The sequence below is a fragment of the Rhodococcus sp. MSC1_016 genome, assembly GCF_023667485.2.
Lineage (GTDB): Bacteria > Actinomycetota > Actinomycetes > Mycobacteriales > Mycobacteriaceae > Rhodococcus_F > Rhodococcus_F oxybenzonivorans.
Map to the genome: position 1 here is coordinate 518315 of NZ_JAMOZI020000002.1, position 115343 is coordinate 633657.

The 115343-nt window shown below is 64.3% G+C and carries 98 protein-coding genes, 1 tRNA gene and 6 pseudogenes (2 of these 105 running past the window's edge); 52 read left to right on the top strand and 53 right to left on the bottom strand.

Features of this window, described 5'->3' with window-relative positions:
* The 5 genes in view from L1080_RS34735 to L1080_RS34755 are tightly spaced (each overlapping or abutting the next) and all read right to left on the bottom strand, a layout consistent with a single transcriptional unit that may run on beyond the window.
* On the bottom strand, nt 1-468 hold the 5' portion of the coding sequence (locus L1080_RS34735; protein ID WP_250776766.1) for an MFS transporter. 789 nt of this gene lie to the left of the window's left edge; only the first 468 of its 1257 coding nucleotides appear in the window; the start codon lies at nt 466-468; its stop codon lies beyond the left edge, outside the window.
* Nucleotides 468-1493, bottom strand: a complete 1026-nt coding sequence (locus tag L1080_RS34740) for a dipeptide epimerase (RefSeq protein WP_208963967.1) — start codon at nt 1491-1493, stop codon at nt 468-470. Before L1080_RS34740 ends, L1080_RS34735 begins: the two co-directional genes overlap by 1 nt.
* Nucleotides 1490-2566 (bottom strand): PLP-dependent cysteine synthase family protein, encoded by a 1077-nt coding sequence (locus L1080_RS34745; RefSeq protein ID WP_459032485.1) that lies wholly within the window; start codon nt 2564-2566, stop codon nt 1490-1492. Before L1080_RS34745 ends, L1080_RS34740 begins: the two co-directional genes overlap by 4 nt.
* Complete coding sequence (locus L1080_RS34750) at nt 2563-3402, bottom strand: hypothetical protein (protein WP_250774411.1); 840 nt, start codon at nt 3400-3402, stop codon at nt 2563-2565. Before L1080_RS34750 ends, L1080_RS34745 begins: the two co-directional genes overlap by 4 nt.
* Nucleotides 3399-4685 (bottom strand): ATP-grasp domain-containing protein, encoded by a 1287-nt coding sequence (locus L1080_RS34755; protein ID WP_250774414.1) that lies wholly within the window; start codon nt 4683-4685, stop codon nt 3399-3401. Before L1080_RS34755 ends, L1080_RS34750 begins: the two co-directional genes overlap by 4 nt.
* A gap of 235 nt (nt 4686-4920) precedes the next feature.
* Here L1080_RS34755 and L1080_RS34760 point away from each other — a divergent pair, with 235 nt between their 5' ends.
* The 6 genes from L1080_RS34760 to L1080_RS34785 all read left to right on the top strand — a co-directional run bounded on the left by L1080_RS34760 (nt 4921) and on the right by L1080_RS34785 (nt 18236).
* Nucleotides 4921-5871, top strand: a complete 951-nt coding sequence (locus L1080_RS34760) for a recombinase family protein (protein ID WP_250774416.1) — start codon at nt 4921-4923, stop codon at nt 5869-5871.
* A gap of 573 nt (nt 5872-6444) precedes the next feature.
* A complete protein-coding gene (locus tag L1080_RS34765; RefSeq protein ID WP_250774418.1) occupies nt 6445-6771 on the top strand; it encodes a hypothetical protein in 327 nt (108 codons plus the stop codon).
* A gap of 58 nt (nt 6772-6829) precedes the next feature.
* The gene (locus L1080_RS34770; RefSeq protein ID WP_244461481.1) at nt 6830-7069 is read left to right on the top strand and encodes a hypothetical protein; all 240 of its coding nucleotides are present in this window, start codon (nt 6830-6832) and stop codon (nt 7067-7069) included.
* An 8315-nt stretch (nt 7070-15384) separates the two neighbouring features.
* A complete protein-coding gene (locus tag L1080_RS34775; protein ID WP_250774426.1) occupies nt 15385-16998 on the top strand; it encodes a ParB/RepB/Spo0J family partition protein in 1614 nt (537 codons plus the stop codon).
* 112 nt (nt 16999-17110) lie between these two features.
* Nucleotides 17111-17968 carry a ParA family protein gene (locus tag L1080_RS34780; RefSeq protein ID WP_159928707.1) on the top strand — a complete coding sequence of 286 codons (858 nt, stop codon included), beginning with the start codon at nt 17111-17113 and terminating at the stop codon, nt 17966-17968.
* 118 nt (nt 17969-18086) lie between these two features.
* On the top strand, nt 18087-18236 hold the full coding sequence (locus L1080_RS34785) for a hypothetical protein (RefSeq protein ID WP_250774430.1): 150 nt from the start codon (nt 18087-18089) through the stop codon (nt 18234-18236).
* Nucleotides 18237-18603: 367 nt separating this feature from the next.
* On the opposite strand, the gene L1080_RS34790 is transcribed toward L1080_RS34785, so the two are convergent.
* The 3 genes from L1080_RS34790 to L1080_RS34800 all read right to left on the bottom strand — a co-directional run bounded on the left by L1080_RS34790 (nt 18604) and on the right by L1080_RS34800 (nt 23321).
* On the bottom strand, nt 18604-19323 hold the full coding sequence (locus L1080_RS34790; protein ID WP_250774432.1) for a hypothetical protein: 720 nt from the start codon (nt 19321-19323) through the stop codon (nt 18604-18606).
* On the bottom strand, nt 19320-20240 hold the full coding sequence (locus tag L1080_RS34795) for a ParA family protein (protein WP_109335692.1): 921 nt from the start codon (nt 20238-20240) through the stop codon (nt 19320-19322). Before L1080_RS34795 ends, L1080_RS34790 begins: the two co-directional genes overlap by 4 nt.
* A 2601-nt stretch (nt 20241-22841) precedes the next feature.
* Nucleotides 22842-23321, bottom strand: a complete 480-nt coding sequence (locus tag L1080_RS34800; protein WP_250774434.1) for a helicase associated domain-containing protein — start codon at nt 23319-23321, stop codon at nt 22842-22844.
* 500 nt (nt 23322-23821) lie between these two features.
* Here L1080_RS34800 and L1080_RS34805 point away from each other — a divergent pair, with 500 nt between their 5' ends.
* Entirely contained in the window at nt 23822-24163 is a 342-nt protein-coding gene (locus tag L1080_RS34805) for a histone-like nucleoid-structuring protein Lsr2 (RefSeq protein ID WP_250774436.1), read from the top strand.
* 74 nt (nt 24164-24237) lie between these two features.
* On the opposite strand, the gene mihF is transcribed toward L1080_RS34805, so the two are convergent.
* Entirely contained in the window at nt 24238-24555 is a 318-nt protein-coding gene (gene mihF, locus L1080_RS34810) for an integration host factor, actinobacterial type (protein WP_250774437.1), read from the bottom strand.
* 680 nt (nt 24556-25235) lie between these two features.
* Between mihF and L1080_RS34815 the strand changes: the two genes are divergently transcribed.
* The 4 genes from L1080_RS34815 to L1080_RS34830 all read left to right on the top strand — a co-directional run bounded on the left by L1080_RS34815 (nt 25236) and on the right by L1080_RS34830 (nt 30459).
* Nucleotides 25236-25409 (top strand): zinc finger domain-containing protein, encoded by a 174-nt coding sequence (locus L1080_RS34815; protein WP_442972217.1) that lies wholly within the window; start codon nt 25236-25238, stop codon nt 25407-25409.
* A 907-nt stretch (nt 25410-26316) separates the two neighbouring features.
* Nucleotides 26317-27030, top strand: a complete 714-nt coding sequence (locus L1080_RS34820) for an HNH endonuclease family protein (protein ID WP_250774439.1) — start codon at nt 26317-26319, stop codon at nt 27028-27030.
* A gap of 881 nt (nt 27031-27911) precedes the next feature.
* Nucleotides 27912-29753 carry an RNB domain-containing ribonuclease gene (locus L1080_RS34825; RefSeq protein WP_250774802.1) on the top strand — a complete coding sequence of 614 codons (1842 nt, stop codon included), beginning with the start codon at nt 27912-27914 and terminating at the stop codon, nt 29751-29753.
* A 556-nt stretch (nt 29754-30309) separates the two neighbouring features.
* Nucleotides 30310-30459, top strand: a complete 150-nt coding sequence (locus tag L1080_RS34830; RefSeq protein ID WP_250774442.1) for a hypothetical protein — start codon at nt 30310-30312, stop codon at nt 30457-30459.
* A 294-nt stretch (nt 30460-30753) separates the two neighbouring features.
* On the opposite strand, the gene L1080_RS34835 is transcribed toward L1080_RS34830, so the two are convergent.
* Nucleotides 30754-31362, bottom strand: a complete 609-nt coding sequence (locus L1080_RS34835) for a GAF domain-containing protein (protein ID WP_374434963.1) — start codon at nt 31360-31362, stop codon at nt 30754-30756.
* Complete coding sequence (locus L1080_RS34840; RefSeq protein WP_250774446.1) at nt 31274-31462, bottom strand: hypothetical protein; 189 nt, start codon at nt 31460-31462, stop codon at nt 31274-31276. The genes L1080_RS34835 and L1080_RS34840 overlap by 89 nt, the downstream gene beginning before the upstream one ends.
* Nucleotides 31463-32615: 1153 nt before the next feature.
* On the opposite strand from L1080_RS34840, the gene L1080_RS34845 reads away from it, so the two are divergent.
* A complete protein-coding gene (locus tag L1080_RS34845; protein WP_250774442.1) occupies nt 32616-32765 on the top strand; it encodes a hypothetical protein in 150 nt (49 codons plus the stop codon).
* A gap of 381 nt (nt 32766-33146) precedes the next feature.
* Here the strand turns inward: L1080_RS34845 and L1080_RS34850 are convergent, their stop codons facing one another.
* Together L1080_RS34850 and L1080_RS34855 are read right to left on the bottom strand one after the other, a co-directional pair.
* A complete protein-coding gene (locus L1080_RS34850; protein ID WP_250774448.1) occupies nt 33147-33917 on the bottom strand; it encodes a LysR family transcriptional regulator in 771 nt (256 codons plus the stop codon).
* Nucleotides 33918-33925: 8 nt separating this feature from the next.
* Nucleotides 33926-35074: an acyl-CoA dehydrogenase family protein gene (locus L1080_RS34855; protein WP_250774450.1), complete on the bottom strand. Its 1149-nt coding sequence runs from the start codon at nt 35072-35074 to the stop codon at nt 33926-33928.
* A gap of 580 nt (nt 35075-35654) precedes the next feature.
* On the opposite strand from L1080_RS34855, the gene L1080_RS34860 reads away from it, so the two are divergent.
* The 13 genes from L1080_RS34860 (at nt 35655) to L1080_RS34920 (ending at nt 50929) form a co-directional block, all read left to right on the top strand.
* Nucleotides 35655-36437, top strand: a complete 783-nt coding sequence (locus L1080_RS34860) for an enoyl-CoA hydratase/isomerase family protein (protein ID WP_250774452.1) — start codon at nt 35655-35657, stop codon at nt 36435-36437.
* Nucleotides 36438-36571: 134 nt separating this feature from the next.
* Entirely contained in the window at nt 36572-37786 is a 1215-nt protein-coding gene (locus tag L1080_RS34865; RefSeq protein WP_250774454.1) for an iron-containing alcohol dehydrogenase, read from the top strand.
* Nucleotides 37787-37846: 60 nt separating this feature from the next.
* Nucleotides 37847-39121, top strand: coding sequence for an acyl-CoA dehydrogenase family protein (locus tag L1080_RS34870; protein ID WP_250774456.1), 1275 nt, complete (start codon nt 37847-37849; stop codon nt 39119-39121).
* A 123-nt stretch (nt 39122-39244) separates the two neighbouring features.
* Entirely contained in the window at nt 39245-39646 is a 402-nt protein-coding gene (locus tag L1080_RS34875) for a Zn-ribbon domain-containing OB-fold protein (protein ID WP_308202186.1), read from the top strand.
* Between the two features lie 37 nt (nt 39647-39683).
* Nucleotides 39684-40820, top strand: coding sequence for a thiolase family protein (locus tag L1080_RS34880; RefSeq protein ID WP_250774460.1), 1137 nt, complete (start codon nt 39684-39686; stop codon nt 40818-40820).
* A 23-nt stretch (nt 40821-40843) separates the two neighbouring features.
* The gene (locus L1080_RS34885; protein ID WP_250774462.1) at nt 40844-41455 is read left to right on the top strand and encodes an SDR family oxidoreductase; all 612 of its coding nucleotides are present in this window, start codon (nt 40844-40846) and stop codon (nt 41453-41455) included.
* Between the two features lie 38 nt (nt 41456-41493).
* Complete coding sequence (locus L1080_RS34890) at nt 41494-42294, top strand: SDR family oxidoreductase (protein WP_250774464.1); 801 nt, start codon at nt 41494-41496, stop codon at nt 42292-42294.
* A 138-nt stretch (nt 42295-42432) separates the two neighbouring features.
* Entirely contained in the window at nt 42433-43950 is a 1518-nt protein-coding gene (locus L1080_RS34895) for an aldehyde dehydrogenase (RefSeq protein WP_250774467.1), read from the top strand.
* Between the two features lie 990 nt (nt 43951-44940).
* The gene (locus L1080_RS34900; protein ID WP_250774475.1) at nt 44941-45804 is read left to right on the top strand and encodes an SDR family NAD(P)-dependent oxidoreductase; all 864 of its coding nucleotides are present in this window, start codon (nt 44941-44943) and stop codon (nt 45802-45804) included.
* Between the two features lie 57 nt (nt 45805-45861).
* Complete coding sequence (locus L1080_RS34905) at nt 45862-46182, top strand: 2Fe-2S iron-sulfur cluster-binding protein (RefSeq protein WP_250774477.1); 321 nt, start codon at nt 45862-45864, stop codon at nt 46180-46182.
* 13 nt (nt 46183-46195) lie between these two features.
* The gene (locus L1080_RS34910; RefSeq protein WP_250774479.1) at nt 46196-47506 is read left to right on the top strand and encodes an NAD(P)/FAD-dependent oxidoreductase; all 1311 of its coding nucleotides are present in this window, start codon (nt 46196-46198) and stop codon (nt 47504-47506) included.
* Complete coding sequence (locus L1080_RS34915) at nt 47499-49787, top strand: CaiB/BaiF CoA-transferase family protein (protein WP_250774481.1); 2289 nt, start codon at nt 47499-47501, stop codon at nt 49785-49787. The genes L1080_RS34910 and L1080_RS34915 overlap by 8 nt, the downstream gene beginning before the upstream one ends.
* Nucleotides 49784-50929 carry an MDR family NADP-dependent oxidoreductase gene (locus L1080_RS34920; protein ID WP_250774483.1) on the top strand — a complete coding sequence of 382 codons (1146 nt, stop codon included), beginning with the start codon at nt 49784-49786 and terminating at the stop codon, nt 50927-50929. The genes L1080_RS34915 and L1080_RS34920 overlap by 4 nt, the downstream gene beginning before the upstream one ends.
* 391 nt (nt 50930-51320) lie before the next feature.
* Here the strand turns inward: L1080_RS34920 and L1080_RS34925 are convergent.
* From L1080_RS34925 to fabG, 3 genes and pseudogenes are all read right to left on the bottom strand, one after another.
* A pseudogene (locus L1080_RS34925) lies at nt 51321-51460 on the bottom strand (IS481 family transposase); the annotation flags it as partial.
* Nucleotides 51461-51809: 349 nt separating this feature from the next.
* The gene (locus L1080_RS34930) at nt 51810-52262 is read right to left on the bottom strand and encodes a MaoC family dehydratase (RefSeq protein ID WP_250774492.1); all 453 of its coding nucleotides are present in this window, start codon (nt 52260-52262) and stop codon (nt 51810-51812) included.
* Nucleotides 52259-53023, bottom strand: coding sequence for a 3-oxoacyl-ACP reductase FabG (fabG, locus tag L1080_RS34935; RefSeq protein ID WP_250774494.1), 765 nt, complete (start codon nt 53021-53023; stop codon nt 52259-52261). The genes L1080_RS34930 and fabG overlap by 4 nt, the downstream gene beginning before the upstream one ends.
* Before the next feature lie 230 nt (nt 53024-53253).
* Here fabG and L1080_RS34940 point away from each other — a divergent pair, with 230 nt between their 5' ends.
* Nucleotides 53254-54117, top strand: a complete 864-nt coding sequence (locus L1080_RS34940) for an SDR family oxidoreductase (protein ID WP_250774496.1) — start codon at nt 53254-53256, stop codon at nt 54115-54117.
* Nucleotides 54118-54779: 662 nt separating this feature from the next.
* Here L1080_RS34940 and L1080_RS34945 read toward each other — a convergent pair.
* Both L1080_RS34945 and L1080_RS34950 read right to left on the bottom strand, forming a co-directional pair.
* Nucleotides 54780-56333, bottom strand: a complete 1554-nt coding sequence (locus L1080_RS34945; RefSeq protein WP_250774498.1) for a CoA transferase — start codon at nt 56331-56333, stop codon at nt 54780-54782.
* 156 nt (nt 56334-56489) lie between these two features.
* Nucleotides 56490-57737, bottom strand: a complete 1248-nt coding sequence (locus L1080_RS34950; RefSeq protein WP_250774507.1) for a cytochrome P450 — start codon at nt 57735-57737, stop codon at nt 56490-56492.
* 392 nt (nt 57738-58129) lie between these two features.
* Here L1080_RS34950 and L1080_RS34955 point away from each other — a divergent pair, with 392 nt between their 5' ends.
* Nucleotides 58130-58804, top strand: coding sequence for a GntR family transcriptional regulator (locus tag L1080_RS34955; protein WP_250774514.1), 675 nt, complete (start codon nt 58130-58132; stop codon nt 58802-58804).
* Between the two features lie 112 nt (nt 58805-58916).
* Here the strand turns inward: L1080_RS34955 and L1080_RS34960 are convergent, their stop codons facing one another.
* From L1080_RS34960 to L1080_RS34975, 4 genes are all read right to left on the bottom strand, one after another.
* Nucleotides 58917-59441, bottom strand: coding sequence for a nuclear transport factor 2 family protein (locus tag L1080_RS34960; RefSeq protein ID WP_250774516.1), 525 nt, complete (start codon nt 59439-59441; stop codon nt 58917-58919).
* A 145-nt stretch (nt 59442-59586) separates the two neighbouring features.
* On the bottom strand, nt 59587-60783 hold the full coding sequence (locus L1080_RS34965) for a thiolase family protein (RefSeq protein ID WP_250774518.1): 1197 nt from the start codon (nt 60781-60783) through the stop codon (nt 59587-59589).
* A gap of 40 nt (nt 60784-60823) precedes the next feature.
* Nucleotides 60824-61810, bottom strand: coding sequence for a phosphotransferase family protein (locus L1080_RS34970; RefSeq protein WP_284708559.1), 987 nt, complete (start codon nt 61808-61810; stop codon nt 60824-60826).
* Between the two features lie 80 nt (nt 61811-61890).
* Nucleotides 61891-62631 carry an SDR family NAD(P)-dependent oxidoreductase gene (locus L1080_RS34975; protein WP_250774522.1) on the bottom strand — a complete coding sequence of 247 codons (741 nt, stop codon included), beginning with the start codon at nt 62629-62631 and terminating at the stop codon, nt 61891-61893.
* A 135-nt stretch (nt 62632-62766) separates the two neighbouring features.
* Here L1080_RS34975 and L1080_RS34980 point away from each other — a divergent pair, with 135 nt between their 5' ends.
* From L1080_RS34980 to L1080_RS34995, 4 genes are all read left to right on the top strand, one after another.
* On the top strand, nt 62767-63984 hold the full coding sequence (locus L1080_RS34980) for an acyl-CoA dehydrogenase family protein (protein ID WP_250774524.1): 1218 nt from the start codon (nt 62767-62769) through the stop codon (nt 63982-63984).
* Nucleotides 63981-65000: a phosphotransferase family protein gene (locus tag L1080_RS34985; protein WP_250774527.1), complete on the top strand. Its 1020-nt coding sequence runs from the start codon at nt 63981-63983 to the stop codon at nt 64998-65000. The genes L1080_RS34980 and L1080_RS34985 overlap by 4 nt, the downstream gene beginning before the upstream one ends.
* 62 nt (nt 65001-65062) lie before the next feature.
* Nucleotides 65063-65716, top strand: coding sequence for a TetR/AcrR family transcriptional regulator (locus L1080_RS34990; protein ID WP_250774529.1), 654 nt, complete (start codon nt 65063-65065; stop codon nt 65714-65716).
* Nucleotides 65717-66190: 474 nt separating this feature from the next.
* Nucleotides 66191-69442, top strand: a complete 3252-nt coding sequence (locus L1080_RS34995) for a protein kinase domain-containing protein (RefSeq protein WP_250774532.1) — start codon at nt 66191-66193, stop codon at nt 69440-69442.
* A 252-nt stretch (nt 69443-69694) separates the two neighbouring features.
* Here L1080_RS34995 and L1080_RS35000 read toward each other — a convergent pair whose 3' ends face one another.
* From L1080_RS35000 to L1080_RS35030, 7 genes are all read right to left on the bottom strand, one after another.
* Nucleotides 69695-71305, bottom strand: a complete 1611-nt coding sequence (locus L1080_RS35000) for a long-chain-fatty-acid--CoA ligase (RefSeq protein ID WP_250774534.1) — start codon at nt 71303-71305, stop codon at nt 69695-69697.
* A complete protein-coding gene (locus tag L1080_RS35005; protein ID WP_284708540.1) occupies nt 71302-72231 on the bottom strand; it encodes an alpha/beta hydrolase in 930 nt (309 codons plus the stop codon). Before L1080_RS35005 ends, L1080_RS35000 begins: the two co-directional genes overlap by 4 nt.
* Nucleotides 72232-72360: 129 nt before the next feature.
* Complete coding sequence (locus tag L1080_RS35010; RefSeq protein ID WP_250774538.1) at nt 72361-74004, bottom strand: flavin-containing monooxygenase; 1644 nt, start codon at nt 74002-74004, stop codon at nt 72361-72363.
* Between the two features lie 139 nt (nt 74005-74143).
* Nucleotides 74144-75373 carry a PucR family transcriptional regulator gene (locus tag L1080_RS35015; RefSeq protein ID WP_250774540.1) on the bottom strand — a complete coding sequence of 410 codons (1230 nt, stop codon included), beginning with the start codon at nt 75371-75373 and terminating at the stop codon, nt 74144-74146.
* A gap of 102 nt (nt 75374-75475) precedes the next feature.
* Nucleotides 75476-76765: an acyl-CoA dehydrogenase family protein gene (locus L1080_RS35020; RefSeq protein WP_250774542.1), complete on the bottom strand. Its 1290-nt coding sequence runs from the start codon at nt 76763-76765 to the stop codon at nt 75476-75478.
* Nucleotides 76766-76794: 29 nt separating this feature from the next.
* Nucleotides 76795-77853: a phosphotransferase family protein gene (locus tag L1080_RS35025; RefSeq protein WP_250774545.1), complete on the bottom strand. Its 1059-nt coding sequence runs from the start codon at nt 77851-77853 to the stop codon at nt 76795-76797.
* Entirely contained in the window at nt 77850-78590 is a 741-nt protein-coding gene (locus L1080_RS35030) for an SDR family NAD(P)-dependent oxidoreductase (protein ID WP_250774804.1), read from the bottom strand. Before L1080_RS35030 ends, L1080_RS35025 begins: the two co-directional genes overlap by 4 nt.
* Before the next feature lie 160 nt (nt 78591-78750).
* Between L1080_RS35030 and L1080_RS35035 the strand changes: the two genes are divergently transcribed.
* Complete coding sequence (locus tag L1080_RS35035; RefSeq protein ID WP_250774547.1) at nt 78751-79389, top strand: TetR family transcriptional regulator; 639 nt, start codon at nt 78751-78753, stop codon at nt 79387-79389.
* Between the two features lie 61 nt (nt 79390-79450).
* Here L1080_RS35035 and L1080_RS35040 read toward each other — a convergent pair whose 3' ends face one another.
* The 4 genes from L1080_RS35040 to L1080_RS35055 form a co-directional block, all read right to left on the bottom strand.
* Nucleotides 79451-81286, bottom strand: a complete 1836-nt coding sequence (locus tag L1080_RS35040; RefSeq protein ID WP_250774549.1) for an acyl-CoA dehydrogenase — start codon at nt 81284-81286, stop codon at nt 79451-79453.
* 106 nt (nt 81287-81392) lie between these two features.
* Nucleotides 81393-82490: a CaiB/BaiF CoA transferase family protein gene (locus tag L1080_RS35045; protein ID WP_250774551.1), complete on the bottom strand. Its 1098-nt coding sequence runs from the start codon at nt 82488-82490 to the stop codon at nt 81393-81395.
* 435 nt (nt 82491-82925) lie between these two features.
* Nucleotides 82926-83237: an SRPBCC family protein gene (locus tag L1080_RS35050; RefSeq protein ID WP_374434907.1), complete on the bottom strand. Its 312-nt coding sequence runs from the start codon at nt 83235-83237 to the stop codon at nt 82926-82928.
* 529 nt (nt 83238-83766) lie between these two features.
* Nucleotides 83767-83982: a hypothetical protein gene (locus L1080_RS35055; protein ID WP_250774553.1), complete on the bottom strand. Its 216-nt coding sequence runs from the start codon at nt 83980-83982 to the stop codon at nt 83767-83769.
* A 25-nt stretch (nt 83983-84007) separates the two neighbouring features.
* Here L1080_RS35055 and L1080_RS35060 point away from each other — a divergent pair, with 25 nt between their 5' ends.
* Nucleotides 84008-84352 carry a hypothetical protein gene (locus L1080_RS35060; RefSeq protein WP_250774555.1) on the top strand — a complete coding sequence of 115 codons (345 nt, stop codon included), beginning with the start codon at nt 84008-84010 and terminating at the stop codon, nt 84350-84352.
* 577 nt (nt 84353-84929) lie between these two features.
* Complete coding sequence (locus tag L1080_RS35065) at nt 84930-86408, top strand: plasmid pRiA4b ORF-3 family protein (RefSeq protein WP_250774556.1); 1479 nt, start codon at nt 84930-84932, stop codon at nt 86406-86408.
* A 76-nt stretch (nt 86409-86484) separates the two neighbouring features.
* Here the strand turns inward: L1080_RS35065 and L1080_RS35070 are convergent.
* Nucleotides 86485-86616, bottom strand: a pseudogene (locus L1080_RS35070) (VapC toxin family PIN domain ribonuclease); the annotation flags it as partial.
* 178 nt (nt 86617-86794) lie between these two features.
* Here L1080_RS35070 and L1080_RS35075 point away from each other — a divergent pair.
* Entirely contained in the window at nt 86795-87055 is a 261-nt protein-coding gene (locus L1080_RS35075; protein ID WP_250774558.1) for a ribbon-helix-helix protein, CopG family, read from the top strand.
* A pseudogene (locus L1080_RS35080) lies at nt 87052-87198 on the top strand (toxin); the annotation flags it as partial. The gene L1080_RS35075 and the pseudogene L1080_RS35080, both read left to right, overlap by 4 nt.
* Before the next feature lie 47 nt (nt 87199-87245).
* Here the strand turns inward: L1080_RS35080 and L1080_RS35085 are convergent.
* The 3 genes and pseudogenes from L1080_RS35085 to L1080_RS35095 all read right to left on the bottom strand — a co-directional run.
* Nucleotides 87246-87659 carry a PDDEXK nuclease domain-containing protein gene (locus L1080_RS35085; protein ID WP_250774560.1) on the bottom strand — a complete coding sequence of 138 codons (414 nt, stop codon included), beginning with the start codon at nt 87657-87659 and terminating at the stop codon, nt 87246-87248.
* Between the two features lie 37 nt (nt 87660-87696).
* Nucleotides 87697-88344, bottom strand: a pseudogene (locus L1080_RS35090) (PDDEXK nuclease domain-containing protein); the annotation flags it as partial.
* Nucleotides 88345-88775: 431 nt separating this feature from the next.
* Nucleotides 88776-89048: pseudogene (locus L1080_RS35095) on the bottom strand (phosphatidylserine/phosphatidylglycerophosphate/cardiolipin synthase family protein); the annotation flags it as partial.
* Between the two features lie 131 nt (nt 89049-89179).
* Here L1080_RS35095 and L1080_RS35100 point away from each other — a divergent pair.
* Both L1080_RS35100 and L1080_RS35105 read left to right on the top strand, forming a co-directional pair.
* Entirely contained in the window at nt 89180-89893 is a 714-nt protein-coding gene (locus L1080_RS35100) for an LppX_LprAFG lipoprotein (RefSeq protein WP_250774570.1), read from the top strand.
* Complete coding sequence (locus L1080_RS35105; RefSeq protein ID WP_250774578.1) at nt 89890-91464, top strand: MFS transporter; 1575 nt, start codon at nt 89890-89892, stop codon at nt 91462-91464. Before L1080_RS35100 ends, L1080_RS35105 begins: the two co-directional genes overlap by 4 nt.
* 67 nt (nt 91465-91531) lie before the next feature.
* Here the strand turns inward: L1080_RS35105 and L1080_RS35110 are convergent, their stop codons facing one another.
* Nucleotides 91532-91933, bottom strand: coding sequence for a hypothetical protein (locus tag L1080_RS35110; protein WP_250774580.1), 402 nt, complete (start codon nt 91931-91933; stop codon nt 91532-91534).
* 45 nt (nt 91934-91978) lie between these two features.
* Between L1080_RS35110 and L1080_RS35115 the strand changes: the two genes are divergently transcribed.
* Both L1080_RS35115 and L1080_RS35120 read left to right on the top strand, forming a co-directional pair.
* Nucleotides 91979-92230, top strand: coding sequence for a type II toxin-antitoxin system Phd/YefM family antitoxin (locus L1080_RS35115; RefSeq protein WP_005569061.1), 252 nt, complete (start codon nt 91979-91981; stop codon nt 92228-92230).
* Entirely contained in the window at nt 92227-92487 is a 261-nt protein-coding gene (locus L1080_RS35120) for a Txe/YoeB family addiction module toxin (protein ID WP_072948949.1), read from the top strand. Before L1080_RS35115 ends, L1080_RS35120 begins: the two co-directional genes overlap by 4 nt.
* 417 nt (nt 92488-92904) lie before the next feature.
* Here L1080_RS35120 and L1080_RS35125 read toward each other — a convergent pair whose 3' ends face one another.
* Nucleotides 92905-95010, bottom strand: coding sequence for a DEAD/DEAH box helicase (locus tag L1080_RS35125; protein WP_250774582.1), 2106 nt, complete (start codon nt 95008-95010; stop codon nt 92905-92907).
* A 99-nt stretch (nt 95011-95109) separates the two neighbouring features.
* On the opposite strand from L1080_RS35125, the gene L1080_RS35130 reads away from it, so the two are divergent.
* Nucleotides 95110-95583 carry a hypothetical protein gene (locus L1080_RS35130; RefSeq protein WP_250774806.1) on the top strand — a complete coding sequence of 158 codons (474 nt, stop codon included), beginning with the start codon at nt 95110-95112 and terminating at the stop codon, nt 95581-95583.
* Nucleotides 95584-95703: 120 nt separating this feature from the next.
* Nucleotides 95704-97508: pseudogene (locus L1080_RS35135) on the top strand (zinc ribbon domain-containing protein).
* A gap of 129 nt (nt 97509-97637) precedes the next feature.
* On the opposite strand, the gene L1080_RS35140 reads toward L1080_RS35135, so the two are convergent.
* Together L1080_RS35140 and L1080_RS35145 are read right to left on the bottom strand one after the other, a co-directional pair.
* Nucleotides 97638-97708: transfer RNA gene (locus L1080_RS35140), tRNA-Gly, on the bottom strand.
* Between the two features lie 163 nt (nt 97709-97871).
* Nucleotides 97872-98147 carry a hypothetical protein gene (locus L1080_RS35145; protein WP_250774584.1) on the bottom strand — a complete coding sequence of 92 codons (276 nt, stop codon included), beginning with the start codon at nt 98145-98147 and terminating at the stop codon, nt 97872-97874.
* A gap of 158 nt (nt 98148-98305) precedes the next feature.
* Between L1080_RS35145 and L1080_RS35150 the strand changes: the two genes are divergently transcribed.
* Nucleotides 98306-98971, top strand: coding sequence for a hypothetical protein (locus tag L1080_RS35150; protein WP_250774586.1), 666 nt, complete (start codon nt 98306-98308; stop codon nt 98969-98971).
* A gap of 196 nt (nt 98972-99167) precedes the next feature.
* On the opposite strand, the gene L1080_RS35155 is transcribed toward L1080_RS35150, so the two are convergent.
* On the bottom strand, nt 99168-100229 hold the full coding sequence (locus L1080_RS35155; RefSeq protein ID WP_250774588.1) for an AraC family transcriptional regulator: 1062 nt from the start codon (nt 100227-100229) through the stop codon (nt 99168-99170).
* 98 nt (nt 100230-100327) lie between these two features.
* On the opposite strand from L1080_RS35155, the gene L1080_RS35160 reads away from it, so the two are divergent.
* Both L1080_RS35160 and L1080_RS35165 read left to right on the top strand, forming a co-directional pair.
* A complete protein-coding gene (locus L1080_RS35160; protein ID WP_250774591.1) occupies nt 100328-101131 on the top strand; it encodes an alpha/beta hydrolase in 804 nt (267 codons plus the stop codon).
* A 312-nt stretch (nt 101132-101443) separates the two neighbouring features.
* Nucleotides 101444-102082 (top strand): hypothetical protein, encoded by a 639-nt coding sequence (locus L1080_RS35165; protein WP_250774593.1) that lies wholly within the window; start codon nt 101444-101446, stop codon nt 102080-102082.
* A gap of 90 nt (nt 102083-102172) precedes the next feature.
* Here L1080_RS35165 and L1080_RS35170 read toward each other — a convergent pair whose 3' ends face one another.
* Nucleotides 102173-102523, bottom strand: coding sequence for a hypothetical protein (locus tag L1080_RS35170; RefSeq protein ID WP_250774595.1), 351 nt, complete (start codon nt 102521-102523; stop codon nt 102173-102175).
* Between the two features lie 209 nt (nt 102524-102732).
* Between L1080_RS35170 and L1080_RS35175 the strand changes: the two genes are divergently transcribed.
* On the top strand, nt 102733-103746 hold the full coding sequence (locus L1080_RS35175) for a hypothetical protein (protein WP_250774597.1): 1014 nt from the start codon (nt 102733-102735) through the stop codon (nt 103744-103746).
* A gap of 29 nt (nt 103747-103775) precedes the next feature.
* Here the strand turns inward: L1080_RS35175 and L1080_RS35180 are convergent, their stop codons facing one another.
* A complete protein-coding gene (locus L1080_RS35180; protein WP_159928792.1) occupies nt 103776-104135 on the bottom strand; it encodes a hypothetical protein in 360 nt (119 codons plus the stop codon).
* Nucleotides 104136-104361: 226 nt separating this feature from the next.
* On the opposite strand from L1080_RS35180, the gene L1080_RS35185 reads away from it, so the two are divergent.
* A complete protein-coding gene (locus tag L1080_RS35185) occupies nt 104362-104811 on the top strand; it encodes a hypothetical protein (RefSeq protein WP_250774598.1) in 450 nt (149 codons plus the stop codon).
* A 183-nt stretch (nt 104812-104994) separates the two neighbouring features.
* Nucleotides 104995-105795 (top strand): ribbon-helix-helix protein, CopG family, encoded by an 801-nt coding sequence (locus L1080_RS35190; RefSeq protein ID WP_250774600.1) that lies wholly within the window; start codon nt 104995-104997, stop codon nt 105793-105795.
* Between the two features lie 50 nt (nt 105796-105845).
* Here the strand turns inward: L1080_RS35190 and L1080_RS35195 are convergent, their stop codons facing one another.
* Nucleotides 105846-105998 (bottom strand): hypothetical protein, encoded by a 153-nt coding sequence (locus L1080_RS35195; protein ID WP_250774602.1) that lies wholly within the window; start codon nt 105996-105998, stop codon nt 105846-105848.
* A 182-nt stretch (nt 105999-106180) separates the two neighbouring features.
* Nucleotides 106181-106330, bottom strand: a complete 150-nt coding sequence (locus L1080_RS35200) for a hypothetical protein (protein WP_250774604.1) — start codon at nt 106328-106330, stop codon at nt 106181-106183.
* 64 nt (nt 106331-106394) lie between these two features.
* Here L1080_RS35200 and L1080_RS35205 point away from each other — a divergent pair, with 64 nt between their 5' ends.
* A complete protein-coding gene (locus L1080_RS35205) occupies nt 106395-107720 on the top strand; it encodes an SAM-dependent methyltransferase (protein ID WP_250774606.1) in 1326 nt (441 codons plus the stop codon).
* Nucleotides 107721-108268: 548 nt separating this feature from the next.
* Here the strand turns inward: L1080_RS35205 and L1080_RS35210 are convergent.
* The 4 genes from L1080_RS35210 to L1080_RS35225 form a co-directional block, all read right to left on the bottom strand.
* The gene (locus tag L1080_RS35210) at nt 108269-109708 is read right to left on the bottom strand and encodes a Rep protein (protein WP_250774608.1); all 1440 of its coding nucleotides are present in this window, start codon (nt 109706-109708) and stop codon (nt 108269-108271) included.
* A 376-nt stretch (nt 109709-110084) separates the two neighbouring features.
* Entirely contained in the window at nt 110085-110402 is a 318-nt protein-coding gene (locus L1080_RS35215; RefSeq protein WP_250774610.1) for a hypothetical protein, read from the bottom strand.
* Complete coding sequence (locus L1080_RS35220) at nt 110399-110893, bottom strand: hypothetical protein (protein ID WP_250774612.1); 495 nt, start codon at nt 110891-110893, stop codon at nt 110399-110401. Before L1080_RS35220 ends, L1080_RS35215 begins: the two co-directional genes overlap by 4 nt.
* Nucleotides 110890-111087: a hypothetical protein gene (locus L1080_RS35225; RefSeq protein WP_250774614.1), complete on the bottom strand. Its 198-nt coding sequence runs from the start codon at nt 111085-111087 to the stop codon at nt 110890-110892. Before L1080_RS35225 ends, L1080_RS35220 begins: the two co-directional genes overlap by 4 nt.
* Before the next feature lie 839 nt (nt 111088-111926).
* Between L1080_RS35225 and L1080_RS35230 the strand changes: the two genes are divergently transcribed.
* Nucleotides 111927-112373, top strand: a complete 447-nt coding sequence (locus L1080_RS35230; protein ID WP_374434926.1) for a helix-turn-helix transcriptional regulator — start codon at nt 111927-111929, stop codon at nt 112371-112373.
* Nucleotides 112374-112577: 204 nt separating this feature from the next.
* Complete coding sequence (locus L1080_RS35235; RefSeq protein WP_250774616.1) at nt 112578-113033, top strand: helix-turn-helix domain-containing protein; 456 nt, start codon at nt 112578-112580, stop codon at nt 113031-113033.
* A 2-nt stretch (nt 113034-113035) separates the two neighbouring features.
* Here the strand turns inward: L1080_RS35235 and L1080_RS35240 are convergent, their stop codons facing one another.
* The 3 genes from L1080_RS35240 to L1080_RS35250 are packed head-to-tail and all read right to left on the bottom strand — an operon-like array spanning nt 113036 to nt 115118.
* Entirely contained in the window at nt 113036-113596 is a 561-nt protein-coding gene (locus L1080_RS35240) for a phosphatase PAP2 family protein (protein WP_250774618.1), read from the bottom strand.
* A gap of 38 nt (nt 113597-113634) precedes the next feature.
* Complete coding sequence (locus tag L1080_RS35245; RefSeq protein WP_250774627.1) at nt 113635-114717, bottom strand: hypothetical protein; 1083 nt, start codon at nt 114715-114717, stop codon at nt 113635-113637.
* Entirely contained in the window at nt 114714-115118 is a 405-nt protein-coding gene (locus L1080_RS35250; protein WP_284708570.1) for a hypothetical protein, read from the bottom strand. Before L1080_RS35250 ends, L1080_RS35245 begins: the two co-directional genes overlap by 4 nt.
* Before the next feature lie 218 nt (nt 115119-115336).
* On the opposite strand from L1080_RS35250, the gene L1080_RS35255 reads away from it, so the two are divergent.
* Nucleotides 115337-115343, top strand: partial view of a PorA family protein gene (locus tag L1080_RS35255; protein ID WP_250774631.1) — the 5' end (the start) only. The gene runs 1058 nt beyond the window's last position; 7 of the gene's 1065 nt are visible here — the first part of the coding sequence; the start codon lies at nt 115337-115339; its stop codon lies beyond the right edge, outside the window.

Below are 115343 nucleotides of genomic sequence, written 5' to 3' on the forward strand. Positions count from 1 at the left end.
GGCCCCGGCTTGGGCGAAAACGTTGAACACCGCGAACGCCTCCGCCCGCCGGGTCGGTTCGGCGACCGCGATGTACGAGCGCACGGCCGGGTTGAACAGTGCCCCCGCCAGTCCCGACAGGATCGAGGCGAGCAATAGCAGTGGCACGCTGGTGCCGAAGGCGAACACCGCGAAACCCACCGACCGCAGGGCGCAGCCGGCGATGATGACCCGATGCGGTCCGAGCCGGTCGGCGGCGGTGCCCCCGATCAGGAACAATCCTTGCTGGCTCAGGGTGCGGACACCCAGGACGAGGCCGGTGATCGCCAGGGACAGGCCCAGATTCCCGGTCAGGTGCATCGACAGGTAGGGCACCAGCATGTAGAAGCCGGTGTTGACGCCGTACTGGTTGAGTACCAGCAGCTGCACCGAGCGGGGAAAGCTACGCAGCAGGGCGAACGTCCCGGCCCGGGACTGTGTTTCGGTCATCACGTCATCTCGTTCTCTCGGCGGTGCACGCCCAGGCCGGGCCGCCCGCTCGGGCGCAGCATGCCGTCCTCGCCGCCCAGTCCGGTCCACGGGTCCCGGGCGAGCAGCAGGTGCCCGTCCAGATCGCACCACCGCGCCAGCGAGGCCAGGTGCACCGCCGGCGCAATGCTCAGGGAGCTGCTCACCAGGCAGCCGAGCATCACGTCCATGCCGCGGTCGCGGGCCGCGGTCGCGAGCTCGTGAGCCCGGTAGATGCCGCCACACTTGGGTAGTTTGATGTTCACCGCATCCGCCAGGCCGCAGAGCCCGTCGAGATCGGCCAGCGTGTGGACGGCCTCGTCCGCGAGGATCGGAATCCCGCTGCGGCTGCGCAGCTCTCGTATCCCGTCACGGTCTTGGGCGGGTAGCGGTTGTTCGAGCGCGACGACCGGCAGCCCACGTATGTCAGCGAGCACCGAGAGGGCGGTTTCCGCGGTCCAGGCTTCGTTCGGGTCGACGATCATTTCAGTTCCGGGCGCTGCCGCGGTCACCGCGGTGAGCCGCCGCACAGATGCGGCCGCGTCGCCGTCCGCCTTGACCTTCAGCAGGCCGAATCCGTGCCCGACCAGGTCGGCCGCCTCGGCCGCCATTTCCTCCGGTGTCCCGATTCCGACGGTGCGGGCGATCGGCACCTGAGCGGGCAACGGCAACCCGAGGTGGGTGGCCACCGCCACGCCGGCCGAGCAAGACGTCAGGTCGGCGATCGCGGACCACACCGCGGCCGCGATCGCGGGATGCACTAGGGCTAGAGCGTCGTCCAGGCTGATGGAGTCGTCGTCCCGGGCCCGGACTGCACGGAGTTCGGTGTCGATGCGCGCGACATCGAGTCTCGCGTATACCGAGGTGACGACCTCACCGCAGCCGCACAACCCCGTCGCGGGGTCGGTCGCGGTGACCGTGACGGCGTCGCGGGTGGACATCACCCCGCGGCTGATCCGGAACGGGGTGGCCAGGTCGAGGGTTCCGACGGTCCAGGTCAGCCTCATACCGCCGATACCTCCGCCTTCTTCGTGATCGGGTGCGGTGCCCGCACCGTTTGGCATCGGGTCCAGCACCCGGTGGGGTCGTGGCAGTCGTCGATTTCGTGTGGTGATGTGCGTGGGGGGTCGAGCAGGAGATGGTGCCGGTGGCACCAGTCGTCATCGAAGATGCTGCGCAGGTAGCGGTCCGGGCCGTCCGGGAAGATGGTGACCACCGTGCCCGGCCAGCGGGCGGCGGCCCACCCGGCGACGGTCGCGGCCGCGCCGGTGGACCAGCCGCCGGTGTGGAAGCCGCCGCGGGCCAGGGCGCGGCAGGCGTGCACGGCCTCGCGCGGGCCCACCCAATGGACCTCGTCGAACATCTCGTACTGCACGTTGCCGGGGTGCACGTTGCTGCCGAGACCGCGCATGACCCGGCTCGTGGCAGGCTGACCGAAGATCGCCGACCCCACCGCATCGACCCCGATAATCCGCAGATCCGGCCATATCTGCCGCAACCGCAGTCCGACACCGCTGCTGTGACCACCGGTCCCGACACTGCACACCAACGCATCGGCCCGATCGATACCGTGCGTGGCCAGGTCCGCGACGATTTCGTCGGCCAAGCCGTGGTAGCCGGCGGCGTTGTCGGGGTTGTCGTACTGATTGGGCCAGTACGCGCCCGGATCGGCGGCCAGGACGCGGTGCAGCGCGTCGAGGCGGGCTTGCTGCCACCCGCCGGTGGGATGGGGTGTCTCGACGATCTCGAGGGTCGCGCCCAGTGCCGTGAGAAGATTGCGCATGGCGGGTTCGAGTTCGCGATCCACCACCAGGGTGACCGGGTGACCGAGTGGTTGTGCCACGTACGCCAATCCCACTCCCAGGGTTCCGCTGGTGGATTCGACGATCCGCGCGCCGTCCCGTAACTCCCCGCGCCGGCGGGCACCGACCAGCATCGACAGCGCCGAGCGCGCCTTGAGGCCGCCGAAGCCGAGCGACTCGATCTTCGCGAAATATCCCGGATGGTGCCCGGGCACCGGAGTGTGGATACGCACGAGCGGGCTGTGCCCGACCCGTGCCAGCGGTTCGATCACGGTCATCGCGGACACGACCCGCGATACAGGTGGATCGGGCTGACATCTCCGGTGAGCCAAAAGAACGGATACGGCTCCGCCGAGAGGGCATCGACCCCGCACCCGAGCAGCTCGCGGGCCACCGCGGCCCCGCTCTGCGCGAACACCGTGACCGGAATCGGCCGGCCGGACGCCGCCACCCGGGTGAGCAGGTGGTCGAAGGTGCCGTTGCCGAGCATCATTCCGCTGGCCAACACCGCATCACAGTCGCCGAGTGCCTCGGTGAAGTCGGTGACGATCGCCTCGCCCCATTCGGTGACCCCGCCCTTCAGGTCACACGGCACATAGCGCAGGCCGCGATCACGTAAGCAAGCGAGCAGCGAGTTGACCACCCCGATCACCAACACCTGCCCGTTCTGCGGTGCATCGACCAACCCGGTGACAGCCCATGCGCGGGCCAGTGAGCGCTGCACGGAATCGCCCGCAGGTACCTGCACCGTTTCCGCACGAACATCGCTGGTGTGAGGGCGCAGATGCGCCAGATACGCGTCGAGAGCAGCGACCCGCACGGCCGAATCCTCGTGCTGGAGCAGATCTGTGACCGGCACCCCGGCGCAGGCGTGCACCACCTCCGGATTCAACGAACCCGGTTCGACCGCACACGAGCCGGTCGCCGCACCCACCCGCAAGCTGAGCACCTGATTGCGGTAACCCCCGCTGCGCCCGCCGTGCCGCACCCCCTGATAGGTGGTGAACGCGACGGACACCGCAAGATCACCGGCCGGGACAAGGGCCGGATCGGTGCGGTAACGATCGAGCAGCGCCGCGATGGTGCCGGTATTCGCCTCGGCGCTCATGGTCATCGCGCGGAGACCTCACTGTAGGTGACCGAAATCGACGACAACAGTTCCTCGGCAAGTGGCCGGGCCCCGGCCAGATCCGGAGAAACGACGATCGCACTGCCCAAATAGCTGTTGTTGTCCACCCCGGCGCCCGTGTGATGTCCGGGCGCCTTGAACGCCGACGACGCCACCGCCGGGTGCGCCGCGACCGCGTCCACCCCGTGCAGTTCGGCGACGATTCCCGCCTCGTCGGGTACCAGCATGCGCACCGCGGCACTGCGCGGTCGCGCGACACCGTCCTCGGGCTCCGAAGCCGGCGTGGCGGGCTCACGGCCGAGCGCGAGCTCGACGGCCACTCGTGGCAGGTCGATCCCGGTGACCAGCCTGATCAATTCGGTGATCTGGTTGCCCGCCGGACGAGGATTGATTTCGATGATCCGCGGACCGGCGGCGGTCAACCGCAGCTCGGTGTGCACCACCCCGTGATCGAGCCCGATCGCACCGATCGCGGCCTCGGCGGTGGCGACCAGCACGGCGCGGTCCCCGGCGGCCAGGTCGGCCGGGAACATGTGTCCGGTTTCCACGAAACCGGACACTCCCCCGAGACTCTTGTCGGTTACCCCCACTGTGTGGATATCGCCCTGCCGAATCCAGCTCTCCACGCTGAATTCGCGGCCGTCGAGGAATTCCTCGAGCAACACCACCGGACTGCGCTGCTGCCCACGCGCATTCACCGCGAAACCCCGCAACTCGTCGACCGCATCCTCCACCGTCGGCCAGTCGTCGGCGCGGCGCACGAACATCCCGGCACACAGATCCGTCGGCTTGACCACCAGCGGGTATCCCACCGCCTCGGCCGCAGCGCGAAGCTGAGCCGGGTCGGCGACGGGCGCGGTCGCGTGGCGCGGCCCCGGGATCCCCATCCGATCCAACGTCGCCCGGGTACGCGACTTGTCACAGGCGATCTCGACCGCCTCCGGCTCGGGACCGGGAAGCTCCACCTCCCGCGCGATTCTCGCGGTTGTGGGCAGGTAGTAGTCGCAGCTGGTCAAAACCCCCGTGATCGGCTCATCGGCATGAATCCGGCGCGCCGCATCCACGGCCGCGATCGGGTCGTTGGTTTCGGCCGTGACCACGGCCCGGCCCCGTCGCAGCGGATGCGGCGACCCATCGGGCAAGGATTCCGGGTAGTGCTCAGGTCGTCTTGTCAGGAACGTGAACTCGACCCCCGCGTCCGCGACCGCCCTGGGCAGCAATGTGCCCATCGCGCCAACCCAGCTCTCTACCAGCAACAGGTGTGTCACCCATGTCCTCCGCTCCCCGACCCATCCAAACAAGGAACAGTAATGACAACCGTTACCAATAGCAATAATGAGGCCCGCTGACGCGTAACACATGTGCCGACAGACCATCTCGCGCACGTCGAGAACGGCGTTATTGGACACCTGCCCTGAACAGGACATTTGCGAGGCTTTAGAGCGTCGATAACGCGTGTCGGAAAACTATGTCGAAAAACCCCTGTTCGAGTATTGTCGACACATGCTGATCGGTTACGCCCGCGTCTCCAGCGCGGACCAGAGCCCCGACCATCAGGTCGATGCGCTGGTCCGCGCCGGGGTGGCCGCCGAGAACATTCACGTCGATCATGTGCGCGGAGCGAAGGCGTCACGGCCCCAGCTCGATCTGGCGCTGGCGCGGCTACGCGAGGGCGACGTCCTGGTGATCACCCGGCTGGATCGGCTCGGACGGTCGGTGCTGCACCTGATCACCCTCGGCGCCGAGCTACGTGAGCGCGGCAGCGGCCTGAAGGTGGTCGAGCAGGGCATCGACACCGCCACCGCCGAGGGCCGCGCCATGTTCGGCATGCTGTCGGTCCTCGCCGAGCTCCAGCGCGAGCTGATCGTGGCCAACACCCGCGACGGCCTCGCCGCCGCCCGCGCCCGCGGCCGCAAGGGCGGCCGGCCGTCGAAGCTCAGCCCGGACCAGATCGAACTCGCTCAACGCCTCTACGACGCCGGCGAGCACACCGTCGCCCAGATCGCGGGCATGCTGAAGGTGCCGCGCACCACGCTTTATGGGCATCTGAACACACGGCAGATGGACAGTGCACCGGCCGCGCAGGAGAGCGCCGTGGTCGCCGATCCACCTGTCCGCACGCCTCGGACATGCCCATCCTGCGGATACGAGCCGACCACTCGCGCCGAAGCAGCGCACCAACGTGCCGACCTCGCGGTGACCTGGCTCCACGCCGACCCCCACCACCGGGGGACGGTCATCAGCCGACACCACTGTCGGCATTGCGAACCCGGACAACCGGCATTCGCCATCGCCTGCAGCGTCTGCGGCGACGGACCCATCCTCGCCGGCGCGCTCGCCGAGCAAGCGAAGAACGGCACCCTCACTGAGCCTATTCAACGATGGCTCACAGCAGCGGAATGGACAGTCACACCGGACCTCTTATGCCCGGGCCACGCCTACGCCGCGGACTAACAACCCAGGGCGACCACGAAACCTACCTGCGCCTGAGCCCGAACTGGCCGCCCACCGCGACCCACATGTCGCGATGACTGTGGCCGCCGCGGTGTTGTCGGTGGGGCGGGTTATGGTGGCTTCCGCGACGAGCAACAGGTCGCTGAACACTGACCAAGACCATGGATCGTTCATGGTCCTGATCTGCGGAGTCTCCTCAGATCGGTTGGGGTGTGGCGACCTGTTTTTCAGTGTCGCTGGGCAGGTTCGTGTGGTTGCCCTGCCGCGGTGCGGTGCGCGGCGGTCGTTGCCCCATCGGACGAGATGGATCGATCCCCCGGTCGCCGCGATGAAGTCCCCGGTTTACGACATGCCGTGGACATTTCATTAGCACTCCAACACTGCGAGTGCTAAATTCTGTACGACGGATGACCTGGACCCGCGAGAACGGCTGGGCCCAAACACAGTCCTCAGGTGCTGCCCAATCGCACCGTTCCGGCTGGGGCAGTGGCTGGACGGCTGCCGTTGAATCGATGGGCACCTCCGTCTCGTCGCATCGACGACCGGGCTACCCGAGGCACTAGAGGAGGGATCATGACCGCCGCCACCCCGCGCAACTCAGGTGCCACCGGCAACGAAAGTTCCTCCAACCCTGCACGACCACGGGTACCGCGCGGGCGATCACGGTTACCCTCCGTGTCGGTTCTACTGGGCGCGTTGTCCATCGCCTCGTTCTGGGTGTCCGGAGTCGGGTTCATCCTGGGTGTGAGCGCCGTGGTCTGCGGCGCTCTCGCTACCTCTCGGTCCGGTGTAGCGGATGATGAGCCTGCATCGCTGCGAGCGTTGCTCGGAGTCGTCGCCGGAGTCGCGGGGATCACGGTGTCTGCGACCGCTCTCTTTCCGGTGTTGGCCTATCTGTGATCGGCACACCAGTCCACCTATCTCTTGTCCTCGACCTTTGGAAGGATCCGCACCGCCCGTGACCGTCGCCGCCGGCCCGCATCTCCCCACCACTCAAACTCCGCCGGACGCTGACTTGGACGACGGTGTGCCTCACTGCGCGGCGCTCCTCGAGTCTTGGGAAGCGGGCATCGCCGTGACCATCGGTCTGGCGCTGCTGACTACCCTCGTGTGCGCCGTATTCGGGTCGCTCGCGCTGGCTCTTCTCGTGCTCGTCGCGGTCGCAGGCATTGCCGGTCTGATTGCCGCTGTCCTCTAACGCCGCTACCTGGCGGCATCCCGCCCGGCGTCAGGGCGATACGCACGGGCACAGTCCCGCCACCGCTACGGCCATCGACGCCGCCAGAAACCTCTGGCGCTACTGCCGTCGGAAGCCGATCCGCGGGATGCCCATCAGCACCTGCGAGCGTAGGTGCGGCGGTCGCCGCCGAACCTACCGACCAGGTCATGCTCATCAATGCACACCGCCAAGTTGCATCCCGCGCCCCTGACCGCCAACAACATTCGATCCGGGTCATCATCCGCGCCAATAACAACGCGACCACGAACTTGACATGCTACGGGAGCGGGGTCAGCACCTTCAGCATTCCCGAATGCACCTCATGCGACCCGCATTTCGCTCTCAATCCGCTCGCTTGGCACAGCCCGAACAGATCGAAGTGGTCGACAGCAGCACCCAACCAAGATCGACCAATACCGGAAACGTGCGTGGCGTACGACACACTCTTGGAATGGACGTTGTTAGCGTCATACGATCTGTTTCGCACCGGCTGATCCGATGCGCAGGACGGCGGTGCCGCAACCCGTGAGGCGAATTTTGTTCAGCCGTCACGCTTCGCGCTGCATCACCGATTCTCGAACTGCCGGTGTCGCGGCCCCGCCGTCCGCCAGCTCCGGCGGGGTTCCGCGTGCTCGGCGTCGGCGGCAATGCATCATTCGGTCGCCTTCACGAAGCAGTGCAACCCTCCCGTTTCGAGTTCGCAGTCTTGTAATCCGTTCCAGCCCTTGATGATCCAGCCCTGTTTCTCACCGCGATTGACGAGTGCTCCACGGTCAAACGGCGGTCGGATTGCATTGCAAGGTAACAAATTTCACTTTTACGCCACCGTCGCCTCCGGGGGTGTCGTCGAACATGGCTTCCCGTAGAAATAGAACCATATCCGGAGGCATGCACCGCTCCCCCTCCCCCGCCCGAGACGTCGTTGCACTACCTTCTTGACTGGATGTCGGCGGAGGCCACATCACGCCGCAGGTTTGTTACGAAGTTTTAGCGGTTGCCACAGTTCGCCAAGGCGACATATGAACTCTCACTATGGCCAACCCTGTTCCGGAATCTTGTCCCTCAGATTTCGCAGACGCTCGAACTTTCCGCAGCATCAAGGTGATGCACGGTGCATCACCCATCTACCGCGTGATGCACCGTGCATCACTGCGTGGCAGTCACTCGGTAGGGGGCGAAGGCGTCGCAAAGCATCGGGAGGTAGACATCTCGAGCCTGACTGGCGCAGGTCACCCCCGCCGCTTCGAAATATCGGTAACCGCTTCTAGTCGCGCCCTGTGGACCGCCGTACCACTCACGGTCGTATTCGTCACGTGACGAATACCGGCTAAAGTCCATGTCCTCGTTGCGGACCGCCGCCGTTTTCTTACGGCGGGCCTCCTGTGTCGCAGTGGTGACGCCCTGGCCATCGCTCGGCCGAGCCAAAGACTATTGTCATGGTGCATTCTGTTGGGTCAACCTGCGTATGGTCTCACTCATCCCAAGCAAGCCGACACCGCTATTGAATACGGCGATTCCTCAGGTCGCTCAGCGGCGAACTTCCCCGCCAACCCCCTAGCCACCGGTGGCGTGACCAAAAGGACGGGATGATCCTGGCCAACCATCAACGGTTTCACCTCAGCCTTAACAAGATTCCCTCCCCCGTTGCGTCGACCTACCATCTCCGGGCGGGGTGCGGGGAAGAGTCCAAAGCTGCGCACGCACTCGTCGCCGGCACCGCCCACGGAGGGCGGGTCAGGCCGCTCGGAGGAGCACCGCGCATCTCGCAAAGGACACGGTGCACCTCGCCATGAGTACGGGCGGCGTCTCGTGCGACATCAAATTCGCCGGTCCGCAGCTGGAGCGGCCCCTTGTCTCTAGTCCTATTCGTACTGCTACTTCTTGCCAAATCTGAATCCTTTACGCGCACCCGATCTGCCGTGGCCGTTTACCCGGAATCGACAACAGCTCATTCTTTTCCATCCCAGAGTCCATAACTCGACACCGTGCAGGATCGACCATCACGCGGTGATGCACCATGCATCACCGACCCACCGGGTGATGCACCGTGCATCACGGCGCGCACAGGTGATGCACCGTGCATCACGGTGACCTATGGCCCGGTATGGGATCGACCCCGTTCCGTCGGCCTCATCGATCGCGGGAGATGACGCTTTTCTCTTGGGATTCGAACCCCATGATGGGGGCATCGACCGGTCCACCTCATCGCGAAGCTCATGTTCAGTCGGCTTTGGGAGTCGCGCCGACGCATATTATTTTCGACTACCCATCCGACTTGAATGCCGCGAGCAGTCTTCGCGGGCGTTTCCACATTCTCCCACCAACTCGACTCTCTCCCGTTAGCTAAGGAACGGGCGTCTCCCTGCGGCGATAGTTTGTCGGTGACGATGCATCACTCTTCGCCGTGGGATTCAAGGGTGTGCATCCCACACCGGTCGCCGCGAACTGCGGTGCGGTCGGCGTGAATCCAGTCGTTTCTTGATCGTTCTGCAGGACGAAGTATCAAGTCGTGCGTCCTGTACGAAAGCTCGCCAGTTGCCAGCTATGCCCTTGCTCGCAGCACCCGACCTGTTAGCGAAATTGCAGAGTCGTCTGGGCTTGTTCGCGGGACCGCTTCGATCTCGGCGGGGATGGTGAGTAAAGGTCAGCGACCGCCGGGCATCGCGGAATCTTCTGTTGAGTACCTTCGGATATGTCATGCCGACAGGGATTACGGTGCAACGCGACCTCGAGGCTCTACCGGGGCACGAAGGTCGAGAGTCAGCCCGGCCCCGACGACGAATCGTAAGCCGTCAAAAAAGTCAAAGCCGGCACGATCGCAAAGCTGGAAGAGATTCTCCCCAAATCGCAGCGGTCGTTGCGCGCGCTTTCCAGTTGTTTTCAGTACTAATAGATCCTTCGCATGCCAGCAGCCAGCCACTCGAGTGTCATCGGCACCGTGCTAAATGGAGGTTTGGCGCGATCGACCGTTTCGTTGGCACCCCGAAATGGGCTTCTCCTTGGATGCATCCGTCCGTGGTTCTTGCCCGAGTGTTCCGCCGATTCGTCGCCGGCCCGATTTACATCGAACAATGCGCTCCGGCCTATACGTCGAGAAAGACCGCTGGATTCCTTCAACGTGGCTGAGCTGCAGATTGCGCGTGTGATGGTTGGTCGACTGGGGATTTTCCGATGATTTCGCGGTGGACTTCACTTACGTTGTTCCCCATCATTCGTTGTTGGCGGCCCGCGTAAAGTCGTGTGTAACTCGATGTATCACCTACTTTCTTTCATCACGTGACGTTTCCGGGGTGGTGTGATTACCTACCTGGTCGCAAAGCTGTTTGATCAAATATTTCCGTCCTGGGTAGGTGTGCCGATCGCATACGATTCGGAGCCAGATTCACGCCCGGAGCGGCTTCCGCGCGTCATTTTCGGGTTTTATTTAACTCGGCGTGTCGCTGCGCGGTTTAGTTAAACCGAAAGAGCAGGATTTAAGGCATGACAACTCGGAAAAGTCGGGGCGGGCGCCCAGCCCGCGACGTCGCCGTTCGCCATATCGGGGTTGAGTTTCCCGCGGAGATCGCCGACCGGATTCTCGCACCGGTTGACGATGGTCGGGTTAAGACAATCACCGATCGAATGATCGCGCTCGTTCAGCTGGCACTCGAGAACGAGCCAGCGATTCCGGCGCAGGCCAGACAGGAAGAGTTGCCGATGACGGGCTGAACAGAGCCCAGAAAAGGCGAAACCCCCCTTCGCTCGCCAGCTCCGGGGGTTCCGCTCGTCGTACAAACCGCCACGCAATGGAGGAGGTCTGCCTTCTATGAGTATAGAACGCGCGATTCGTCGTGCGCACGCGACACGACGTGATATTGGTGTTCGTGACGTCTCATCTCAGCGTCGACGTGGGAATTCCGTGGACGCAGACACTTTGCCGCCGGCTCTTCCGGCGACCACGCACGCCGTGAGGGGGTGCCTCTTCCACTAGCGAAGACGTCGGTGGGTCCCACCCTGTCCGGATGAGACCCACCGCTCATATTTGGCCGTTCCAACACGACCGCTCCTGTGATTGGCAGTCCCGCGAGCAGTCGTGTCGATACCGTGCGCTCTTGCCAGGGTAAGCCATGTCCCGCTGCTGATGCCAGCGACTCACGGCAACAACCTGGTTAAGGGTGCGTGAAAGGCGCGTCATGCACCCCAATTCTGCGACCTCTGCGGTCGCAATTTCCGTTAACTCTGTTCGGATTGCCCCTGTCAGTGAGTCACCCTCGCCCATTGACATCGAATGGAACGCACTCGTCTCCGCCGCTGTCGAACGGGTTAATCAAGTCGAGCGGCTTAACGCGGAAAGCCAGCAGCGGGGCCGCTCCTGGTCACTGCCCGTTGACCCTGGCCGCCAGGCATCGACGCCGGCGTGGACCGGGCGTGCGGCCTGGCAGCACCAGGTCCGCGAGATGCTGAACTCCTCGACCGGGCGTGAGGTTTGCCGCCGATTCAGGGTCAGCACAGAGTTCGTGTTCGCCGTGGCTGTGACGATGGCCTCGTTCGCAGAGCGGTCGACGGGCCGTCGGGTATGCGCCTCGAGGGACAAGATCGCCCACCGCAGCGGAGTCAGCGTGTCGGTAGTGAAACGCGCCCGAAGGGCACTCCAAACATTCTCCGTCGCCCGCGAGATGGTGCGAGGAAGGTATTTGACGGCTGACGAATCGCACGCTGCTGAATCACACCATGGGCGAATTCAACGTCGCGCGGCCTCTGTTTGGGCACTGACGTCGCCGAAGTCGCTGGTCATCGCTGCTAGGCGCGCGGCGAAGTCGCTATCCAAGACGGTCCGGCGGTCGAAGGAGGCTGCTCGCTCGCGTTATCCACAGCTGGACGCTCGTGGCCCCCTATCCCCTTCCAGGGGATTTAAGTTCTTATCTCTTGTTAGAGAGTTATCACCAAAACGCGCGCAGGCGCGCGCGGGTAGGCATTCAAGAAATCCGAAGACCCTGGCACAGCAGCCGCGACCGATCGACTTGCAGCGCACCGCCGCTGAGCTGGTCTCTTATGCACCAGCGTTCGAATCGGCTGGGCACATCGGTGCGATTTGCGATGTTCTTGCGAGTGTTGGCGTGGATGTGAATCGGTGGCGTGGGAGGGACATCGCCGCCGAACTCACACGTGACACCCAACAACGAGGCTGGATCTGGCCCGAACGCATCGAGCGGCCCGTTGGCTACCTCCGTTGGCGATTGACTCAGATCGATTGGGACCGGCCCTCACCATCTGAGATGGCCCAAAAAGCCGCCCAGGAGGCCCGTCAGCGCATTGCTGACCGCGATGCACGCCTCAGCCGCGGCGACCGTCCGATTGCAGCCCCAGATCATCGTCAGCGGTGTCGGGAGGCGTTCGCGTCGGGGCTCCTCAAGCGACGGAAGGCCGATACGGGAATCTGAATGTGTTGCCGATATGCCTGCTGAAGGCTTATCCCCACCTATTACTCGCATGGTGATGGAGAGGGAGAGTGATGACGCGGCGCGAGTCTGTCAGCGGTCATGTATCTCCTGAGGGAGTGGCGAGCCGCGGCATCGCTGTCACCCGAACCCCCTCTTCGGATGATGCGTCGGGGTCGATTCCGGGCGCGGACAGGCGAGGCGTGAGAGCACATTGACCCGCGGCCTATGGCGCGCCTCTCAGTGTGGCGAGTGTTAGACCGGCCCTGGAAGTCTTGAGCGGGTGCCCGAGCAGGCGAACCGATCGCAGTGCGCGTGGCGGGGCACCGTCAGTTGGCAGGATCGAACTGGAAAGCGCGCACCTCCTGCGGGACCGGCAGGGGACGCAAATCTTCGCAGCCCGTTCCCGTGCGGCCTCGAAGGACGGCGACGCTGGTCCGTGTGGCCACCTTCGAGCGGTTTCCTCTGCGAGTAAGGGCCCTCTTTGGCACCGTCTCATCCTCATCAACCAGGACAGGCGGAACACTCTCGTCTATTCCACCGCCGAACACCCAGACGCCGGCGGCCTTCGCCTCCCCCACCACCGCATCCGATGCATCCGAGACTGCGAGAGACTTTGTTCGGGAACGCGATTAAGAACTTCAACGGCGCCCCGACTCCTCCCCCGTTTGAGAGATCGGACCGTGCTCGCCGATACGGGCGCGATCCACACAAGGCTCGCTCGCCCAACGAGCGGAACTAGCCGTCTCAAGGCGTCCACCGCGTACACGGCACCGTGGCGGCCTTGCACGTGATCCACGCACCCTTGCTGCGTCTTGTCCGCCGTCCCTATTCGTTTCCCGCTCTAGATTGTGCCCACTCCCCCAGCGGAACATTCAGTTGTTGCCTGTTGCGACGGACGCCTTCGTGTCGTTCCATGCGTGTGGACATGCGACCTCTCGCGGAGGATTGCGCACTGAGAAGAGTGCCTGACAACGGAGAGCCACGGCGATTGAACGGTTCCAGCGGTTTAGTGGAACGCGCGTCCCCGCGGCCCCGCCGAGTCGTAGGTGCGACTTTCGAATCCCACCGTGGTCGTCCGAGGTGCTCGCACTGACCCCTACCCGCCACCAAAATGTAGCTCCTGCTCCTGATCCGGCGGCATCATCGAATTAGAACGGGGCACTCTTGAGCGAGTCTTCCGACCGGTGGGTGAACGATTAGCTTGTCGGGAGCGGCGGATGACCTCAATGGAAGCGGATTCGTCACGCTCGAGTCCACCGGAAACTCTGATGGCGGTCGCCAATTCCCGGACGGTGTTGTCTTTGTACCGCGTCGGACCGACCGCGATCTTGAGCCTTCGTCTCAGTCGGCGGGGCCGACGCACTCGGTGACGCACCGTGTATCACCCAGGATCCGGTCGCGCAGTGCCTCGACGAGGCGAGCAACCACGGCCAGATGCAGGGGCTCTACTTTGCCGATCGGTACGGACGTCGAATCCGACGCTCGTTTCGAGGCGAAAGGCTGGGCATGCCGCATGCAGGGTGGCCGTACCGGATCCCGCCGGCAGAAGGTGCCTCGCCTTCCGGGGACAGCCCAGGTGATGCACGGTGCATCACCTGGAGGTGCACTCGAGTGGATCGCAGAAACCGGACCGCGAGAAGCAGAGCTTCGGTCCGGCGGATACGACGACCTTCAGACCGGGTAGTGCTAGCCCATCGGTGATGCAGCGTGCATCACCGATGCGCTCACAGAGCGCGCAGGGATGCAATCCCTGACGCGTTCGCCGGGGTGCCGGGAATCGGATCGAACTCGCTTGCGTGTCGAGTATTCGAGCGAGACAGCCCGGGTGATGCACGGTGCATCACCAAAGCTGCCGTACGGCGGAGGACCTAACCGGAAAGCGTCAGCAACGGTGTCTTTAGCCCATGCGGTGAAATCGGCAATCTCCTTGGTCTGTCCGCGAACAGACGGATCCGGTGCGTCAGTCCGTCCGACCCGGTGGACTGGGAAGTGTCTCGGTAGCCGATGCCGGGCGGGCAGCCGGTGAGTCGATCGCGGGAATCGGCCCACTCGGAGAAGCAGCATTTCGGCCCGGCGGCACGCGACCTTCAGGCCGGAGCTGCAATCTCATCGGTGATGCACGGTGCATCACCTCCGATCCCAATTCGGCCTTTTACTCTCGGTGTGACTGCATTCCCGAGGAATCGCGTCCGGTGACGCATCGTGCATCACCGAAGTACGACCGGGTGGGGGCATCGACGAGTGAACTCCAACGGCCAGATCGAGGAGCTCAACTTTTACCGATCGGGATGGATGTCGATTCTGAAGAGGACGGGCATAGCGCCTACCGGCCCCGATCGCCGCGCCGCAAGACCACACATGCCGCATTCAGGGTGGCCGTACCGGATCCCGCCGGCAGAAGGTGCCTCGCCTTCCGGGGACAGGCCGGGTGATGCACGCTGCATCACCCTGGGGCTGTCGGCTCGGACTTGCCAGACGTGGGTGGTGGACCATGTCGAGTGCATTGCGGAGACCGGGTCGCTCGGAGAGGCAGAGCTTCGGTCCGGCGGGCACGACCGCCTTCAGACCGGGCGGTGCTAATTCATCGGTGATGCAGCGTGCATCACCGATGCGCTCACGGAAGGTGCGAGTCCCGCTCGATAGGGCGCGTAGCTCGACCTGACCGCCCGCACCGCGGTGATGCACGGTGCATCACCGCGGCTCCCGGCTCGGACTTTCACGTTCGGTGTCACTACACGTGGGAGGAATCGCTTCCGGTGATGCACGGTGCATCACCCAGAGTGCGACACGCCGCCGGAGGTCTCAGGCGAAGGCCCCCCCGCCCACTACGCTCCTTCTGAATACATGCAAAGCATGCGTACAGAATGGAGGGCGATGAACGCCGGAGTGACATCCGAAATGGTGGCCACCACTCAGTCGAAAGGTCCGGCCTCGGCCAAGCCGAAGCCGGCCGCGCGTAAACCGGCAGGCAGGAAGACCGCGAGTCGATTCCGCAAGTTCGCTGGTGGCGAAGATAGCGAGGAACTGGCGGCCGCAGCGTCCTCTGATGTAACTACCCCAGTGAATGGTGATGCAAATTCTGGCGGCATTACCGCCGCGCTCGCCGGATTGGCGGCGGCTGATGGCCAAACCGTGGTGCAAGTTCCGGTGCACCAGACCGTTCCTCATCCGTTCAATGACCCAGGCAGGTCCGAGCCTCAGGTCGGTGATCCGAAGTGGGACGAGCTGGTCAATGGGGCTAGGGCCAACGGCATTAAGGTCCCCGGACTCCTAGTGACTCGCAAGGGGTTCCTTGCGAAACGGCCTGACCTCGCTAACGCTATCGGTGACGACGCCGAGTATGTCGTCATCTACGGGCACCGCCGCCGTGCGGCCGCTATTGCGGCCGGCTTGGCAACGATTCCTGCGGTGATCGATGACGCCGTGATGGATGATCATGGCGACCTTGATGCCATGACGCTTGAGAATCTTGGACGCCAGGATCTTTCCGAGATCGCGGAAGCCCAGATGTTCGCTCGGTATTCCGAGTTGGGGTTGTCGCAGCGCGCCATCGCCGAGAAGCTCGGTGTCGACCAGGCAACGGTATCGCGGCGGCTTTCGCTGCTGCTGCTCGTTCCCGAGGTTCAAGCAGCGATTGCAGAGGACGTCATTCCTAGCGCCGAAGGTGCCGCTCTGGCGGGGGCGCTGCCCTACGGGCCGGTGCGGAGTTGGCAGAAGAAGGCCGATCCGGCCCAGGGCACGGATGCTCGTCGGGCCGAGCAACTTGCGGCGTTCGCGCTGATGTCTGATCGGGAAATGAGTCCGACTCGTGCCGCTGAACGTGTGTTGACCGAGCGGAAGTCTCGGGAGCAGGCGTTGGCCGCGGGACTCGAGATCGTGGATCCACGCGAGCGATTTGGCGACAGCTTTCATGAGCATCGATTGTTTGAAGTCTCCGATATTGATCTCGCGAGCGCAAACGTTGTCGGCGCGATCGATTCCAGCCAGGGAACGCTGGTCTTCTATGCAGTTGACAAGCCGATTGGCGAGACTGAGGATGCCAGCGAATCGGCTGCGACGTTAGCGGCGGAAGCTCGGGCGGCAGCACAGAAGGCGCGTCGAGAAGCGGGCAAGAAGCTCGTGGCTTCCATTCCTTCGCGGGAGAAGTTGGTGACCCATTTCATCGACCAGTACGCCTACGGTGTCTCAGCCCTGGCTACGAGTGCGGAGGGGTGGCGACTGGCACAGGAGTATCTGAGACTCGAGGGTCTCGACGCGACCGAGTTCAGAATGAGCGCCCAGAACGGTGACGAGAAACGTCGCATTGAAATCGCGTGGGCCTGTGCGGTCGCGGGATACGAACTTGCGGCGTCCAACGGCTCGGACGAGTGGGGACCGTCGGACCTGACGTACTTGGATCTGCTGGCCGAGCGCGCCGGGTACAGACCGACTGCGTGGGAGGAAGCCCGCCTCGATGCTGCGCGCCGGGCATTGCGTGTCGCCGATTGATCAGTGATGCACGGTGCATCACCGATCCGTATTGCCTCCGCCGGGTGATGCACGGTGCATCACCCAAGAGTGGACATCAGCTAATCGAGATACTTAACCTCAAGGAGTTCCCGTGGCTACCTATGCAGTAGCAACCCTGTCAGGCAGTGCTGGCAAAACGACAACAGTCACCTCGACCGCCACTTTGCTTGCTCAGGACGGATACCGCGTCCGAGTCATCGACATGGACAGTCAGGCAAACGCGAGTACGTGGCTCGGATATCCAGAGGCCTCCGGAAAGACCGCCGCCGACGTCCTGCGGCGCCAAGCCTCCATCAAGGAAGTTGAGCGCCCAGCACGGGTGCTGCGGGGGTACGACGAAAGCGACCGGCCCGTCTACGAGGAGATCCCGAACCTCACAATCGTGCCCGCCGCACGCGACACACTCGACAAGCTGATCGTGGAGTTGCCTGCCGTGACGGGTGGTGTACTTCATCTGCGTGACGCTCTGGAGGAAGCGGATCCAGTCGACGTCACCTTGATCGACTCCCCCGGCTCCCTGAACGTTCTGGTGATCGCTGGAATTCTCGCGACGATGGTCGATGAGGAAAGTCCGTACGGTTCGTGGGGTCTGATCACGTGCACGAAGCCTTCCGGTAAGGAGAACGAGGGCATCCCCGCGTTGGAGCAGGAACTGCGGAAGATCAAGCGGACGTACCGAGTGGACGTGCCGCTGCTGTCTATCGTCCCCTGCGCAGTCCCGCCGATCGGCGATGTCTACCGTGAGCAGATGGAGGATCTGCTCAGCGAATATGGGGACAGGGTGACGCCCCCGATCCGTCGTGCGAGCATCGTGGACGAGGCCTACACGAATTATGTTCCTGTGCCGATCTACGGTTACCGGGCGAAGACGGTTACCGCCGACTATCGAGCCGCGCTCACTCATATGCAGAAGCTGGGGCTGTTCGGACAACGGGCGGCAGTCGCGTAGGGGCTGGAGACCACCCGTGGTGAACGATGTTGGGCGGCATATGCGGCCTTCGCGTGGGACCAGCACAGTCAATGTGCCCCATGATCTGCACGCGCTCGTTCGGGCTGCTGTGCGGCTCGTGCGGCGTAAGACTGGGCGGTCGTACTCGCTGATGCAGTTCACGCAGGAGGCGTTCGCGGCGCAGCTGAGAGTGATTGCGGAGACCTACAACGATGGTCGCGCGATCGAGCCGGACGCCGAGCCTCTGGAGCCTGGCAAGGCTGTGTGAGGCAGCGTGGGCTGTGATGCGGTCCAGGAGTGGTGACGAACTTTTGAAGACTGTGCGTCGTCGTACTGAGGTAGATCCGCTCCTGGCTAGGTTTCCTGCAGAGGGATTTTCGCCGCGCTGAAGCAAGTCTCGGTGTCTGTCCTGGGCATGCCGGTCGCTGGAGGCCAGTGGGAGCGCTACGCGACACACGGTGGGGTGAGGCGTTGAATTCGCCGAGTCTGTGCCGAGAGCGCGGACCTGGCGCACAGCGGCACTGGGCCCATGTAGCGCCCTGGTCCGTCCCGGTATCGGCAGGGGTCGCCGTCGGTATTGCGATGGCGGGGACAGCAGCGACCGTTCTGGCCTTTCGAGGGCGCAGTTGGTGTTCTTAGTCCGCTCGGACGTCGAGATACAGCCGCAACGCTTGCTCGACCAGTGCGCTGCGGCTCCCTGCAGACCATTCCTCAGCGAGCGCATCGAGCGTGGCTGTATCTGATGCGATGATCCCGGCGAGCGGTACGCGTGCCTGTATCTCGCTGTGCCGGCGCCGCCGAGGCTGGGTGCCGACGTCGCGCCTCTTGAAGAGGCCTCCGCTGGTCTGTACAGGCTCGGTAGTCCAATGACGTTGAAGTTCATGGGCGTGCTTTTCGACCGCATCCAGAACGACCTGGCCGTAGGCGCGCGCGGTCGCCCGGTCGCGGTGGCGCTCGTTCAGGGTCAGTTCGCGCAGTGCCGTGTACACGGCTGGGGGCAGGTACACCTCGGGTGGAGCGACCCGTGTCGGTGCGGTGTCGCTGCGGGGTTTGGCTTTTCGGCGGGGCGGAGCGACCAGTGTTGCCGCCTCCGATTGAGGCAGGGCGGGTTCTGGCTCGAGTTCTTCTGCGTCAGTCGACTCTTCGTCGGGGACTGGTGCCGGTTGCGGCGCCTCAGCGGTGGATTCCGCATCGACCTTGAGCGGGCCGTCTTCTCTGCTGTTTTCCGGGGCCGCTGGTTGCGGATCTGGTGAGTCCGCTGTTGTTTCGGTAACGATGCTCAGCGAGGGAAGTAAGTCATCGAGATCGCCGAGAGCACCGGGATCGAATGCAGCCTTTCTGCGTCGTGCACTCATGCCACTCCCCCGGAGACTTCGTCCTTCTCCGCAGCAGAGAGCCGACTGAGGACCTCTCGGGTGAGAGATTGGTAGTCCTTGGCGAGTCCGGAAGGGTCGCGGGACCACAAACGTTCCGCGATGTTCTTCTTTTCGCGTAGCCGTTGAATCCGGTTCTTCAGTGGATCCTCTGCGACCGCAACCAGCTCCGAGGGCGTGATGTGCCGGATCCGGAGATCGACCGCGGCTGCGCGATCAGACCGAATGAAGGTTTCGAACGGGGCGGCGCCGCTCCCTTCGAGTAGCTCCTCTACCTGTTCGAATACCTCGCGGTTGCGGGCGGTCGCGCGGGGATTCGCGTCAAACAGCACAACACCGAGAAGTTTGATGAGTGAACCGCTCTTGCGGGCCCGGAGGTAGCGGGCTGCGAGGAGTTCCACACCGGACAAGCTGGCGTCGTCATCTTTGGTCGGCACGAGCAGGTATCGAGCGGTCCCCAGCAGGGCATCGAGGAGTGGCGCGTCTCCTGGTCCGGAGTCGATGAGGATCAGGTCGTACTGCTCGGCTGCCTGCAAGTCGATGAGGGTAGAGACGAGATTGCCCCTCAGGTCCATCCCTGATTGAGCGGCTGTCGCGGCGATGGCACCGATGACTGCGAGCGCCGGACCACCGGGAATGAGGTCGAGGTTCGGGCGGACGTCTCGCGTCGGTTCGAGCGGGTGCGCGTATTGAAGGGCCATGCTGAGCCCCTTCCCTCGATCCCCCTCGACACCGAGATCCGAGGACGTGACGTTCGCTTGCTGGTCGGCGTCGACGACCAGCACCCGCCGGCCGGCAGCAGACACCATGCCTGCGACGGCTGAGACGATGGAACTCTTACCGACACCGCCTTTTTGATTGGCGACAAGCACACTGCGCGGGGGCTGCGTTGGCGACATGCCTAGCAGGCTACGGCGATGCGGCCGGGTGGACGGCCACCGACACACCCCATTGGTAAGGCGTTCTCACAACCCATGACAAGGACCTGGATCATGGCCATGAAACAGCAGCTGTCAAAAGGTCCTCGAGAAGGTTCGACACCCGATCAGTATCCAGGTCAAATCCATGGCCTCTGAAAACACCGTGTACAAGGTCGTGCAACAGCTCTTAGACATGGTCGTAGATAGCGGGATGTCAAAGGGCTTGAGGGATGCCTAGTGTTTGGTCACTGATATGCCGTTGCTGCAGGTCAGCAATAAGGGGATTGGTATGACCGGTTACACGGTGCGATTTGCGGGCATTGCGCAGGTGTTATACACGGACGTAGTTAAGGCCATACGTAAGGCCGCAAGGATAACTGCATGTCAGAGTCATTTTCTGCAGTGCGGGAAACAAGAGATTGGGCCGCTTTTGCGGGGAGATTATGACGCTGTCTCCGCCTCGCGCGCTAGATGAATGCACGACCAGCGCAGTCGAAAACGGGTAGATCGTCATACGAGTCGGCACTCCCGGATCGTGACGAAGAGGGCCAACACTCCCTGTGTCCCAGAGCCCTCAGTGGAGAAGAGGTGTCCGAGGAGTGCTGAATTGCCTACGTAGAGGCGGGAAACCATGGAATCCGGCCTTCCCCACGGAATGGGGGAGGGGTCACATCGGCGCGTATGGGCAGATGGTGCGAGCACTTACGACGACGGGGGATCGGCGTGCGAGCGCGCGGGCTCTTTCGCTAGCCGAATCCTTGATGCATGGTCATATGAACGGTTACATGTAAGGCCATGTCTAAGGCCATAGATGAGGCCATACGTCAATGAGTAGGCGTGGCGTTGATTTGCTCCGATACCCATTCGGGGCGCGCCTAGCCCGAACCTCTTTGGCTCGTTGGTCATTATCACCACCCGCCGATCAGTGGTTACAGCCAATCAAAGCACCCGCAGGCGGTTTCGTCACTTGACGAAATGTTGAAAGGGTTGTTCTTCTCGCCAGTGGTGCCAGAGTGAGTGTCCGCGCGGCAGGCTCGAGCGCATCACCAATCGATCGCGCCATGCGTAGCGTCGCCATTGCTGCGCGGTGATGCGGGTGATGCACGCTGCATCACCCGGGCTCACGGCTTGGCCGTTTGCGTTCGGTGCAAATATCTGTGGGAAGACGCCTCGCGATGATGCACGGTGCATCACCGCGGTCATGCCGCCGTAAAAGCGCCGCGGCTTCGGCGTACACCCTCCGGGTCCGAGATACATCCGCTGGCGGAAGTTCGTTTGAACGATCGCGATGCGCCGACGCTTCGGGATGGAGGCCTGTGGCGGCAGCGCCTCCCCTCGAGTGGGGGCCGTGGCGGTGTCGGCCGAAATTGATATACGAACCAACGCGAAACTCGGGCAACTGAAATTCGGCGAGCACCAGCCGGATCGCCGTAGGAATGGGTGAGAGCCGCAATTGCTGCGGGCCACGACGCTCAGAGCGGAATGTCCATGCACGTACTGTCGCGGATTCCGGGTGCGAGGTTGCGGAGGGAGGGCCGAAGCTGGCAGTCGAGACTTCGTCCACCCGGCCTCCGGGTCGATGGGTAGCCTCGATCGACTATTGACCTTGTCTATCCGGAGTGTGACTGCCCGGCTATGCGGCAGGTGCTGGTGAACGCGTGTAATGACGCAGGGGGACCGGGACATCAGCGGACGGGCGCATCCATATTGTGTTGGCGACCTCCGAGGTGAGTCGTCGGGATGCCACTACGTGGGTCAAGCGAGTGGAGATCGTCGCGCTGTCGCGTGTTCATGCTGTTGTGTGGCGTTATCTCGGCGATCGGAGTTGGTTGCGCCTCCAGTTGCAGCGTGGCTCAGTGCCGAGACGGCCATCTGCGTGTTCGTGGCGGCGTGGTGTGAGTTCAGATTGGTGACGCCATGGTTAGGCATGTTCACGCATCGGGGACCACTCGATCTGCGCGCCCGTATGCGGGCCTTGGCGTTGACTCGACGTCGTCTACCGTTGGCGAGTTCGGTCGTCCAGGTGTGTGGGCCCGGCCGCCGCCGCCAGTTCATTGCGGGGCGAATTCATCTGCCAGGTCTTCCTTTTTCAGCAGTGCAGTTCTTGCGGAACCCGTACGCTCCCGGCGTACCGCGTCACTCGAAGGGACGGCAACGTCGGTCCTCCGGTTCTCCGCTATACGCCGCAGTATGGGGGCGTGCCGGCGCTAGTACGGGCATTGAAGTGTCTTCTCGTTTGATACGACTGGGTGCCTGTGTGAGGTCTGGAATGACTTCGATGGAGTTCGAGTTCCAGATACGGTCGACGTTCCCAGAGCGTTCCATGAGGATGCCGCCGCTGCGGAATACGGTCGTATGTTTCGAGTGCTCGTGAGCGTCGCCTCTCCGGGGCGGGTGGCGCTATCTCGTCTGCACCGGGACTCTCGAAGTCGCGTGAGTGGTCTTCGTGTGATGGTTGCATGGACGCAGTGAGATACTTCCGTTCGGAAGATGAGTCAACGTTGAAGCGGCTGGGCTTCTCGTCGTTGATGTGTCCAGATTCTCTGTGGATCGTCGGTCTCCTTGGTGAATCGGGTGGTGTTACGCCGCGGTTCTTGGTCCACGTGGGCGGGGGCCGGGGGAGACTCCAAGTGCTGCGAGTGGGCCGCGCTCCTCGTCGGGCAGTTGGTCCGCTCGCCACTTCTTCACCGCCCGGTAGAGCCACTGGCCTACCTGTTCCCCGTCGTCGTTCACATAGTTCGCGGGAACGAGTGCATCGCCGTGTTGCTCACGGTAGGCAGCAATCTCTGCGAGCATGCGACGCCGCTTGCTGTCGGTACGAGTCACGGCGGGTAGAGGGGCGTCGTCTTCGCTCCACACGAATCCGATTGCATCGAGCTCGCGGATCCGCTGGGCAGGCAGTGTTCCGAGCATCCGAGCGACGCGCTGACGGTACTGCCAACGACCGAGCCTGAATCCACACTCCGTGACGTAGTCTTCGGGTATCGCGGTTCCGGGGTGTTGTTGCCGGAAGGCCGAGTACAGCTCCACTGCTGAGGTTGCGGACCGCTGAGTTCGCATCGAGATCAGTCCTTCTGTGAAAAACCCGACATGGCAAGTAGTTAGTCTCTGCTTCGATTATGTCAATCGCTTAGAGCGCGTGCCACGCATGACCCGGGCAATCTGGTCGAGGGATTCGGCGCAGCGAGCGGCATTCGGCTCGTCGGCAGTTGCAAGATCGCCACAAATCGTAGTGAGAAAGATGCCTGTAGACATGGACGGCTTCAGCACTTAGCGGATGCGTAGTCGCGATGAGGGGCATACCTGGTTTCGGCCGGCTGCCGGCAGTGTTGATAGATGACCTGGGGTGAGCGTCGGAATGGGTCTTTTTTGGGGGCTGCTCGGTGGATTGTGAGCCCGAAGGGGCACTGACGTGACCGCGTGTGTCGGTTGGATGCGCGCAAATACCGCAGCGAAAACGTACTCGATGCAATGGCGACCCCGATGGCCTTGTCGGATTCGCAGGTACGCCTTACTTCGCAGTAGTGTTCGCCGGGAATCGACGATGAAGGAGTGGAACTGTGGCGCGCAAAATTGTTGTCGAACGCCTCGACGACATCGACGGGACACCGATCAAGAATGGCAAGGGTGAAACCATTGCGTTTTCCGTTAACGGTGTCGACTACGAAACTGATCTGAAGGCCAAGAACGCCAAGGAATTCCACAGCACTCTCAACTACTACATCGAGCATGCAACTCGCGTTGGTGGGCGGAAGCGTCGGTCGACTCCGGCAGTGGCTCCATCGAATGGGCGAAAGCGGGCAAAGGACATTCGGGAATGGGCAACGGCCCAGGGGTATGAAGTGTCCTCGCGTGGACGCATCCCTGCCCAGCTCGAGGATGCGTACAACGCAGCGCACTGATACTTGTGCGTGTACTCGGCCACAGCCTCCAGCCAGGGTATTCGGATCTGGCTGGAGGCCGCGCGGCTGTCCGATCAGGAAGCTGTGGAAACTTCGATGAGTGCTTGGCGCTGGTTCGCTCCGAGTCCGCCGATCCGGCGGGTCTCAGCGATCGACAGTTCCTCGAGGAGTTTCGCGGCTTTCACTGATCCGACGCCGGGAAGTGCCTTCAGCAATGCCGATACCTTCGTCTTCTTCACGATTTCGTCTGTTTCGGCCTTGGCGAGTACCGCGGCCACGGTGAGCTCTCCGGCCTTCACGGCTGAGAGGAGTTCGCTACGCGCTTTGCGGGCTTCGGTTGCCTTCGCCAGCGCGTCGGCGCGTTGTTCTGCAGTTAATACAGGTAATGCCATGTGGTGCTCCTTGCTGCATCGCTCAGCCAGTTCGTCTGGCTGCTGTTCGCCATAGTGCCAGGTGGCCCGGACATGCGTGGGTAGTGATCGGCTTGAGTCATACAGTTCGGGGGGCGATGCGTGGGTCGGAGGGCGTTACTGGGTCGGGGAGTGAACGCTTATGAAGCAATGTCGCTCCCGAGTGAGAGTGAGATGCGCAAGAAAGTCATCACGCACTGTGGGCGGGATCAAGTTTGTTGAAAAGCGTTGCGCCGCTAACTGTGTACTTGTTCGCGCGGACGTGAACCCGGGCGGGCGTCGAACAGCTTGGTGTCGACTGACTGGGGCTTCGTGGCCGAGCAGTGTAAAACGGCGGGCACCTCCGATCTGGGTGCTATAGAGACGCTGACGCCAGGTATCTCTGCTCGTTGGTTCAGCTGGCGAGTCGACACTGCACTCACTCACCTCCTGCCGGAGAGCTTGGAGGGGATACTTCGTGTGTACGTTGGCGCGGCCGTGTGGTTTTCGTGGAGGCGATTCGTGGTGGCCGCGGTCGAGCGGCTTCCTGTGCGATGCGGCGGTCGGATGCGCCCGACGTGGATACCCGACGGTGCGGGGTGGTGTGTACATGGTGGGTACGACATGATTCGCGATGTCAGGTGTCGGTGCGGGTGATCAGGTGGCGTCGGTGGAGGTGAGTGATGGACCCATTCGAGTTCGTTGTTCACATTCCGTGCCCGCATTGTCGTGTGGGCGTTGGGGAGCGCTGTGTCACGAAAGACGGCTATGAACGGAAGATTCCGTGTCTGTATCGTGTGAAGCTCGCGAAATGGCCTGACGCAGAGCAACGACCGGATGCTCCGCCGGATTCGTAGTCAGACCGCTTCACTTAATGTCGGCGACTGTGTGCTTGATTTGTGGGGTGTGCCGGCCGCTGTCGGTGGCGAAGCGCGCGTTGGACTGTCCGGCTGGGTTGAGCACTTTTCATGCGGGCGTTGGGTGGATGCGTCTTTTCGCTGCATCGCGTCCCCGGCGCCGACCAACTCATCCGGTCATATCGCTGCTGAGTGGTGGCGGAGCGACTGTGTGATCTGGTGCTGAGTGCTGGATTCATCTGTGCCGGTCCGACTCCCGGGGTGTGATTGCCGTTGCGGGGCACCATTGCGTGACGTTCAAAGAGCCGAGTTTGTTGCCGGTAGGAATCGTAAATGTGCAGGCTCCTAGCCAGGCTCCGCGGGATGTGCGCGCCCAGGCGTGCAGCACGCCGGGAACCTGGACGTCAAGATTGAGCCCGTCGGCGCGGACTCGCAACGGGAGGTCGTGAGCGAGGCGTCCGCCGCCGTGCGCGATCGCGGTAGCTAGGTCGACAGTGACCGGCCGGGGTGGTTCTACGGTGCGCCATGGCTTTGGGTCGTGCACTGCCTGCCAGTTCTCGAACATATGTTCTATTATCCGCCACCGTGACGCTTCTCCACCAGCCGGGAGCCGATTTCTGTGTCCGAGGTCAGAAGCATGTTGAAGAAGCGGGCGGACCGGCGATGCTGGTGTGAGTCGATGGGGAAGGCTGGGTGTGGCGGGTGGCGAACTGCGTTGTTCGGTTGGCGCAAGGTGGGCGGATATCTGGTTCGGCGATTGTGGTCGGGAGCTTGCTGGCCAATTGGTCTCAGCGGTGACGTTTCGGGTGACGTGAGGCATGCCGTCGGACAGGCGACAAGGGCTGTCGGTGGAGCACGTCATACTTGTGTGCCACTTCAGTCACACAGGTAACAGGAGAACTGCCACATGCGTCGTCGTCCCCGGTCCGCTCTGCTCGCCCTCGGTGCGGTCACCGCGCTCGGCTTGACCGGGTGCTCGGCCCTTGCTGATGCGAACCCGGGAACCGGCTCTCTCGGGGATGCACCGGCCGTCCCGTCGGTGGGGTTTGATGCGGCACCGGCGTTGGCGAAGCTCGACACCCTGGCGGTCAAGGGCCGCGCCCCGAAGACCGGCTACACCCGTGAGCAGTTCGGCCCGTCGTGGTCCGACGACAACGGTGTCGAGGGCGGCCATAACGGCTGCGACACCCGCAATGACATCCTTCGCCGCGATTTGGTGGACCTCACCTATAAGGCCAGCACCCGGGACTGCGTGATCGCGGCCGGCACCTTGCACGACCCCTACACCGGCACCACCATCGGCTTTGTCCGCGGCCAGGACACCTCCACCGCGGTGCAGATCGATCACGTCGTCGCGTTGTCCGATGCGTGGCAGAAGGGCGCCCAGCAGCTCAGTCCGGAGCAGCGCCGCGACCTGGCCAACGACCCACGGAACCTGCAGGCGGTCGACGGCCCCACCAATTCGAAGAAGTCCGACTCCGACGCCGCGTCCTGGTTGCCGCCGAACAAGAGCTACCGATGCACCTACGTCTCGCGCCAGATCGACGTCAAGGCCCTGTACCGGTTGTGGGTGACGCAGGCAGAGAAGGACGCGATGAGCCAGGTCCTGCACTCCTGCTGAGAACGAAGGTCGTCGCGCCGAGGGGGATGCATTTACGGCAACTCCGCTATGGTCACCCATTCGGGTCGACGCGGCGCGGAGGCTTTTCCGCGCCGGATGTCGACGAAGCCGCCACTCGGGCGTGGATTCGCGTTACTCGACGGTGCTCACACAGCGGATTCACGTCCTGCGCAATTTGCAACTAGCCTCACACCGGGTTGACCGCCTCTGATCGGCAATCCGCGGTGCATCGGCAGATCGAAGGGGTCGAAGGCGACTGGAACGGTGCGCCTCGCTTGGTCCAGGCGCATCTTGTGGCATCTGCCCACGAACAGTCATGGCCGAATCCTCCTCACAGAAGACGTTTGCCACCCCTCGCGGCTATGGGGTTGCTCAGTGGAGGAGTTCGATGCGGAGTGCGCTGTGGCTTTCCGGGCCGTGCAGGTCGATTGGACCAATGTTGGCCACGTGAATGCTCACCGAATGCACGGCGCGCCTTACCTCACGGTATCGCGCCGGGTGTTAGATCGAATCTACTGTTGTGAGCGAGGTGGTTGTCTTGTTTCGTGCTGTTCGGGCACGTCGATACACGCGGGAGGACGCTCCGGTACGAAGGGGGTCGCGGGCCGGTGCCCGTCAGACCGGGCAACACCGGGTACTTAATCGGCCAGGAGACCAGGCACGGCACTGGAGACGTCCCGTCAACCAGAACTGCCGGGACGGAAGTGCCTCGACGAAATCTGACCTGGCACGCCCCAATGCCAGCCGGATCGGCGGGCGTGTCGAAGGAAAGAGGTGATCGACACTGATGTCCATCGCTGGTACTGATGGTTTCTGGTGCAGTGTCGCTGCCGATTACTTCTCGAGGAGGCGCAGTGTCCGATAGCGGTGTGCCGTTGTTGATGGTGGATCGGTCTGAGGCACTCGACCGCGATGATGCGTTTGCGGTAGCCGAACTCGCCGACGGTTCGGGGTGGAAGCTGGAGGTGCACATCGCCGGCGTCGCGGACGTCGTGCCCCTAGGCTCCGCGGCTGATGCGACGGCTTTCCTGCGCCGTGAATCGAAGTACCTTTCCCGGCGGACGGTACCGATGCTTGGCCGCGACACCGAGCAAGCGGCAACGTTGACCGAGATTGCGGAGAGATCCACACTGCGCGTCCAGGCTGCTCTGTCCGCGGACGGGATTGTGTCCGAGGTGAGTGTCGATCGCGGGCGGGTGCCGGCCGGCCGGTGCGTCGCGGTCGATCACGCGCAGATCACCGAAATACTGGGTTCAGTCGACGACCCGCTACACAAGTGCGTGAAAGCTGCGAATGACGCCGCGCAGGTGCTGCTTCAGGGACGTCGCCGGTCCGGTGCCTTCGCGCTCTACGACCTCACGCATGGCTGGCGTTCCACCGAGGAAGGGGGAATCGCACCGATTCCATCCGACGTGCGGACGGTCGGGTATGTGATCGTGCAGGAGATGATGATCGCAGCCAACGAGGCGATCGCCATGTGGTGTGTGCGGGAGGATCTCCCGGTCCTGTTTCGCAATCACCGCAGCGCGGTGACCGCGGGCAGCACCGAGGACCTTGCAGCGGAGGTGGCGGTGGCGATGACTGATCCGGTGCTGTTCGAGAAGCTGCGTTCGCGTCTGCAGTCGTCGTTTCGTGCTGCCACGTATGCCCCGACGGTGCACGGCCATCACGGGCTTCGGTTGGCGGCCTACACGCACGCGACGTCGCCGCTGCGCAGAGTGTCGGACCTGATCACTCAGCGGGTAATTTTCGCCCACCTCGACTCCGCGCCTGCCCCGTACACAACCGAACAACTCGGCAACCTCGCCGTCGACATCAACCGGCGCATCGCCGCGGACCGGGAAGAAAAGGCAGCACACTTCAAGGCACTCGATCGGAAGGTGACCGCGCAGGTCGTCGCCGCCGGTGAACTCGAGGGTCTCGACTCGAAGCGGTGGGCGAAGGTGCTGGCGGCCGCGACCACACGCGACCCGATCGGTGAAGTGGTCACCGAGCTCCGCCGCCGAATGAAGGCTGACGAGGTAACGGTCACCACCATCGTGACGTTGCTCGACGCGGGGGAGGCTTGGGCACCGATCCGATCCGAGGTCTTCGACTGGGCATCGCAGTCGCACCCGGAATTCGGGCCGAGTGTCGTGTCGATGTGGCTACAAGCCCATCCCGATCTGCCTAAACCCGAAGTCGACGGCGATCACCGTGGGCCGTCGCACACCCCGGTGTTCGCGGCCCGCATCCGAGTGGGTGACGTCCGCGGACCGTGGGCGACCGCGGGCAGTAAGAAACGAGCCGAGCAGGACGCGGCATGGGGCCTAACCCAGGCGATCGCAGGCGGGAAGAGCCATCCGGAGGCGGACTCCCCGCTGCGGGACGAGCCGCAAGCAGTTCCCCTGAGCGCCACGCACGCAGGGATTCGGGCGCGACCAGCATCAGCGCGCAACGGAGATTCGGATTCGGTCCAGGCGGCGAAACAGCGGGAACGAGCGCATAAGAATCCGATCGCGTGGGTGCTCAGCCATGCGCAACACCACGGGCATCCCTCCCCACAGTGGGCTGTAACGGTGGAGGGCGCCGCCCACGCGCCGGTGTTCACATGCGAAGTCCGTTACCGGGACCACACGGCGACTGGCCGCGGAACAACAAAGACGCAAGCGAAAACCGCTGCGGCAGAGTATCTTATCGATTCGCTTCTCGACGAGGCGTCGCCTGCTCAATCACACCCGTAGATCGATCTTATCCGCGGATTCGTTCGAACATACGCAGTGCCGTCCGTAGCAAGGTCTCGTTCTGGGGCTCCGGGCAGCGATACAGCCGCTGGATGGCGCCGGCGATCCGCGCCGCCACCTCCTCCGGTAGCGCGGGCCCCGCGGGTGCTGTTACAGGCCGTTCGTGGCCTCGTTCACCGGTTCGATCGTCACCGACGCCAGGGTACCGGGGCGCTACGACACGCTGCAGAGCAAAACGTGCTGACGTGCGGTTTCGGGCCCGACGGTGCGATAATTCAAATTATCGCAGCCTAGTGCGCACAAATCATGAGTGACACGGAGCGGCGCTGTCCTGGCTCAGTGCATCTGATGCCGTGTAGGTTCCGCGGAGCCGTGTTCTCCAGAATCCGCAATGTCTCATGAGACATCCAGACTCTGGCGCCGAGGCTGGTCAGCGAGGGATCTGCCGGGCGGCCAGACCGCTGCCTCAACAGGCCCGTGAGACGTCGCCTCTCGGCTGGATGGACTTGCCATCAGGGCGTGGCCGGCGAGCGCCGAGGGCGACGAGTTGACCGCGGTGGCTGAGGCCTCGGCGCAGCAGTGTGCCGCCGTGGCGCAGGGTGGCGATCGCCGCGGCGTCGAGTCGATGGGAAAGTTGGCATTCGCGAGTCTTGGCGAGTTCGTCGCTCTTGCATCGCAGGCAGCGCCGCGGGTGTCCCGGGACTGATCCGGGGGAGCCCGTGGTGGCGAAGCTGAAGTGGCCGATGAGACAGATTTCAACCATGAAGAGAAGCGGTGTCACTTTCCAAATTTCATGTCACTCGCGTGTCACTTTCCAGGTTTCGTGTCACTCGGGACAACACTGGCTGCGTGCCCAGGACCAGAGAGGTCGAGGTCCGTTACGTGCAGGACGACGGGGATCCTGTCGCGACCACGGTCGCTGCCGCGGATCCGCATGAAGTGGTTCCGCCCGATCAGTCCCAGCAGGGGTGCATGAAAACTGCTATGCCGTTGGTGAAGATCAGTTGCCGCCGGGATCGTCGGGGCGGAACCTGAGTCGGGCGGCGATGATGTCCTGGGCGATCACCGTGATCCTTCGGTGTTGCGCGAACGCCATCGCCCGCAGTCGGGCAAGGGCGGCGGCAGGAGAGACCCGAAGCTGGACGGCCATCATTCCGGCGGCCATGTGCACCTTGCCGCGCGGAAACAGGGCGGGATCGACCACCGTCGGGTTGCGCAAGGGATCGAGTTCATCGACCACCACCGGGCCGAGGGCAGCGGCGTAGTCCGCAGCGGCCCGATAGTGCTGGGCATCGAGCCGGCCGGGCTGGGCGCGGTAGAGCTCGAGGACACCGATGCGGGCGCCGTTGAACATACGGAGTGGAAAGGCGAAGACGGCGCGAACGCCGAGTTCGACTAACTCGGGCACGAACATCGGCCACCGTGTCGCTGTGACGGGATCCGCCACATCGGAGTGTAGTTCGGGCACCGACGAGCGAAACGCGGTAAGGCCGGGGCCCTCACCCAGGGTGAACTCGAGTTCATCGATCCGTTCGGCGGTGATGTCGGTGGTACACCAGGTCCCGACTGGTGTCGCTGGCGAACACCGCGACGGCCGCGCCGTCGACACCGACGTCGTCCGAACATTGCCCGCACAGGGTACGAGTGCGGGCAAGCACGGACACCGTGTGATCATCGTCGGGACGAGCTGGGTTCTGTTCGGCGCTCATTTCCCCCACTTTCCCCCGCGACGGGACTGCAAACATCCCCGCGGCTCACGCCACGAACTCCGTCCCATCGGATACCGGCCGACGCGAGACTCCGGTGGCGTTCGCAGCCCGTGCCCGATGCCCGGACCCTAGGCCTTTCCGTGCGTCACCGCATGTGGATCGCCCTACGGGATCGCGACCGGGCTGAGGATTCCGACAAGTTCGTGAGAATGGCGCACTGACACGACGGTGAGAACCCGCAGGTCGGAAGTACCGAGAAGTGACACCGAGCCGTGGATCCTACATGCCGACTCAGCAAATCTGATGCGCCCGACGGTCTATCTGATGTGTCCTGTGACAGTGGATCTTCCGGTTTGTCACTAAATCTTGCTCGTGCTGCTCGTCTGCCACTACGGTTTGCTCGTATTCTGATCGTTCGGGCTGGATGGGAGCACGTGAGCGAAGCTGCTGCCGAGTGCGCGGAGTGCCCTGTCTGGCCTGGTTGAGCTGGGCATTTGCCGCGGCGGATGCAGCGATCTACCTCAACGCCGTCATCCGCACTGTGCAGATCCTCCACCGCGGCCCTCACGTGTATCAAAGCAAAATCTAATGGCGAAATTCTTCGGATCCCCGGTCTACCAGCAGCCTTGCCAAGACCAGTTCGCCACTCGAGATTCCTCACCCCAGGTCCAGGCGTCCGACTCAAGGACGATTCGCTGGCACAGGACATGATGCCTGGCTCAGCGAATCTGATGCGAGGTCACCCTGGTCGCGGGCGACGTCCTCTGCGTCGGACCTGCCGACCGAGTGCAATCGATCGGGCGGCACGCACACAGATTCCGCGCGCATCAGATTCAATGAGTCGAAGTCGAACATTGCGACTCAGATAATCTGACGCACCGCAGGTCGGCGGCATCAGATTATCTGAGTCAGGACAGGCGCCATGGGGAGGGTCCGCGAGTCCGCTGATGATGTAGGTTCCGCAAAGCCGTGTTCTCCAGAATCCGCAATGTCTCATGAGACATCCAGACTCTGGCGCCGAGGCTGGTCAGCGAGGGATCTGCCGGGCGGCCAGACCGCTGCCTCAACAGGCCCGTGAGACGTCGCCTCTCGGCTGGATGGACTTGCCATCAGGGCGTGGCCGGCGAGCGCCGAGGGCGACGAGTTGACCGCGGTGGCTGAGGCCTCGGCGCAGCAGTGTGCCGCCGTGGCGCAGGGTGGCGATCGCCGCGGCGTCGAGTCGATGGGAAAGTTGGCATTCGCGAGTCTTGGCGAGTTCGTCGCTCTTGCATCGCAGGCAGCGCCGCGGGTGTCCCGGGACTGATCCGGGGGAGCCCGTGGTGGCGAAGCTGAAGTGGCCGATGAGACAGATTTCAACCATGAAGAGAAGCCGTGTCAGTTTCTCAATTTGGTGTCAGTAGGCCGCATGATCTCAGCGTTTCCCCAGCTCAGCGACCTGGACTTTTTCGGACCCTTCGAGGATTCTGACAAGTTAGTGAGATCCTTTGGTGGCAAGGCTTTGTAACGTCACAGGTCAGTGCGTCGTACGACTGACAAGGTGTCGACTCACTGTCACGACCGAGATCGAAATGACCGTCGTGGCTGGCTCTGCGGTACACCGCACCAGAAGTCTCGTAGGTCCATGCACCAGATCTGCGAGGTGCAGTCCCAGCCTCAAGGTTGGCTCAAGGTCAGTGTCGGGCTGTCATGGTGAATCCGCAGGCCATGCGGCAAGGAGGTAGTCGATGAACATTTCCACGGCGGGCGGATTGTTGCGGTTGGCGGATCGGGCGATCGAGATCTGTCGTGTGAGTGGTGGATCGGTGGGAACAGTGACCATTGTGAACCCGTTCTTGGGAATCGCTGAGTCGGGGATGAACCCGTAGCCGCCGAGGCCGGTGGCAAGCTCGGCAACTAGCTGGGTGGTGTCGACTTCGGCGACCGGTGTCGGGTAGGCCTCGCCGGCGGCGAAGAAACGTTGCGCTTCCAGTAGCGCACCCAAACGTCGATGTAGCCCGATATAGGGCACATTCGTAAGGTCCGCGGGGCGGAGCGGTGCCTGTTCTATCAGTGGATGATCATGCGGCAGAACGAGGTGCAACGACTCGCGCATCAAGGGAATGTTGCCGATGCCGTCGTCGGCGTAACCTTCGCAGATGGCGAGGTCGAACTGGCCGTCGCGCAGCCCCGCGACCATTGCACCTCGCAGTGAGGTGAACAACGACCATCGAGTGCCTGGATGCTCTCGGGTGTAGTCGGCCATCAGTCGGCACAGGCGCGGGCCCAGCGATTGCAGGCACGTGAGGCTGATGACCGGACTTTCACCGGTTCGGATGCACTCCATTTCGAATGTCGCGTCGGCGATATTGCTCATTACACGTCGAGCGATCGGCAGCAGAGCGCTACCCGCCGCCGTCAGCTTGACCCGCTGGCCTGTCCGGTCGAGGAGCTGGACACCGAGACCGGTCTCCAGCAATTTTTAAGTTAGAGCGCTCGAGCGATTATGCCCTTCATGATCTCGTTGGCACCTGCGTAGATCCGCTGCACGCGGGCGTCCTCGTACATCCGCGCGATCAGGTACTCGCGCATGTATCCGTAGCCACCGTGCAACTGCACGCAGCGGTCGATCACCTCGCACTGCTTGTCGGTCAGCCAGTACTTGACCATAGCTGCCTCGGCGGCACCGAGTGCACCGCACAGGTGCGCCTGGATGCAGTGGTCGAGGAATACCTCGCAGGTGCGGGCGATGGTCTGACACTCTGCCAGCTCGAAGGCGGTGTTCTGGAACTCGAACAGGCTGTGGCCGAATGCCTTCCGATTTTTTGTGTAGGAGACCGTCTCGTCGACGGCACGACGCATTGCGCCCGATGCCTGCGCCCCGATGATCAGTCGCTCCTGCACCAACTGCGCCATCAACTGACTAAAGCCCTGTCCCTCTCGTTCGCCGAGCAGGTTCGACATCGGCACCCGCACATCGGTGAACGAAAGTTCGGAGGTATCAGCGCCGTGCTGGCCGACTTTGTCGAGAACCCGACCGACAACGAAGCCGGGCTGATCGCGCAGGTCGACGATCAGCATGGACACGCCCTTGGCGCCGGCCTTCGGGTCCGTCTTGACGGCCATCACGATGACGTCGGCGGATGCGCCGTTGGTGATGAAAGTCTTCGACCCGTTGATGATGTAGTCGTCACCGTCCCGGATCGCGGTGGTCTTGATCGCTTTGAGGTCGGATCCAGCGCCGGGCTCGGTCATTCCGATGGCACCGAGGATTTCTCCGGTCGCCATACCTGGCAGCCAGGTCTTCTTCTGCTCCTCGGTGCCGTACTCATAGATGTAGTGCGCGACGATGCCCGAATGTACCGAGATGCCGAACGCGAGGTCGCCGGCGTAGCCCTGCGCGTCAAACACGGCGAGGTCATGGGCGAACGTGCCCCCACCGCCGCCGTACTCCTCGGGGATCGAGCAGCACAGCAACCCTAGTTTGCCGGCCTCAAGCCACGCGTTCCGGTCGATGTGGTGCTGAGCGTCCCACTTCTCGTTCTGCGCAACGATCTCGCGAGCGAAGAAGCCGCCCGCGAGATCGGACAGCGCCCGAACCTCGTTGTCGTGCCAGGTGGGGACGTACTTCTTCATAGGCTCCCTATCTCTTGAGTGAGGTGTGAAAGGCTGATCGATCGAGTCGGCTTGGCGGTGGATGAATGACGTCGATCCCTTCGCTACCCGACCGGATGTGGCCGGGTCAGTCACCGCAGACCTGGCGGCGGCCGGATTCGCCGAAGCCGCGGAGATTGGGCGTGAGGGTTTCGGGGTGGTGTACCGCTGTAGGCGAGCACGCGCTCGCGCTGCCCCTGCCGGGCCCATGGTCCATCACGACGCATATGAGTTCGAACGCGAACCGGCCGGGATCAGCTGTGCGCAGCTAGCAGATCCAGGTTCCCTGTTTGCACCAAAGATTCGTCGGTGATTGCTCACAAGCTCGACGCGCGCGTCATAAAGCGATCCACTCACTTGCGCACCAAGTGGCGGAAGGCGTTCGGTCCGGGGCTCGAAGAGAACGCGCTACCAGGGTGACTCCTCAAGTCTTGGGTCGATGCGTGAAAGCCGGGAATCCACATTCGACGGCTCCTCGTCATACAGTAGTTTGTAGTATCGTATACCGTAATTCTTTAGTATTTTGCAACGGAAGCGAGCAGCCATGCCCACCGACACGACTGTGGATGACTCAGTACTCATCGAGGAGCGGATCGGCCATGTGTCGGTGCTCGCGCTCAATCGGCCGGCCGCGATGAATGCCATCGATCCGGAGCTGGGCGCGGCGTTGAGCGACGCGTGGGACCGGCTTCAGCGGGACGACGAGACCTGGGTGATCGTGCTGACAGGCACGGGGGACCGAGCCTTCTCTGCTGGTGCCGACCTGAAGACGCCGGTGCCGGAGCGGTCCTTCGCGGGAGCGTTCCTGGGTGGTACCGGACCGCGACCCGTCACCGTGCCGCCCAACTACCTCAAGCCCGTGATCTGTGCCGTCAATGGGCTCGCCTACGGCGCTGGCCTCGAGCTTCTGCTCTCGACCGACATACAGATCGCCACGCCCGAAGCGCGATTCTGTCTCCCCGAGGCCAAGGTGGGATCAATCCCGGGGGCGGGCGGTACGCAGCGCATCGCCCATGCGCTGCCGCGGGGTATCGCTCGCCGGATGGCGCTGACCGGCGAGCCGATCGACGCCGACACAGCGCTACGCCTGGGACTCGTCTCCGAGCTGGTCGCTCGTCAGTCCCTGCGTGAGCGTGCACTCGAGATCGCTGAGCGCATCTGCGCGAATGCGCCGCTGGCCGTGCGCGCCATCAAGAAGGCCGTCGAAGCGGCGGATCAGCTCACCCTCGACGACGGGCTGGCCATGGAGCAGCTGCTGTGGGGATCGCTGCGTGACAGCGAGGACCGCCTCGAGGGTCGTACCGCCTTCGCGGAGAAGCGAACCCCGGTCTACCGGGCGCGGTGAAGTCGCGCCGGCATATCCCCATTGACGGAGCTTGTATGACGAGATACCGTCATACAAAGTCGCGAGCAAAGCCATGCTGAGCGCGATACGGATATGTGAATCGACGCAGCTGAGCGGCGTCGGAAAGGGCGACGATGAGTAGCGCGAGCGACCCCGAGACGGCACGGCGGCTGTATTTCCCCGAGCTCGAAACAGGCCAGGGTCAGACTCTCCACCTTCCCGCGGGAGCCGCCGAGATCAAGCTGAACGCGGATGCGCGGCGGGTGGTGCCGCAGCTCCTCGAGGACTACGGATACGAGCGGGCTTTCATCTTCAGCTCCCGCACGCTCAACCAGAAGACCGATGTCATCGATCGCCTCGCCGCCGCCTTGGGGCCGCGGCTCGTAGGGCGGAGTGACCGTGTCGGCGAGCACGCTCCGGTCAAGAACGTGCTCTCGGCGATCCAGGAGGTCGAAGGGTCCGACGCGGATGTGATGGTCACGGTCGGCGGCGGTTCGGTGATGGACTTCGGCAAGTTCGTCCAGCTCGGTGTCACGGAGGGTGTACGGACGCACGACGACCTGCGTGCCCTGCGCATCGACCAGGAGCCGAAGCTGAACCAGCGCCCGACGCTGCGCCAGATCGCCATCCCGACGACCTTCTCGCTGTCGGAGTGGACGGCGGCCGGGACACCGGTGGACGACGAGACCGGCAAGAAAATCATCCTCCGCATCCCTGACGGGGTCGGCCGGGCCATCGTGTACGACCCGTCGATCGTCGCCCACACGCCCCGCCACCTCGCGCTGGTCACCGCGGTACGGGGTCTCGATCATGCCGTCAACAGTGTCCTGTCCACGAGGCCGAACGATCTGTGCATCGACCTATGCCTGCAGGCGATCCGTCAGTTCGCTGCCGGGATTCCGCTGCTCGCCCGTGGTGACGTGGAGACAGCGATCCCTCTGCTGCAGCGTGCTTCGTTTTTGGCCGGGATGTGCCAGCTTTCGGTGCCGCACGGCTTCAGTCACTTCATGGTTCACGTCTTCGCGCCGTGGGCGCATGTGGGGCACAGCGAGACCGCGTGCGTGATGATGCTGGCCCAGGCGCGCTGGCTGCGCGGCCACGGCGATCCGAGGATCGAGCAGGTCACCGCGGCGATGGGCCGACCGGGTGATCCCCTGGATGTGATCGTCCGTGACTTACTCGAGGTGTGCGATCTGCCAACGACGGTGCGGGAGCTCGGTGTCGATCCGCAGCGTCTCGACGATGTCGTACCGCTCGCGTTGGCCCACCCTTATGTGACCTACCACAACCTGCGGCCGATCCGGACCGCTGAAGACATCTCGACGATCCTGGCGAGCGTCGCCGGCTGACCAACGCCGAGCTACCGGGGACAAACACGGGGCCGACTGCCATCCTGCTGAGGAGCAACAATGTGGAGTTTTGAGACCGATCCCGATTTTCAGGTCGAGATCGACTGGATCGACGAGTTCGTGCGTAACCAGGTCCAGCCGCTGGACTACGTGCTGGGAAGTCAGTGGGACATCCACGATCCCGAGTTCGTCCGGCTGGTCCGGCCGCTGCAGGCCGAGGTGAAGTCGCGCGGACTGTGGGCGTGCCACCTCGGCCCGGAACTCGGCGGCAAGGGGTACGGCCAGCTCAAACTCGCACTCATGAACGAGAAGTACGGTATGTCGCGCTTCGGTCCGATCGTGTTCGGCGCCCAGGCACCAGACACCGGGAACTCCGAGATCCTGGCTCACTACGGCACACCCGAGCAGAAGAAGCAGTGGCTCGAGCCGCTCCTGGCGAACGACATCGTGTCGTGTTTCGCGATGACCGAACCGCAGGGCGGGGCGGACCCGCTGGCGATCCGCACCACTGCGGTCCGCGAGGGCGACGAGTGGGTGATCAACGGAGAGAAGTGGTTCGCCAGCGAGGCAGAGCACGCTGCGTTCCACATCTTGATGGTCCGGACAAACCCGGAGGCCGAAGACCCCTACCGTCAGATGTCGATGTTCATCGTGCCCGCGGACACACCGGGCATCGAGATCCTGTGCAACTACGGGCATTACGGGGAGGCGGCGGACACGCATGCCCATCTGCGCCTGACCGACGTCCGGGTCCCCCACGAAAACATGCTGGGTGAGCCCGGCGACGCCTTTGTCGTCGCGCAGGTGCGACTGGGTGGCGGTCGGATGCACCACGCAATGCGCACTTTGGCGCAGGCCACGAGAGCCTTCGAGATGATGTGTGAACGCGTCGTGTCGCGCTCGACCAAAGGCGATCTGCTATCGCGCCAGCAGCTGGTCCAGGAGAAGATCGCGGACAGCTGGATTCAGCTGCGCCAGTTCCGGCTCCTCATCCTCGAGACCGCGTGGTTGGCCGACCAGGGCCACGATTGGCGCGCACTTCGGAAAAATGTCTCGGCGGTCAAGGCGATCATGCCGCAGGTCCTCAACGACATCGCCTCCCGTGCGCTGCACCTGCACGGCTCACTGGGCATCACGCACGAGATGCCCTTCGCGGAGTGGGTCATCCAGTCGTTCCATGTGGGACTGGCAGATGGGCCCACCGAGGTACACAAGGTCGTCGTAGCGCGCGAAGTCCTCAAGGACGTCAGACCGGAGACGGAGATGTTCCCCGACTACATGCGCCATGCCCTCACCGATCGGGCCCGGGCACAGCTGGGGGTCCCCGCTCGATGAGGGCGTGCGGTCGCCAAGTTCAGCCGGTTCGAAATATGTCATACACAGACCAAAGGAATCGTCGTCGGCCCATTCCAGGTCGGCACTTCCCCGGATGTCCCATCACCGAAAGGTCGACGACCCGTGACTGCTGAAAGTCAGAGCAAACTGCAATCGACGGGCGTCCCCGGCGCACGTTGCAACGACTGCGGACACCTCTCCCATCCGAGGCCGCGCCATTGCGCGCAGTGCCTCGGGGACGCCTTCATTGACGAGATTGTCCCTGGTGATGGCGTGGTGTACTCCGTCACTGTGGTGCGCTCGGGACGCAATGATCGGCCGCTTCCGTACGGGCTGGCTCACGTCGACCTCGCGGTAGGCCTCCGGGTGATGGCGGGCTTCGATGCCGTCAGCGGCGACGTCCCGGAGCCCGGCACCCCTGTCGTTGTCGGCCAGGTCGGTCTGTCGGAGGCCGGCCTTCCCCTGCTGCAGATCGCGGAGCTGGGACCTCGTCCGCTCGCTGGTGCCTCGGGCGCACCCGCCTAGGTCCGCACATCCACCACAAGGCACAAGGAGTCTTCTGATGCCGGTTCCTGTCATTGCAGGCGCACACACCATCCCTTTCGTCAAGGAGTCGACGCATGTCGTCGACCTCGGCGCCGACGCCGTTCGCGGCCTGCTCCGTGCCACCGGGGTCGACCGTGAGGCCGTCGACACGGTCATCTCGGCCGGCGTTGCCGGGGGAGCACTGCTCGGTCAGCGCATCCTGTCCCGTCTGTCGATGACCGGGCTGCCGGTATTCAACATCGAGAACGCCTGCGCGTCCGGCGCCTCGGCTGCCCACCTCGCCATCGGCATGGTGGCCTCGGGTCAGGCGCGCGTCGTCGTGGTCGTCGCGACCGAACGGCTGTCGGCGCTCGGCGGTGGGGCGCTCAAGCTCGACCCCACCGACATCGAGGCAGCGCAGGGCGCGATCATGCCCGCCCATTATGCGTTGCGGGCGAACCGCTACCTGTGGGAGAACGGGTTGAAGCCGGAGGACCTGGCGCGCGTTTCCGTCAAGAACCGACGCAACGGTGCGCTCAACCCGATCGCTCGCTTCCAGGCTGCCGTCACGCTCGAGGAGGTGCTGAACTCCAAGCCAATCGCTGACCCGCTGACCCTGCTCCAATGCTCGCCTAACAGTGATGGATCGAGTGCCGTCCTCATCTGCTCGGAGGAAGCAGCGTCGGAACTCGGCCTCGATGCCGTCGGCATCAAGGCGTCGGTGATCACGTCGGGCAAGTACAGCGATGCTCCCCGCGACCTCACGATGCCCGACGTGACGCTCCGGGCGATCCAGGAAGCCTATGCCCAGGCTGAAATCGGTCCGGAGGACCTGGACCTCGCCGAGGTGCACGACGCCTTCACCATCGCCGAGGTTCTCTACTACGAGGCGCTGGGCCTGTGCGAGCGCGGCCAAGGCGCCCGCTACCTCGCGGAGGGTCGCGCTGATATCGACGGCGACTGCGCGGTGAATCCGAGTGGGGGGCTCATCTCGCGAGGGCATCCGGTCGGGGCCACCGGTGTTGCGCAGCTCACTGAGGCGTACGAGCAGCTCACCGGCCGCGCCGGGGCCCGTCAGGTCCCCGGGGCGTCGGTGGCCCTCACGCATGTCACAGGCGGCGGCATCGCCGGCGTCGACAACGGTGCGTGCGGCGTCCACGTCCTGGCTGTGTGAGTGACGAGAGGAGAACGAAAGCGATGAATTTCACCGGTATCTCGTTCGTGGTGGGCGACCACGAGGCCCTGGCTGCGATCAGCGCAGAGCTGCAGGGTCGGGGCGACGACGTCGTGCGGCTCGAGGGCCACCGCTCGTCTGAGCACATCGATGCTCTCGAGGCCGAGCTCGCTCGGGGCCGGGCGATCCGGGCCGTCGTCATCGGCTACGACAGCACCCCTCCCGAGGGCTCCGCCGCACAGGCGCTGGCCTTCCTCCGCGCCGCGACCCCCGGGTTCCCTCACGGTGAGGGCCGCGTGGCACTGGTCTCCGGCCGTGACTTCCTGGGCTGGCCGGGTCGCACCGAGCGTGCCATCGACCTCGCGGGCCTGGTCGGTCTGGGGCGGAGCCTTGCGCTCGACCTCGGGCCGCTGGGCGCGAACGTCAACGTCATCTGCCCGCCCGCGGAGCTGGGGCCGGTCGTCGCGACCGAAGATCCGTGGGAGGCACCGCCGCCGCCGCTCACCGGGCCCGTGGGTGTCGAGGACGTGGCGTATGCGGTCGCGTTCGTGACGAATCAGGCATCGGGCCACTTCACCGGGCAGGTGCTGCACGTGTCCGGCGGCCTGAGCGTGCTGAGCTCGCTCACCGCCTGACGAGCAGGTCCCAGAGCAGACGAGTGAGGAGTCGGAAAATGACGGTTCAGGACGAGGTTGGTTCGATGGTGAGCAAGGACGGCCTGAAGGGGCGCGTCGCGATCGTGACGGGCTCCGGGCGCGGCATCGGCGAGGTCATCGCACGGCGGCTGGCTGCTGACGGTGCGCATGTGGTTGTGTGTGACCTGAATGCCGAGCTGGCAGAGAGCGTGGCTGATGAAATCAGCCACGGCGGTCCGGGTGATGCGTGGGCAACCCGCGCCGACGTCAGCAACCCCGCGTCGGTCCGGGAGCTGGTGCAAGCAACCGTGGACCGCTGGGGACGCCTCGATTACTACGTGAACAACGCCGCGATGGCCCAGGACACGGCTCTGCGCAACATCACCCAGGAGTCATGGGAGCGGGTCACGCAGGTCAACCTCGACGGGGTCTTCTACGGTTGCCAGGCCGCGGCGGCACAGATGCGCGAGTCCGGCGGCGGACGCATCATCAACATCGCGTCACGCGCCTGGCTCGGGTGGTGGGGGCAAACGAACTACGCCACCACCAAGGGAGGGGTGGTCAGCATGACCCGCTCGCTCGCGCTCGAGCTCGCCCGCACGGGAATCACAGTCAACGCTATCGCGCCGGGACTCATCAAGACGCCCGGCGTCGACGAGCTTCCCGAGGAGATGCTGCGCAACTTAATCATCGCCCAGCCCAATCGTGAGCTCGGAAGCGCCGAGAACGTCGCTCACCTCGCGCGCTTCCTCGTCGACGACCGTGCACGTGCGATCACCGGTCAGGTGCTCTACACGTGTGGTGGCAAGAGCCTCTTCGCGATGCCCGCCAAGCGGTGATGTGCAGCGACGCCTGTGACCGTTGACACGTCATGTCGGACGGGATACCGTCATACAAAACCCGGAGCTGTTCGTGCTGAGCGTCGCCGGCGTCCGGGATCAACGGCTAGAGACTCTTAACCGAAGGACTGATGTGGCGTGACGGCAGCGATGGAATCCACGGCGGCCCGCTTCCCGGCTGAATGGAATCGCGACTACGCGATGTACATCGGCGGCGAGTGGATCGAGATCGGCGAGCGTGACACGTTCACCTGTGTCGATCCGTTCGACAGCCAGCCCTGGGGGCGGGTGCCCGTGGCGACCGTGGAGGATGTCGACCGCGCCGTGGCCGCTGCCCGGCACGCCTTCGACGAGGGCGGCTGGCCGCAGACGCCGGCAGCGACGCGCGCGGCGATGTTGCGCAAGCTGGCCGATCTGATCGAGGCCCATGCCGAGGAGCTGGCTCATGTCCAGATCCACGAGAACGGCAAGCTTGTCGGCGAGATGGTGGGCGGCTCGTACGCGATGGCCGGCCACGCCCGCTTTGTCGCGGGTCTCGCCGAGACGATGGGTGGCACCACAGTCCAGGGTGTGCCGGGGCACACCGTCTACAACGTCCGTGAGCCGGTCGGGGTCGTGGCCGCCATCACGCCCTGGAACTCTCCGCTCATGCTGCTGTGCTGGAAGCTCTTCCCGGCTCTCGCCGCAGGGTGCACCATCGTCATCAAGCCATCCGAGGTGACGCCCATCTCGACCCTTCGCCTTGCGGAGCTGTGCGAGGAGGCGGGCTTCCCGGCCGGTGTCGTCAATGTCGTCACCGGTTTCGGTCAACCCACCGGCGCGGCGCTCGCGTCCCATCCGGACGTCGACAAGATCGGCTTCACCGGCTCGACCGCCGCGGGGAAGGCCATGCTGGCCGCGGCCGGGCCGCGCATCGGGCGCGTCACCCTCGAGCTCGGAGGGAAGTCCCCCAACATCATTTTCCGCGACGCAGACCTGGAGAACGCGGTCCACGGCGTGATGGCCGGAGTCTTCGCCGCAACGGGGCAGACGTGCATGGCCGGGTCCCGCGTCCTGGTGGAGGACGAGGTCTACGACGACTTCGTCGCCCGCCTGACCGAGGCATCGTCGGCCCTGAAGCTCGGGGACCCGCTCGATCCGACCGTCGAGGTGGGCCCCGTCGCTTGTCGCAACCAGCTCGATCGCGTGTTGGAGTACATCCAGATCGGGCAGGACGAAGGCGCCGTGGTGGCCGCCGGAGGAGTACGCGAGACCACCCCGGAGACGGAGCGAGGCTTGTTCGTCCGTCCCACCGTCTTCTCCGGGGTCGACAACCAGTCGCGCCTCGCCCAGGAGGAGATCTTCGGCCCCGTGGCAAGCCTCGTGCGCTTTAGTGGCGAGGACGAGGCCGCGAGACTGGCCAACGACGTCGACTTCGGCCTCGCTGCTGCTGTGTGGACCTCCGACATCGCTCGCGCCCACCGCATGGTCAAGCGCCTGAGAGCAGGGACGGTGTGGGTCAACACCTATCGTGTCGTCCACTACGCAACGCCTTTCGGAGGCTTCAAGCAGAGCGGGCTCGGGCGCGAGCTCGGCGTGGACGCACTCGACGCCTACACCGAGGTCAAGTCCGTCTTCATCGACGAGGGCAATCGGCAGGCCTTCGGGCGCAGGTGAGGCGGCGGGTGACTGCGTGGGGGCAGCTCCCGGCTGTCCGCCGGGAGGCTGCCCTCCCTGGCTGAGGACCGAGTGGCCGTCTTCCGGACGGTCGGCGTGCGATGGGCAGCGCACACTCGTACTGGTGGAGGATCGTGGCGACCTGCCATCGTGACGCTCAACCGACCAGACAAACGCAACGCGATGAACGTCGCTGCCCAGCGGCGACTGCTGGAGGTTCTCGCGGCAACGACCGCAAAAGGCGATCGTCCTGACCGGCTCGGGCTCCGACTTCTGTGCTGGGATCGATCGGCTCTAGGCGAGGAACGCGCCTGGCCTGTCCGGCAGGCCGAGCCGGGCGCCCCTGGCGTGTGGATCCAACCCAGTGCCAGGCGGCCATTCGGGCCTCCAGGCGGTGTTCATCGTCGCCATCAACGGCTTCGCGCTGGGCGGCAGGTCGACGCTCGTCAACAACTGCGAGCTGGCAGTGGCCGCTGAGGACGGCAACGATCGGCATTCCGGAGATGGCGCTCGGTGCCTGGCCCATCCCAGACGGGCCACGACTATGCCGAAGCAGGTGCTGCCGCCGAAAATGACCTTCCTGGCCCAGCGGATCGATGCTCCGCACTGGCAGCGCACATCGCCGGGTTCGACGCCGTGGCACCCGCCTGGGATAAGAAGGCCTACCAGCGGATTCAGGACCTCGACCCGGATGACGCGCAGAACTGCCCGGTCTATACGAGCGCCGTCATCGCCGCCGAGCAGGGAGCGTCGGGCTGGTCACGGCCTGGACCTCTTCACCGCCGGCCATCGAGCGTACCGACAGGAAGACTGAGCGGCTGCGAACGGGCTCAGGGGATGGTCGCTCTCCGATGTCGACCATCTCGCAGAGCAGTCCTCCACGTCGGCGGGTCCGGTTCCCGAAGAAGCAGTTGACGACAAATGGTCTACGGGATACCGTCATACAAACGTGACGGCCATCACCGCCCGTAAACATGAAAGGCAAGGACGATGAGTGATCTGACCAATGCGGTAGTCGTAGTGACCGGCGGTGCCACCGGTGTCGGTCTCGCGCTGGCGCGAGAGGCCGTCAACCGTGGCGCGAAGGTCATGCTCGCTGACATCGACGACGCCAAGGCCGCGGTTGACGAGCTCCGTGAGGCCGGCGGTGATGTCGCTTCCACCCTGGCCGACGTCTCGAGCGTCGAGGACGTGCGACGGCTGGCGAAGGAGACCGTCGACCGGTTCGGTGAGGTCAACGTGGTGTGCAACAACGCAGCCTTCGCTGTGCTGGGCTCACTGCAGGAGATTGACCCCGAGGACGCCAGCCGCTCGGTGCGAGTCAACGTCGAGGGTGGGGTCAACATCGTCCACGTTTTCGCGCCGTTGCTGCGCGACGCTGCAGCGGCCGGCCGGCCGGCGTACCTGCTCAACACCGGTTCCGAGCACTCGCTCGGAGTTCCCCCGCATGTCGCCCCGTTCAGTGTCTACACCATCACCAAGTTCGCGACCCTCGGTCTGACCCTCACAGCACACCGCGATCTGGAGCCCTGGGGCATCGGCGTTTCGATGCTGGCACCGGGATGGACGTTGACCGAGAATGTGCGCGCCTACGTGGAAGCTCACCCCGAGGCAGCGCAGGCGATCGTCCCCTTCGCCCAGGAGTCGTCGGTCGTCGCATCGAAGGCGTTCGACGGCCTACTCGCCGGCACACGTGTCATCGCGACGAACCCCTACAGTCGGGCGTTCGCTATGGAGCACGCCCGTGCCCTCATGATCGACGTGCAGGAACTGCCTGTCGTCGAAGCCCCTGGCGAGCACGCCCACGACGGCACCGGCGACGCCGAGTCATGCCCCTTTATGGGCGGCCGCTGACAGACGCCCCACGGCGCCGACACCCCCGCAAGTTTCGCAGCAAAGGAATGTGACGTTATGGGTCGTGTGGTTTTCATCCGCGCGGACGGAGTCAAGACGGACACCACCGCCGAGAATGGCCAGTCGCTGATGCAGGTGGCGCGCGCCAACCTGGTGCCGGGGATCGTGGCGGAGTGCGGTGGTGAGCTGTCGTGCGCAACCTGCCACGTGTTCGTGGACAAGCAGTGGGTCTCACTCCTGCCGCCGAAGTCGGAAGAAGAGGAGGACATGCTCGAGGTTGCCGCGGCAGAACCGACCGAGTGCAGCCGACTCTCGTGCCAGGTGAAGTTCTCGCCCGACCTCGACGGCATCGTGGTGACCGTCCCGGCCGTGCAGTAGAGGAGATCGAAGCATGGAACTGCCGGACATCGAATCCGCGGGTGCCGACGATCGGGTGGTGATCGTCGGAGGCGGCCAGGCTGGTGCCGAGTGCGCCGCAACCTTGCGAATGCTCGGCTTCGCAGGCCCGATCACGATCCTCTCCGAGGAGCCGACCCACCCCTACAGCAGACCGCCGCTGTCCAAGGGCTACTTGCTGGGCGACGTTACGTCGACCGATCTCTACATCCGCCCGCCGGCGACCTACGAGGACCAGCGGGTGGAGGTCAGGCTCGCGACGCGGGCGACTGCAATCGACCGCGACACGCAAACCGTCCGCACCGACGGGCCCGATGGTGTCGACGACGTGTCGTATGACTGGCTCGTCCTGGCGACGGGCGGTCGAGCGCGGCTGCTCCCGGATTCGGGCGCGCACGCCGCGTCCAACGTCCACACGCTTCGCCGGCTCGCCGACATCGACGAGATGCGTGCGCAGTTCACCCCTGGAGCCCGGCTCGCCGTCCTCGGCGGGGGGTACGTCGGACTCGAGGTGGCCGCGGTCGCCCGAAAGTCAGGTCTGGACGTGACCGTTGTCGAGGCGGGCCCGCGGGTCCTCGCACGGGTAACTCTGCCCCTAGTGAGCGACTTCTACGAACGAATTCACAAGGAGCACGGTGTCGACATCCGGACCTGTCGCTTCGTGGAATCGGTGGAGGTCGGCGCGGACGGCCGTGCGGTGGCCGTAAAACTGTCCGACGGGGTGACGCTGCCGATCGATTTGATCGTCGTCGGGATCGGCATGAAAGCGAACGACGAACTGGCTCACGACGCGGGGCTCGCAGTCGACGAAGGCGTGGTAGTCGACGAGTTCTGTCGCACGACGGACCCGCGCATCCTCGCTGTCGGCGACTGTACGAGGCACCCCTGTGCACAAAACGGCGGATTGCGGCGGGTCGAGTCCGTCCCCAACGCGCTGGAGCAGGCGAAGGTCGTCGCCGCCGCCCTCACCGGCAATGCGCGGCCCTACGACGCCATCCCATGGTTCTGGTCCGACCAGTACGACGTGAAGCTGCAGGTGGTGGGGCTTTGTCCGAGCCATGACGAGATCGTTGTCCGCGGAAGCGCGGACGAAGGCCGGAGCTTCAGCCTCTTCTACCTCAAGGACGGCGCCATCCGCGCCGCCGACGTTGTCAACAACCCTCGGGACTTCATGGTCGCGAAGAAGCTGGTGGCGATGCAGGCCGAGGTGGACACGTCGCGACTGGCCGATCCGGCCACGCCGCTGAGGGAACTTCTCGTGGACGCGACCGCAGAGGCACCCGGCAACGGGAGTCGCGATGGGTGACGTCCCCAATCTCGTGGTCGTCGAGATCACGCGATCGGTCGCGGGCGCGGCGTGCGGTCGGCTGTTCGCGGCGCTAGGCCACGACGTGACGTTGTGTGAGACGCGCGAAGGCCACGCGCTGCGACGCCGCTCGCTGACCTTTGCAGCGCTGGCTGCAGGCAAGCAGAGCGCCGTCCTCGAACCCCACCAGTGGTGCGAACGGCTCGCCTCCGCCGACGTCCTCGTGGTCGATTTGCTCCCGAGCGAGGCTAGGTCCCTCGGGCTCGACGCAGAGACGCTCACACGCCGATATCCGGCTCTGGTCACCGTCTCGATAACCACTTTCAACCCCCACGGATACCTCGGCGAGCTCGAGGGTGACAGTCTGCTCGCCGAGGCCGAGGGTGGCCTCGCCCACATGATCGGAGAGCCGGCGCGGCCTCCGCTGACCCTCGGCGGCGAGCAATCGGCGTACGCTGCTGCCTTCGTCGGTCTTTTCGGCGCCTCGCTCGCGCTGCGCCGACGCGCAACGAGTGGCGACGGGGACCTGATCGAAGTGACGATGAGCGACGTCGCGGCGTACATGGACTGGAAGAGCGACGTCACCTTCGACCTGACCGGGGTCGTGCCTCATCGCACCGGCGCCTCCCGGGGTGCGTGGCGCGTGGTCGAGGCCAAAGACGGCTGGGTCGGCGTGATCTTCCTGCCGGAGCAGTGGCCGGCAGTGGTGAAACTGCTAGGCGACGAGCGCTTGAGGGATCCCGAGCTGATCAACCCCGCCATCCGGCTGGAGCGGTCGGAGGAGCTATGGCTGATCATCGCGGACGCCATCCGTCAGCGCGAGGCCCACGAGGTCTTTGTCTCCGCACAGAATCTCGGACTGCCCTTCGGCTACGCGGCGGCTGCCGCGGACCTGATCGACTCCGAACAGTTCCATGAGAGAGGCTTCATCCTGCCCTGCGACCAGCGGCGTCCCGACGCTCCGGTAGTTTCCTTCCCGCTTCCTGGGCAACGGACCGAGGGAGTCGAACCCGCGCCGCAGTTGGATGAGCAAGGGGCCCTGGCGCCGCGTACCTCCTCGAGTGGCGGGAACAGATCGGGCATGGTCTCAGGTGCCCCGCTCGATGGTGTGGTCGTGCTCGACTTCGGGACGATCACCGCGGGCGCGGCGACGACCCGCCTCCTCGCCGACTACGGCGCGACAGTCATCAAAATCGAGTCCGAAGAACGCCCAGATCGTTTCCGCCGGTGGGTCATGCCTGGATCGGACACCTCGGAGAGGCCCGAATCCTCGCCGATGTTCCGCTCGAACAACGCCGGGAAGACGGGGATCTGCATAGACCTCAAGAGCACGGCAGGACGAGCGGCGGTGCACGAGCTCATTCGACGCGCCGATATTCTCGTCGAGAACTTCCGGGCGGGCGTGACGGAACGCTTGGGGATCGATCCGGCAACGGCGCGTGAATTAAATCCTGACCTCGTCTACGTCTCATTGTCCAGTCAGGGCAGCGCGGGCCCGGAGTCGGGCTATGCCTCTTACGGTTCGACTCTCGACCTCCTCTCCGGTCTGGCCAGCGCGACCGGCTACACCGACTCGAGCCCGCTGTGGTCATCGGGTGATGTCAACTACCCGGATCAGGTCGTCGCCCTCGCCGGGGCAGCGTTCGCTGCCCACGCAGTGGCGACCCGTCGCCCAGGAGCATGGCTGGACATCTCCCAGCGGGAGCTCGTCGCGTGGACCCTCTCCGACCAGCTCGCCGCCTTCGTCTGGGACGAGGTGCCGATGGAGCGAACCGGCAACCGCCGATCGCACGCGACGCCCCACGACGTCTATCCGGCAGCGAACGGCGAGTGGGTCGCGATCGCCTGCGCGACCAGCGAGCACCGCCGCGCGCTGGCCCAGGTCGTGCCGGGCATCCTCGGCGAGGCCGACGACACCTGGTGGTGGGCCCAGCAAGACGTCGTCGACCAATTGATCACAGACTGGTCGTCGTCACAGAGCCGCCAGGAGGCGGCGGCCGAACTGCGCGCCGCGGGGGTCCCAGCGGTGGCGGTCAACACGGCAGCCGACCGCGCCCAGCAGCCCCATCGCGAGCAGCGCGGCCTGGTATTGAGAAGTACCGAGGGCGAATGGCTCAAGGGTTTTCCGATGGTGATGCGCCGGTTCACCCCTACGGCACCGGGTCCTGCCCCGCAGCTGGACACGGACATCTCAGGCACATCCGACCCGCGCTTCCGGCAGGTCATTCGGCTGATCGACACCTATTCACCCGAAACGAATCTCTGCGAAGGACGCGCATGACACTGCCCAAGACCATGAAGCGGTGGGTTTATTCGCAACCCATGATCAACAGCAAGGTGACACCGGAACAGTTTGCGCTGGTGGAGACGCCAATGCCGCAACCAGCCGAAGGCGAAGCTCTGGTGCAGGTGAAGGTCATGGGAATTCACCCACGGGTCCGGATCAGCATGGCCCCCGGGGGAACCCTCCAACTCGGCCAGTCCGAGACTGACTTTGCCTGTGCAGTGGTGGTGCAATCCCGCAATCCGCTCCTGCAGGAGGGTGACGTTATTGCATGTCAAACCGGATGGCAGGACTACGCGCTCGTGAGTAGCGCGTCAGGCCCGGTGGGCTATGCGCCCCCTTCAGCAGCGGTCAAGGAGTTGAACGGCACCAACTCACAATGGACATACGTGTACCGGCCGTGGCTCGTCACGCAATTTCCAGCGGAGGACCTCATTGGTCTGATGGGTACTACCGGACTGACCGCCTACTTCGGTATGCGGGAGGTCGGGCCACTGATGCCAGGGGACGCCGTGGCAGCCGCCGCAGTGACCGGCGCGACCGGTTCGATCAGTGCACAGCTCGCCAAGGCCGCAGGATGCTACGTGGTGGGATTCGCCGGAGGCTCGGACAAGTGCAGATGGGCGGTCGAGGAGCTAGGCCTCGACCACTGCATCGACTACCGATCGCCTGACCTCGGTGAACAGGTTCGGCAGGCCTTCCCCGATGGCGTCGACGTCTTCTCCGACGGCGTAGGTGGGCCCGTCACCGATGAAGTCTTCAAGGTGATGAATCGATACGGACGGGTACTTTCGTATGGATTCTCACACGACATCTACGCTGACGAGGTCACCGCCAGACCGAAACGGTCCCCGAGTGTCAGTCCCGAGATCTACCGGGCTCGGCTACGACGCACCTTCGGCATCACGGATGATCTCGAACGCATAGTGCAGGAAAGGCAACTGAAGGTCGAGGCGTGGATCGTCAGCGACTACTATTACGAGCGCCTACAGGCAGAGAACGACCTCGCTCGCCTGGTCGACACCGGGCGCCTCACGCCGGTAAACACCGTGTTCGAGGGATTCGACAACCTTCCCGAGGCGATCACATCGATGTTCACCGGGTCGCGCTACGGAAAGTTGTCGGTGCGCTTCTCCTGATGCCAGCGTTGTACTTTCGAACACTCCCGACCAAGCGGCTGCGTGATCACGCGCTGAAGTGTCCGCGCGAGCGTGCGGCAATCTAGCCACGCCTGGTAGGCGTCCAATTGCCGATCCCCACCGATGGATCGATCAGGTGCGCTGTATGCGGTGATGATGGAGGCGTGCGTACACGGAGTTTCCACCCGCAGCGTGGACGACCTGGTAGCCGCTCTGGGAATCGATTCGGGACACCTTTAAGTCCGAGGTGTCGCGGATCGCTCGACAGGAGCTACCTGCATGTGAGCGATACCTCCTCGCAGGTGATCTCGATTGCGGTCGTGGTCGCCGTGGGGATCACCGCCGAGGGTGCACTGAGGGTCTGCCCCCGCACGCGGGTGGACTCCTTGGCGGTGACGATCCGATTGATGTGGCCGATACCGTGTGCAGCAAAGAACACCCGGGCTCGATGCATGAATGTGATTGCCGCGTGGGCTTTTTTATCGGTCAAAGCCCTCGGTGTAGGCATGGCGGGAACCCGTCGACGGCGGAGCTGCACGCTCCTGTGGATGTGCACGCCGGACCCGCTGGACAGAAGCTACCGAACGCGCGGCAGTGCTGGCCAGCCCGACTGGCGCATACCGAACGGCGCATACCGAACGGCGCATTCCGAACGGCGCGGGACCGTAGCATCCCGAAGATCCTGGATTTGCCCATCGACGCGTGGATCAACAAACCGGCCGAGATGGAGCAGGCAGAGCACGCCGCGGCATAACCCCCGTTGGACTCAAATACCTCGAAAAAGTCGGCTTCGAGGATGACGGTTAATGAGGTTGAATCCCGTCGGGGACCGTATGAGGCATACCGGATCTCGCCGATCGTGGACGCCGTTCGCCACCCCTCAGGGCACTACCACTGTCAGCATATCGACAACGCATGCCGGCTTGTCGCCACCGTCTCGATCGATCGTCACGCGGGTCGTGACTTGGTAGCCCATTGCGTTCGGCTTGACCATCGTCAGCTCGACGCCCGCGCGGATACGGGAGCCTACTGGCACTGGCGACGGGAAGCGCAGCCTGTCTGCGCCGTAATTGATTCCCATCTGGACGCCGCTGATGTCGTAAACCTGCCCAACAAGCATCGGCACCAGGCTCATGGTGAGGTATCCATGGGCGATGGTTAAGCCGAACGGCCCGTGGACTGCCTTCTCTGGGTCGACGTGAATCCATTGATGGTCCCCGGTGACCTGGGCGAAGGCGTTGATCTGGTCCTGATTGATCGTGTGCCAGTCCGAGTAGCCGAGGTGGGTATTCACGGCCATCTCGAGTTCAGCGACGCCATGGAAGACCTTCATGCCTGCGGTCCTCCAGCGACGTAGAGCACCTGACCGGAGATGAACCCGGCTCCCTGGCTGGCGAAGAACGAGACGGCGTGCGCGATGTCAGCGGGGAGACCGCCGCGGCCGACCGGAATGTCTTTGACGATCGCGGCCTTGAAGTCCGCGAAGGAGTAGCCCAGCCGGTCGGCGGTGGCCATGGTCATATCGGTTTCGATGAATCCAGGAGCAATCGCGTTGGCGGTGACGCCGAACTTTCCCATTTCGAGCGCGAGAGTCTTGGTAAAGCCCTGCACACCAGCCTTGGCGGCGGAGTAGTTCGCCTGGCCGCGGTTGCCTAGGGCAGAGGTGCTCGACAGGTTGACGATTCGACCCCATCCGGCCGCGGTCATGTAACCCTGGACCGCGCGCGTCATCAGGAACGCTCCGCGCAAGTGCACGTTCAATACCGCGTCCCACTCCTCGGCGGTCATCTTGAACAGTAGATTATCTCGGATAATGCCGGCGTTGTTGACCAGCACGGTCGGTTCGCCGAGTTCGTCGGCGATTCGCTCGACGGCAGTATGGACGGCGGCCTCGTCTGTGACGTCGACGCCGACCGCCGTCCCGCCCCCGCCCGTCGTCTCGATCTCACCGACAACTTTCCTGCAGGCGACCTCGTCGACGTCAAGGACCGCGACCGCGAAGCCGTCGGAGGCGAGGCGCTTGGCGACACCGGCGCCGATTCCGCGCCCGGCTCCCGTCACGACGGCGGTCCGGGTCGGGGTGTGAGAAGTCATGTGTTGGCTCCGGTCGAGTAATGGTGAGATCTGAAAACTGTTGGAGGCGAGGGGGTCTGGAGTAATAGCGATCTGGCCAGTCCATCGTTTGGAAAACGGATCATGAGAGAGGCAAGCGTCTTCGCTGAAGAGCGCGCTGGCCGTCTGGCCATGAGCCCTTGAGATATTCTTTCTGTATGACGGTATTCAGCATACGGTATGCTGATCATCACGATCTTGAGAGGTTCACCATGAGCAAGACCTGGTTCATTACCGGGGCAGGCCGCGGCTTCGGCAAGGAGTTCGCCCGCACAGCCCTGGGTCGCGGCGGCAACGTTGCGGCGACCGCCCGCAACACATCCGCCCTCGACGACCTGGTGCAGAGGTTCGGCGAAGCAGTCCTTCCCTTGCAGCTGGACGTCACCGACCGCGACGCCGCATTCGCCGCGGTGAAAGCTGCGCACGAGAAGTTCGGTCACCTCGACGTCGTCGTGAACAATGCCGGCTACGGCCTGTTCGGCATGGTCGAGGAGATCACCGAGCAGCAGCTGCGCAACCAGCTCGAGGTCAACCTGTTCGGCGTGCTCCACGTCACGCAGGCCGTCCTGCCGATCATGCGCGCGCAGGGTTCCGGACACATCATCCAGATCTCCACGATCGGTGGCATCGGAGCCTTTCCCAACCTCGGTGGCTACCATGCATCGAAGTGGGCCCTGGAGGGCATGAGCGAATCGCTCGCGCAGGAAGTTGCAAGCTTCGGCATCAATGTGACTCTCATCGAACCGGGCGGCTACAGCACGGACTGGGCAGGCAGCAGCGCCACCCACGCGGACGAGATCGCCGACTACAAACCGTTCCGCGACATCGTGAACGAGCAGATGGCGCAGAACATGTCTCCGGAGATGATCGGCGACCCCGTGGCCGCGGGGCACGCGATCCTGAGGATCGTTGACGCCGAGCAGCCTCCGCTGCGCGTGCTGTACGGCACGCTCGCGACGCAGATGGTGCCCGGGATCTACCAGCAGCGCCTCGACGAGTGGGAGCAGTGGAAGCCAGTCTCCCTCGAGGCCAACGGTCACTTGACCTGCATGCTCGACGACGGGGCCGCGCGGTGAACTTGCGCGGCTCCGTCGCTCTGCGCCACACAATTTTGCCGGTGACAGCAGAGATATTCGAACAGGACCACCCTCGCGCTTACCGGAGCGGGCCGCGGGTGGCGTCGTCGGTCGACGCTTCGGACAGGAGGGCTGCATCGCCCTTCTATCCCGGCGCAACCGCACAATGCTCAACGATCCTGCCGTGGCCACGCGTCGATCGTGGCTGCGCTCGAGGCCGCGAGCGCGTCTCGGTGTGATCGAAAACTGCACTGCAGCCCGATCCCATAGCAGGAGTCCCTGTGCCCTGTGCCCTGTGCCCTGTTCCCTGTGCTCGGGCTGATCGACGGTGCGGAGGCGGCCTTCGTTCCTGGAACACGGTCCGTGACCGTTGCCACACCGCGTAGTCGCCGATGTTGCTGTCGCCCGAGCTGGCTGATGCAGGTCCCTCGCAGTGCTCGAGGCGTAGCCAACCCCGGTCCGGACTTCGTCGACCTCTGGTCGAGCACCCCGTCGGGTGAACCTCGTACCAGGTATGAGCAGCGTGAGTCGTGCTGGGCGACGGTCGCCGGCGACACTTTCCCACACCAGTCGGGTCAACGAAGTCAGGCCTACCTGCCCACTGTGGGGGCGAGCGCCTCACGCTGGGAGACGACAGGAAGCCGTACCTGTCCGCTGTGCTTTCAGCGGTCGTCGCGGGCGGGGCCGGCCCACCGAGGGACCGAAGAGCCCGGGAGCTCGGCGGGACGGTCCCAGAACAGCGGCACGTCGTCGATGTCGACCGGGGGAGCGAGCCGCCGAGTCGGCCGGACTCCCATCCCGTGCACGGTATCTGTCAGTCGTGCCTCGGAGTCGGGGAGTCGGAACGACGTGTCGGCGGGCTCACCAGCATGGTCGACAAGGAGTTTGGCTGTTCTCGCGAGCGACATCCGTGTGATGGAGCCCATGCCGGTCTCGTGACGTCGCTGGAGCCCCACGATGGCAGCGGCAGCCAGCTGGTAGCCGGTGGCGAAGTCGAGGGACTCCACAGGCAGGTGGCGGGGTCGACTGGCATCGACCAGTCGGCCGATCGCGTTGATCGGCGTGCGATTGTCTGGATCCTCATTCGCCCAGCGAGTAATCTCATGCGCAATTCCCGTAGAGAATTGGACCAGGGTGTCGAAGCCCCGGCGGTAACGCCACGGCCCGGTCCATCCGTAAGCGTTGAGGGTGACGTCGACCAGGCCCGGTCGGAGCTGCGCCCTGGTGTCCGCATCCAGCCCGAGGCCATCGAGAGCACGGGGATGGTAGCCGTGGAGCAACACGTCTGCGCCTGCCAGCAGCTCGCGCAGCTGCGCCCGACCGTCGGGAGTTCGAGCGTCCAGCATGGCCCATCGCTTGCCCAGGCCGAGGTCGTGGACGCCGAGCAGGGTGGCCTCCGCGCTGTCGGGTGCGTCGATGCGCAGTACCTCTGCCCCGAGCAGAGCGAGGAATCGCGTTGCCATCGGCGCGGCGACGACCTTCGTCATATCGAGGACCCGGATGCCGAGAAGCGGCCGCCCGAGGGTCGGCGTCCACCCGCTAGGACCGGCAAGAGTGTCGGTGATCGCGACGAGTGGCTCGCCCGCTACCGCGATTCCCTGGGGATGCTGCTTCCACTCGTCCAACGACCTGGCGATCGCGGCGGCCGCCCCGGCGGAGACGAGTTGTTCCTCAGCGTCCTCTGCCGTCAGCCGGCCGATCGCCGACTCCACATCGGCGGGGCTGGCTGGCTCCGACAGCCCAAGGGCGCGCACCATGCGAGCGCGGAGGTTGGGATAGCTGGAATTCACGCGTAACCAGCCGCCGTCGGCCGTCTCGAATTCCGTCATCCACGCCTTGTGGTCGTCGCCCCGAATGCTGTTCAGGTGACCGTTGATCCCGTGCTGCTGTGGGACGTCGAGGAATCTTGTTGGTGCGAGCGGGAAGTCGAACCATGTGGCCGCTTGACGACGATCCACGCTCACCGTGTGCTCGCGGTCTCCCATGACGTCCAGGAGGGAGGACACTGCCGCTCCTGCAGTGGCGAACGCCGCTGCCGCCATATCCATCACGGGGAACGGGCAGGACATGTCGCCGGTGCCCGTGAATGTCACCCTGGACAGGACCTCGGGCTGTCCCTTCAGGGCGGCCCACATCGCGGCGGTCAGGGCCGCAGCTGCGGTCGTTGCTCCGCGCTCGCCCTTCGTCGTGGTCTGGTCAGTGGTAGCGGTCTGCATGAGCGTCCTCTCTGGCCGGCGTGGTTCCGGGGGTTTTTGGGCCGGTTCGTCGTCGGTATCTGGCCGGTCGTGTTAGCGCTCGACCATTGCGAGCATGGGGTGGCGCGCCGGGTCGAGGTGGTCGGGGCGCGCCACGCCCTGTTGAGGACGCCGTCGTCAGGGCCGTCGGACGGGCAGTGCACGCAGCTGGTTGATGAAGTTGGAGTAGCCGCGCTTCGGCTCACCGGCGAGCTCGTAGCGGATGTTGCGCTTCGCCAGCTCGTCCCAGAGGATCTGGAGCTCGAGCTTGGCGAGGTGCGATCCGATGCAGCGGTGCGCGCCGGCACCGAAGACGAGGTTTTCCTTCTCGGGCCGCCAGGGGTTGAAGCGGTCGGGCTCGGAGAACTTCGTCGTGTCGCGGTTCGCTGCCACGTAGTAGAGCACCATGACCTGACCCTCGAGGATCTTCTGGCCGTGGAAGTCAAGGTCGCGGGTGGCGGTGCGCGCCATCTGCATCGGGGGGCTGATCAGGCGCAGGTACTCCTCGACCGCCAGCATCGTTTCGCCCTGCGCGATGGCCTTGTCGGTGGCCTCGCGGATCTCGGGGTCCTCGAGGTACATGCGCATCGACTGCCCGATGGTGGTCTGCGTGGTCTCGTAGCCGGCGGCCAGCATGACGAACATCCACTGGAGGTACTCGTCCTGGTTGATCTCGCCGCGCTCGACGCAGCGAGCCAGCTCGGTGAACATGTCGTCGGCCGGGTTGGCCAGCTTGACCTTCTGGATCTTGGCGGCGTAGTCGGTGATCTGCATCATCAGCGGGATGATCCGCTCGCCGACGCCCTCGCCCTCCTCGAGGTTTTCCGTCATTTGTCCGGCGTCGATGTAGTCCTGGATGAGCTGCACGAGGTAGGCGCGGTCTTCCTTGGGCGCGCCGAGTACCCGGGCGATGACAAATGCCGGGATGGTGCGGCCGTATTCCTCGATGAAGTCGAACTCGGTCTTGCCCTCGAGGCCCTCGATGATCTCGATGACCACGTCGCGGACCCAGGGCTCGAAGTTGGCGACGATGCGGGGTGCGAAGCCCTTGGCGGTGGCACGCCGGAGATAGTTGTGACGTGGCGGATCGACGCACATCACGTTGTCCTTGGCCGGGTGGTCCTTCGGCAGGTTCGTGTAGGGGAACGGACTGCCGTTGGTGGCAGTGAACGAGGCGGGATCGCGCTCGATTTCCACGATCTCGTCGTAGCGGGTGACGGCCCAGTAGCCGCCGTGGGAATTGGCGATGGGCGTCGCCACCCAGTGCAGGCCAGGACGGTTCCGTATCTCGGCGAAGGCGGCATGCGGAACGGCACCGGTGAAGGTCGCCGGATCGCTGAGGTCGGGGATGACTAGATCGCTCGAATGGTCGTTGGTCAGAGTCACGGCTGCTCCTCTTTCGCTGTGAGCGTGCTCACATGGGATTTTGTAGTATTGGACTACGTAATACAAAGGATGTCAACCGCCTGCCGGCAGTGGTCCGGCTGAGGGCGGGCGTCGCGCCTCCGTCGACGTGCGACCTCTGGCGGGAGGTAGGGAGCTTCGTCGCTAGCTCGAAAAGGCCACCGCGGCTGCGACTTCCTCCGAGTGACCGACGGCCGGAAGTCTCATCGGCGATCCGCGCATCGTGCGTGTCCGGCCAGTCTGCATTTGGTATGACGAGACTACGGTAGGGTGATGTGTCCCTCACGGCTCGCCGACGGCGCCCGTCGTTAGCCCCGTAGGTGGCTGGTTCCCCGTATGATGTGCATGGTCATACGAAGACCAAGGAGATGGTGATGAGTGAGTACTCGCTACTGGTGGAGCGACCGGAGCGACTCCTGCGCGACCGCGTCACGGATGTGGTTCGCGAAGCCATCACCCGCGGTGATCTGGAGCCCGGACGTCGGCTGACGGAGCGGGAGCTCGTCGAGTTGACCGGCGTGAGCCGGACGTCGTTGCGTGAGGCGCTGAGGATTTTGCAGACGGAGGGCCTGGTCGAACGATCGGGCGCCCGGGGACTGCAGGTGGCAGTCCTCACCGCGGACGTGGTGAACGAGCTGTACGACGTTCGAGCACCTTTGGAGGCGGCGGCGGTCGAGCTGTTCGTCCGCAACGCGACCGATGAGCAGGTCGCCAAGCTCCTCGCCATCATGAGGCCGCAGGAGTTCGACGACGTCACCGACCAGCTCGCAGGAACCCGGCGCTTCTACGACGTGCTGCTCGACGGGGCTGGGAACTCGATCCTGCAGCAAATGTTCGGCTCGATCGAAGCCCGCATCCACGCGCTTCGGCGCCTGTCGTTGCGCATCGGCGGCCGGGCCGAGGCCAGCCGTCGGGAGCTCGTCGGGATCGTGGATCTCATCGAACAGCGAGACGGCCACGGAGCCGCGGCATTGGCTCGCGCCCATGTCGAGGCGGCCAAGGCTGCGGCGCTCGCCGCCCTGGATGGCCAGGCACCCGCCCGACGCTGAAACGGGAAGTCCGACACCGTCGGGTCGGATGCACCCGAACCGGACAAGACGAACGGCGACTCACCCCCGTTCGGTGGGGTGAGTCGCCGTCGGCCGTCGAGGGCTTCAGGTTTCAGGCGTGTCCCTCGCCGCCGAACAGCCGTCCCAGCTCGGCGAACATTGGCGCGGTGTGCTCGCCGATCTTTCCGGTCGACGCCACCTGCATCGAGTCAGCGGACAGATGAATGGTGCGTGATTCGATCAACCAGCGGCCGTCGACCTTGACGTAGACGTCCTCGTACCAGCCGTGCGTGTTGGAGTAGATCTCCTCGGGCCGCAGCAGGAACACGTTCAGCTCGACCTTGCCGGTCGCGCGGTCGCCATCGAGGTCGACCACGTGGTTGCTCTGCATGTGATGCGCGCCGGGCGCGTTGTCGCGCACCGCCGTGACCAACTGGACGAGCTGGTCACGGCCTCGCACGACGACATCCGTGCCCGCGATCACCCATGTGCCGTCGGGAGTGAACAGATCAGCGAAGGACTCGTTCGGTCCGTAGTCGCCGAAGAAGGCATATCGGGCGATGAGGTCCTGGATGAGCGCGCGATCGGTCACCTCCTGGAGCAGCCGGGCGTCAACCTCGATCGATTGCTCGGTCATGTGCAACGTCCTTTCTGACAGCGTTTGCTGCCTTCCTTTTTGTGAGGCTCGCCACATCATACCGTATGTCGTCATACAAACTACAAGTGCGGACTCGGCTTGTGGGATCACGGTGGAAGTGGGGTGTCACCTACTCGCGCGACGGTCAGCCGTCGAGGCGCTCGATGATCGTCGCGTTTGCCATGCCGCCGCCCTCGCACATGGTCTGCAGGCCGTATCGGCCCCCGGTCTGCTCGAGGTGGTTGACCAAGGTGGCCAGCAGCTTGGTCCCTGAGCCGCCGAGAGGATGCCCGAGGGCGATGGCGCCGCCTCGGGGGTTGACCCGAGTCAGATCGGCGCCGACCTCGCGCGCCCAGGCCAGCGGCACGGAAGCGAAGGCCTCATTCACCTCGAAGGCATCGATGTCGGAGATCGTCATTCCGGTGCGCTCGAGGATCCGCTGCGTTGCCGGGATGGGGCCGGTGAGCATCAGGAGCGGGTCGCTGCCGACGACGGAGAAGGCGTGGAAGCGTGCCCGTGGCCGGAGTCCGAGGGCATCGGCCTTGTCGCGGCTCATGATTAGGGCGGCGGAGGCGCCGTCGGTCAGGGGAGAGGAGTTCCCTGGTGTGATGGACCAGGTCACCTCGGGGAACCGTGTGGTGAACTCGTCGGTCTGGAACGATGGCCGCAACCCGGAGAGGCCCTTCGCGGTGGTACCGGCGCGGATGGTCTCGTCCACGAGGTGCCGGCCCGGCTTGCCGTCAGGCTCGATGACGTCGACTGGGACGATTTCGGAGTCGAAGGCGCCATCCGCGGCAGCCTTGGCGGCCCGCTCGTGCGACATTGCGGCGTACTCGTCGAGCTCGCTGCGCGAGAGTCCCCACCGTGCTGCAATCAGCTCGGCGCCCACGCCCTGGTTGGCCTGGCCCGCCGGGTACCTGGCCGACAAGGGGTCGAACGGGTTCCCGTCGGCCTGGCTCGATCCGAGGGGGATGCGGCTCATCGACTCGACGCCACAGGCGACGACGACGTCGTTGACGCCGGCCATGATCGACTGGGCCGCGAAGTGAGCGGCCTGCTGGCTGGAGCCGCACTGACGGTCGATGCTCGTCGCCGGCACCGACTCCGGGAACCCGGCAACCAGCGTGGCCGTGCGGGCAATGTTGTAGCCCTGGTCGCCTATCTGGGACACGCACCCGGCGATGACGTCATCGACGACTGCGGGGTCGATCTGCGTGCGCTCGACGAGCGCACGCAGCGTCGTCGCCAGGAGATCAGCGGGGTGGACACCGGACAGCGCACCTCCGGGCTTGCCACGGCCGGTGGCGGTGCGGATGACGTCGATGATGACGGCTTCGGTCATGAGAGTTCTCCTGCAGATGGGGAAGGGTTGTTCGGACGACTCAGTGAATGAGCTGAATCGCTTGGTTGAAGAGCCGGACGGTCCGGGCATGCATCCAGTCGCCGAGAGCTCTCGGAGCCCTTCCGTCGAGCGAGCGCGCGTAGGTGCCCTCGAGGAGGATGCCGAGCTTGAAGCACGCCAGGACCCGATACCAGTCGAGGTTCGTCAGGTCTCGAGTCGACAGGCGGGCATAGTGCTCGATGAGCTCGTCCGTCGTCGCCAGCTCGCCGGCCGCTGCGAGCTTGCTGCCACTGAGGTCCGTGCCGTCGGGCTGCTGCCACGTCGCGAGGAGCCAGCCCAGGTCGAGCAGCGGATCCCCCAGCGTGCACATCTCCCAGTCGACGATCGCAGCGATCCCCGGACCGTCGGGTGCGATCATCACATTCCCGAGATGAAAGTCGCCGTGCATGAGTCCCGGCTCGTTGGTCATGGGCTGGTGAGCACGCAGCCAACTCGCGACCTCCTCGAGGCCGGGGATGTCACGCACGTAGCCCTCGACGGACTCGTAGCGGTTCACCTCACGCAGCCACTGGTCGACCTGCCGCTCCAGGAAGCCGTCCGGGCGTCCCAGGTGGCCGAGTCCGACCGCTTCTGGGTCCACCTCGCCGAGGGGCACCAAGGCCTCGACCAGTTCGAAGCCGATCTGGCGGCGCACCGCTGGGCTCTCGCGATGAAAATCGCTGACCTCGATGAAGGCGTTCACGCCCTCGATGGGTTCCATGAGATAGAACACCGAATCGCCGAGGATGCTCACATCGGTGCAGCTGGCGACGAGGCGTGGGTGCGGCACCTCGGTGCGCGCTAACGCTTCGAGGATCTCGATCTCTCGTGTCAGGGCCGCGTTCGTGGTGTCCCGCAGGTGGCGAGGACCGCGCCTCATCACGTAGGACCGGTCATCAGTGGTGAACCGGATCATCACGTTCTGCGTCCCGCCACCGACGGGTGCGGCGGCGCGCAGATCGCCGGGGGCGAGTCCTTCTCGCTCCATCCAGCCGAGGACCCGCGCGAGGTCCTGCCGGCTCTCGGGGGACAGGTCGGCTCCACCGTCGAGCAGCGAGGGTTCATCGGTCACAGCGCACCACCGTCGACACGGAGAACGGCGCCCGTGGTGAACGAGGACGCATCAGAGGCGAAATAGAGGACGGCGCCGACGACCTCCTCGGGCCGGCCGCACCGCTCGAGCGCGAGGTCGGACTCGAAGTCCGCTCGCATTTCCTCGGTCCAGGCTTCGGAGATGTCGGTGAGGAAGGGGCCGCACTGGATCGTGTTGACCCTCACCGACGGGCCGTAGGCCTTCGCAAATCCCTCGGTCAGGACGTGCAGTCCAGCCTTGGCTGCCGCATAGGGGAGTGCCTGGGCTGACGGTCTGACCGCCTCAACTGACCCGATGTTGATGATCGACCCACCCGCGTGAGTGGCCATGTGCTCACCGGCGAGCGCCGTAAGCCGGAACGGACCCTTGAGGTTGACGCCGAGCACCTTGTCGAAGAGAGACTCGCTGACCTCGGTGAGGCTGGAGTAGAGCGGAGAGAGACCGGCGTTGTTGACAAGAACGTCAATCGTGCCGAACTCGGCGAGAGTGCGTTCGAACAACTCGTCGGAATCCGTCCAACTGCTGGCGTTGAAGCGCACGGCTAGAGCCTTCGTGCCGTACCGCTGCTCGATCTCGGTCTTGAGTGTCTCGCAGTTCTCCACCTTGCGACTCGCGATGACCACGTGGGCGCCCTGGCTGGCGAAAGCATCGACCATGGCCTTCCCCATGCCGCGACTTCCGCCCGTGACGACGGCGACCTTGCCCTGAAGTGTCATGGAGCTGTGGGTCCTTTCAATGTCAGAGGGGCAGTTCCCCTCCTGCAGCCCGGCGCGACCGGTCCGGACGGACCGCGGCGCCGGTGCATGACAAATGTAGATGAGAATGAATTCATTGTCATGTAAGGTGCTCCCATGGTCAACTTCCACCCCTCGTCCGCTTCGGCGGAGATCACCACCAAGGCACAAAAGTTCATCGCCGGTCGCGTCGCGCCGGCCGAGGCCGTGCATGCCGAGCAACGACGAGCCGCCATCGCCGCCGCAGACCCGCACGCGGTGCCACCTGTCATCGAGTTACTGAAGGAGGAGGCCCGCCGACAAGGCCTGTGGAACCTCTTCCTGCCCGCAGAATCCGGTCTGGCGACGGTCGACTACGCACCTGTCGCGGAGGCCACCGGCTGGTATCCCGAGATTGCACCGGAGGTCTTCAACTGCTCGGCCCCGGACACGGGCAACATGGAGCTGCTACACATGTTCGGGAGCGATGAGCAACGACGGCTCTATCTCGAGCCGCTGCTCGCCGGCAATACCCGAAGCGCGTTCGCCATGACCGAACCCGACGTCGCCAGCAGTGACGCCTCCAACATCCAGACCTCGATCGACATCAATCCCGACGGGATCACGGTCAATGGCCGGAAATGGTGGATCACCGGTGCCCTGGACCCCAGGTGCAGCTTCTTCCTCGTGATGGGCCTCAGTGATCCGGAGGCGGACGGCTTCCGCCGCCAGTCCTTCGTCATCGTGCCGCGGGACGCTCCGGGCGTGACCGTCGAACGCGACCTCGACTTCTACGGCTACCACGACGCGGGCGGCCACGGCGAGATCATCTTCAAGGACGTCCGGGTTCCGCGGTCCCATCTCCTCGGCGAGCCCGGCGGCGGCTTCGAGATGGCCCAGGCGCGGCTCGGCCCCGGCCGAATCCATCACTGCATGCGCGCCATCGGAATGGCGGAGCGCGCGATCACGCTGATGAAGGAGCGCGCCCGGCAGCGCGTTGCCTTCGGCGAGCCCCTGGCGAAGAACGCCGTCGTCCGGGAATGGGTCGCCGAGGCACGGATCAGCATCGAGCAGCTGCGCCTGCTGGTTATGAAATGCGCGTGGATCATCGACGACGCCGGCGCCTCCGCCGCGCGAGACGAGATCGCGGCGATCAAGGTCGCCGTGCCCCGGGGCGTCGCAGCCATCATCGATGACGCAATCCAGCTGCACGGCGCCATGGGAGTGAGCACCGACACGCCGCTGGCGCGCCTGTGGGCAATCGCACGCACGATGCGGTTCGGGGACGGTCCCGACCAGGTCCATCTGCGCACTCTCGGGCGCAACGAGCTGCGGATGCCGGTGGTGAAGCCGTGAATGGCGAGAGCCCCCGAGGCCACAACTTGCCGGGCCTCGACACCGACCGCGTCGTCACCTGGTTCGCCCGGCACGTCGGCGACGATTGTGGGTTGACGTTCTCCCTGGTCGCCAATGGCCGCTCCAACCTCACCTACGCGGCGACAGACGAAGCGGGTCGGCGGTGGATTCTTCGCCGTCCACCAGTCGGCGCGGTGCACGCCAGTGCCCATGACGTCGGCCGCGAGCACCGCATCATGGCAGCCCTGTACGACACGGGCGTGCCGGTGCCGAGGATGGTCGGTTACTGCGCCGACGACCACGTCACGGGAGCCCCGTTCTACGTGATGGAGTTCGTCGACGGGGTCGTGATGGATGAGGACGCCGCCATCGAGACCCTCGACGGGCCGGCGCGGGAGAGATTCCTCCAGGAGCTCGGTTCGACGCTGGCACGGATTCACTCGGTCGACCTTGCGGTGGTCGGTCTGGGTGACCTGGTGAAGCCCTATCCCCTCGTGCGGCGCCAGTTGCGGCGGTGGAGCACACAGCTCCAGGGCCGCACCGACCCGACGGGAATGCTTCTCCGTGAGCTCCACGACCGCCTCGAGGCCGACGCGCCGGACCAGGACGAGCCGGTCTTGGTGCACGGCGACTACCGTCCCGGCAACGTCATCGTGGCCCCGGACGGATCGATCGCCGCCGTGCTCGACTGGGAATTGACCGCTGCCGGTGATGGTCTGGCCGACCTCGGCTGGCTTGCGGCCTGGTGGTCGGAGGGACTGGAGTGGACCCCCGCTCCCCACCTGGCTTCCCCGAGCCTGCCGCGTCTCCTCGACGCCTATGCCGCTGCCGGCGGCCCCGACATCGAGCGGCTCCCCTACTACCAGGCGTTCGCCTACTGGCGCCTGGCCTGCATCGGTCTCGGGGTGTACGAGCGCTACGCATCAGGAGCGATGGGGGAACAGACCCAGGCGCTCGACGAGCTCCTACACAAGCCCGAACGCTTCGCACAGATGGCTCGGTCGCTGCTTCAGTAGGATCTGCGTCAGTAGAATCTGACGACATGCGCGCGCCGTTATGATCCCTTTGAGGAGCTTGTTTGACCACTGAGGCCGATACCCCACAAGCACCAGCGGCGACGACTACGACCGCTCGGGTCCCTGCGCGCAAGCAGCGTACGCGGAAGAAACTGATCGACGCCGCGCGTGAGCTGTTCAACGAGCAGGGGTTCTACGACTCCAAGCTCTCCGACATCGCCCCTCGCGCCGGCTTGGCGACCGGGACGTTCTACATCCACTTCTCCTCCAAGGAGGAGGTGTTCCACGCCGTCATGATCGACGTGCTCGCTGAGCTGCAGGACAGTCGCCCCGGGGTCTCCACCTCGGGCGAGCGGCGTCCGATCGACTCCATCCGTGAGGCGAACGCCAGCTACCTCCGCGGTTACCAGCGCAACGCCCGCCTGATGACCGACTGCTCGGCCCTGGCCAGGACACTCCCGGACATGCGAGTGATCAAGACGGAGATCGACACGGTCTTCGAGAACCGCCTGGTCGGGGCCATCCGACACTGGCAGGAGACCGGCGTGGCCTTCGACGACGTCGACCCCGTCTACGCAGCGAACGCGCTGGCCTACATGGTGGACCGTTTCGCCGACGAGTTCTACGTCTTCGGCAAGCCCTACGACGAGGACAAGGCCATCGAGACACTGACCCTGCTCTGGGCGCGATCGCTCGGCATCGCCACCGATCGGTGAACTGACACGGAACCCTGCTCCCGAGTGCCCGAATCGGCGAAATGCCCGGTACCCGAGGTTGTCGGCCACGGGCAAGGTCACCTCATTCCGGGATGAGAGCAGAAGGACCATCTGATGGATGAGGCGGCCGTCCAGGGGCCGGTCCGAGTCACTTATGTGTACGGGATCCGTGCTGTAAGAACAGGGCCCGTGTCGGTGTCCGCGTCGTGCTCTTAACCGGCCGACGCAAGAACGATCACGTGAGCCGCTCCCGGAAGCGGCTTGTATGCGGACTCATCGGCTCGAGTCCTATAGCCATGGGGAAACGACGATCGCCCGGCGCAGATCGACAGCGGGACGGAGCGTCGAGTAGGCAAAACGATCGGCATAGGTCGGCAATCCGAGAGCTTTCACCGCGGCTCTGGCGTTACCCTCGGAGTAGTCAGCGGGGTGTGCTTGATGGTCTGCTCGACAAGGTCAGGATCGGTGTAGGCGATGAACGACGTCGATCCCTTCGCTACCCGCCCGAATGTGGTCGGGTCGGTCGTCGCGGACTTGGCGGCGGCCGGGTTCGCCGACGCCGCGGAGATCGGCCGCGGGGGCTTCGGGGTCGTGTACCGCTGTCGGCAGACTGCGCTCGAGCGCACCGTGGCGGTGAAGGTGCTGACCGGGGACCTCGACGAGGACAGCCGTGCGCGATTTCTGCGTGAGCAGCGTGCCGCGGGCCGCTTGACCGGCCATCCCAATGTCGTCAACGTCCTGCAGGTCGGAGTCACCGAGCACGACCGGCCATATATCGTCATGCCCTTCTACCGCCACGACTCCCTCGATGCCCGCATCCGAAGACGGGGTCCGCTGACGCTGGAGGAGGTGCTGCGCGTGGGCGTCAAGATCGCCGGTGCCCTCGAAGCCGCGCATGGCCTCGGCATCCTCCATCGCGACGTCAAGCCGGCCAATATCTTGCTCACCGGTTACGGTGAGCCCGCGTTGACCGACTTCGGGATCGCGCACATTTCGGGCGGGTTCGAAACCACCGCCGGAGTTGTGACCGGATCGCCGGCCTTCACGGCTCCGGAGGTCATCGCTGGAGGTGCCGCGAGTCCGGCCGCCGATGTGTACGGTCTGGGTGCGACCGTGTTCGCCGCCGCCACCGGGCATGCTGCCTTCGAGCGCCGGAGTGGTGAGCAATTAGTTGCCCAGTTCGTCCGGATCACCACCGAGCCGACGCCGGACCCGCGAGAGCACGGCATCGCGAATGATGTCAGCACCGTGATCGAGGCCGCGATGGCGAACGATCCTGCCGGTCGCCCATCCGTCGGGGAACTGGGCCAGCAGCTGCGGCACCTGCAACACCAGCATGGCTATCCGGTCGACGACATGGCCGGGAGCACCTTTTGTGACGACACACCACCAGCGCACCCACCGCACGATGATGCGCCACCAGCTGCGCATTCAGTCCGCACCGGGGCGCTGCCGCTGGAGTTGACCAGCTTCATCGACCGTCGGGAGGAGACGGCGAAGGTCGCTAGCTTGCTGTCGACGGCCCGCATGGTGACCTTGACCGGGATGGGAGGGGTGGGCAAGACCCGACTGGCGCTGCGAGTCGCAGATCGAACGCAATCGCGTTTCGCTGATGGTGTGTTCCTGATCGAGCTGGGCGAGCTGCGCGACGACTCGCTTCTCGTAGCCATGGTGGCGGATGCGCTGGGTTTACGCGACAGATCCGCGGGGTCACTTCTCGAGGTTCTCGCGGAATTCCTTGCCCCGCGCGAAGTGCTGCTCGTTCTGGACAATTGCGAGCAGGTGCTCGACGCGGTCGCGAAACTCTCCGAAGCCCTGCTCCGCACCAGCTCGGGGCTGCGCATACTCCTGACCAGCCGGGAGCCGATCGGCATCAGCGGCGAGGTAGCGATTCCGATCGCCCCCCTTGCGGTACCCGACGCCGACCATTTGCCGAGACGGTTGCCCGGAAACGACGCGGTGGCACTGTTCGCCGAGCGGGGCGCCGCGGTCCTGCCCGGCTTTGAGATCACCGACGACAACAAGGTGACCATCGCCCGGATATGCCAGCGCCTCGACGGCCTGCCGTTGGCGATCGAGCTGGCCGCCGCACGGCTGAGGGCGATCTCCCCAGAGGAGATTCTGCAGCGACTCACCGACCGCTACCGGTTCCTGACTCGCGGATGCAGAGACGCTCCGTCGCGGCAACAAACCCTGCGGATGTGCATCGACTGGAGCTATGACCTGTGCACACCCCTGGAACAACTGATGTGGGCTCGGCTGTCCATGTTCGACGGAAGCTTCGAACTCAATGCGGCCGAGCAGATCTTCGGGCACGACCAGACTGCTGACGATCTCCTGGACACCGTCACCTTTCTCGTCGACAAGTCGATTCTCATTCGAGAACAGTCGGCTCCGGTCGCTCGGTTCCGGATGCTCGAGACCGTGCGCGACTACGGTCGGGAGAAGGTCCGTGCCGGCGCCGACTACTCCGAGCTGCGCACCCGATACAGAAAATGGTACGTGCAGCTGGCCTCGGACGCCGAGGCTGACTGGGTCGGTCCGCGGCAACTCGAGTGGCTGACCCGATTGGTCGCCGAACTGCCGAATTTACGGCAGGCACACGAAATTTGTCTCTCCGAAGACCCCGAATCCGGGCTTGGCATGGCCGCAGCGCTGTTCCCTCTCTGGTTCTCGCGCGGGTTGTTGACCGAAGGACGGCGCTGGACCGAGCGACTACTGGCTCTGTCGCCCCGCACCGTGGGCATTGACCGCGCCAAGGCAATACTCTGGGCCAGCGTGATGGCAGGATTGCAGGGCGACCTGCAGGCATCGATCACCCTGATCCAGGAAGGACGGACACTCGCCGATCAATCCGCCGATCCTTTGCTGCAGGCGCACATCGACCTTGCCGAAGGCTACCGGGCCCTGTACGGCGGCGACGTCGAGTATGCACAAATCCATTTCGAAGCCGCACGGCCTATCTACGCCGCCGTGCCGAGTGCACTTGCCCTCCACATCCTCTTGTTGGAGGGTCTCGGAATCGCGTACGAGTTGCTCGACCACACCGAGCGCGCAATCGAATGCTACGAGAGTGCACTCGCGGTCACCGAAGAGCACGGTGAAGCAGTGCATCGGTCGTATTCGCTGTGGGCCCTGGCCGTGGTGGTGTGGCGACACGCCAATACCGAACGCGCGAACGACTTACTCCAACAAGCGCTCCGCGCTGCTCGGAAAGTCAATGAGCGGCTCGTCATCAGTATGTGCCTACAGGCACTCGCGTGGATCGCGGCCGAGGAAGGTGCCTTCGAACGAGCCGTGATATTGACCTCAGCTGCAGAGAACCTCAGCCATGCCATGGGGAGTTCCCCGATGTTCGTATCCGGGTTGGTCCAGTACCGTGAGAGATGTGAGCATGAAGCACGAAAAGCGCTGAGCAAAAATGCGTTTTCCGAAGCTCAGAGGAAAGGGAACAAGTTGGGAGTGGAGTCCGCGGTCGCCTACGCACTCGGTGAGCAAAGTCCGGCGTCATACACACCGACCACTGGACAGGCCGGACCGACCAAGCGGGAGCGTGAGGTCGCCGAGTTGGTCGCCGAGGGGTTGACCAATAGAGAGATTGCGTCCCGCTTGACGATATCTGTGCGTACCGTGCAGGGGCACATCGAACACCTTCTTGCCAAGTTGGGTTTCACCTCGCGTGCCCAGATCGCTGCATGGGTGGAATCACGGCGAACCATGCCCTGACACACTGTGATACGGACGCCCAGTCTCTACAGCAGGCCCCCGGATAATGGTGACGTTGGCCGATCAGCGTTCCTCGCACCCTGATGTGCAGCCCGAAACGACCGCCGGTCGCTCCAGCTCGTGCAGGAGTGTGACCCTGGTTGGGTAGTCGGAGCACCGAGCGGCGACGGCACCCCTCTGACGTGATCTCGTCCGGTCGGCCCCGATGAACTTCAACCATTGATGCACTAGACGCATCGATCTGATCGATGGTCACACGGGCGTGCGGTTCAGGCCGGAGGCCGGGCTGCCGTAGGCCTCGCGTAAGACGTTCTTGCGGATCTTGTTACTCGCGTTTCGGGGCATCTGATCGACCACGATCAAGTCCTTGGGGTGTTTGAACCGTGCGAGGCGTGGTCGAAGGAAGGTGACGAGTTCGTCGATACTCAATCGCATCCCGTCTTGGAGCACGGCCACGGCCACCGCCACCTCACCCCACCGTTCATCGGCGCGTCCGATGATGGCGATCTCTGCCACGGCCGGATGGTCCATGATCGCGTTCTCGACCTCGGCGCAGTAGATGTTCTCTCCACCGGAGATGATCATGTCCTTCTTGCGGTCGACGATGTAAAAGAAGCCATCCTCGTCTTGTCGTCCAAGGTCGCCGGAGTGGAGCCATCCTCCGGCGAACACCTCCGCGGAGGCGTCGGGGCGCTGCCAGTAACCGGCCATCACGGTCGGGCCTCTGAAAACGATCTCTCCGACCTCGCCGGTAGCGACCTCGTGCATCTGGTCGTCGACGATCTTCGCCTCGACCGATGAGGTTGGGATGCCTACCGATCCGAGCTTGCTCAGACTGTGGGCACCGTCGAGGTAGCAGGCGAATCCGGTGCTTTCGGTCTGCCCGAACACGGCCACTGTCTCGGCGTCGGGGAAGGCCTTCATCATCGACCGCAGCAGGGCGTCGGAGGCGGGAGCTGCTCCCCAGCTCAGAATGCGCAGAGCCAGGTCGCGCGGTCGGTCCAGCTGAACGGCCGTCAGGGCCTGCCACTGCGCTGGGACGAGGAAGACCCAGGTGGTTCCCTCCTCCTGGAACGTCTCGAGCGTGCGATCTGGGTCGAACTCACCGAGAGGGTGAATGACCGATGTGCCACCGAAGTACAGCTGGGGAAGCACCGAGGCGATGCCGCCGATATGGAACAGCGGCACCGCCACCGAGACGACGTCACCCCGACGGTAGGAGAGCGAATCCATGAAGGCCATGGAGATGGCGTTCAGATTCGCGTGCGTGATCATCGCTCCTTTCGGCTTCCCGGTGGTGCCCGACGTGTACAGAATCAAGGCGACCGACTCATCGGGTACGTCGATGTCCGACATGACGCCGTCGGCGTCGGCGATCACACGCTCGTAGTCGAGTTGTCCCTCGCGGGCCCCCTCTGTGCCGATCACGAATTCGATACCGTTCGCCTCGGCGGCAACGGTGGTTGCGAGGTCGCTCATGCTCTGATCGGTGATAATTGCCTTCGCGCCTACATCGGTGGCGATGAACGCTGCTTCGGCCGGGCTCATCCTGACGTTGACCGGTACTGCGATGGCTCCGGTCGCGGTGATCCCGAGTAGCGACTCGAGGTACTCGGTCCGGTTGAACATGGTGATTAGTACGCGGTCGCCGTGCCGGACTCCGCGCACGTGCAGGGTCTGCGCCAGGGCGGAGGCCCGCTGGTGCAGATCTTTCCAGGTTACGGTTTCCCCGAGGTACCGCAGCGCCGGGAGGTCCGGTGTCATGGAGGCGTGGCGTCGGACCTGGTTGTTCCAATGGCGTCGACGTGAGAGTGCCTGTTCGACCGCGGGCACGTGTACCGGCTGGGTGATCGATGTGTTCATGGTGTCTCCACAGGGTCGACGGTTGTCGGCGTCAGGTGTGTGAGTAGGAAGGACACCTGATCGTTGATGTTCGGCGTCAGCCACGGCTCGACGTAGACGTCGAAGTGTCCGACCGGATAGCGGCGAACTTCAGCGTTGCTACCGATACGCTGGGCCAGCTGTTCGATGGTCGCCGGTGGTGTCACGGCGTCCTTCTCACCGATCTGCAGCAGAACCGGGCAATGCAACTGGCGCGCTTTGGTGATCGGCCGGTTGAGGGCTATCGCGAGTAATTCGCGGGCGGCGAACTCGTTCCGCCACGTCGCACCGGCGAACGCTCGCATCCCGGTGACGGCGTCGGCCGAGTTCATGGCCGCGAGGCTGCCTGGCGGCCCGACGATGGGAACCAGGAACGGCGACCGGCGCGTGAGAGCTCTTGCGAGATCACGCAATCCTGCAACGTTCGCCTGCAGCATGAAACCAAGACCGTTCGCGTGAATGGCGCTGCGCAGAGTCGCCACACCGTCGACGGCCGCTACCTGTGCGATGACGGCTGCGATCCGCTTGTCGCGGGCAGCGACAGCGAGTGCGTGGCCGCCGCCGTAGGACGTTCCCCAGATCGCCACTCGTTCCGGGTCGACGCCGTCGAGCGTGCGCGCGAACTCGATGGCCGCGGCGAAGTCCTGGCGGTGACGACGGAAGGACACCAACTGCCGCGGGGTGCCGGATGAGTCACCGAAACCCCTGTAGTCGAAGACCAACGCATCAATTCCTGCATGCGCGAAAGCCTCGGCGAAAGGCAGCAACCCGCTATCGCGTGTTCCTCCGAGCCCATGCGCCATCACCACACATGGTCGCCGCCGGCCGACTTGGTGGGCCGATTCAGCCCCGGGTAGGTGCCAGGCTGTGCAATGCTGCCCGTGACTGATGAATTCGACGTTTCTCATCGGAAGTACTTCTCTTTCGTGGACGGGGCGCGTGGCACCTCGGGGCAAATGCGGCACCCGATGCGGGCGTCGTTGGGAACCATCCACATCGGGTGAGGGCGCGCGGAGGCTCGCGCCGGGCGATCGGTGTCAGCTGTGGGCCGCGACGGTCTCGGGGACTGCCTCGGCCGAGGCGCCGAAACTGAAGCCGGGGAAACCCGACGTCGTCTCTTCCCGGATCCGATCGAAGTAGTTCCCCGCACCGCCGAAGTAAGCCAGGATGCCTCGCGGCTTACCGGGGATGTTCGCGCCCAGGAACCATGAATTCGCGACCGCGGCATTCGCTAGAACTGTGCCTTCGAGTACTTCCTCGTTGTGCCGAACCCACGCATCAACCGCTTCGGGGTTCGGATCGATGGCGTCGTAGCCGTTCTGTTGCATGAAGGAGATGGTTGCGGTCACGAACTCTGCCTGCTGCTCGACCATGGTCGGCCCGTTGGCGAAGGGGCCTAGCGGCCCGGCCACGGTGAAGAAGTTCGGGAACCCATCGACCGCCAGGCCGAGATAGGTACGAGGCACGGCCTTCCACGTCTCGCTCAAGAGTCGGTTATCGCGGCCGCGGATGTCGACGCCCTCGGCTGGACCGGTGATCGCGTCGAAACCGGTAGCGAAGATGATCACGTCGAAGTCGTACTCGCCCGTGGCAGTGCGCAATCCGCGTGGCAAGATCTCGGTGATCGGATTCGAGCTCACATCGACCAAGGACACGTTCGCACGGTTGAACGCCTCGTAGTAGCTGTGCCCGCAGGGAGGACGCTTGGCGGCCAACGGATACTTCGGGCAGAGTAGCTCGGCAGTCTCGGGGTCTTGGACGATCGCCCTGATCTTGGAACGGACGAACTCGGAAGCGATCTCGTTGGCGGGGCCATCGAGCCACACATCATTGAAGGTGTCGAAGAGGAAGCGGAAGCCTCCGATCTCCCATGCCCGCTCGAGCACACGCTGCTGATCGGCGGCGGTGTAGTCCGCAGCCCCGTACTCGCAGATAGGCAGATCCATCGCATAGAAGTGCTGGCGTGCCCGCGTCCAGATGTTGTCGTAGTCCGCCTTGATGGCGTCGCGTTCCGCCTCGTCGATCGGCCGGTTACGGGCGGGAAGAACGTAATTCGGTGTCCGCTGGAACACGGTGACCTGGGCTGCGGAGTGCGCCACGACCGGCACGATCTGCACCCCGGAAGCTCCCGTTCCGATGACCGCGACCCGCTTGCCGCTCAGGTCTACCTCATCGGTCGGCCAGAACCCGCTCTGATACCACTCGCCGGTGAACGAGTCGAGGCCGGGGAAGTCCGGCAGGTACGGCTTCGAGAGCGGGCCGGCTGCCGAGACCAAGTACCGGCACGAGAACTCATTGCCGGCGTCGGTGCGCACTGTCCAGGTGTTCGTCACGTCATTCCACGTCGCGCCGGTCACCCGTGTCCGGAACCGAATATCTTTCCGCAAATCGAGACGGTCGGTGACGAATTCGAAATACCGTGCCATCTCGGCCTGGGTAGGGTAGCGCTGCGACCAATTCCATTCGTCGAGGATTTCCTTGGAAAAGGAATAGCAGTAATACCACGCCTCACTATCGGTACGGGCTCCTGGGTACCGGTTCCAGAACCACACGCCGCCGACATCTTCGCCGGCATCGACAAGAACCGTGGACAATCCCATTTTCCGTAGATCGTGCAGAGCCCGCAGCCCACCAAAACCTGCACCGATCACCACAGCATCAAAATTCATTGAGTCGCTCACCACATCTCCTTTCAAGATGTGACCGACGCTATCGTGATGTGCGTCACGTCAGAAGGTGCAGGCGACCATGAAATAGGCCATCTGATGTGAGCCTGCACAACCCGCTTCGCAGTCGCTCGGGTGACGACACTCGTTCGGTTTACCCGGACCAATGTGCCATTTCGAGCGCTAGTCCAACCCGCAGATGCCAACCGGACGACGATTGGGGGAGTAGCCGCTCCGCGCGTTCTATCCGATTCAGAATGGTATTTCTATGGGTGAACAGGCGGGCGGCGGTGCGCGCGGTATTGGCGTCCTCTTGCAAGTAGATGCGCAGGGTTTCTTTGAGGGTTGCATCCGCATTCGCCAGCTGCCCCAAGGCGTCGGCGACGAATTCGCGAGCGGCTTCTTTGTCGTGGGAGGCCAATACGGCGATCACTACGTCGTCGTAAGCCGTAAAGGACCCCATTTCGGGGTTGCGCTCCGCGACACGTCGTGCGGCGACGGCTTCCCGATGGGTGCGCCGGAATCCGGGCATGTGCGTTCTACTGGATCCGGCTGCAGTCATCAGCCCGGGATTGGCTTGTGAGATTTTTTCCGCCAACTGGCGTGAGTCGAGCGGATGATCACTATTCAGCCATACCCACGCGGTCGTGGTGCTGGCGAAGAGGGTGAGTGGTGGAGGAAGTTTGCATCGGAGTGCGAGGAGACGCGCTGTCTGTTCGAAGACTCCTTGTTCACGTTCGCCGGTGGTCGACCACAGCACCAGCCCGGTGTGCCACGTGGAGAGGTCGTAGCCGAGTCGCTCGCGGGCGGTGTCCTCTTTGATCGGGGCGCCCTCGAGGATCAGCGTCACGGTTTCCAGCTTGCGGGTCAACACTCCGCCGAGCAGTTCGTCGCGTTCTTGCTCGATCCGGTCTGTGATGGACGCCAGTGCGGCGCCGACCCACTCGTTGATCGATCCGAGTCCGTAGTCGGCGATCCGCGCGACTTCGTCGGGGTGCGCGGCAGCTGCAGCAGCCTGTATCCAATGGCGGCACCCGACGTTCTCGGCGTAGCGGTAGCCAGTCTGCAGGTGCTGGAAGTCGACGCCGTGCCGTATCAGGTCTCGGGCGATGTCGAGCGCTTCCGGGGGCACATCGACCGGAACGCGATGGCCTGGTCGCCGGCGCTGAGCCTCCGACCATCGAAAAGTCATCGCGCGCACGCTGGCTCGGACGCTTTCCTCGAGTGCGGGGTCGCTGGCAAGTGCGGGCGCGGCGGTGACTGCGGCGGTCACCATGTCTTCGAGAAGGCCGTCCGTATTCGCGACGAACTGCTCGACCGTCGCCAAGACCAGTCGGGCCTGTTGGTCCGAGAGTGGCTCCCAGGTGCGTGCCAAGTTCGACATGACTGACTCTATCTATCGCGATCGACGGCGTCTTCTGAGGGCTTCCACTCCCGGCAGAAGGCGGCGGGGGTCGGTCACCGATACCCCGCCGCGCAGCCGGTGTCAGGCAATACTCGCGTCGAGGAGGTGAGCGAACTGGCGCTGCGCGATGCTTCTGCGGGACGGTATGTGCTCGCTGGGCAGGCCTGTGTCGGTGGGCGTGTAGTCGCGGAGGATCAGCTTGGCGACGGTGTCCCGGTGTACTTCGTCGGGCCCGTCGTAGAAGCGGGCGGCGCGGGCGGCGCGGTACATCGCCTCCAGCGGCATGTCCGCGGAATAGCCGAGCGAACCGTGCGCCTGGATCGCCCTGTCGATCACGTCGTGCAGGACTTTCGCGCCGAAGTACTTGATGTAGGCGATTTCTTTGCGGGCGGCCGCAGCGCCGCGCTGATCGATGGTCCATGCCGCGTTCAAGGTCATGAGCCGAGCGGCCTGAATCTCGGCAGCAGAGTCGGCGATCCAGTTGCGGATTGTCTGCTTGTCCCCGAGTACTCCCCCGTGCAGCTGACGGGAGACCGCCCGTTCGCACATCATGTCCAGTGCGCGGTTCGCCTGGCCGACCCACCGCATGCAGTGGTGGATGCGCCCGGGGCCCAGGCGCTTCTGGGCGACCCGGAAGCCGTCACCGACACCTCCGAGGAGAGCGGCCTGCGGCACTCGCACGTCGTGAAACCGTACCTCGGCGTGTGAGGGATACTGGTTCGGTCGAATGGTCGGGTGTTCCATCGTCTCGAGGTCACGCACGATCTGCACGCCGGGTGTGGTGACCGGGATGATGAACTGGGATGTCCGGTTATGGGCATCGGCGGTTCGATCGGTGACCGCGACGACGATGATGAAGTCCGCGGTGGAGGCATTGGACACGAACCACTTGGTTCCATTGATGACCCAGTCCTCGCCCACGCGGTCGGCCGTCGTCGACAATTGTGTGGGGTCAGAGCCCGCGTGGTCGGGTTCGGTCAGGGCGAACGCCGAGTACAGCTCGCCCTCCAGTAGTGGTTCGAGCCAGCGTTTCTTCTGGTCTGGGGTGCCCGCTGCGGCGAGGATTTCGCTGTTCCCCGAGTCCGGTGCCTGGTTGCCGAAGACGAGCGGAGCCAACCAGCTGGAGCCGACGATCTCGTGCATCAGGCCGAGCTTGACCTGTCCGTATCCCTGACCTCCCAGTTCCGCATCCAGGTGCGCGGCCCACAGCTGTTGATCTTTGACCTGCTGCTGCAGTGGGCCGATCGCCTCGCGTAGCTGTGACCAGTCCAGATTCAACGTCTCCAGTGGCAGTACGTCGTTCTTGACGAAGTGTCGGATCCACTCCAACTTCGACTCGAATTCCGGTTCGGTGCTGAAATCCCAGGCCATGATGTTCTCCGATATCTGTGCGTTGAAGTTCAGTTGGTCAACGTGAGCGCGCGGGCGAACAGCGCCTTCGCCGTGTTGTGCAGACGGGCACCCACGTCGCCGGGTGCTAGACCTGCGCATGAGCGGGCGTACGTTCCCTCCAGGAGAATCCCGAGCTTGAAGCACGCCAGCACGGCGTACCAGTCGGCGGCGGAGACGTCGTAGCCGGTGCGTTCGCCGTAGATCCGGACGAGCTCGTGCGCGGGGGGAAGTGCACCCGAACGCGCCAGTTCGGAGCCGATGACATCGTTCGCTTGGTCGGGTTCGGGCCAGGTCGCCAGGAGCCAGCCGAGGTCGAGCATCGGATCTCCGAGGGTGGTCATTTCCCAGTCGACGATTGCCGCGACCTGCGGACTCCCGTACCCGAACATGACGTTGGCGAGGTGATAGTCACCGTGCATGATGCCGGTCGGGCCGCTCGTCGGTTGGTTGCGGGTCAGCCAGCCGGCAACTTTCTCGACCGGGAAGCTGTGACCGGGATAGCCGTTTACGTGCGCGTACCCGTCGAGTTCGCGTAACCAGCGCGGAACCTGCCGGTCGAGGAAGCCTTCGGGTCGCCCGAAGTCGCCCAGGTGCACCGCCGTGTAGTCGACCAGGCTCAGTTCGGCGAGCGCCTCGACGACCGACAGTCCCATCTGATGCCTGATGCTCGGCGTCGATGCGTGTGGCTCCGGCAGTTCCACGGCGGCGTTGAAACCGTCGATCGGTTCCATGAGGTAGAACACCGACCCGTCCAGAATCGTCTCGTCGAGACAGGCGTGGATCAGCTTCGCATGTCGCACCGGTGTGTCGGCCAGGGCGGTGAGCAGGCGAATCTCTCTGCGGAGGTTGTCATTGGTGGTCGATCGCAGATGTGCGGGTCCTCTGCGTAAGACGAAGTCACGGTTGTCGCAACTGAACCGGAGCATGATGTTCTGGGTGCCGCCGCCGATACCCCGCACACCGGTCAACGGCCCGGATCCGAGATTTGCGTCGTGAACCCAATCCTGCAAGGCGGCGAGGTCGACGCCGGGTTCGCCGGACTGATCGCCTGCACCAGTGCGTGTCATCGGATTCCGCCGTCGAGGCGCAGGGTCGCACCGGTGCAGAACGCTGCCGAGTCCCCGGTGAGATACAGTGCCGCACCGACTATTTCGTCCGGATTTCCGCACCGGCGTAGTGCCGCTTGCGTATCGAACTGGACGCGCATCTCCTCGGTCCAGGCAGCGGATATGTCCGTCAGGAAGGGGCCGCACTGGATGGCGTTGACCCGGACTCCGGACGGCCCGAAGGTGTGGGCCAGACCCTCGGTGAGGTTGTTGAGCGCGGACTTGGCGGCCGCGTAGGGGATGGCGCTGGGATCGGGCCGGATCGCCTCGATGGACGAGATATTGAGGATCGACCCGCTGCCGGCTTCCGCCATCCGAGCTCCGATGACGGACGCCAGCCGGAACGGGCCTTTCAGGTTCACACCGATGACCTTGTCGAAGTACGCCTCGGTGACCTGGTCGACCGACGGATACAGCGGAGAGAGGCCGGCGTTGTTGACGAGCACGTCCACACGTCCGAATTCCCGGTAGGCCGCGGCGATCAGCTCATCGCATTGGGCCCAGTCGCTGACGTTACAACCCACGGCCAGCGCCCTTCGGTTGTGGAACGCTTCAGCGTCCTTTGCGACCACGTTGCAGTCGGCCACTTTTCGGCTGGCCACCACGACATGTGCACCCTCGGCGGCGAAGGCGAGTGCCATCTCCCGGCCCATGCCTCGGCTCGCGCCGGTAATGACCACTACCTTGCCATCAAAAATCATTGTTACCTCGCTGCGTCGCGTACTGGTGGGGTCAGCCCGGCGGATGCGTGTCGAACCGACCGACCACGCCGCCTAAGAGTTTCATTGAGTGATCACTCTATTATATTGCGGACGGGTGTGTCCAGACCCGGTTCGCAGCGGCTTAGACTGTGTCCTCGTGGAGGCTCCGGACGATCTGACCAGCGGCGGTTCGCGGCGCCCGGGGCGGCCGCGCGGCAGTGTCGCCAGTACGACCGGACCCACGCGAGAGAGGATCGTCGAGGTTGCGATCGAGCTCTTCTCGACCCGCGGCTACCACGCCACCAGTGTTTCCGAAATCGGCGAGCGTACCGGCTTGAGGCCGGGTGCGCTGTACTACCACATCAAGTCCAAAGAAGACCTCCTCTGGGAAATCCTCGAAAGTTACACCGAGGAAGCGCTCGCCGGAGCGCGGCAGGTGGTCACCACGGACGTGAGCGCGGTCGAGAAACTCGGTCTTCTCATCGACGGGCACGTGCGGACGATCGCCCGGCACAGGCGGGAGGTACTCATCCAACTGCGCGACGCCGATGCTCTCACCGCCGAGCATCACGAGGAACTGCAAGCGATGAGACACGAGGTACAGCGCTGCTGGGAGGGCGTGCTCGACGAAGGGTACCGAGCAGGGGAATTCGCGCGTTCGAATCGTATTGTGGCCAGCGGTCTGCTGGGAATGCTGAACTCGGTAGCCCAGTGGTACCACCCAGGTCCCGGCCAGAGCGTCGACACCATCGCCGAGGAGCTTCGCGCGATGGTCGTCGACGGGCTCACCCGCTGACCTCTGATACGTGCCTCACGGGCGCCCTAGCGTGCGGAGGCGCGTTCTCCGGGCGACCGGGTCAGAACGCCGCTTCGTCGAGTTCCATGACATCGACATCAAGTGAGGACAGGATCTCTCGCGCGGAGCTCAGTTCGGGGAGCACGCTCTTCGCGAAGAACGATGCCACCATGATCTTGCCCTGATAGAAACTGTCCTTGTTCGGGTCACCGGAGAGTGCCTGCAGTGCCACCGCGGCTCGCTCGAGCAGTCTCCACCCGATGAGCAGGTCCCCAACGGCGTACAGCAGTCGCACCGAGCCGAGCCCGACCTTGTACATTTGCGCCGGTTCGGCATCGGCTGCGTTCCGGTACTGGGTGAGCGTCTCGACCATGGCGCGTACGTTGCCGAGGGCTTCTGCTAGCAAACGTCTCTCGACGCCGAGAGCGCCGTCGTGATCGCCGGCATCGACGAATGTGTCGACCAGCCCCAGCACGTGGTCGAGGGCTCGTGACTGGTCTCGACCGATCTTCCGGAAAAAGAAGTCCTGTGCCTGAATCGCGGTCGTCCCCTCATAGAGGGTATCGATCATCGTGTCGCGGATGTACTGCTCGTGCGGGTAGTCCTGCAGGAACCCGGAGCCACCCAGCGTCTGCAGGCTCAATTTCAACGTGTCGTAGGCACGTTCGGAACCCACCCCTTTGACGATGGGCAGCAAGAAGTCGTTGACTCGGGCAGAGAGTTCGGAATCGGCGCCGGACACCAACTTCGCCAGCTGCGGGACGTCGCCCTGATGCGCCGCGGTGAACAAATACAGCGACCGCAGGCCCTCCGCGTAGGCCTTCTGGGTCAACAAAGAACGGCGAATTTCGGGATGGCGGATGATGGCGACCCGTGGCGCATTCTTGTCGACGACCGCTGCCAGATCCGAGCCCTGGACACGATGCGTCGCGTAGTCGAGGGAATTCAGGTATGCGGTGGACAATGTGCCGGCGGCTTTCGTGCCCACCATCATCCGGGCACCCTCGATCGCCTTGAACATCTGGTTGATGCCATCGTGCACATCGCCCACCAGCCATCCCACCGCGGGAATGCCGTGGGCGCCGAACGTCACCTCACACGTCGGCGAGGACCTGATTCCCATCTTGTGCTCGACGCCGGTCACCATGACGCCGTTCCGATCGCCCAATTTCATCGTTTCTGGGTCGAAGTGAAATTTCGGGACGAAGAACAGGCTCAGACCCTTCGAGCCTGGTGCTGCTCCGACCGGCCGGGCGAGAACGAGGTGAAAAACGTTCTCCGACACATCCCCCACATCAGCTCCCGAGATGAACCGCTTCACGCCCTCGATGTGCCAAGTACCGTCCGCTTGGGGGATGGCCTTCGTGATGCCCGCACCGACATCCGACCCGGCGTCGGGCTCGGTCAGGACCATTGTGCCGGCCCACCCTCGTTCCAACGCTTCAGCGGCCCAACGTCTCTGTGCCTGTGTGCCCACTTCGAACAGGACCTCGCCCATCTGAATGCCCAGCTCGAAGAACTGAGTGGCAGGGTTGGCCGCGCACAACATCTCGCGAACCGCCCACACCAACGGCATCGGCGCCGGTACTCCTCCGAGCTCTTCGGGCAGGCCCAATCCCCACCACCCGGCTTCTCGTCGCGCCAGGATGGACTTTCTCAGTGGAGCGGGCACCTCGACCGCGTGGTTGGCGGCGTCGAAACGAACCGGTTCGCGATCGGACTGGGCGAACGATTCAGCGACCGGACCTTCCGCGAGCCGGGCCACCTCGACGAGAATGGTCCGAGCCGTCTGCGAGTCCAGGTCGCCGAAATAGCCCGCCTCGAGAAGATCGCCCAGCCGTAAAACGTCGAAGAGGTCGAACTCGATGTCCCGGAGATTGCTCTTGTAGTGACTCACGAATGGTTCCTCGGTGTTGGGGGAGTGGTTAATAAGATCGATTCGACTGCACCGCGGCATGCATCGAACAGTGGGCGCGCGATATCGCCGTAGAGATCCTTGTCGTTCAGTCGACCCAGATCCGGTCCATGGGTGTGGCGGACATCGGTGCCGGGGACGGATCGTCGTTCGGTGTGCGCGAAAATCGCGGAGCCGGAGCGTGCTGGACTACATCGTCGAGTTCGACCAGTCCGGCCCTGGCGATGATGTGGGGGTTCTGCTGCGCTTCGTCGAAGGTCAGCACCGGTGTGCAACACGCGTCGGTGCCGTCGAAGATGCCGACCCACTCCTCCCGTGTCTTGGTCGTGAAGCGGGCGGCGAACACTTCGCGCAGGGTGTCCTGGGCCTCGGGATCGTGCTGGTCGGGTAGGGAAGCAGGATTCACGTCGAGGCCCTGAAGAAATTGCGCATAGAACTGTGGCTCGATGGCGCCGACGGCCATGTACTTGCCGTCAGCGGTCTCGTAGGTGTCGTAGAACGCCATCCCCGTGTCGAGAAGATTGGACCCCCGAGTGTCCGACCATTGGCCGGCACCACGCAACGCCCAGAAGATATGGGTGAGCGCGAGTGCTCCGTCGATCATCGCAGCGTCGATCACCTGACCGAGGCCAGACCTCTCGCGTTCGAACAGTGCGGCGACAATGCCGTACACCAAGAACATCGAGCCCCCGCCGAAATCGCCGACGAGATTCAACGGCGGCACTGGCCGCTCACCCTTGCGGCCGATCGCATGCAGAACCCCCGTGAGGGAAATGTAGTTGATGTCATGGCCCGCGCGGTCGGCAAGCGGACCGTGTTGACCCCACCCCGTCATCCGGCCATAGATGAGCCTCGGGTTGCGCCGCAGCGCGAGGTCGGGTCCGAGACCCAGCCGTTCGGTGACACCGGGCCGAAAACCCTCGAGCAGTACATCGGCCTTATCGATCAGCCCCAGCACCTGTGCGATGTGATCAGGATTCTTCAGGTCCGCTTCGACGACCGTTCGGCCGCGCCACTGGGGACGATCAGGAGATCCGGATAGCTGAGAGGGCCGCTGCACGCGCACCACATCCGCGCCCAGATCGGACAGCAGTAACGCCGCATGTGGGCCCGGGCCGATACCTGCCAACTCGACAACGCGGACACCACTGAGCGGCCCTGTCGCCGCCTTCGACGAAGTCGTCATCTCACCTGGACTTTACGTAGTAATGGAAAAAAATTCGGCTCGGCACAACCGGCAGGAATACGGTGGCGTATGAAACCTTCACGGGTTTCTCCCCCCAGGATCAACGGCGCTTGCCATCCATTGCGTCATTCCCAACTACCGACCGGGCTGCGCGCGTGTGGGTCCGAGGGATCGGGGTGGCGAACGTGGGGCGCCCCATCTCACCGGGCTATCGAGGTTACCGCCGTCGGCACCACACAGCGGTACCGAAACGGTCGCTCGCATAGCGTGATGAACCACCGCCCTGCCTACCCCGGGCGGGCCGTGAGATGTGTCTACTTGCTTTGCTCTAACCCGTTGATGAACCTCGTATAAACTCCTCGCGCCATTTCCGCGAACTCATCTTCTGTGACTGGGAAGTTCTCGTCCGGAGTGAACTCCGAGACCTGCACCCAGCTAACCTCGGTTCTGCCGGGCCCTGCCCACTTCAACCGCACCGTGGATACATAGTTCTTCAGGGGTACAGCTGGCGCGGGGCGGCAAGATCGTATACGCCAACGTGAACGTTTCGGGGTCGCAGACCACGCACAGCTCTGTGGCAGAGGCCCCCTCTGGCAACGCGATCTCCCTGACGGCGCCGACGCCTTCGCCCTGCGCGGACAGCGTCTTGATTTCTGGGTCGACCTTGTCGGGACTTCCGAAGTCCGACACCAGCGCCCACACTCTGTCAATCGAATTGGAGACAGTCTTTACAACTTCGACACGCATCTTTCCATCCCATCGTGCTGTTCGGCTCCAGGAGCGTGACCCCCTGATGAGATCGAGTTCGGTGAGTAGCCGAGCTTCTACCGTTTCTCGAGCTCCCGGTCATGACGCTACGTGTGACGCGGCGCACAATAAAGGGGCCGCTGCACATGATGAGGGACCAGGATTGGGCAGCTGCCCAATTGCGTAAAGCGGGTTCCATGCTGGACTCAAGGGAGCGCGTGTTAGAGAAGCTGATTATGCGGATGCCCCGCAGCATCGGGCAGCGGGCGCGCAGGAATCAACATCGTCGCGCTGCGCCAAATTGGCCTGCACCACCCGGGTATGGTGCTTGCTAGTTTACGTAATAACACTTACCGGCAATCGAATGTCGTTGCCTGTCAGCTATTTTGGTGCACAACTCTACAGGTATGATCGTTGCGGGGCGCGCGGGGCGAGCCGCAATCGGGGTCAGCCTTTCGCGGAGGTCGGGAGGTCGGTCTCCGATTCGATCGTTTCTGCGCACTGATGCGCCGGCCAACATCACGGGTGTTCACGATGGGTTGTCGGGGACCGCCCACAGGCCCGCGCCGGATCGCCTGGTGTCGGGGATCAGTGCTCGGAGCCGGGCGGCGTCGTCGCGCAGTGCCTTCTGCAGGTGGGGTCGGACGTCCTCGGCGACGTCTGGTGGTAGTGGACAGCCTTGGTGTACGAGGTCGGCGGTGTTCTCGATGAGCCGGGCCGCTCGCATGAGGAGCGGCTGCGGCACGGCAGACGTTGGGGGTGTCACCGTCGTGGTCTCGGGTCAGGACGCCGAGAGTGGAGATCAGTGCCATCGCTGTTGCAGGCTCGCCGGGGTCCTTGTCGGCGACAGCGAGGGCGGCCGCCTCGACGAGGGCGGCGATCGTGGCACCGAGGGTGGGCAGGGGCATGGCGATGGTGCGGGGCAGTGTGAGCAGGTCGGCGCCGGGTGCCTCTTCCTTGATGTTCAGGGCCATTTCATGGGCGAGGGTGCGCAGGGTGTCGTGGTCGAAATACCGACGGGCGGTGCGTTCGGTGATGTGCATCTGCTGCGCTACGGCAGCGACTCGGTCGGTGAGCAGGTACTCGAGTTGGTCGGTGGGGACGGTCAGACCTAGTCGTGCCAGTTCTCCACCGAGGGTGGACGCGGTCGTGCTCAGCCATGACGATGGTCGCGGCATCGAGGCCTCCTGATCTGAGCGTTCCACCACATCTGGTCTGTCTACCAGTTCGCCCACTGTGGCGGCGGTAGGTGAACGAAACGTGAGGCCTGACCCGGACGGATATGTCCGACGGACCGACTCGAGCCCGAGTTACGGGTGCGCCTTTGAGGTCAACTGATCGGTTGGAGGGGTTTTCGGCATAGTTTGCTGACACGGGGTATCGACGCCCTGGACGTGGTGAATGTGCTGTTCAGGGGAGGATAAGGATCGATTCTCGGCAAATGCCCCGTCACGAAACCGAGGCATGGCTCACTAAATTGGGTGTCCGGCTTGGAGTCTCGGCAAGTTGAGGCAACGCGGGCACGGTGGTGACTTCCAGCGCTGCTGGCGCGTTTCGCCGATGCTCTTAGCGTGGCGGTGATCGGGCGAGGTGGCGGTACCACGGGCGGTCCTGCACGCCGAAGCCCCCGGCGCCCCCGGGTTCGTGTATCTGCTGGGCATGGGGGTCGCTGTCGATGGTTGACTGGTGATCGTGCCGACCTCAGACGATGTACGACGGCTCGCCGAGCAGCTGCTGGCCGAGTTGTCCCCGGAGCAGCAACGGACGTTGTTGGGCGCGATCGGGGCGGATCGTTCGATGGCGTTGGTCGAGAATGTGCTGCGAGTCCCGGAGCCTGTGGTTGGTGATGCGCCGACCCGCATGCGCGGGGTTCGGGTGCGGCTCGACCTGGTCGGTGCCAAGCCGCCGGTGTGGCGGCGGCTCGAGCTGCCCGGCGATCTCACCCTCGACCGGCTGCATGTGGTGATCCAGGCCGTCATGGGGTGGCTCGATGGCCATCTGCACCGGTTCCGGACGGGCAGCGATCCCCGGTCGCCGTACTTCGTCACACCGTTCGACGTCGAGGAGGGCGAGGACGGCGTGCTCGAAGACGGTGTCCGGCTCGATCAGGTGCTGACCGGCACCGGTGACCGGCTCTGGTATCAGTACGACTTCGGGGACGGTTGGGACCACGTGCTCGCGGTGGAGGCGGTCCTCGACGAGCCGCCCGCCGAGGTGCGCTGCACCGGTGGTCGGATGGCCTGCCCGCCCGAGGATTGCGGTGGGATCTGGGGGTACACCGAGCTGGCGGCGTGGGTGCGGGGCGGGTGCGACCCGGCGTCCGTTCCGGCCCCGTTCGAGGACGCCGGCCAGGCCCGCGACTGGCTGCCGCTCGACTGGCACCCCGACCGGTTCGACGTCGACGAGGCCGGCACCGCCCTCGCGGCGGCGGTGGTGGTGGCCGCGCCGGTCGAGGTGGCCGGGGAGCTGGCCGCGCTGTGCGAGCAACTCGAGCGAGGCGGCAACGGGGCGCTCACGCAGGTGCTGGCACGGGCGGCGTCGCACGCCGGGGTCGAGGTGAGCGAGGCGGATGCCGCCCGCCTGATCGAGCCGTACGGCGCATTCCTCGACCTGATCGGCGAGGGGGTGCGGCTGACGAGCGCCGGCTACCTTCCGCCGGTGTTGGTCGAGCAGCTCGCCGAGCGGACCGGCGTGGCGGGGTGGTGGATCGGCAAGGCGAACCGCGAGGACCTTACGTGGCCGATCGCGCAGCTCCGCGACAGCGCGCGTGCGCTGGGCCTGGTGAGTGTGCGGAAGGGTCGGCTGGCGCCGACCGCGCTCGCCCGCCGGTGCCGTGACCAACCATTGCCGTTGTGGCGGCACGTTATGTCCCGATTGCCGGTGGGCAGAACCGAGTTCGACCGTCAGGCGGGCTGGCTGGCACTCGCCGTCGTCGCGGGTGGTAGCCCGGCCGAGGAATGGGCCAGCGAGATCCGAAACCTGCTGCTCGGCCTCGGCTGGCGCGTGGAGGGCAGTCCGGTCCTCGGCGTCGCCGCCGTGGTCAGCCCCACACTCGACGTCCTCGAGCTTCTCTCCGGGAAGACGCACCGCGGCCGGCTCACCGGCACGGATCCCGCCGTTGCCGCCGCCGCCCGGGCCGTGATCGGCACCGGCTACGACGACGCGACCTGACCCGATTTATCCCTCGCCGCAGCCGTACGTCCGCGTCCGCTCGTGGTGGAGACCGGGCGGGCCTTGTCCCGGGCCGCTATGTCACCAGTCGTTCGAGTGGTTGGCCGGTTATCGCCGCGATCAGGTCGCAGTCTGTGTCCAGATGCGGAACGACTCGGTTGCTAATCTCCGCGGTCGCCGCGATGAGCAGATCCGGGATCGGCGGCCCCGCGGGCTGGCGATTGAACCCGCGGGTCCGGGATCAGTCCCGGAACCGGTATCGGGCCCAACCTTGTCCCGGGAATGCCCGCAAGAACGTGAGCGGCAGGTATCACTGGGATCGACCGCCCCGGGGGCCCGGTTGAGGATCGTCGCCCCATACCTATTTTCGTATTACGATAATAGGTATGGCTGAGGAGACGGTCAACGGAGCGCCCGTCACGGACGGGATGATCCAGAAGTGGGCAGACGAGGCCGAGGCCGGTTATGACGTCGACAAGTTGCGCAAACGTGGCCGACCGACCGTGGGGGACGGCCCCGGCGCAGTGGTGCCGGTACGGATGGACGAGGCATTGTTACAGGCATTGAACGCCCGTGCCGAGCAGGAGCATGTTTCTCGCTCCGAGGCGATTCGGGAAGCGGTGCGTGCCTGGACCCAGGTCGCGTGAAGGCGCATAAATCCGCGCTCAAACACGGGATCAGCGAAAACGATGGCATCTACGCGGCACAGCATCGCGTATATACCGCTGGTCTGGACGACGACAACCCCGCGCGCGAGTTCCGGCTGGGTTTCGACCCGAACGGTCGGCTCCAACACTCACCTCAGGGTGTGGTGTGCGATCCGGTAAGCGGAATCCCCTATCGGAGACGAACGTCCGACATCACATACCGGATCCATCGGGTGACGAGTGGTTCCGCTGGGTTTTGTCGATTGCGGGGTGTGGTCGTCGAGCTCGGGGCGACCGCGCGGGTGAGGGCGTCTTCGGCGGGGAGCGCGGCCTGCTCGGCGGGCGAGAGATCGTAGCGGGAGACGGCGATCGGCTGGGTGGTGCCGGCCAGTGCGTACCGGACGACGGACTCGTTCTTGTCCGCCACCAGCAGCATCCCGACCGTGGGCTGGTGCTGTGGCGGCCGTAGCCGGTCCTCGACGAGGGCGACGTAGAAGCCGAGCTGGCCGGCGTCGCGTGGGTCGAATTTCGTGGTCTTGAGTTCGATGACCACGTGCCGGAGTTGCTCGACGTGAAAGAACACGTAAGTCGACGAAGTATTCATCGCCCTCGACATCGAAGTGGACCTGGCGGCCCACGAACGCGAATCCGGGGCCGAGCTCGCGAAGGGTGTCGATGATCCGTTCGACGAGCCGATCCTCGAGTTGTCGCTCGGCGGCGTCCCCGTCGATGGCGAGGAACTCGAGCGTGAACGGATCCTTGGTGATCTGCTGAGCGAGCTCGGAATCGGTGCGCTCGAGCGCGTGCGGGAAGTCGGACGGGGCGGCACCCTCTCGCAGGTGCAGACGGGTCTTGATCTGGTGCGCCAGCACGGGGCGACTCCAGCCATGGGCGATGTCCTTGGCGCTGTACCAGTCGCGTAACTCGGCGTCATCGAGCTTCTCGAGCAACTCGATGACATGTCCCCAGGGCAATTGGCCAACGGGTCGTTGACCGATTGCCTCGGGGTCGGGCCACGCCTCGGCGAACCTGCGCATGTACTTGAGGTTGGCCGGTGAGAAACCCTTCGCTCCGGGAAACTCTGTGCGCAGATCCGCGGAGAGCCGGGAGAGGACCTTGCTGCCCCACGGGGCTGTCTTCTGTCGCTCGATGATCGTCGCCCCGATCTGCCAATAGAGCCTGAGTAGTTCGGTGTTCACTCGGCGCTGGGCGATGTAGCGCGCCTCATGCACGAGCCGTTTGATGCTCTCGAGCGTGGCGGCGTAGTCGGTAGCGACGGGGGAGGACATTGCTCGAGGCGGCGGACCCGGCACGGAGCCATCTACTGCGGGTTTGACGCCGAAACCCTTCCCCCGCAAGGGTGGAGGCGGAGCGAGCGCCAGCAGCAGCTAGTGACCACGGCCGCAGCCCGGCCGGGACGCTCGACGACGAGGATTGCCCGGGCCTTCTGGGCGCCCGTCGTGTGGCTCATGGGTATTAACCCATCCTGGCAGTCACGTCTCGTGGGGGGAGTGGGTGTAGTGGTGGAACCGGTCGACGGCATCGACAGAGACTGCGTTCGGCGGTGAGAGAAAGCAACAGTTACACGCCAGGCATTGTCGGGTACGAGAGTTCCTGGACGAGAACGTTGTCGAGTTCCGTGCAGACAAAGCTCGGCGCATTTCGAAGGGGGCCGGGCGGCTCGGTGGTGGGGCGTAGCTCATTTCGTGTGCGTGCCCGCTCAGAGGTCCCATAGTGCGAGCAGCGCCGTTCGGAGGCTGGGGGAGCGGACGTAGTGATCGGTCCTCAGCCGTGACCCGGGGTGCCCGAGGTCGGTGAGCGCCTTCTCGGCGTCGGTGAGAGGCAGAGGTGGCAGGTCGGTGCGGGTGCGCAGGAAGAACAACACCGCTCCGCCCGACCGCGGAATTCGCATCGGATCGGAGATCACCACGGCGGGCGGATAAATCCACTCGTCGCCGGTGGAGACGAAGACAATCACGTCACCGCGCCGGATGTGCCGCGTGTGTCGAGGCGGAGCGCACCTGCCGTGCCCGGTGACTCGGTGGCCGCCCGGCGTTCCCACAACGACACCGGTTCTGGCCGCAAGCCCGGGCGTTTTCGGAGCCGACGTCCTACGATGCGGGCATGCTCACCCGCCGTATCTTCCTCGGGACCCTCGCGTTCAGCGTGGCGGTAGTCGCCAGCTGCAGCACCGACACCAATCCGGGAGGGAGCGCGAACCTGCCGGACGCGGCCGGGCTGCTCGCCGAGTCGGCGTCCGCCCTCCGCGATATCAAGAGCGCACACTTCACGATGACCGTCAACGGCTCGATTCCGGGCATCAGCGTGCAGACCGCCGAGGGCGATCTGACCAGGGAGGGCGGCCCGGCCGGTGGCGCGAAGGGCACGGTGAAGCTGACCCTGGCCGGCCAGCTGATCGAAGGTGAATTCGTGCTGGTCGACGACTCGCTGTACCTGAGGGGCCCGACCGGCACCTTTCAGCGGTATCCGTCCTCGCTCACCTCCGAGTACTACGACCCGACCGCCATTCTCGACCCGGACCGGGGCTTCGCGAAGGTGCTGACCAGCATCACGGATGCGAAGACCGAGACGAGGGAAAAGGTTGACGGGACACCGGCGTACAAGATCACCGGACGGGCGGACAAGGATGCGGTGGGCAACATCGTTCCCGGGGTCGAGTCCGAGGTGGACATCACGGTGTGGCTTGACGAGGACGGCATGCACCTCCCGATGAGAGCGTTGGTCACGTTCCCGAAGCCGGCCGGCGCAGACGCCCCGACCGTCGACGTGGTGGTGTCCGATCTGGACAAGCCCGTGACGGTGACACCCCCGCCGTGACTGTCGAGCTGATCCCGGGGCGGAGCAGGACCGTCGCCATCGGCGCCGCGGCGCTCGCCGTGCTGCTCGGCGCGCTGGACACCTACGTCGTGGTGAGCATGATCCGGCAGATCATGGACGACCTGCTGATCCCGGTGAACCGACTGGAGCGGGTGACCCCGATCGTCACCGGGTACCTGCTCGGCTACATTGCCGCGATGCCGCTGCTCGGCCAGGCATCGGACCGGTTCGGCCGCAAGCTAGTGCTGCAGAGCTGCCTCGCCGGGTTCCTGGTCGGCTCGGTGGTCACCGCGCTCGCCGACGACCTGCCCATGCTCGTTGCCGGGCGGGTCGTCCAGGGTGTCGCAAGTGGAGCGTTGCTGCCAGTGACCATGGCGCTTGCCGCCGACCTGTGGGCAACCCACAAGCGGTCGAACGTGCTCGGCGCGGTGGGTGCCGTGCAGGAGCTGGGCAGCGTGCTGGGCCCGCTATACGGAGTGGCGATCGCAGGCCTTGCCGTGTGGTCAAGCGCGTTCGGCATCGCCGGCTGGCGCGGCGTGTTCTGGATGAACGTACCGCTCGGCGTGCTCGCCATGATCGCGGTGCAGGTTTCGGTGTCGCGCCGCGATCCGGCGCACGAACCCGTCCGGGTGGACGTGGCCGGGGGGCTGCTGCTCGCGGTCGCCCTTGGGCTGGCCGTCGTCGGCCTGTACAACCCGGACCCGCGCACCGCCGTGCTGCCACCGTGGGGCGGGCCGATGCTGATCGGGGTCGGTGTCGCGACCGTCGCCTTCGTCGGCTGGGAGCTGCGCGCCAAGACCCGGCTGATCGACCCGGTCGACGTGCAGACGGGCGCGTTCCTCGCCGCGCTCGGCGTATCCGGTGCGGCAGGCGTCGCGCTGATGGTGACCCTGGTAGACGTCGACCTGTTCGCCCAGTCGCTGCTCGATCGGGACGACCGGGGAGCAGTCATACTGCTGCTGCGGTTCCTGGCCGCGCTCCCGGTCGGCGCGTTGCTCGGTGGGCTGCTGGCGGCAAGGCTGGGCGACAGGGTGGTCGCGGCGGCCGGCATGCTGCTGGCCGCGGCGGGTTACTTCCGGATGGCCCGGTGGCCGATGGACGTGCTGTCCGTGCCGTACCAGGTCGGGCCGATTGCGGTGCCCCGGCTGGACACCGACCTGGCCATCGCTGGACTAGGTCTCGGCCTGGTGATCGCGCCGCTCTCCGTTGCGGTGCTCCGCGCCGTGCCGCCCAGCCAGCACGGGATCGCCTCTGCCGGTGTGGTGGTCGCGCGGATGACCGGGATGCTCGTCGGGGTTGCCGCGTTATCCGCGTGGGGGCTGCACCGCTTCCACAGCCTGACTGCGAACCTGCAGGTGCCGTTCCCCGTCGGCAAACCTCCCGAGCAGGCGGCGAGGGAGCTGGCCGAGTACACCGGGGCAGTCGACCGTGCTCTGCTTACCGAGTACACCGAGATATTTCTGATCACGTCGGTGGTGTGCGCGGCGGGAGCGCTGCTGGCATTGTTCCTCGGCCGCCACCCAGCCAAGGCTTCGGACTCCGCCGAGAACAGCATCCCCAAGCGGACATGACCCCGTCGAATGGCGACCTGACCGAGTACAAGCACACTCCGTCCTCGCTCCTCACCACAGCCTGGCCTCACGGTCGCCGCGTCCGCGTCTGCGTCCGGACCGAGTCCGGGACCGGAAGACCGACGATGCGGGCGAGTTCCGCATTCGTCGGATTGCGCAGCACTTTCTCGCCGTGCCAGATCACCGGGGGAGTGTCCTCGGGGGCGACGTCCAGGCTGCGCAGCAGCTGCTCCGCCCATTTTTCCCGCTGCGGGTCCTCACTTTCGGATTTTCGATCCGGATGGGCGTCGGCCAGGGATCGCTGTGCAGCCCCGCTCCGGTTGGTGGACGCGCTCGGTCCCGGGTCCGGACGAGTCGCTCGCCGGAGCGGCGTGGGGTCGGCGGCCGGTGAGGGGATGCGGACCATGGGGTGAATTTCGTTCTGGAGCTCGCCCCACGGTGGGTCGTCCCCCTTGGATTGCGGAAGCATGTCGGGTAACGTACAATTTCTTGTACGCAATAACGGAGGTTGCTCATGCGAACCATGACCTACTCGGAGTCTCGCGCGCGGTACGCCGAGGTCCTCAACGCCGTCGTCGATGACCGGGAAGAAATCGTCATCACGCGGGCGGGTCACGAGCCGGTGGTGATGGTTTCGCTCGACGACTATGAGTCGTTGAAGGAAACGGCATACCTGCTCAGGAGTCCGGAGAACGCCCGCCGGCTGTTGGCGTCGATCGATCGGTTGGAGTCCGGCGGGGGAACTGTCCGGGATCTGGCTGAATGAAACTTGTCTGGGACGAGTCCGCGTGGGAGGACTACGTCTGGTGGCAGGCGCAGGATCGGAAGATCGTCAAGCGGATCAACACACTACTCAAGGACGTCGAACGCAACGGGAACGACGGAATCGGCAAGCCCGAGCCCCTCAAGCACGGTTTTCAAGGCTACTGGTCCCGGCGTATCACCGATGAGCACCGGCTGGTCTATAAAATTGTCGATGATCAGATCCGCATTGCTGCCTGCCGTTACCACTACGGACACTGATCGCGCTCACCACGGCGGCTGGGCTTGTCGACAACGACTGCGGAATGGTTCTAGTCCACTGGGCATGACGCTCCGACTGTCCGCGTTTCGGGAGGGCTCGCAGTAGGCAGGATTGGTGGTTGAGGTGTGGCCGACCCGCCGAGTTGGGGACGTCTTGGAGGCTGGGCTGGACGCCCTGACCGACCGCGGCCTGCTGACCCGTAGAACCGATCGGCAGCGTCTGCTGACGATCGGCTTCGACGACCTTCGGGGAATCCTGCACCGCGCATCGCTGCACAGGCCATCACCTCAGCCGGCGAACGGCCTCCCCGCACCGACGCTCTCGCTGCAGTCAGCTGATGCGCATGGACGGCGTGTTTCGGCCGGCGAGGGGCAGGGTGCCCTTGACGGTCGTTTCCACGGTTCTGCCGATCACGATCACCGCGATGACTTGGAGGAGCAATGTGTCACCGGCCGAGGAGGAACCGGCGACGAGCCGCGCCGTCGATCCCGGCGGCGCTCCACTCGCGGGTCCACTTCGCCCAATCCGATGCCGAGTGCGCGCCGGCCAGGATGAGCCCAGGACCACCCGCCGGCCGCGCACGCGTTCACCATCGCCGTCTCTCCGCCCCCCTCGAACCGATCAAGATTGACGGCGGCGAACTCTCTGCCGATCCTCGGTCTGGTTGCGCTCCCGCTCATCGGGTAGCGACCCATCCTTGTGTCGTTACTCGGCGGCCCACACCAAGGTGGACACCCAACTGTGAGCACACCTGTCGATGGCGATCTCGGGGCGTTCGGAAACCTCGCCCGACTGTTCGACGCAGACTGGCTTCCCGAAAGCATCTTCGAGTAGGAATGATGCCTGGACCAGGGACTCCTACAATCGAGAGCGAGCGGATATACATAACCCCCGCAACTGGCTGATGTCACCATGAGCCGATTGATCATGATCCGAGCCGCCTGCTCCTCCACCGTTCCGGCGGCGAACAGGAGTGACCATGAGCAAACCTGCCCGTCGCGATGCGCACGACCCATCGTTTGGCGTGCGGCAATTCCGGAGTAGCGAGGCTGGTGGAAGAACCCGATGCGACGTGCCGATGAGGCGCGGGAACCGTCGACCATCAACTCGGAGGCCTGCAGATTGATCGCAGATGCGGTGTTGAACACCACGACCGGGTTGTGGCCGCGCTGAAATCGAATGCGCTCCGTCTCGAGATCGCCGCCGCCGAAGATACGCGAGACGCCAATGCCCTGCTCCTCCAGGAGGTTGGCTACCGGGTCGGCGGCCGTGGTGACCAATTCGACGGCGACGAGTACCTGGTAGCCGCGTTCGACGTGTGCGGCTACCAACTCGGCGGTCTGCGGGGCTCGCAGCATGCCTGCCTTCTGCCGGAACCGCATCAGAGCGGCACGGCCGCGGGCGGTGTCGTTCCCCTGCCGGGCGATTCTCATCGCGCTCCGGAACTCACTCCAGTCCTGTTGGTACGCAGCCCATTGTGTGGCGGTGAAGTCGAGTGGCAGGCCGTCGATAGGTGGCGCCCCCCAGGGCGCGTCGCGATGCACCATGACGGGCGGGTCGCAGTCGGTCATCCATTTTCGGACGCGGGTGACGGCCTGATGCTGCAGCCGCTGAGAGCCTTTCGCTTGGTCGTTCCAGTCCCATTTGCCCTTGTCCCACCCGGGAGCCAGAGGTAGGCCACGCTCGACCAGTTTCTTACCGAGATCGGCCCACTCGCCCGGCGGGTCATCGTGCAATTGCGCGAAAAGCGAAGACAAGTAGGTGTATTCGCCTGGGTGATGACCCGGCGTCGCCGTCACGGTGATGACGAACGGCGCCTTCTCAGGCGTCGCGGAGAGACGGTTGATGCGCCGCTGGTATTGGGTGCGCTGGGCCGTGAGGTGCCTGAATTGCTGTGCCTCGTCATTGATGATGAGGGAGAAGGAGTACTTCGGTTGGCCGTTGCGTCCGAGTAACTTCTTGAGCTGGTCCGGGGAGATGATCAGCCACCGATACCCACCGTCGCCGAACGCAGCGAGGGCGTCACGCCACGCGGCGATGGTGATCTGGGCCGGCCGGTCCACGGTGATGAGTACGGTGTCGCCGCCCCCTAATTTCAGCGCAGCCTTCGCGCCGATGATTGCGCTGCCGGTCTTGCCTACACCGGGCTCGTCGGCCAACAGGAATCCGCGCTTGCCGTGGTGAAAGGCCGTCGCGATCGCCTTCGCGGCGTCCACCTGTTCGGGCCGCGGTATCTTGTGGAAACCAGTAGCGCCCGGTTGCCGCACGCCGTTGAGGTCCTCTTCGACCCAGCGGCTGTACGAGTACGGTTTCGACGCGTAGACGGTGAGTTCGTCGGGCAATTGAGCGCCGATGTAGGCATACGCTTTGAGCGCTTTGTAGTACTTGGCACCGGGCGCGGATGCCCGATAAGGGACATCGAGGATCCAGATCTGCTCCCCGTGCCCCGGGGTGGGTATCAGCGGCGCGGCGCTGGCTCGTCTGGGCTTGGAGCGTCGCTGGGTGGTCTTCCGTGCGGCCATGAGTGCAGGCTCTCAACAGTTGATGTGACATATGATACTCCCTGATTCTTTCTGCTCTCTCGATTCATGCGAATTGGTGAGGCCGCGGCGTATCTGAACATGTCAGTCGTGGGCGTCCGTAAGGCCGCGTCGGAAGGCCGGTTGCCCTCCCGGCGTACAGGTTCCGGCCAGCGCGTGTTTGATCGCACTGACCTCGATGCCTACCTCGGCCGTCCTCCTGCCCTGGACAAGGCTCCGGTCGATCGGGTGGAAGCGTTGTACTGCCGGGTGTCCGGCTCGACGGGGCGGGAGTCCTCGCTCGCCGATCAGGAGTCGATGTTGCGCGAGAGCGCTTCCGGGGTCGTGTACCGGGTGTACAAGGGATCGCGGTTCTGGTGTGAGGGAAATGCGGGCCGGTGTGGACCGGATGCTCGACGACGCCGCCGAAGGCGACTTCACGGTGGTGCGGGTGGTGTGGCGGGGATCGGTTGGCCCGGTTCGGAGTCGCCTGGATCGAAAGGTATCTGTCGGTGGTCGGGGTTACGGTCGAGGTCCTGCGGGAGCATGGCGACAAGTCGTTGGTGGAGGAGTTGATGGGTGACTTCTTGGGGTTGCTCGCGTCGTTGTCGGGCCGGTTCTACCGGCTGCGGTCGAAACAGAATCAACGCCGACTTCTCGGGCGATGCGGCAGCGAGGTTGGAGGAGGGATAGCCGATGACTGTTGCCGGATTCACTGTGCCTCGTCAGTTTTCGTTCACCACCCGCCCGTACGCGGCGGTCGACGACGCTACCGGCGCCCCGATCGGGCTCGATACCATCGATCTTCGCGTGCGGTGGCTGCTCGACTTGATCGGCGCCGCGCAATCGGAGTTGGTGTCGAGGTTGTGGCAACCAGCCTCCTTCGATGCCCTCGCCGCCGGACGCGATGGTCAAGGCCGGAAGCTCCCGGCACAGGGGCATGTCGCTGCGGCGCGTCTGGGCTGGAACCCGTCCTACCCCACCGGTGTGTACGTGCCCTCGCGGGTGACCCGGGTGGTCACCTCCCAGGCGGTCGGCACGCTACGCACCTTGGCGTACCGGGACAACGCCATCGGTTCGCTGTCGGCCAGGTTCGACCCGGCTACCGGCCGACTGGCGCCGCCGACTGCTGCCGGTGAGTGGGTGCCGGCCGGCTTCGCGCGCGGCGTGGCACGGCAACTCGCAGCCCGCTCCCGCCGGCCGGGGATGCGAGCCATGAACGGTTGCGGATCACTGATGTGCAGGGACCGCCGCGGACGTCGGTGATGGCGAGGCTTTCCGCTGCCGATCATCAACTCTCGCAGATCACCGTCGCAGACGGTGTGATGGTGTTGACGCTGAAACTTCCTACGCATGAGGACCCGACAGGTCGGGCGCAGTGGCGGCGGGTCCGCCTGATCGCCGCGATCCCACCACACCTGCACACCAGAGCAATTACCGACTGGCATCTGCCGACCCTCGTCCTCGACCACCGAGGCCTGCTGCTGCGCTGCGCGGCAACCGAGCACGTGCCCGCCGCTGATCTGAACGCGGCAACAACCGCCGTGGGGGTGGATTGGTCACCGGCCACCCTCGGAGCAGCCGCGATCGTCACCGAACGCCCCGACGGGTTGGTCTCGGACTACCGGGGCTTCACCTATGACGACCGGGGCCTGGGGATCAAGCTGGCCCGGCTGCAAGCGGAAGGTCAACACCTGCATCGTAAAGCCGCACGTTTGACGCGGCTTGCCGCGACGGCACCACCCGAGGTGCGCGCCAACCTGGAAGGCAAGATCGCGGTCCTCGACGCCCACCGCGCCGCGGTCGGTGTCAAACGGGGCAAGATCAACCGGGAACTAGCCTTCCACTTCGGCCGGGAAGTGACCGACTACGCCGCCGCGGCCGGTGCGGCAGTGATCGGGGTGGAAGACCTCAGCACCCTCGAAACCCGAGGACACGGCCGGGTGAACAACAACCGGGCCGCGCAGTCCGCACGCCGCAAAGCCGTCGACGCTCTCGCACACACCGCCGCGGGGGTTGGTGTGGCGGTGGTGTCCGTGCCGGCCCGCGGCACCTCGGCGCTGTGCCCGGGCTGCAACGACAAGCTATCCCGCCCGGGAGGCTATCACCGGGCATGGTGCGCACGGTGCAAGGTCGGCGGCAATCGTGACCACGTGGCAGCGGTGAACCTCGCCAAACGTGCACTACTCGGACGCCGCACAGCAATCCGCAAACGCGGCCAGCACCCGCAGATCCGGGTTACCGAGCATGCACCGGTCCGGCAGTGCCGTGACAAGAAGAGTCCCACCCCGAGCCGGCCGCGTCATCGTCGGGTCCGCCGCAGTGTTCCCACCGCGACACTACCGGTGGGGGTGAATCACATAAGAATCGTTCCTGCACCTCGAGCGTCGGTGTGGGACACGGTCAAACCCGCAGCACCGCACGGTGTTACGGGTATCCGTGACGTACCTACATCTCCGACATCGGCCACGTCAGTGGCAGATAGTATGAGATTTAAGTAGACGCTATTCCAAGACGAATGACCATCCTCGGCGGGGCCCGTCCGTCCATCGCCCGCCGCGACAGCACGCGATTTCTCGGCGTCAGCCACCGGGGAGGGATGGAGTGGAGGGAGGGAATGGAATGGAGGGAGCCGATGACCGGAATCGAACCCGCGTATTCAGTTTGGGAAGCTGATGTTCTGCCATTGAACTACATCGGCGCGCACGACATTGGGCGCGCGTAGGCTTCCCAACACCCTGCGACGGAAGCATTTGTCGCCCACTGACGCGCAGGGATCGCGAAGAGGATCCAGCGGATCAACGCCCGCACCGGGGGACGCCCGACTCGCCCGCAGCGGTGTAACGGGTGGCCTGATCCTGCTGTCACGCCGCCGCTGCGCCGCCGCGAGGAGAGCGCGGGCAGCGGGAGAGCCGAGGCGCAACCGTTATAGGGAGGATCAGTGGCTCCATGGCGCAGGCAACCACACCCAGCTCACCGGCATTATCGACGGCCGCCCTAGTCAACCAGGCCATTCCGGGCGCGTAGCGGACGCAACACCATTGCAACGTCGTCGAGTGCACGTCGTCGAGTGCAACGTCGTCGAGCATCCGCATTGCAGCTGGGCGGACGCCGCGTTGCATGCCATGCGGATGACTCATTCAGTTCACTCGAGAAAAGGTGGAGGGGCACATCCCGTCACTCGATCCGAAAGTGGGCAAGTAGATCCGGTGGCGAGATACACGCCGGTCAGGGTTGGGATAATGGCACAAGGCGTCGCCAGAGGCAGTGTGGAGGGCTCGCGTAGTAGCCTGCGCGAATGCATGACTCTTTCACGTCATCCCCAGCTCAGTCGCGCCGCGACCTCGTCATGTCACTGGGGCTGGGTCTCGTCGTTTTCGGCGCGGAGGCCCGGAGCCTCACCGCTGACGGAAACCTCACGGGCGACCAAGTTCGCCGACTCCTACTTGCTGGATTAGTTGGAGCAATCGGTGGTGAACTCGTTGCGAGTGTCACGTATCTCGCAGCGGGGCGTTGGGCTTACGCCAGTGCTGCCCTTGTTCGCCAGCTGGTCGAGATTGAGTACCTCGCTTGGGCGGTGACCAATGATCCAGACGATGCGTGGGAGTGGTTCAAGTCGGACAAAAGAATCCGCCTACAGCGATGGCAGCCGGGCAAGATCCGCCAGCGTTCGGAGGGACGATTTCCGAATAAGGACTATCACGATCACTGTGAAATTGGCGGCCACCCCGTTCCGGAACCTGCGATGAGTGTCCTAGGCCATCGGGACAAGTGGGTTGAGGTCACCCTCTACGAAACCGCGCTGCACGGGGCAGCTACTTGGCACTATTTGCTGCGTGCGCTTGAGGGTATCGATCCGATCTCAGAAGTGGAGCGCCACTACCAACTCGTCGACCGAGCGTACGAGGTATGGCAAAGAACGGAAACCATGGACAAGGGACTGCGAAGCGAAAACGACGAGTAGTGATCTAGTACGGAGAGCGTTATCGAGCACCTCGTACATGGATTCCGCCGGCCGCCCGGTGACCGATCCGCAAGTGGACGCAGCAATGATGCCAGGCCGGGGCGCCGGCAGCGTGTTCGACGGCGTCGGAGCGGCCGATTTCTGGGGCGAAGCTGTTTGTTGCGGACCAACTTGTGTGCGAGCTTGTGACACGGCTTCAGCTGGGCACAGTGATGCTCTCGAGTTCGGGGGTCCGTGCAGCCGATCGTGCGGCTTGGGCGCGCATCTGTGTGGCGGTGGTGCCGAACCATTGGCGGACTTTCCTGCTCATGGCGGACTGTTCGGAGAATCCGAGCGCATAGCTGACTTGGCTGAACGGCAGGTTCGACTCGGTGAGCAGTCGCAGGGTCGCTGTGCGGTGGACCTCGTCGCGGATCTGTTCGAAGGTGGTGCCTTCGTCGTGAAGTCGCCGCTGCAGGGTTCTGGGGTGAATGTTGAGCAGATCGGCGATTTCCGACTTGGTGCCTCGGGTGGCGCCGATCGTGCTGCCGAGAGTGTTTCGGACGCGGGTGGCGGCGCTCGTGTCCTGGTGTGGAAGTCGGGCTGCGATGTATGCGAGTGCGGCCCGTCTGATGGCCGGGCGAGCGTGATGCAGCTTGACAGCGAAGACGTTCGGGTCGAGGTGGAGGGCGCCTTTTGGTTGTCCGAACGCGACGGGGGTACCGAAGATGGACCGGTATGCCCGTGGCGAGGCCGCCGGGGTGTGCGGCAACGACACGCTGAGCGGTGTGATCGGGAGGCCGGTCACACCGCGCGCCAGGGTGAGGAGCGAGGCGAGGCATCCATCGATGATCTGCCGGTAGGGCACACCGGGATCGACCTCTACGTCGAACCGCAGCGTGACCCAGTTGTGCGGGTTCGGCGCGGTGGAGGGTTCGAGGACGAGCTGGTAGCTGGGGCTGTGCACGAACAGGTACCGCGACGAGTCCAGCAGTGCGGCACCAGCTGTATTGGAACCCTGTATGACGACGGCGAGAAGTCCCAGCATCTGTGGGTTTTGCGTTGCCCCGAGGCGGAGCCCGAAGTCCGGCCTGTCGCAGACGCGGGCGGCATCGTCTAGCAGGTGGGCTACGGCGTTGAGCGAGACCATGGATTCGGGGTCCTCGATCTCCTTGCCGGCGAGTCCGTGCTGGCGGCGAAGCCGAGCGGGGTCGGCTCCCCAGCGGCGAACGAGGTCGTCGAAGCCTTGAAGGGCTCCGGCTCGGACTATGAAGGTCACCTGTTCAGGCTCGGGATGGTGTCTCGATATGTCAAGTGTTTGGGTCGGGTCGGTCGCACTCTGGAGAGCGACACATGCCAACTTGCGCAGGAGGATCCATGGCACAGCAGGACGTTCTTCTCATTCACGGCACTTGGGGGCATGGCGCGGAGTGGGATGACTTCGTTGCCGAGCTCGAGACACGTGGGTACCGGGTACATGCCCCGAGCTGGCTCGGGCACGGTCATCCCAAGGAAATCGATATCTGGGGCACGGCGGAGGAGGTGACCAAGCTCGGTTTGCTCGACTATGTGAACGCCCTGTGTGAACTGGCGGGGACCATGGACACGCCGCCGGTGATCTTTGGGCACTCCGTCGGCGGACTGCTGGCGCAGCTGGTTGCGGCTCGGGTACCGCATCGGGGCATCGTCCTCCTGGCGCCTGCCCCGGCAGCCGGCATCTTTGCCCTGTATCCCTCCCAGGTTCTGCTGTGGGGAGGGTTCCTTCCCCGTTGGGTCCTGGGGCGGCCGATGTATCCGGTCAAGAAGGCGACCTGGGACAAATACGTGTGCAACGCCATGCCGCAGGAGTTGTCCGACGAGTTCTACGGCAACCTGTGCGCCGAGTCCGGCCGAGCCTACCGGGAGATGGTGTTCTGGATGTTCGACCGAAAGCGGGCTTCCAGGGTCGACTTCGACAAGATCACCGGCGACGTGCTTGTGGTCGCGGGCAGCGAAGACAAGTGTTGCGTCCCGACCATGGTAAAGGCCACCGCGAAGCGATACCGCGGGCGCGCGGACTACGTTGTACTGCCCGGCTCGGATCACCTGATGATTGGTGGTCCCTTCATGCCGGCAGTCCTGGCGGAGTTCGAGAGGTGGGCCGACATGAAGGGCATCAGCAGCCAGTCGGTTGGTGCCTGAGCCGATGAGCGAGACTGTGGACGCTGTAGGGGTGGGTCCGGACTCTCGGGAACATGTCCGGTGCACTTATCTACAGTCATACGGACTTGGACGCCGCAACTCCGACGCCGAACCATCTACCGACTTTTTGGCTGAGACCGCACCGCCTCCTATCGCGTGAGATTGCCGCCACATATCTCCGCGAATCGTAGGTCGGCAGAACAGAATTTTCGGTTCGGGTGTCGCGTTTGACGATCGTCATCCGGTGCCGATAGGCGTTCGGCTTTCGGGTTCCGCTCGCTGGCCACCAGCGGTCTTGGACATACTGAGGTCATGACGAGCCGAGGAGTGGTCCGCAGTTGGGACGTGCGGGGTATGCAGGGCGTGATCGACTCCGCAGACACCCCCGGCGGTAGCTGGACTCCATGGATATCCGTAGCGGTTCCTGGATTCCCCGGTTTGGCTGAAGGTCAGGAAGTCGAGTTCGAGTGGCATCAACTCGACGAGTCCGCAGACGGTTACGACTTTCATACGGTGCGCGCATGGCCAGTCGGCACCGAGCCCTACACGCGGCCGGGGCCGTTCAGCTCGAGGGCTTGGCATATCGATTCCGACGGCAGTGCCCACGAGATTACCGACCTCGACGACACGATCCCGCCCCGGATCGGCACCCCAGCGAGCGGCGTCGTCACCACGTGGAATGACGACGAAGGCTGGGGAGTCATCGACTCTGCGGACACACCGGGCGGTTGTTGGACCTTCTACAGCGCCCTACACCCCGACGAAGTCATCAATGCCCAGCCGGGCGACAGTTTCAGCATCGGCGGAGGAATCCGTGGTCTCGACGTCGGCGAGCAGGTCGACTTCGAATGGGAGTCGGTCATCGATCAGGATGGATACAAATTTCGTGCGATCAAGGTCAGGCCGCGGCGGGAGATCCCACCTTGGCGCGTCGAACGAATCGGTAGGTAGCGCTCGGAGTTGCCAAGGATCGGTGTTCGGTCGGCGATGCTCGACCGGTCATCGCTTCGCCGACCCTTCGGACGCGGAGGCACAGGCGGATTAGATCGGCACAATCGCTTCGTCGAGAGCATGAGCCGGTGGGATCTCCAAGACGACGCGTGTGCGGTCGAGGCCGATTGCTGGCCAGCGGTACTCGATCTCGAGGAAGGTGCCTGTCGGGCGCCCGTTGTTGACATAGGAGAACTCGCGGACGTAGTGCCCTTCCATCGTGTGTGGATTCTGGCTCGATCGCTCTGTATGGATGTTCAGCTCGGGCGAGACCACCCATGTACTGAACCCGTCCTCGGGTTTTGCAGCCGAAAGCCGGCCGGTCCCGTAAGTGGCTCGGAACTGGCGGGCGAGTTCGGCAGACTTCGATCCCGTAGCGGAGACGGCCAGCGTCATATCCATGACGTTTCGATACGCGATGAGGTATCGGATTCCCACGCGGTAGCCGTTCGAGTCGGATAGCAGGAGGGGCCCGTGCGCGATTGCACCCAGTTCCGGGGAGACGGGGTCGTCGATACAGCTGAACTGCGAATCGTTCGAGTATGAACGGGCAGAACTTCACAGCGGGTAACTGCGTGCGACGGACAGCGCGGGTTCGGTAGCGTTCATTGATGGGCCTGGTCACTCTCGTTCTCGCGTCACCACGCGGGCGATTTTTCTGCGCGAACGTCGCGTACATGTGCGGTGCGGACGAGCGAGCCGCCCGTCCACGAACGCTTGCGGACGTGCTCGAGGTGATCGAGTCAGTCGATGTTCGAGCCGTGTCGGGGCTGTCCGAACTGGACTTACTCAATGCTCTCGCGTTCGCGACGGACTGTGCACGGTACTGGCAGCCGCCGGACGAGGAGGATGTCATGTTCGCCACGCCGGACACGGTGGCGGCTTTACGTCCGGTCGCTGCCGCCGTTCTGGAATCCCCGCTCACCCGGTGGTGGGCGGAGCCGGTCGACCTCGACAACCAGCGGATGATCGTCCGACTGCCTTCGAACGAGGAGTGGCCGGAATCGACGCTGCCGTACCGCAGTACTGCTGTTGGTCTCGATCAACGGCGTGACCACGTCTCGATGGAAGCACGGTTTCGCACTTGGCGCGCGGAACGTCCGGACAACGCCATCAGTGGTGAATGGTGGTCGACACCGTTGCCCAGTGCCGCGTTGGAAACCAGCCGGGCACGGGATGATGTGGGCGCACTGGAATTGCTCCTGGAGGAGGACTCGTTCGGCGGGGATCAAGCGAGAGTCTGGCCGGTCTCTGTCCGCGGCACACCCCGGGTATACGAGATCACGAATCCGACGGACTGGGCGCGTTTGGTCGACGCGTATCCCTTGGCCGTCCGCGAGTCCAAGCGCTCCGATTGGTTCCACACCACTGGTGAGTATCACGACTGGTTCATTCCTGACTGGGCTGCGGTGGCCGACGACTACGACGCCGTGCACCTCACTTTGCACGGCTACCTGACCACACCCGGTCTCGCAATCCCATTGGCAGGCAACAAGGGTGCAACTGTGCTGGCCGGGTGGAATCCGGACGCGACGTGGTGGCTGAACAACGACGTCGCGCACGTCGACGACGAGCCAGCCTTGTGGCGATGGTGCGACGACGACGAACACTGGGTACGAGTCTGAGCCCCGGAGAAGGATCCTTGACCGGGTGACTACTGACCGAACGTGAAGCGCAGGTTCGCGTTGATGAGTTCGTTCATTCGCTTTCGCATGCGGACGATCGTTTCCCCGTCCGGCACCGGTTCGTCGACGATCAACGTCCAGGACAGAGTAGTGGCGCCGTGTGGTGGGCCAACGATGTCGAATCGGATCCGTGCATCCGGTCGCCACGGCCAGATCGATGTCCATACGACGAGGTTCGGATCGGTAGCTTCTGCGATCGTCGGACGTTGTTCATCGTTGTGCAGGATCAGCCACGGACGAATCGGGTCACGGTCAGGGTCGGTGAGGGCTTCGTAGACGATGCGAGGCGGCGGCGGTTGGGTCCGGCGCCGACTGCCGATTTCGGGCACACCGAACCATATCGTTGCCTCTCGCTTTCCGCTTGCCGATCCCTATCCAACCAGCGGGCTGGTATCGCAGAGCTGGATGGTGCGCACGACACCCCGCTTCGTCACCGAGGTAACAGCGTCGAGACCGGCCTGGCGTGCAATCAGGCTAATGACACGGGCGGGCAGCTCGGACGCGCGAAGATGACGTTATGCCGACCCGGGACTTGTGGAATCAGGACAGTTTGGTGTGGCACTTCGGCTTGTTCGACGGAGGCCGGCGATCGGATCCGATCACGACGTCGAGGCGCCGCAGGTATGGGTGCGTGCACTCGAAGCCGTCGCCCGCGATCTGCGGTGCCTGCGGTACGGGCGCGACGTGCGGTTGGGCGGATTGGTGTGGGATCTTGCTGTTAACGGCAACTACGCCGTCACCATCGGCTGGCAGGGCGTACATGGCATCAGTGGGTTCAGCCGCTGCGACGGCTTGTCGATGGATACTCCGTTCACTGAGGCCGCGGTCTGGGTGGCAGACACCGTTCAGTCAGACCTCGCTGGCTACGACTTCGTGCAGTGGCCCTCACAGGGACAACGCATGCTGCAGCCGCGCAAGCGCGACGATGGTCCGGTGTGGATCGATACCCATACCGATGCCACGGTTGCCGCCATTGGCGAGCTATGTCAGTACATCGAGCGGTAGGGCAAGACCCTGGTCCGTGAGTCTCTGACGGATCCATAATCGGAGCTGCACTATGCTTCTGCCAAACCATGTGTGTTGCGACGACCGCTGGAATCCGCCCCCCGGATGCCGGGGCCGACTATTGCGCACCGGCGGACGAGAAAAGATCGAGGGATGACGGAGTCGAGGCCAGGTCGGATCCCGGTGGGTGATCCCATCGCGCTGCGCTTCGACCCGGAGATCAAACACCGACTCGACGAGATGGCCGAGGGCATCGGCCCTCGCCGGTTCGGGGCGCTGATCCGCGTCGCCTGCCGACGACTGGTCACCCAGCCCAAAGCCGTCCGCAACCGTCTCGAGGAGGCGCGGCGACTCTCGGCAGTCCGGCGGGCGATCCCGCTGGTCATGCTCACGCTCAAGCTGGAACCGGACACCGCGCAGAAGTTCACGGCGCTGGCCGCCGAGTACGACACCACGGTCAGCGCCCTCATGCGGATTGCCCTGCACCGATTCCTGGAAACCCCCGGCCGCTACAAACATCCGATGCTCCGCGAGGCGGAGCGAACCGGACTGTCCGACAAGGTCGAAGTGATGGTCAACCCATCAGCCAAGCAACAAATCTGGCGCCTCGCCAGCCGGCACGGGGACAAGCTCAGCACCGCTCTTCTTCGGGTTGCCCTTCGGCGCCTACTCGACACGCCGGGTGATCTCACCGCAGACCTGGAGCACATCGCACCGTTGCGCGATCTTCGGCCCGAAATCTTCTCCGCCAGGGTAAATGTGCACTTCGACGCCCCACTGCGGGACAAGCTCGACGCGCTGGCCGCACAAGTTGGGTCCGATCGTGCCGAGTTGATGCGTCTGGCCGCGCAGCGTCTGCTCGAGGCCCCCGGAATGATCGAACAGGCGGTGAACCGCGAGATCTTCCGCAGCGAGAAGAACAGAGCGCATCTCATGGCCCGCCACGCCCGCCGCCAGGCGCGGCGCCGCACACAGCCGGACTGATCCGCCGGATCCCTCCGCACCCATGAGAACTGATCGAGTGCAGCTGTGGGTCAGTGTGTGGGCGGGGGTTGCGTGTCGATGTACCCGCCTCCGGCGGTTACCAGGCCACCTGCAGTGTCCTCCGAATCGAGCGGCCTGCGCTCCCCTGGAAGAGCCGCGGTTATCTGCGCGACCTGCTCGCGGGCGACCAGCTCGGCGATCATCGCGGGGGTCCCCCATCTGGCGCAGATGACTGCGGACCCCAGATCAGGGTGAGAGCTTTCGACGCAGCACATTGAACCATTTTCGGTACCGGCGGCCGCTCCGGCTCACTGCTGAACCGAACGCGGTCTGAGCACGACCGATACTCCGGAATGCCGGGCACGCCTGAACACGCATTACCCGGTCACACGATCGGTGAGAATTCGGTCCATTCTGAGGTGGCCGCGCGGACGGCGGATTTGGTGTGATGATCTGCGGTGATGGGGGTTCCACCGATATCGTCGACGAGGTGCGTTTGCGGGAAGTTGGTGCGGTTGACAGGGCTGCGCGTCACGGCGAGCGACGTGAACTGAGCAGCCGCGGTGGTGGTCGGACCCAAACTTTCGTTGGAGGTGTGTATGACGGTCGCTGACACGGTGGCGCCGCTGGTTCGCGCGGTGCTGGGGGCGCAGGTCCCGCTAGGGATCAGGTGTTGGGACGGTAGTCGCAGTGGGCCTTCGGACGCGCCGTGGCAGGTGCACATCGTCAATCGGCGTGGTTTGCGGCGGTTGCTGTGGGCGCCGAACGACCTCGGTTTCGCTCGGGCCTACGTGTCCGGCGACATCGACGTCGAGGGAGACCTTCTCGCCGGATTGGACGTGTTGGAGCAGGTGTCGGATCCGAGTCGGGGACCGGGTGTGCGGATCGACAGGCAAACGAAGAAGGCACTGGTGACAGCGGCGCTGCGCCTGGGGATCATCGGCCTGCCACCGAAGCCGCCGGCGGAGGAGATGAAACTGGCGCGTGGCGGGCGCCGGCACGAGAAGGGTCGTGACGCTGCCGCGATCAGTCATCACTACGACGTCGGCAACGACTTCTATCGACTGGTGCTCGGTGAGTCGATGACCTACTCGTGTGCGTACTGGGCGGAGCAGGGTGAGGATTTGGGTGCGGCCCAGTACGCCAAATGTGATCTGGTGGCGCGCAAGCTCGGCCTGACCGCGGGGATGCGGGTACACGACGTCGGCTGTGGGCGGGGGACCTTTGCACTACATGCGGCACGTCACTACGGTGTGCACGTCGTCGGTGTCACTCTGTCCCAGGAGCAGGCGGACTATGCCAGCAAACGGATGGTCGACGAGGGCGTGGGAGAGTTGGTGGAGATTCGAGTTCAGGACTATCGCGACGTCACAGACGGCCCCTACGATGCGATCTCGAGCATCGGGATGGCCGAGCATGTCGGCGCCGCGATGCTCGCGACCTACGCCGCGGACCTGTTCGCGCTGCTGCGCCCTCGGGGGCGGTTGCTCAACCACGCGATCTCGCGGCGACCATGCAAACCTGCTGCCAAGTTTTCGAAGACGTCGTTCATCGATCGTTATGTGTTCCCCGACGGAGAAATCGAACCGATGGCGACGATGATCGAGGCGCTCGAGGGGGCCGGTTTCGAGGTGCGTGACGTCGAGGCGCTGCGCGAGCATTACGCGCTGACCCTGCGGGCCTGGGTGGGGAACCTGGAGGCGAAGTGGGACGAGGTGGTGGCCTGTAGCAGCGCCGGACGGGCACGAGTGTGGCGGCTGTACATGGCCGGCGCGGCGTTGGCTTTTGCGGCGAATCGGCTCGGGGTCAACCAGGTTTTGGCAGTCAAATGCGCCGAACGGGGGCAGAGCGGCATGCCCGGTACTCGTGCCGAACTTTTGCGGCCTTCCGCACCGATACCGTCGCCGCCGGGACTCGAACTGTGACAGCCGTTGGGGAGCACATCTTCGACCGATGATGGTCGGCGGTCGTATTGTTCGGTATCAGACGGGACTTGCCGGTTCCTTCGGCCGAGCAGCCGAAACGAACGTCGGTGGGCTGAATAACTGGCGATAGCTCTGCTGGAGGGTGATTCTCGGATTTAGCGATGGTCGGCTGCCGTCGGTACGCAGCACGACTCGTGGATGCGCTGAACGCATTCGCGATCACGTTCGAAGGCCGCATCACCGGCGATGATAGTCAAACCGATGCGCGACAGCGAATATCTGAGTAGTCCCTGGCCATGAAAAGTTAACGCTGGCGGCTAGGTCGCGGTCCCTGTTGGTGGTCAGATGAAAGTGCCCATCCCGTGCTCGTCGTGTCGATCAGGAGCTTATGGCGTGAGCGGTGACGGCGTAGGTGCCAGCGGCACACCCAGTCCACCCGGGGAGTCACCTTGAAGTGCGCGAAGGACCGTATGAACAAGATCTCCTTCTATCGAGGAGTCGGGTCTACAGAGGGCCAGCTGCGCTCTGCGGAACCACCCACAACACCGTCAAACAAATCGTCGGGCGATTCGAAACCGACCAGGTCGGTGACTCACCGATTGCGGATCATTCTTGTATGGTCGTGCGTTCGCGGTGGCGATCCGCTCGAGTGCGAGATGATTGTCCTCGTACCCGGATCGAACATTGACTGACCCATTTTGGGCTTGGCGCAGGGCACGGCGGATCTGTGCGAGTGCAGCGTGTCGCTGCTCGGCGGTTGCCTGCACGGCATTGCGGTGCGCGATAGCGGTCCGGCGGGCCTGTTGTTCGCGGCGCAGTGTGGCGTTGACGGTGGCGCGGAGTTGGCTGGGGGAGGGTCCCGTCCAGTTGATGTGGGTCAGTCGCCAGCGGAGGAGGGCGACCGGCGAGTTGATGTGGTCTCTGGTGGGCCAGGTCCACCCGCGTTCTCGGGTGTCGCGGTCGAGGGTGTGTGCGATGTCGTGGCCGGTCCAGTGTGTGGTGTCGATGCCAGCGGTTTGGATGGCGTCGCAGATGTGTCCGATGTGCCGGTGCGCGGTGAGTGCGGGTGAGGAGGCGATGAGTGTGGCGGCTGCTCGTTGGAGGTGGAGTGGTCGGGGTTGTGGGGTGGGTGCGTTGTGCCGCGCGTGTGCGCGTTGGTGAGTACTTCGTGACGAAAGATCATGGGAAGGAACGTAAGCACTGGGGGATAGGGTGTCAGCGTCGGTGGCCTGGGGATGAGTTGTGGTGGCCGTGGGGGTGGGTCGTTGGGTTCGAGTGCGGTGGCGTGTCAGGCGTCGTTTGGGGCGGGCGCGGTGTTGGCGCGATAGTGGTTGTGGGCGTGGGGGAGTGGATTCGACGACGTTTCTTGGGGAGCTGAGTGCCCAGACGGAGGCTGCTTGGTGTTGTTGGCCGCCGTGGTGGAGTTCGGCGGCCATGTATTCGTGGGTGCGGAGTGTTCGGCCGCGTTCGAGTTCGACGCCCATGTGAAGTTGTTTGAGGACGCGGCGGGCGCGGTTGACGACGGAGAGTGAGACGCCGGCGTGGTGTGCGATGAGTTGCCGGGAGGCGGTGACACCGCGTCCGGTGGCTGAATCGGCGAATCGGGCGTGGGCTGTGGCGACGGCAATGAGGCGTTCGATGCTGATGCTGTGTGTGGTGAGTGCGGTCTGGCCGGTTGTGGTGTGGGTGGTGTGGTGGCGGAGTTGGTGGAGCCATTCGGTGCGGCTGGTCCATACGGGGATGGTGGCTTCGCGTCCTGGTGTGGTGGGGAGGGTGAAGGATTGGCCGCGTTGCCCGGTGTCGCGGTTGTACTGGTGGAGCTGGTTGATGGCTTGGGTGGCGGCGTGGACGGAGGCTTCCCAGGTGTCGACTTCTACCGACTGCGGAATGCGCGTATCGGCGTGTGTCGAGGACGTGGTGTGGGTGGTGGCAACGAGTTGTGTTGATGCTGATTCAGCGCATGCGTTAGCATCAGACGTACCTGTCACAGGTAAGTCCCTTCGGGGAATGCAGAACGAGCGCCGAAAGCTGTGAACTTTCGCCACTCACCTCTGAGAATGTGACGGCCCGGCAAGGCCTTCACCCTCTTGGTTGAGGAGGACCGGCAAGTCCTTCTCAACGAAATGCCGCGGAGCGGTTCGTGAATCCGAAACCACCCCCACCAAGGGGGTTTTCGTGCTTCTGAGGTCTGCGCACTGTTATTTGTGTTTAGGGGTCGCGCGGTTGCTACTCGGTCAAGGGCATCGCCTTACTGTGGGCATGTGTGAGTGCCGATCCACGACGGCCGCCACCGCGAACTGTGGAGGTTCCGCGCGGACCGCCGAAAGGATCAGAGAAACGCGGTTGTGGGGGCAGCCCTACCAGTTACGCCGACCGCGGCACCGATTTCACACCAAGCAACAGGCGCGCCGCGGCGGCGACCTCACGGATCTGCTCGACGGTCGCTGTTTCAGGATCGGATGCGACAAGGTCGACAACGTCGACAAGCGCATCGCATGATCCCGGACTGAGACGAGACCCGGCAGGCGAGAGCTGGACTGGACCATGCGTGTCGATAAGATCCGCGGCGGACATTACGGTCGGCGTGCCTGCGTCGGCGACGAGGAGTCCACAGATGGTGCTGTCCATCGCGATGAGCTCCCACGTTCGCCCGTGGCGGTCGGTGGCGGTGACACCCGTCATGCGACGGCCCCTCCCGTCGCGGGGTAATGCAGGCGTGAGTTCCACGCCTCTATGGCCGCGGCGATGCACACCTCGGCGACAACCCCGGGTTTCGCGGCTAGATGCGCCCAGAAGGCGGCGGCGACAGCTTCCGCACCACTGAACTGATGGCCGCCCAGGTAGTCGTGGGCGTCGACGACGGAGTCGGCGACCGCAGACCAGGCGTACATGGCCGCTGACTGAGCGCGGCCGGCGCCGATCGAAGCCAGCCGCTCCATCGCATCCCATCGGACACTGAGGGAGTCGACCGTTCCGGTCGGAGTGGCGCGGCACAACTCGGCGACGGTGTATCCCACGGGCGTGGAGAAGCCTGGAACGGTGACGAGACCCCACACCGGGTGAGTGTAAAGATCAGCGAGCCACCCCCAACGCAGGGAAGCGGGCCCTTCGGTTCCAGGGCACTCGACCTCGCCGGTCGCCATGAGAAGGACGCGGTCGGAAAGCCGGATCATGCCGCCGACCCCCGTTCGACTACTCGTTGCCCCTCGACGCGGTTGTAGTACATCCGAAGCTCACGATCGGCGGCGATCAATGTTCCGACGTGGCGATCTCCATCACCCGCCCGGATCACGGAAGGCGTCGGATCCCCACCGGCCGCCATGATCACCGTATCCGCGCAGCAGGTCTCGAATCCCGGGCGCTGCACCCACTCACACTGCGCATCGAACATCGCCCCAGAGAGACCCTCATCTACATCCCACGGCGCAATCACGACGCCCACCGCACTGGCGTCGACATTCTCTGCGCTACAGAGAGAGTAGGGACCGGGAACGGCTGCTTCTGGTCGCGAAGACGTATGCCGTCCCGCGTTCGCACCCACGCCGACAGCGCTGAGATTTTGATCGGCTCGCCGTCGCGGTCATAAGCCACCGCGGCCCACACCATCGATCGTGCTGGGCCGACCTGCGCCTGCTCCTCGCAACTCGCAAAGAACGGGCAACTTTTGCAGGCGTCGATCGCGGCCAAGAGTTGACCTGTGCTCGCGACGTCGGTGTCCCATCCGCGTGGATTGCGCGCGCACGGGAGACGGCGGTCAGTGGCCTGAAGCCCGTCGACGCGATCGGGAAGGTTTGAGCTGAGCCGCCGGAAGAAAGCCTCCTCGTGAGCTGCGCGGTAGACCGCGCAGCGCTCAGTACCTGTAAGGCATCCGCACGCTGAGTCGTGGGCACGAATGAATCGTCGGAGTTGAGCAGTTGTCCAACTCAGCACGTCAGTCTCGTCGACACTTCCGCCGACGTCGCCTATCGTTTGCATTGGCAGATCTCCATTCTGCTAGCTGAAGAAATACGCTGATCAGGGCGGCAACCCTGTTCGGTTCAGGCCCCCGCCCGGCGGTAACCGGGCGGGGGTCCTTCTGTTAGATCACCGACCCTTCTTGGTTGGCGGAGTCATATTTGATCTATTTCCGTGAGGCAAAACTGTGTACTGAAGTGATCGTAAGGGGGATAGTGCAAGGTGTCCAGGAGTGATGGACGGAGTGTTTCGGTGAGCCGACGGGTGATGCGCGGATTCGATCCTTCTCGGCTCAAGGCACGTCGTGAGCGCTCCGGCCTGAGTCGGCCCGAACTCGCTCGCGTAGCGGGTATCGGGCACGCGACCCTCTACCAGTGGGAAACGGGAGCAACGTCGCCACAGGTAGACCTCCTTAAGCGGGTCGCCGACGCCCTTGGCGCGAAGATCAGCGATATCGTCATTGTTCCGGAGGCTGAGCGACTCCCAGGCGATTGGCGAGTTCTTGCGGGTTTGCTGCAGCCGCAACTCGGAAAACTGGCGGAGGTCAGCACCACGACGGTGGCTCAGGTCGAGCGTGGGCAGGCGGCGTTGACGGAAGACAATGCCCGGAAACTCTCGGCGGCTCTGGGCGTGTCCGAAAGTGTCTACCGCGCCGCATACGAGCGCGCACGGAATCGGCCTGCTGGCACCCCGGCGTGACCCTACGCAACCGATCGCTGCGGCGGCGGTATCCAGCCGGTTGACTGTCGGGCGTGCTCGCTCTGTGTGAATCATGTGCAGGTCGGCGTCAATCCGCTCTCTACCACTGCTTATTCCAGAATCTGGCCACATCACATTCTTTCCGATGGTGACGTCCGTCTTAGACCAGGGATCAGGCTACGTTTCGCAACTTACAATTGCAAGTTGCGAAAGATCTATGCTGTTGCGAGAATGCGGGTAGTCAAGAGTGTTGCCTGTACCTACGGGTCAATCCGGGCTAAAAGGTTGAAGGGTTGGGCAGGAACGATGAGCAGCTTCGCTGAAAGGCTTCGCTATCTCTTTGACACCGTCCACCCGAAGGACCGGGGCCCATACACACAGACCGAGGTCGTCGATATGCTCCGGTTCAGCGGCAGCAAGATGACTACTGGTTACATGTCGCAGTTGCTCAGTGGGAAGCGATCGTCGCCCGGCTTGGAGACAGTCCGAGACATCTGTCGGGTATTCCGTGTGCCGATGGACTACTTCGGGGACGAAGAGACCTATCAAGAAATCAAGCAACAGATTGAATGGATTCAGAACCTACGAGATTCACAGGATCAGCGTGTCGCGGCCAGGACCTACGACCCATTTCGGAAGCTGACCAGCGACGAGGACTAGTCCTAAGCAATCAATGCGTACGTCATACCAGCAGCGACGGCACCCGCGATCGAACCGACAACTACCTGGCCTTTCGTGTGGTCCCCGAGATGGACCCGGGACCATCCCACCAACGGTGTGCAGACCAACGCCAGCAGCCACCACGGTGACACCGCCAGAGCCAACACAACGGTCACACCGGCTGAAACGCCGGTATGGACGCTTACCTTCCAGTGGAAAATGCTCGTGATGACCGCGGCGACTCCCAGCGCCACCAGGCCCGCCGACATGAACGCGATCATCTCGATCGGTGCGTGCCCGAGGATCTGAATGATCAAACCACCCACCGCAACAACCAGAAGCACGACGATCAAGAGATGTCGCTCGTTGATCTGGGTGACATGGTGGTCGCCTATCCGCGACCTCCGCATCCCGAACAGAATGACGGCCATCGGGACGACTCCCGTACACAGAGCAACGAACGCGCCCCAGCCCGCCGTGCCCACGGAAAAACCGATCACCATCGACGTCACGATATTGATGACCCACGGGGCACCGACTTCAGTCAGTACGCGTGCGGCCATATCGGTTACAGTACGGCGGTCCCGAAAATCGATCTCCGTCATTGCTCCAAGGCCATCTCTCGTTTGTCTGCGTGGGCGATTCGATAAGCGTTGCCCAACATGCACGCCCACATGGTGTCAGTGGTTCCGGGATCCAGGAAAAAGCTGTTGTATCCCAATCGGTCGGGAAGTCGACCGGTGACGAGCCATTCGGTGATTGCGTCGACGGCCAACGGCTGGGGAAGAGGTTCGCCCGGCGGCATCCCACTATGAGCGACTTCCAGGCTAAGAGCATCAAGTAGCTCAGCTGCTCGGTCGTCGACTTGCTCGGCGGCGCTACTGCCGCGTTTCGATTCTCGTTCGGCGTTCGGCCACCGCGTCAGCAGCTCGGCTCGAAGGTCGGAGAACTGCTTGAGCGCAGCCCGTGCTCCAATCCAGTTCATCGCCAGGGCAGTAAGTACTCCTGCGGCGATGAGCAGCACGCCGGTCAGGGCGAGCGTACGGGAGATGGCGAACGGTGTGGGTGTCGGCTCCATCAGCCCGTAGCGCGCGGCGACCAGGTATCCGATTCGAAGGGCGGCGTATGCAGTCAGGATTGCGGCCCCCGGACAGATCAAGAGCAATCCACGGCCGGTGACGGTATGTCGGTCTGCCTGGACGATCGTTACCACCGTCACCATCAGGCATAGCAGAAACGGGTATGCCATCGCGAGAATCAAGCCTTCGGCATATCCAGGTAGGAACGCATACTCGTTGTCGAACGTGCGATTGTCCACGTTCGCCGGCCATGGCGTTTTGAAGAAGAACACGAAGGAAATGGCGGCTGTGAACAACGAGAGTGCGACGTGAAGCCGGATCAACTTGGTGCGCTGGCCGGCCTTACTCGTCACATCCGTGAACACGGTGGCAGTACCGATACAGATTCCATAAACCAACAGCATTTTGAGGGCACCAGGCATGCCCGCGCCCAAGGAAGATCGAACGAATTCCTCAATGGGCTCGATGTTGAGCATCATGTGAAGTGACATGCATGCCAGGATGAGCGCGGCACCAGCGAGCGTCCATGAACGACTGAACCACCACCGATGCAGCCGGGTTGCCGCCGCCACGCCCAACAGTGCGGCAGCCAGCGCGGTAATCAACCGAGGGCCTCGTCAAGCCGTGACCGAACCGCAGGGTTGTGGCTAGTCCGACTGCTACCTTTCAAGCGTCGCAGGAGCAGGCTCGCGAACGCTTCAGCGTCGGCCTCCTCGGTGGACCGTGTATCCGTGCAGTCGCGCTGGAGCATCAGTTTCGCTAGGTCGTGAGATTCAGGCGGAAGGTAGTCGGTCGCCAGTTCGATGGCAGGCCTGCCGACATGTCCCAGTGCCATGTGGCCGAGTTCGTGGGCGATGGTTCGCTCCCGAGCATGCACCCACAACGCATATTTTATTTCGTCATAGTCGGGGTTGCGTACCCATTGGCCGAACACTCGGGACGGCAGGTCGGGGCCCTCCTGAATCAACAGTGGCCGTCCGCGATCGCGTGCGAGAGCATTCGCCATGCCGGTCAATGATCGTGCTTCGTCGCCCACCGCAATGCGGAACAGGTGATCGACGGCACGTGTAACTGCCGCTCTATGTGCCACTCCCGGAACCTCCTGCCGTCAGCATCCCCCGCGATGCCGACAGATAACGGTAGTCGTCCGGCGCGGGTACGCCCAGTCGGGGGGCGGGCGGCGCCCATGAGAAGTTCCACGCAGTCTCGACTAGGATCGCCCGAATGCCGA

Bases quoted from the DNA above. Each gene is read 5' to 3' on its own strand.
- L1080_RS34740 (WP_208963967.1), bottom strand. From the start codon at position 1,493: ATGAGGCTGACCTGGACCGTCGGAACCCTCGACCTGGCCACCCCGTTC.
- L1080_RS34745 (WP_459032485.1), bottom strand. From the start codon at position 2,566: ATGACCGTGATCGAACCGCTGGCACGGGTCGGGCACAGCCCGCTCGTG.
- L1080_RS34750 (WP_250774411.1), bottom strand. From the start codon at position 3,402: ATGACCATGAGCGCCGAGGCGAATACCGGCACCATCGCGGCGCTGCTC.
- L1080_RS34760 (WP_250774416.1), top strand. From the start codon at position 4,921: ATGCTGATCGGTTACGCCCGCGTCTCCAGCGCGGACCAGAGCCCCGAC.
- L1080_RS34765 (WP_250774418.1), top strand. From the start codon at position 6,445: ATGACCGCCGCCACCCCGCGCAACTCAGGTGCCACCGGCAACGAAAGT.
- L1080_RS34775 (WP_250774426.1), top strand. From the start codon at position 15,385: ATGAACGCCGGAGTGACATCCGAAATGGTGGCCACCACTCAGTCGAAA.
- L1080_RS34790 (WP_250774432.1), bottom strand. From the start codon at position 19,323: ATGAGTGCACGACGCAGAAAGGCTGCATTCGATCCCGGTGCTCTCGGC.
- L1080_RS34795 (WP_109335692.1), bottom strand. From the start codon at position 20,240: ATGTCGCCAACGCAGCCCCCGCGCAGTGTGCTTGTCGCCAATCAAAAA.
- L1080_RS34800 (WP_250774434.1), bottom strand. From the start codon at position 23,321: ATGCGAACTCAGCGGTCCGCAACCTCAGCAGTGGAGCTGTACTCGGCC.
- mihF (WP_250774437.1), bottom strand. From the start codon at position 24,555: ATGGCATTACCTGTATTAACTGCAGAACAACGCGCCGACGCGCTGGCG.
- L1080_RS34815 (WP_442972217.1), top strand. From the start codon at position 25,236: ATGGACCCATTCGAGTTCGTTGTTCACATTCCGTGCCCGCATTGTCGT.
- L1080_RS34820 (WP_250774439.1), top strand. From the start codon at position 26,317: ATGCGTCGTCGTCCCCGGTCCGCTCTGCTCGCCCTCGGTGCGGTCACC.
- L1080_RS34825 (WP_250774802.1), top strand. From the start codon at position 27,912: ATGGTGGATCGGTCTGAGGCACTCGACCGCGATGATGCGTTTGCGGTA.
- L1080_RS34840 (WP_250774446.1), bottom strand. From the start codon at position 31,462: ATGAGCGCCGAACAGAACCCAGCTCGTCCCGACGATGATCACACGGTG.
- L1080_RS34855 (WP_250774450.1), bottom strand. From the start codon at position 35,074: ATGAAGAAGTACGTCCCCACCTGGCACGACAACGAGGTTCGGGCGCTG.
- L1080_RS34865 (WP_250774454.1), top strand. From the start codon at position 36,572: ATGAGTAGCGCGAGCGACCCCGAGACGGCACGGCGGCTGTATTTCCCC.
- L1080_RS34870 (WP_250774456.1), top strand. From the start codon at position 37,847: ATGTGGAGTTTTGAGACCGATCCCGATTTTCAGGTCGAGATCGACTGG.
- L1080_RS34880 (WP_250774460.1), top strand. From the start codon at position 39,684: ATGCCGGTTCCTGTCATTGCAGGCGCACACACCATCCCTTTCGTCAAG.
- L1080_RS34885 (WP_250774462.1), top strand. From the start codon at position 40,844: ATGAATTTCACCGGTATCTCGTTCGTGGTGGGCGACCACGAGGCCCTG.
- L1080_RS34890 (WP_250774464.1), top strand. From the start codon at position 41,494: ATGACGGTTCAGGACGAGGTTGGTTCGATGGTGAGCAAGGACGGCCTG.
- L1080_RS34900 (WP_250774475.1), top strand. From the start codon at position 44,941: ATGAGTGATCTGACCAATGCGGTAGTCGTAGTGACCGGCGGTGCCACC.
- L1080_RS34905 (WP_250774477.1), top strand. From the start codon at position 45,862: ATGGGTCGTGTGGTTTTCATCCGCGCGGACGGAGTCAAGACGGACACC.
- L1080_RS34910 (WP_250774479.1), top strand. From the start codon at position 46,196: ATGGAACTGCCGGACATCGAATCCGCGGGTGCCGACGATCGGGTGGTG.
- L1080_RS34915 (WP_250774481.1), top strand. From the start codon at position 47,499: ATGGGTGACGTCCCCAATCTCGTGGTCGTCGAGATCACGCGATCGGTC.
- L1080_RS34920 (WP_250774483.1), top strand. From the start codon at position 49,784: ATGACACTGCCCAAGACCATGAAGCGGTGGGTTTATTCGCAACCCATG.
- L1080_RS34930 (WP_250774492.1), bottom strand. From the start codon at position 52,262: ATGAAGGTCTTCCATGGCGTCGCTGAACTCGAGATGGCCGTGAATACC.
- fabG (WP_250774494.1), bottom strand. From the start codon at position 53,023: ATGACTTCTCACACCCCGACCCGGACCGCCGTCGTGACGGGAGCCGGG.
- L1080_RS34940 (WP_250774496.1), top strand. From the start codon at position 53,254: ATGAGCAAGACCTGGTTCATTACCGGGGCAGGCCGCGGCTTCGGCAAG.
- L1080_RS34945 (WP_250774498.1), bottom strand. From the start codon at position 56,333: ATGCAGACCGCTACCACTGACCAGACCACGACGAAGGGCGAGCGCGGA.
- L1080_RS34955 (WP_250774514.1), top strand. From the start codon at position 58,130: ATGAGTGAGTACTCGCTACTGGTGGAGCGACCGGAGCGACTCCTGCGC.
- L1080_RS34960 (WP_250774516.1), bottom strand. From the start codon at position 59,441: ATGACCGAGCAATCGATCGAGGTTGACGCCCGGCTGCTCCAGGAGGTG.
- L1080_RS34965 (WP_250774518.1), bottom strand. From the start codon at position 60,783: ATGACCGAAGCCGTCATCATCGACGTCATCCGCACCGCCACCGGCCGT.
- L1080_RS34970 (WP_284708559.1), bottom strand. From the start codon at position 61,810: ATGGAGCGAGAAGGACTCGCCCCCGGCGATCTGCGCGCCGCCGCACCC.
- L1080_RS34975 (WP_250774522.1), bottom strand. From the start codon at position 62,631: ATGACACTTCAGGGCAAGGTCGCCGTCGTCACGGGCGGAAGTCGCGGC.
- L1080_RS34980 (WP_250774524.1), top strand. From the start codon at position 62,767: ATGGTCAACTTCCACCCCTCGTCCGCTTCGGCGGAGATCACCACCAAG.
- L1080_RS34995 (WP_250774532.1), top strand. From the start codon at position 66,191: ATGAACGACGTCGATCCCTTCGCTACCCGCCCGAATGTGGTCGGGTCG.
- L1080_RS35000 (WP_250774534.1), bottom strand. From the start codon at position 71,305: ATGAACACATCGATCACCCAGCCGGTACACGTGCCCGCGGTCGAACAG.
- L1080_RS35005 (WP_284708540.1), bottom strand. From the start codon at position 72,231: ATGAGAAACGTCGAATTCATCAGTCACGGGCAGCATTGCACAGCCTGG.
- L1080_RS35015 (WP_250774540.1), bottom strand. From the start codon at position 75,373: ATGTCGAACTTGGCACGCACCTGGGAGCCACTCTCGGACCAACAGGCC.
- L1080_RS35020 (WP_250774542.1), bottom strand. From the start codon at position 76,765: ATGGCCTGGGATTTCAGCACCGAACCGGAATTCGAGTCGAAGTTGGAG.
- L1080_RS35025 (WP_250774545.1), bottom strand. From the start codon at position 77,853: ATGACACGCACTGGTGCAGGCGATCAGTCCGGCGAACCCGGCGTCGAC.
- L1080_RS35045 (WP_250774551.1), bottom strand. From the start codon at position 82,490: ATGACGACTTCGTCGAAGGCGGCGACAGGGCCGCTCAGTGGTGTCCGC.
- L1080_RS35050 (WP_374434907.1), bottom strand. From the start codon at position 83,237: ATGCGTGTCGAAGTTGTAAAGACTGTCTCCAATTCGATTGACAGAGTG.
- L1080_RS35075 (WP_250774558.1), top strand. From the start codon at position 86,795: ATGGCTGAGGAGACGGTCAACGGAGCGCCCGTCACGGACGGGATGATC.
- L1080_RS35085 (WP_250774560.1), bottom strand. From the start codon at position 87,659: ATGAATACTTCGTCGACTTACGTGTTCTTTCACGTCGAGCAACTCCGG.
- L1080_RS35100 (WP_250774570.1), top strand. From the start codon at position 89,180: ATGCTCACCCGCCGTATCTTCCTCGGGACCCTCGCGTTCAGCGTGGCG.
- L1080_RS35110 (WP_250774580.1), bottom strand. From the start codon at position 91,933: ATGCTTCCGCAATCCAAGGGGGACGACCCACCGTGGGGCGAGCTCCAG.
- L1080_RS35115 (WP_005569061.1), top strand. From the start codon at position 91,979: ATGCGAACCATGACCTACTCGGAGTCTCGCGCGCGGTACGCCGAGGTC.
- L1080_RS35120 (WP_072948949.1), top strand. From the start codon at position 92,227: ATGAAACTTGTCTGGGACGAGTCCGCGTGGGAGGACTACGTCTGGTGG.
- L1080_RS35125 (WP_250774582.1), bottom strand. From the start codon at position 95,010: ATGGCCGCACGGAAGACCACCCAGCGACGCTCCAAGCCCAGACGAGCC.
- L1080_RS35130 (WP_250774806.1), top strand. From the start codon at position 95,110: ATGTCAGTCGTGGGCGTCCGTAAGGCCGCGTCGGAAGGCCGGTTGCCC.
- L1080_RS35145 (WP_250774584.1), bottom strand. From the start codon at position 98,147: ATGAGTCATCCGCATGGCATGCAACGCGGCGTCCGCCCAGCTGCAATG.
- L1080_RS35150 (WP_250774586.1), top strand. From the start codon at position 98,306: ATGCATGACTCTTTCACGTCATCCCCAGCTCAGTCGCGCCGCGACCTC.
- L1080_RS35160 (WP_250774591.1), top strand. From the start codon at position 100,328: ATGGCACAGCAGGACGTTCTTCTCATTCACGGCACTTGGGGGCATGGC.
- L1080_RS35165 (WP_250774593.1), top strand. From the start codon at position 101,444: ATGACGAGCCGAGGAGTGGTCCGCAGTTGGGACGTGCGGGGTATGCAG.
- L1080_RS35170 (WP_250774595.1), bottom strand. From the start codon at position 102,523: ATGGATATGACGCTGGCCGTCTCCGCTACGGGATCGAAGTCTGCCGAA.
- L1080_RS35175 (WP_250774597.1), top strand. From the start codon at position 102,733: ATGGGCCTGGTCACTCTCGTTCTCGCGTCACCACGCGGGCGATTTTTC.
- L1080_RS35195 (WP_250774602.1), bottom strand. From the start codon at position 105,998: ATGATCGCCGAGCTGGTCGCCCGCGAGCAGGTCGCGCAGATAACCGCG.
- L1080_RS35205 (WP_250774606.1), top strand. From the start codon at position 106,395: ATGACGGTCGCTGACACGGTGGCGCCGCTGGTTCGCGCGGTGCTGGGG.
- L1080_RS35215 (WP_250774610.1), bottom strand. From the start codon at position 110,402: ATGACGGGTGTCACCGCCACCGACCGCCACGGGCGAACGTGGGAGCTC.
- L1080_RS35220 (WP_250774612.1), bottom strand. From the start codon at position 110,893: ATGATCCGGCTTTCCGACCGCGTCCTTCTCATGGCGACCGGCGAGGTC.
- L1080_RS35240 (WP_250774618.1), bottom strand. From the start codon at position 113,596: ATGGCCGCACGCGTACTGACTGAAGTCGGTGCCCCGTGGGTCATCAAT.
- L1080_RS35250 (WP_284708570.1), bottom strand. From the start codon at position 115,118: ATGGCGAATGCTCTCGCACGCGATCGCGGACGGCCACTGTTGATTCAG.